Annotated in this window: 91 protein-coding genes and 3 pseudogenes (1 of these 94 running past the window's edge); 51 read left to right on the top strand and 43 right to left on the bottom strand. The window is 48.2% G+C overall.

Annotation, left to right across the window (positions count from 1 at the left end; translation table 11 throughout):
- The first annotated feature begins 72 nt into the window (after positions 1–72).
- The gene (locus tag MJO57_RS17225) at positions 73–1,731 is read left to right on the top strand and encodes a transposase (RefSeq protein ID WP_252017470.1); all 1,659 of its coding nucleotides are present in this window, start codon (positions 73–75) and stop codon (positions 1,729–1,731) included.
- Positions 1,732–1,778: 47 nt separating this feature from the next.
- Here MJO57_RS17225 and MJO57_RS17220 read toward each other — a convergent pair.
- From MJO57_RS17220 to MJO57_RS17200, 5 genes and pseudogenes are all read right to left on the bottom strand, one after another.
- Positions 1,779–2,327 (bottom strand): annotated as a pseudogene (locus MJO57_RS17220) (IS630 family transposase); the annotation flags it as partial.
- 35 nt (positions 2,328–2,362) lie between these two features.
- Positions 2,363–3,933 (bottom strand): IS3 family transposase gene (locus MJO57_RS17215; protein WP_252017319.1). Its coding sequence is split into 2 segments (ribosomal slippage): positions 2,363–3,459 and positions 3,459–3,933, totalling 1,572 coding nucleotides; the frame shifts between segments, so codons are not numbered across the junction.
- Between the two features lie 55 nt (positions 3,934–3,988).
- Positions 3,989–4,522 carry a helix-turn-helix domain-containing protein gene (locus MJO57_RS17210; protein ID WP_252017468.1) on the bottom strand — a complete coding sequence of 178 codons (534 nt, stop codon included), beginning with the start codon at positions 4,520–4,522 and terminating at the stop codon, positions 3,989–3,991.
- Between the two features lie 504 nt (positions 4,523–5,026).
- Positions 5,027–5,560, bottom strand: a complete 534-nt coding sequence (locus tag MJO57_RS17205; protein WP_252017467.1) for an SCP2 domain-containing protein — start codon at positions 5,558–5,560, stop codon at positions 5,027–5,029.
- 5 nt (positions 5,561–5,565) lie between these two features.
- Positions 5,566–5,838 carry a hydroxyethylthiazole kinase gene (locus tag MJO57_RS17200; RefSeq protein WP_256493354.1) on the bottom strand — a complete coding sequence of 91 codons (273 nt, stop codon included), beginning with the start codon at positions 5,836–5,838 and terminating at the stop codon, positions 5,566–5,568.
- 471 nt (positions 5,839–6,309) lie between these two features.
- Here MJO57_RS17200 and MJO57_RS17195 point away from each other — a divergent pair, with 471 nt between their 5' ends.
- The gene (locus tag MJO57_RS17195; RefSeq protein WP_252017465.1) at positions 6,310–7,110 is read left to right on the top strand and encodes a M23 family metallopeptidase; all 801 of its coding nucleotides are present in this window, start codon (positions 6,310–6,312) and stop codon (positions 7,108–7,110) included.
- Between the two features lie 40 nt (positions 7,111–7,150).
- Here the strand turns inward: MJO57_RS17195 and MJO57_RS17190 are convergent, their stop codons facing one another.
- Positions 7,151–7,903 carry a hypothetical protein gene (locus MJO57_RS17190; RefSeq protein ID WP_252017464.1) on the bottom strand — a complete coding sequence of 251 codons (753 nt, stop codon included), beginning with the start codon at positions 7,901–7,903 and terminating at the stop codon, positions 7,151–7,153.
- 431 nt (positions 7,904–8,334) lie between these two features.
- Between MJO57_RS17190 and msrA the strand changes: the two genes are divergently transcribed.
- Positions 8,335–8,898, top strand: a complete 564-nt coding sequence (gene msrA / locus MJO57_RS17185) for a peptide-methionine (S)-S-oxide reductase MsrA (protein ID WP_252017463.1) — start codon at positions 8,335–8,337, stop codon at positions 8,896–8,898.
- Between the two features lie 502 nt (positions 8,899–9,400).
- Here msrA and mnmC read toward each other — a convergent pair.
- The 5 genes from mnmC to MJO57_RS17160 form a co-directional block, all read right to left on the bottom strand.
- Complete coding sequence (mnmC, locus tag MJO57_RS17180; RefSeq protein ID WP_252017462.1) at positions 9,401–11,407, bottom strand: bifunctional tRNA (5-methylaminomethyl-2-thiouridine)(34)-methyltransferase MnmD/FAD-dependent 5-carboxymethylaminomethyl-2-thiouridine(34) oxidoreductase MnmC; 2,007 nt, start codon at positions 11,405–11,407, stop codon at positions 9,401–9,403.
- Positions 11,408–11,526: 119 nt separating this feature from the next.
- A complete protein-coding gene (locus MJO57_RS17175) occupies positions 11,527–12,885 on the bottom strand; it encodes a hypothetical protein (protein WP_252017461.1) in 1,359 nt (452 codons plus the stop codon).
- A 437-nt stretch (positions 12,886–13,322) separates the two neighbouring features.
- The gene (locus tag MJO57_RS17170) at positions 13,323–13,841 is read right to left on the bottom strand and encodes a cysteine hydrolase family protein (protein WP_252017460.1); all 519 of its coding nucleotides are present in this window, start codon (positions 13,839–13,841) and stop codon (positions 13,323–13,325) included.
- A 50-nt stretch (positions 13,842–13,891) separates the two neighbouring features.
- A complete protein-coding gene (locus MJO57_RS17165; protein WP_252017459.1) occupies positions 13,892–14,800 on the bottom strand; it encodes an alpha/beta hydrolase in 909 nt (302 codons plus the stop codon).
- A 7-nt stretch (positions 14,801–14,807) separates the two neighbouring features.
- Positions 14,808–15,266: a nuclear transport factor 2 family protein gene (locus MJO57_RS17160; protein WP_252017458.1), complete on the bottom strand. Its 459-nt coding sequence runs from the start codon at positions 15,264–15,266 to the stop codon at positions 14,808–14,810.
- Between the two features lie 162 nt (positions 15,267–15,428).
- Between MJO57_RS17160 and MJO57_RS17155 the strand changes: the two genes are divergently transcribed.
- From MJO57_RS17155 to MJO57_RS17130, 6 genes and pseudogenes are all read left to right on the top strand, one after another.
- Positions 15,429–16,412: a tRNA-dihydrouridine synthase gene (locus MJO57_RS17155; protein ID WP_252017457.1), complete on the top strand. Its 984-nt coding sequence runs from the start codon at positions 15,429–15,431 to the stop codon at positions 16,410–16,412.
- A 122-nt stretch (positions 16,413–16,534) separates the two neighbouring features.
- A complete protein-coding gene (locus MJO57_RS17150) occupies positions 16,535–16,813 on the top strand; it encodes an OadG family protein (protein WP_252017456.1) in 279 nt (92 codons plus the stop codon).
- Between the two features lie 20 nt (positions 16,814–16,833).
- Positions 16,834–18,663 (top strand): sodium-extruding oxaloacetate decarboxylase subunit alpha, encoded by a 1,830-nt coding sequence (gene oadA / locus MJO57_RS17145; protein ID WP_252017455.1) that lies wholly within the window; start codon positions 16,834–16,836, stop codon positions 18,661–18,663.
- 121 nt (positions 18,664–18,784) lie between these two features.
- Positions 18,785–20,083, top strand: coding sequence for a sodium ion-translocating decarboxylase subunit beta (locus MJO57_RS17140; RefSeq protein ID WP_252017454.1), 1,299 nt, complete (start codon positions 18,785–18,787; stop codon positions 20,081–20,083).
- Positions 20,084–20,303: 220 nt separating this feature from the next.
- The gene (locus MJO57_RS17135) at positions 20,304–21,641 is read left to right on the top strand and encodes a transposase (RefSeq protein WP_252017304.1); all 1,338 of its coding nucleotides are present in this window, start codon (positions 20,304–20,306) and stop codon (positions 21,639–21,641) included.
- Between the two features lie 131 nt (positions 21,642–21,772).
- Positions 21,773–22,213: pseudogene (locus MJO57_RS17130) on the top strand (methylglyoxal synthase); the annotation flags it as partial.
- Positions 22,214–22,398: 185 nt separating this feature from the next.
- On the opposite strand, the gene MJO57_RS17125 reads toward MJO57_RS17130, so the two are convergent.
- Positions 22,399–22,869, bottom strand: coding sequence for a hypothetical protein (locus MJO57_RS17125; protein ID WP_252017452.1), 471 nt, complete (start codon positions 22,867–22,869; stop codon positions 22,399–22,401).
- A gap of 666 nt (positions 22,870–23,535) precedes the next feature.
- On the opposite strand from MJO57_RS17125, the gene pflB reads away from it, so the two are divergent.
- Both pflB and pflA read left to right on the top strand, forming a co-directional pair.
- Positions 23,536–25,818, top strand: coding sequence for a formate C-acetyltransferase (pflB, locus tag MJO57_RS17120; RefSeq protein WP_252017451.1), 2,283 nt, complete (start codon positions 23,536–23,538; stop codon positions 25,816–25,818).
- Between the two features lie 129 nt (positions 25,819–25,947).
- Positions 25,948–26,679, top strand: a complete 732-nt coding sequence (gene pflA / locus MJO57_RS17115) for a pyruvate formate-lyase-activating protein (RefSeq protein ID WP_252017450.1) — start codon at positions 25,948–25,950, stop codon at positions 26,677–26,679.
- Positions 26,680–26,773: 94 nt separating this feature from the next.
- On the opposite strand, the gene MJO57_RS17110 is transcribed toward pflA, so the two are convergent.
- The 3 genes from MJO57_RS17110 to yciA all read right to left on the bottom strand — a co-directional run bounded on the left by MJO57_RS17110 (position 26,774) and on the right by yciA (position 29,176).
- Positions 26,774–27,811 carry a GMP reductase gene (locus MJO57_RS17110; protein WP_252017449.1) on the bottom strand — a complete coding sequence of 346 codons (1,038 nt, stop codon included), beginning with the start codon at positions 27,809–27,811 and terminating at the stop codon, positions 26,774–26,776.
- A gap of 344 nt (positions 27,812–28,155) precedes the next feature.
- Positions 28,156–28,776, bottom strand: a complete 621-nt coding sequence (udk, locus tag MJO57_RS17105; protein ID WP_252017448.1) for a uridine kinase — start codon at positions 28,774–28,776, stop codon at positions 28,156–28,158.
- A gap of 16 nt (positions 28,777–28,792) precedes the next feature.
- Positions 28,793–29,176, bottom strand: coding sequence for an acyl-CoA thioester hydrolase YciA (yciA, locus tag MJO57_RS17100; RefSeq protein ID WP_252017447.1), 384 nt, complete (start codon positions 29,174–29,176; stop codon positions 28,793–28,795).
- A gap of 182 nt (positions 29,177–29,358) precedes the next feature.
- Here yciA and MJO57_RS17095 point away from each other — a divergent pair, with 182 nt between their 5' ends.
- From MJO57_RS17095 to MJO57_RS17085, 3 genes are all read left to right on the top strand, one after another.
- On the top strand, positions 29,359–30,444 hold the full coding sequence (locus MJO57_RS17095; RefSeq protein ID WP_252017446.1) for a class I SAM-dependent methyltransferase: 1,086 nt from the start codon (positions 29,359–29,361) through the stop codon (positions 30,442–30,444).
- A gap of 231 nt (positions 30,445–30,675) precedes the next feature.
- Positions 30,676–31,944, top strand: a complete 1,269-nt coding sequence (locus MJO57_RS17090) for a protein kinase (protein ID WP_252017445.1) — start codon at positions 30,676–30,678, stop codon at positions 31,942–31,944.
- A 221-nt stretch (positions 31,945–32,165) separates the two neighbouring features.
- Positions 32,166–32,612: a hypothetical protein gene (locus MJO57_RS17085; RefSeq protein ID WP_252017444.1), complete on the top strand. Its 447-nt coding sequence runs from the start codon at positions 32,166–32,168 to the stop codon at positions 32,610–32,612.
- Here MJO57_RS17085 and MJO57_RS17080 read toward each other — a convergent pair.
- On the bottom strand, positions 32,597–33,316 hold the full coding sequence (locus tag MJO57_RS17080; RefSeq protein ID WP_252017443.1) for a tRNA1(Val) (adenine(37)-N6)-methyltransferase: 720 nt from the start codon (positions 33,314–33,316) through the stop codon (positions 32,597–32,599). The genes MJO57_RS17085 and MJO57_RS17080 overlap by 16 nt on opposite strands.
- Between MJO57_RS17080 and MJO57_RS17075 the strand changes: the two genes are divergently transcribed.
- A complete protein-coding gene (locus tag MJO57_RS17075) occupies positions 33,315–34,181 on the top strand; it encodes a transposase (RefSeq protein ID WP_252017442.1) in 867 nt (288 codons plus the stop codon). The two genes, MJO57_RS17080 and MJO57_RS17075, sit on opposite strands and share 2 nt — an antisense overlap.
- Positions 34,182–34,759: 578 nt before the next feature.
- Positions 34,760–36,022, top strand: coding sequence for a group II intron reverse transcriptase/maturase (gene ltrA / locus MJO57_RS17070; RefSeq protein ID WP_252017357.1), 1,263 nt, complete (start codon positions 34,760–34,762; stop codon positions 36,020–36,022).
- Positions 36,023–36,132: 110 nt separating this feature from the next.
- On the opposite strand, the gene MJO57_RS17065 is transcribed toward ltrA (MJO57_RS17070), so the two are convergent.
- Both MJO57_RS17065 and MJO57_RS17060 read right to left on the bottom strand, forming a co-directional pair.
- On the bottom strand, positions 36,133–37,038 hold the full coding sequence (locus MJO57_RS17065) for a DMT family transporter (RefSeq protein ID WP_252017441.1): 906 nt from the start codon (positions 37,036–37,038) through the stop codon (positions 36,133–36,135).
- A gap of 256 nt (positions 37,039–37,294) precedes the next feature.
- A complete protein-coding gene (locus MJO57_RS17060) occupies positions 37,295–38,227 on the bottom strand; it encodes an OmpA family protein (protein WP_252017440.1) in 933 nt (310 codons plus the stop codon).
- A gap of 556 nt (positions 38,228–38,783) precedes the next feature.
- Between MJO57_RS17060 and MJO57_RS17055 the strand changes: the two genes are divergently transcribed.
- The 4 genes from MJO57_RS17055 to MJO57_RS17040 all read left to right on the top strand — a co-directional run bounded on the left by MJO57_RS17055 (position 38,784) and on the right by MJO57_RS17040 (position 42,039).
- On the top strand, positions 38,784–39,335 hold the full coding sequence (locus tag MJO57_RS17055) for a DUF2796 domain-containing protein (RefSeq protein WP_252017439.1): 552 nt from the start codon (positions 38,784–38,786) through the stop codon (positions 39,333–39,335).
- Complete coding sequence (locus MJO57_RS17050; protein ID WP_252017438.1) at positions 39,332–40,051, top strand: ATP-binding cassette domain-containing protein; 720 nt, start codon at positions 39,332–39,334, stop codon at positions 40,049–40,051. Before MJO57_RS17055 ends, MJO57_RS17050 begins: the two co-directional genes overlap by 4 nt.
- A gap of 5 nt (positions 40,052–40,056) precedes the next feature.
- Positions 40,057–41,202, top strand: a complete 1,146-nt coding sequence (locus MJO57_RS17045; RefSeq protein ID WP_252017437.1) for an ABC transporter permease — start codon at positions 40,057–40,059, stop codon at positions 41,200–41,202.
- Positions 41,203–41,517: 315 nt separating this feature from the next.
- On the top strand, positions 41,518–42,039 hold the full coding sequence (locus MJO57_RS17040; protein ID WP_252017436.1) for a hypothetical protein: 522 nt from the start codon (positions 41,518–41,520) through the stop codon (positions 42,037–42,039).
- A 492-nt stretch (positions 42,040–42,531) separates the two neighbouring features.
- Here the strand turns inward: MJO57_RS17040 and MJO57_RS17035 are convergent, their stop codons facing one another.
- Positions 42,532–43,692 (bottom strand): iron-containing alcohol dehydrogenase, encoded by a 1,161-nt coding sequence (locus MJO57_RS17035; protein ID WP_252017435.1) that lies wholly within the window; start codon positions 43,690–43,692, stop codon positions 42,532–42,534.
- Between the two features lie 167 nt (positions 43,693–43,859).
- On the opposite strand from MJO57_RS17035, the gene MJO57_RS17030 reads away from it, so the two are divergent.
- The 4 genes from MJO57_RS17030 to MJO57_RS17015 all read left to right on the top strand — a co-directional run bounded on the left by MJO57_RS17030 (position 43,860) and on the right by MJO57_RS17015 (position 50,017).
- Entirely contained in the window at positions 43,860–44,732 is an 873-nt protein-coding gene (locus tag MJO57_RS17030; protein ID WP_252017434.1) for an AraC family transcriptional regulator, read from the top strand.
- Between the two features lie 220 nt (positions 44,733–44,952).
- Positions 44,953–46,764 carry a hypothetical protein gene (locus MJO57_RS17025; RefSeq protein ID WP_252017433.1) on the top strand — a complete coding sequence of 604 codons (1,812 nt, stop codon included), beginning with the start codon at positions 44,953–44,955 and terminating at the stop codon, positions 46,762–46,764.
- A 20-nt stretch (positions 46,765–46,784) separates the two neighbouring features.
- The gene (locus MJO57_RS17020; protein ID WP_252017432.1) at positions 46,785–47,342 is read left to right on the top strand and encodes a hypothetical protein; all 558 of its coding nucleotides are present in this window, start codon (positions 46,785–46,787) and stop codon (positions 47,340–47,342) included.
- Between the two features lie 278 nt (positions 47,343–47,620).
- Complete coding sequence (locus MJO57_RS17015) at positions 47,621–50,017, top strand: hypothetical protein (protein WP_252017431.1); 2,397 nt, start codon at positions 47,621–47,623, stop codon at positions 50,015–50,017.
- Between the two features lie 154 nt (positions 50,018–50,171).
- On the opposite strand, the gene asd is transcribed toward MJO57_RS17015, so the two are convergent.
- Both asd and MJO57_RS17005 read right to left on the bottom strand, forming a co-directional pair.
- A complete protein-coding gene (gene asd / locus MJO57_RS17010) occupies positions 50,172–51,023 on the bottom strand; it encodes an archaetidylserine decarboxylase (RefSeq protein WP_252017430.1) in 852 nt (283 codons plus the stop codon).
- A 326-nt stretch (positions 51,024–51,349) separates the two neighbouring features.
- Entirely contained in the window at positions 51,350–53,326 is a 1,977-nt protein-coding gene (locus MJO57_RS17005; protein WP_252017429.1) for a choline BCCT transporter BetT, read from the bottom strand.
- 273 nt (positions 53,327–53,599) lie between these two features.
- On the opposite strand from MJO57_RS17005, the gene MJO57_RS17000 reads away from it, so the two are divergent.
- The 4 genes from MJO57_RS17000 (at position 53,600) to MJO57_RS16985 (ending at position 57,732) form a co-directional block, all read left to right on the top strand.
- Entirely contained in the window at positions 53,600–54,079 is a 480-nt protein-coding gene (locus MJO57_RS17000) for a MarR family winged helix-turn-helix transcriptional regulator (protein WP_252017428.1), read from the top strand.
- A 343-nt stretch (positions 54,080–54,422) separates the two neighbouring features.
- The gene (locus MJO57_RS16995) at positions 54,423–55,433 is read left to right on the top strand and encodes an ABC transporter substrate-binding protein (protein WP_252017427.1); all 1,011 of its coding nucleotides are present in this window, start codon (positions 54,423–54,425) and stop codon (positions 55,431–55,433) included.
- A 150-nt stretch (positions 55,434–55,583) separates the two neighbouring features.
- Positions 55,584–56,483, top strand: coding sequence for an ABC transporter permease (locus MJO57_RS16990; protein ID WP_371924886.1), 900 nt, complete (start codon positions 55,584–55,586; stop codon positions 56,481–56,483).
- Positions 56,476–57,732 carry a glycine betaine/L-proline ABC transporter ATP-binding protein gene (locus MJO57_RS16985; protein WP_252017426.1) on the top strand — a complete coding sequence of 419 codons (1,257 nt, stop codon included), beginning with the start codon at positions 56,476–56,478 and terminating at the stop codon, positions 57,730–57,732. The genes MJO57_RS16990 and MJO57_RS16985 overlap by 8 nt, the downstream gene beginning before the upstream one ends.
- A 67-nt stretch (positions 57,733–57,799) precedes the next feature.
- Here MJO57_RS16985 and MJO57_RS16980 read toward each other — a convergent pair whose 3' ends face one another.
- Together MJO57_RS16980 and MJO57_RS16975 are read right to left on the bottom strand one after the other, a co-directional pair.
- Entirely contained in the window at positions 57,800–59,923 is a 2,124-nt protein-coding gene (locus MJO57_RS16980) for a carboxy terminal-processing peptidase (protein ID WP_252017425.1), read from the bottom strand.
- A 390-nt stretch (positions 59,924–60,313) separates the two neighbouring features.
- Positions 60,314–60,532 (bottom strand): hypothetical protein, encoded by a 219-nt coding sequence (locus MJO57_RS16975; RefSeq protein WP_252017424.1) that lies wholly within the window; start codon positions 60,530–60,532, stop codon positions 60,314–60,316.
- Positions 60,533–60,819: 287 nt separating this feature from the next.
- Here MJO57_RS16975 and MJO57_RS16970 point away from each other — a divergent pair, with 287 nt between their 5' ends.
- On the top strand, positions 60,820–61,377 hold the full coding sequence (locus tag MJO57_RS16970) for a hypothetical protein (protein WP_252017423.1): 558 nt from the start codon (positions 60,820–60,822) through the stop codon (positions 61,375–61,377).
- Between the two features lie 182 nt (positions 61,378–61,559).
- On the opposite strand, the gene MJO57_RS16965 is transcribed toward MJO57_RS16970, so the two are convergent.
- A complete protein-coding gene (locus MJO57_RS16965) occupies positions 61,560–62,960 on the bottom strand; it encodes an IS1380 family transposase (protein WP_252017422.1) in 1,401 nt (466 codons plus the stop codon).
- A 124-nt stretch (positions 62,961–63,084) separates the two neighbouring features.
- Complete coding sequence (locus MJO57_RS16960; RefSeq protein WP_252017421.1) at positions 63,085–63,543, bottom strand: hypothetical protein; 459 nt, start codon at positions 63,541–63,543, stop codon at positions 63,085–63,087.
- Positions 63,544–63,800: 257 nt separating this feature from the next.
- On the opposite strand from MJO57_RS16960, the gene purE reads away from it, so the two are divergent.
- The 3 genes from purE (at position 63,801) to MJO57_RS16945 (ending at position 67,151) form a co-directional block, all read left to right on the top strand.
- Positions 63,801–64,283 carry a 5-(carboxyamino)imidazole ribonucleotide mutase gene (purE, locus tag MJO57_RS16955; protein ID WP_252017420.1) on the top strand — a complete coding sequence of 161 codons (483 nt, stop codon included), beginning with the start codon at positions 63,801–63,803 and terminating at the stop codon, positions 64,281–64,283.
- Positions 64,284–64,294: 11 nt separating this feature from the next.
- On the top strand, positions 64,295–65,443 hold the full coding sequence (locus MJO57_RS16950; protein WP_252017419.1) for a 5-(carboxyamino)imidazole ribonucleotide synthase: 1,149 nt from the start codon (positions 64,295–64,297) through the stop codon (positions 65,441–65,443).
- A gap of 232 nt (positions 65,444–65,675) precedes the next feature.
- The gene (locus MJO57_RS16945; RefSeq protein WP_252017418.1) at positions 65,676–67,151 is read left to right on the top strand and encodes a hypothetical protein; all 1,476 of its coding nucleotides are present in this window, start codon (positions 65,676–65,678) and stop codon (positions 67,149–67,151) included.
- A gap of 17 nt (positions 67,152–67,168) precedes the next feature.
- Here MJO57_RS16945 and MJO57_RS16940 read toward each other — a convergent pair whose 3' ends face one another.
- Positions 67,169–67,711, bottom strand: coding sequence for a 2Fe-2S iron-sulfur cluster binding domain-containing protein (locus tag MJO57_RS16940; RefSeq protein ID WP_252017417.1), 543 nt, complete (start codon positions 67,709–67,711; stop codon positions 67,169–67,171).
- A 299-nt stretch (positions 67,712–68,010) separates the two neighbouring features.
- On the opposite strand from MJO57_RS16940, the gene MJO57_RS16935 reads away from it, so the two are divergent.
- The 4 genes from MJO57_RS16935 to emrD all read left to right on the top strand — a co-directional run bounded on the left by MJO57_RS16935 (position 68,011) and on the right by emrD (position 73,671).
- Complete coding sequence (locus tag MJO57_RS16935) at positions 68,011–69,531, top strand: fumarate hydratase (protein WP_252017416.1); 1,521 nt, start codon at positions 68,011–68,013, stop codon at positions 69,529–69,531.
- 334 nt (positions 69,532–69,865) lie between these two features.
- The gene (locus MJO57_RS16930) at positions 69,866–72,136 is read left to right on the top strand and encodes an ETS domain-containing protein (protein ID WP_252017415.1); all 2,271 of its coding nucleotides are present in this window, start codon (positions 69,866–69,868) and stop codon (positions 72,134–72,136) included.
- Positions 72,111–72,356 carry a hypothetical protein gene (locus tag MJO57_RS16925; RefSeq protein WP_252017414.1) on the top strand — a complete coding sequence of 82 codons (246 nt, stop codon included), beginning with the start codon at positions 72,111–72,113 and terminating at the stop codon, positions 72,354–72,356. Before MJO57_RS16930 ends, MJO57_RS16925 begins: the two co-directional genes overlap by 26 nt.
- Before the next feature lie 124 nt (positions 72,357–72,480).
- Complete coding sequence (emrD, locus tag MJO57_RS16920) at positions 72,481–73,671, top strand: multidrug efflux MFS transporter EmrD (RefSeq protein WP_252017413.1); 1,191 nt, start codon at positions 72,481–72,483, stop codon at positions 73,669–73,671.
- Between the two features lie 61 nt (positions 73,672–73,732).
- Here the strand turns inward: emrD and MJO57_RS16915 are convergent, their stop codons facing one another.
- Complete coding sequence (locus MJO57_RS16915; protein WP_252017412.1) at positions 73,733–76,699, bottom strand: valine--tRNA ligase; 2,967 nt, start codon at positions 76,697–76,699, stop codon at positions 73,733–73,735.
- 458 nt (positions 76,700–77,157) lie between these two features.
- Here MJO57_RS16915 and MJO57_RS16910 point away from each other — a divergent pair, with 458 nt between their 5' ends.
- The gene (locus MJO57_RS16910) at positions 77,158–78,033 is read left to right on the top strand and encodes a death domain-containing protein (RefSeq protein ID WP_252017411.1); all 876 of its coding nucleotides are present in this window, start codon (positions 77,158–77,160) and stop codon (positions 78,031–78,033) included.
- Between the two features lie 114 nt (positions 78,034–78,147).
- Here MJO57_RS16910 and MJO57_RS16905 read toward each other — a convergent pair whose 3' ends face one another.
- Together MJO57_RS16905 and MJO57_RS16900 are read right to left on the bottom strand one after the other, a co-directional pair.
- Positions 78,148–78,642: a DNA polymerase III subunit chi gene (locus MJO57_RS16905; protein ID WP_252017410.1), complete on the bottom strand. Its 495-nt coding sequence runs from the start codon at positions 78,640–78,642 to the stop codon at positions 78,148–78,150.
- A 42-nt stretch (positions 78,643–78,684) separates the two neighbouring features.
- Complete coding sequence (locus tag MJO57_RS16900; protein ID WP_252017409.1) at positions 78,685–80,178, bottom strand: leucyl aminopeptidase; 1,494 nt, start codon at positions 80,176–80,178, stop codon at positions 78,685–78,687.
- 208 nt (positions 80,179–80,386) lie between these two features.
- Here MJO57_RS16900 and lptF point away from each other — a divergent pair, with 208 nt between their 5' ends.
- The gene (gene lptF, locus MJO57_RS16895) at positions 80,387–81,499 is read left to right on the top strand and encodes an LPS export ABC transporter permease LptF (RefSeq protein WP_256491629.1); all 1,113 of its coding nucleotides are present in this window, start codon (positions 80,387–80,389) and stop codon (positions 81,497–81,499) included.
- Positions 81,492–82,550 (top strand): LPS export ABC transporter permease LptG, encoded by a 1,059-nt coding sequence (gene lptG / locus MJO57_RS16890; RefSeq protein WP_252017408.1) that lies wholly within the window; start codon positions 81,492–81,494, stop codon positions 82,548–82,550. The genes lptF and lptG overlap by 8 nt, the downstream gene beginning before the upstream one ends.
- A gap of 126 nt (positions 82,551–82,676) precedes the next feature.
- On the opposite strand, the gene MJO57_RS16885 is transcribed toward lptG, so the two are convergent.
- From MJO57_RS16885 to MJO57_RS16875, 3 genes are all read right to left on the bottom strand, one after another.
- The gene (locus tag MJO57_RS16885; protein ID WP_252017407.1) at positions 82,677–83,141 is read right to left on the bottom strand and encodes an RDD family protein; all 465 of its coding nucleotides are present in this window, start codon (positions 83,139–83,141) and stop codon (positions 82,677–82,679) included.
- A gap of 153 nt (positions 83,142–83,294) precedes the next feature.
- Positions 83,295–84,557, bottom strand: a complete 1,263-nt coding sequence (locus tag MJO57_RS16880; RefSeq protein ID WP_252017406.1) for an ankyrin repeat domain-containing protein — start codon at positions 84,555–84,557, stop codon at positions 83,295–83,297.
- A 471-nt stretch (positions 84,558–85,028) separates the two neighbouring features.
- Complete coding sequence (locus MJO57_RS16875; RefSeq protein WP_252017405.1) at positions 85,029–86,282, bottom strand: ankyrin repeat domain-containing protein; 1,254 nt, start codon at positions 86,280–86,282, stop codon at positions 85,029–85,031.
- Between the two features lie 337 nt (positions 86,283–86,619).
- Between MJO57_RS16875 and MJO57_RS16870 the strand changes: the two genes are divergently transcribed.
- From MJO57_RS16870 to MJO57_RS16860, 3 genes are all read left to right on the top strand, one after another.
- Positions 86,620–88,143: a hypothetical protein gene (locus MJO57_RS16870; RefSeq protein ID WP_252017404.1), complete on the top strand. Its 1,524-nt coding sequence runs from the start codon at positions 86,620–86,622 to the stop codon at positions 88,141–88,143.
- Positions 88,144–88,221: 78 nt separating this feature from the next.
- Positions 88,222–89,262 (top strand): IS1595 family transposase, encoded by a 1,041-nt coding sequence (locus MJO57_RS16865; protein ID WP_252017403.1) that lies wholly within the window; start codon positions 88,222–88,224, stop codon positions 89,260–89,262.
- A gap of 207 nt (positions 89,263–89,469) precedes the next feature.
- On the top strand, positions 89,470–90,009 hold the full coding sequence (locus tag MJO57_RS16860) for a hydrolase (RefSeq protein WP_252017402.1): 540 nt from the start codon (positions 89,470–89,472) through the stop codon (positions 90,007–90,009).
- A 37-nt stretch (positions 90,010–90,046) separates the two neighbouring features.
- Here the strand turns inward: MJO57_RS16860 and MJO57_RS16855 are convergent, their stop codons facing one another.
- The 4 genes and pseudogenes from MJO57_RS16855 to MJO57_RS16840 form a co-directional block, all read right to left on the bottom strand.
- Entirely contained in the window at positions 90,047–91,417 is a 1,371-nt protein-coding gene (locus MJO57_RS16855; protein ID WP_252017401.1) for a YjiH family protein, read from the bottom strand.
- 422 nt (positions 91,418–91,839) lie between these two features.
- A complete protein-coding gene (gcvT, locus tag MJO57_RS16850) occupies positions 91,840–92,979 on the bottom strand; it encodes a glycine cleavage system aminomethyltransferase GcvT (protein WP_252017400.1) in 1,140 nt (379 codons plus the stop codon).
- Between the two features lie 81 nt (positions 92,980–93,060).
- Positions 93,061–96,020, bottom strand: a pseudogene (gene gcvP / locus MJO57_RS16845) (aminomethyl-transferring glycine dehydrogenase).
- A 134-nt stretch (positions 96,021–96,154) separates the two neighbouring features.
- Positions 96,155–97,528 carry an L-serine ammonia-lyase gene (locus tag MJO57_RS16840; protein ID WP_252027054.1) on the bottom strand — a complete coding sequence of 458 codons (1,374 nt, stop codon included), beginning with the start codon at positions 97,526–97,528 and terminating at the stop codon, positions 96,155–96,157.
- Between the two features lie 317 nt (positions 97,529–97,845).
- Here MJO57_RS16840 and MJO57_RS16835 point away from each other — a divergent pair, with 317 nt between their 5' ends.
- The 5 genes from MJO57_RS16835 to MJO57_RS16815 all read left to right on the top strand — a co-directional run bounded on the left by MJO57_RS16835 (position 97,846) and on the right by MJO57_RS16815 (position 103,820).
- The gene (locus MJO57_RS16835; protein ID WP_252017399.1) at positions 97,846–98,544 is read left to right on the top strand and encodes a helix-turn-helix domain-containing protein; all 699 of its coding nucleotides are present in this window, start codon (positions 97,846–97,848) and stop codon (positions 98,542–98,544) included.
- A gap of 309 nt (positions 98,545–98,853) precedes the next feature.
- Complete coding sequence (locus tag MJO57_RS16830; RefSeq protein ID WP_252017398.1) at positions 98,854–99,864, top strand: FAD:protein FMN transferase; 1,011 nt, start codon at positions 98,854–98,856, stop codon at positions 99,862–99,864.
- Positions 99,865–100,022: 158 nt separating this feature from the next.
- On the top strand, positions 100,023–100,256 hold the full coding sequence (gene nqrM, locus MJO57_RS16825) for a (Na+)-NQR maturation NqrM (protein WP_252017397.1): 234 nt from the start codon (positions 100,023–100,025) through the stop codon (positions 100,254–100,256).
- 141 nt (positions 100,257–100,397) lie between these two features.
- Positions 100,398–101,792 carry a Si-specific NAD(P)(+) transhydrogenase gene (gene sthA, locus MJO57_RS16820; protein WP_252017396.1) on the top strand — a complete coding sequence of 465 codons (1,395 nt, stop codon included), beginning with the start codon at positions 100,398–100,400 and terminating at the stop codon, positions 101,790–101,792.
- A 213-nt stretch (positions 101,793–102,005) separates the two neighbouring features.
- On the top strand, positions 102,006–103,820 hold the full coding sequence (locus MJO57_RS16815; protein ID WP_252017395.1) for a hypothetical protein: 1,815 nt from the start codon (positions 102,006–102,008) through the stop codon (positions 103,818–103,820).
- A 121-nt stretch (positions 103,821–103,941) separates the two neighbouring features.
- Here the strand turns inward: MJO57_RS16815 and MJO57_RS16810 are convergent, their stop codons facing one another.
- The gene (locus MJO57_RS16810; RefSeq protein ID WP_252017394.1) at positions 103,942–105,249 is read right to left on the bottom strand and encodes an SET domain-containing protein; all 1,308 of its coding nucleotides are present in this window, start codon (positions 105,247–105,249) and stop codon (positions 103,942–103,944) included.
- A gap of 503 nt (positions 105,250–105,752) precedes the next feature.
- On the opposite strand from MJO57_RS16810, the gene ltrA (MJO57_RS16805) reads away from it, so the two are divergent.
- Positions 105,753–107,015 (top strand): group II intron reverse transcriptase/maturase, encoded by a 1,263-nt coding sequence (ltrA, locus tag MJO57_RS16805; protein WP_252017357.1) that lies wholly within the window; start codon positions 105,753–105,755, stop codon positions 107,013–107,015.
- Positions 107,016–107,075: 60 nt separating this feature from the next.
- Here the strand turns inward: ltrA (MJO57_RS16805) and MJO57_RS16800 are convergent, their stop codons facing one another.
- Both MJO57_RS16800 and MJO57_RS16795 read right to left on the bottom strand, forming a co-directional pair.
- On the bottom strand, positions 107,076–107,240 hold the full coding sequence (locus MJO57_RS16800) for a hypothetical protein (protein ID WP_252017393.1): 165 nt from the start codon (positions 107,238–107,240) through the stop codon (positions 107,076–107,078).
- Between the two features lie 105 nt (positions 107,241–107,345).
- Entirely contained in the window at positions 107,346–108,974 is a 1,629-nt protein-coding gene (locus tag MJO57_RS16795; RefSeq protein WP_252017392.1) for a hypothetical protein, read from the bottom strand.
- A 520-nt stretch (positions 108,975–109,494) separates the two neighbouring features.
- Between MJO57_RS16795 and MJO57_RS16790 the strand changes: the two genes are divergently transcribed.
- A complete protein-coding gene (locus MJO57_RS16790; protein WP_256491621.1) occupies positions 109,495–109,932 on the top strand; it encodes a thioesterase family protein in 438 nt (145 codons plus the stop codon).
- Positions 109,933–110,043: 111 nt separating this feature from the next.
- Here MJO57_RS16790 and MJO57_RS16785 read toward each other — a convergent pair whose 3' ends face one another.
- On the bottom strand, positions 110,044–111,462 hold the full coding sequence (locus tag MJO57_RS16785; RefSeq protein ID WP_252017390.1) for a hypothetical protein: 1,419 nt from the start codon (positions 111,460–111,462) through the stop codon (positions 110,044–110,046).
- A gap of 233 nt (positions 111,463–111,695) precedes the next feature.
- Here MJO57_RS16785 and MJO57_RS16780 point away from each other — a divergent pair, with 233 nt between their 5' ends.
- Entirely contained in the window at positions 111,696–113,540 is a 1,845-nt protein-coding gene (locus MJO57_RS16780) for an amidase (RefSeq protein WP_305881888.1), read from the top strand.
- Positions 113,541–113,599: 59 nt separating this feature from the next.
- Here the strand turns inward: MJO57_RS16780 and MJO57_RS16775 are convergent, their stop codons facing one another.
- The 3 genes from MJO57_RS16775 to MJO57_RS16765 all read right to left on the bottom strand — a co-directional run bounded on the left by MJO57_RS16775 (position 113,600) and on the right by MJO57_RS16765 (position 115,141).
- On the bottom strand, positions 113,600–113,935 hold the full coding sequence (locus MJO57_RS16775) for an SMR family transporter (RefSeq protein WP_252017389.1): 336 nt from the start codon (positions 113,933–113,935) through the stop codon (positions 113,600–113,602).
- The gene (locus tag MJO57_RS16770) at positions 113,914–114,330 is read right to left on the bottom strand and encodes a multidrug efflux SMR transporter (protein WP_252017388.1); all 417 of its coding nucleotides are present in this window, start codon (positions 114,328–114,330) and stop codon (positions 113,914–113,916) included. Before MJO57_RS16770 ends, MJO57_RS16775 begins: the two co-directional genes overlap by 22 nt.
- 250 nt (positions 114,331–114,580) lie before the next feature.
- Positions 114,581–115,141, bottom strand: a complete 561-nt coding sequence (locus MJO57_RS16765; RefSeq protein WP_252017387.1) for a Smr/MutS family protein — start codon at positions 115,139–115,141, stop codon at positions 114,581–114,583.
- 155 nt (positions 115,142–115,296) lie between these two features.
- Between MJO57_RS16765 and MJO57_RS16760 the strand changes: the two genes are divergently transcribed.
- On the top strand, positions 115,297–115,343 hold the start of the coding sequence (locus tag MJO57_RS16760) for a protein kinase (protein ID WP_305881887.1). Its footprint extends 1,012 nt past the window's final position; 47 of the gene's 1,059 nt are visible here — the first part of the coding sequence; the start codon lies at positions 115,297–115,299; its stop codon lies beyond the right edge, outside the window.

Here is a 115,343-nt window from a genome sequence, read left to right as displayed (position 1 = left end):
TTAAGTAGTTGAGTAATTTCTCAAAAAGTGCTGGAAGCAGGATAATTTCGGTCAGTCGTCTATCCTCTCACCATGGCTTTTCTAGAACACCAGCAGTTACAACCTGAAGATCTACTGAGATTCATCACTCAGCAGCAAGAGCAGATCATTCAGCTCAAAGAGCAGATAGAATTGCTTGAAGCAGAGATTCGTCGTCTAAAAAAACTGCCCGCAAAGCCTGACATCAAACCAAACACCAAACCTCCCGATGATGACACCGGCAGCCCTGATGGAGATCCATCCGCTCCTGAGGGTAACGATGGAGCCAGCCCAGACACCTCGTCAAAGCAGAAGGTTAAGAAGCCCAACGAGAAAACCAGAAAGCAGCGTAAACAGCCCCGAAAGCCATCGGCGGAAAAATCCATACCCATTGCTGCCACTGATGTTCCGGAGGGATCAATCAGGAATGGAACCACCCCTTTTCATGTTCAGGAACTGACAATACAAACATCCAGTATTGAATATCTTTTAGAGCAATGGGTGACACCCGATGGACAAACCATTACGGCCAAACCGCCAGCCAGCCTTCATGGACATCATTACGGGCCAATGCTGCAGGCCTACGTTCTGCACCAGTATCATGGTTGCTCCGTTACCCAGCCAGAACTGCTGGACTGGCTATGGGACATTGGAATCTCTATTTCCAGCGGGGAACTCAGCCAGCTTCTGACGAAAGGACACGAGCAGTTCCATGCTGAGAAAGATGAGCTGTTGACTACAGGTATTCGCTGTTCAAGTTATATCCAGACAGACGACACGGGAACAAGGCATAAGGGGAAGAACGGTTACTGCACCATCATCAATAACGAGTCCTTTGCCTGGTTCGAGAGCACAGACAGCAAAAGCCGGGAAAATTTCGTAAGCCTACTGCACCGCCCATGGTCAACTTACACGTTCACCGACGATGCCTTGATCTATCTGGAAAAACTGGATTACCCCAAAAAGTGGCTACGCGTTCTTAATCCATACAGAGGCGTCACCTTCCTGAGCCATGAAGCCTGGGAAGAATGTATGAAAGACCTGAGACTAACTGGTAGACGGCGCCAGCAGGCCAGTGAAGCCATGATTTATGGCAGCCTGATACAGCATGGAGCAGGACATCTTACCACCTTCAGTGATGGGGCAAGGCAGTTCGACGTTTTCAAACACAGCCAGTGCTGGATACATGCAGAGCGAGGGCTGGCAAAAGTTCATCCGGTCAATGATCAGCAGGCCATGGCTCAGAAATGGCTTCGGACATGGTTCTGGGCCATTTACGATGACCTTAAAGACTTCAAGACAGAGCCAACTGAAAAAAAGGCAATAAAAGTACGACAGGGGTTCCAGGCGCTGATCCAAACCCAAACGTGCAGTGGGCTTCTTCAGGATGCTCTGTCAGGGTTGGCTGTAATCAAGGAAGAGCTATTACTGGTTCTGGATGACCCGAGCTTACCGCTGCACAACAACCTGAGCGAGAGTCAGATACGAGAATATGTTAAACGACGAAAGATCAGTAGTGGGACGCGAAGCGATTTGGGGCGGCAATGTCGCGACACCTTTGCCAGCCTGAAAAAAACGTGTCGCCTGTATGGTCTCTCTTTTTGGGATTATCTGAAAAGCCGACTAATGGGCGATGGGTTATTTCCGAGATTGAGTAACCTGATTGAGGAGGCTTCACGTCATCTTCCGTGTGGTGCTGCCAGCAGTTTTTGAGAAATTACGTAGTTGATAATTTGCTTTCGGATAAATTGACTGAACGATTATTTAGTATTTGCAAACGAAATCATATGACTCTCTCCAAATGAAGCGAACACTCGTTCAACTTCCTTTTCAAATTCCGTGAAACTCTTGATTGACAATAGATTGAGCCATTCATACTTTACTTTCCTCCACAGGATCTCAATCAGATTGAGTTCAGGTGAATATGTTGGAAGAAAGCAGATCAGTAACTTTTTCTCAAGAGTCCAGTCAGCGATTCTGTCACGAAACTTTTTGCTGGTATGAATACTGGCATTGTCCACCATAACTACGGTGTAGCGGTCATTTGAACTGTATTTTTCATCCTCCATTTTCTCTGCGAAGTCGTCAAAGGCTGCAATCACTGTATCACTATTCACAGAGCCCACAACAGGGTAATGAAACAGCTCACAGCTCCGATTCATAAAGCCCAGCACGTTGATGCGCTTACTTTTGACTGATGGAATTCTGAGCTGCTTTCCTTTTTCCTGCCAGCCATATGGCACACAAGGTTCTTGAGTAAATCCGGACTCATCAAAATAAAACAAGTTTATTAACCCTTTGCGCTCAGCTTCCCGGTGTTTGTCAACATAGTTGTCGCCTCAACTTAAGCGGCTTTGCTTAGTTGATCATCAGCAGGTCTGTCGGGATTCAACCAGACTTCATCAGCCAGATCCCAGTTCCTTGTTGACCTCTTTCCCCAGCGCTCTGGGTGACGTTCTTTGGCTTGTTCATAAACCTTTCTGCGGTTAGCCATAAGCACCTTGGTTTCACCACGATGCCTTTGCCCGGGTGTCAGAAATTTCAGCCCACTGTGCTTGTGCTCTTCGTTGTACCATTGGGCAAAACCATGCACCCAGCTACGTGCTGCTTCAAGATCAGCAAATGGCGTGCGCGGATAACCAGGGCGGTATTTCAGGGTTCTGAATATGGCCTCGGAAAAGGGGTTATCATCACTGACCCGGGGACGACTGAATGAGCTCACGACCCCAAGACGCTGCAGTGTTGACAGCATAGTGCCACCCTTCATGGGACTACCATTATCTGAGTGCAGAACCAGTGGCCACTCCAAGGCTGCAATTCCCTGTTTGATACAGGCTTTAGTGATCATTTCTGATGCATGCTCAGCTGATTCGGTTTCATGAATTTCCCATGTAACAATCATACGACTAAAGATGTCTATCACCAGGTACAGGTAATAAAACTGCCCCCGTATCGGAGAGCGCAGATAGGTAATATCCCAGGACCAGACCTGGTTGGGTCCGGTAGCACACCAGGACGTTGGCTTATACCTGTTTGGCTTGGCAGCACTGCCCCGATGATGCTGTTGCCCTGTTTCCTCCAACACCCGGTAAAATGTCCTTTCAGACCCCATATAGAGACCTTCATCTAACAATGTGGGCACAATCTGGCTGGGCGGAAGGCTTTTGAACCGCTCGCTGTTACAGACGTCAACAATCGCCTGTCGCTCAGCTTCAGAAAACTTGTTAACCGGTTCTGGCCTGTCAGCATTTTTGCGATTATCTGCGCGCACGTCATCACCCTGCATCCAGCGTTGTACAGTTCTTTCTGTAAGACCAAGGGCTTTGCAGGCTTTTGACTGACGAGCCCCATCTTTAACTGCCTGTTTAATCAGGCTAACAGCATTTTGTCGATCCGGGAGAGAGACTAATCGTCCTCTGGCGCCCCCCAGATCTCTTGGGCCTTTTTTGTGAGTACCAGCAAGGCAGCAGTTTCTGCTAACGCCTTGTCCTTGCGATTGAGTTCACGCTCAAGCTTTTTGATGGTTTTCTTATCTTTTTTGTGTTCGTCAGACAGCGCCTTACGCTGTTTTGACTGACTTTCAGGCTGGACAGAAACACTGTTAATAAAGGCAGCCTTCCACTGCTGAATTTGTTCAGCAAACAGACCTTTTTTACGACAGTATTCAGCCATTTCTGCTTCATTTAACGCAGCCGTTTCAATGATTACGGCTAACTTGTTTTCAGTTGTCCATTGATCTGGATTCTTTCCGTCGCCCGGCACAGGCACTCCTTTAGATACTGCTTTCTTTCGCCAAGTGTACAGGGTCACATCAGAGATACCAGTCTCACGTACCAACTGCGAAACTGGCACATTATTGGGTGGCATCATCTTCTGAATGATGGACTCTTTGAACTCTTCTGAATAGCGGGCCATTGATTACTCATAGACCGCCCCCTGTTGAGATTTCTAATTTCAGGAGAGGCGACAACTATGCTGACACAGGGGGTTCCTGGGCGTCTTTCAGTGCAGTTTTACAACGCTGGAAATGCTCTTCGTCCCGTTTATGTTTGCACGATTTACGGAGTCTTTTGTAAACCAGTCCTAACTTTTTTACGATGTTGGCCAGAGTAAGTTTTGATGAGGATTTACCGGTCTCATCCTCAATTTTGGATTTTACATACGATAAACGACGAGGCTCTTCTGCTACTAACTCTTTTATGCGTTGCACTTCAGATTCATCATATATGCAAGATCTTCCACCACCATGTTTCTTATACAATGCACGAATACCATAGTCCTCCCAATCATCAATCCATTGGGAAACGGTCTGATATTTAATCTCAAGGATTTCTGCAATTTGCTCAAGGGTAAAGCCTCGATTACTCAATAGAAGACCATGAGCTCTTTCCCTGATACACCTCAGAGGGCCGTAGTGCTTGGCGTATTTCAAAGTTAATACAACAGCTTCATCAGTGATATTGACATACTTCATAGGTTGGGGACGTTTTAGTTCAAGACCCACTTATAATAGATTAAGGATCTCTTTCTTTGTCTGCCTGATAGTACGATCAAAATATCCATAAGCAAACTTTTAACTACTTAAGTTGAGTTCTGTAATTTTTAAGGCAAAAAAACAACGCTACCGCCAATCCTCTTTTTAGCTGTCTCAGGTTTCAGTCATAAAAAGAATAAAAGAAACCCTCGGCATTGGCGCAAGCCAGCCAAACAGCAAAACGCATTTTGTGGCAAAGCGTAAGTCAGATTAACAGTTGAAAGCAGGCAGTTGGTTTATCAGCCACTCTGTGTCTTAAGTCATCTCATTAGCAGTGTTTATTGAAAAGACAGTGTCGTCTCTATTGATGTGAGCAAGCTTAGAAGTGGTATTAAGATTTTGCTAGGGAATGTCGTATAATTTTTAAGAACTTTATTTTATAACGATTATGTATTCACAAACTCGAAGAAGGACGAGGTGTTTTAGCCCGCTCTTTTTGCGGGATAAGAGCAGGCTATAAACGTCGAAGCGTATTTAGTGGGCCGGGATTGGCTGTATTTTTTTCTGCAGCTGTTGCCCAAGCCAGGCAAGCTTCTGCACCGGAATGGGCAACTGCTCTAACTCCAGGCTATCCAGCAGGTTTTTTACCCCAAGCCCCAGTTCAGTGTCACCCTCAATCATCAGGCTTCGCTGAAAGAACAGGGTGTCCGGGTCTTCCTGGCGGCTGGCCAGTTTCAGGAATGATTTGCTGTCGCCCTGGAATTCAACATCATGAATGTCAACGTCAAAGCGTCGTGGCGTGGTAGCGGACAGCTGTCTGCCATCAAAGCTGATATAGAAGCTGACGTTGATATCGGTAATTTGGATTTTCAGACAGCGATCTTCCAGAAAATCAAAATCGCCCTCTTTTACCGGCACGTGGAATATCTGGTTGATCGCTTTGGTCAATGGTTTGTTGACCACGGCGGATGGTAAGAGTTTTACCGGCAGGCCCAGTAACTCAATACCCGGTTTTTTGAATCGCTCCCGCAGGTTAATACCTGGAAGAGGCAGTCTAAAAGATGGCATCAGGCTCAATGACAACTCCTTCTCATATTACTCACTTTTTCCAATTTTTTTATGGTGGCCTGATCAAGGCGGTATAGCTCATCCAGCATGCGCCACTGCAGAGATCCCGGCCCGGGGCAGTCTCTGCTGGCTAACTCCCCTGCAATTCCCAGACAGGCAAGGCCAGATACCGCAGCAGTCAGCGGTGTATCGCAGACAGCAAGAAAGGCACCAATGATGGCAGTTGCCGTACAACCAGTGCCGGTTACTTTGGCCATCATAGGGTGGCCGTTATCGATTTGGCTCTATTTGATTTCCGAACTGCTCTGCAGTGAAAATTGGATGTGGACCACGCAATGTAAGGCTTGAGGGCAAATTGCCGAGCAAAGCTCTGAGAGCCTTTAATGATAAGTGCTTCAGCCAGGTTCAATCTGGGAACAGTCTGTAATCCAATAAGAGCCTTATTCGGTATCCTGAGAACGAGTAGAAAGTCCTGGTGGCAGAGAACTCAGTCGCGGATGTCAGTTAAGTTTGGGCTCTTGCCTGTGTTTAATAACAGGAGTATCGCAAAGCCATAGGTCACAGGCAGAACAAGGGCTGTTCCGAGAATGATCAAGTCCATAATTATTATCCTCAATTTTCTTCCATGCTCGCTACGGGGTCAGCTGGGTGAGCGCACCCGGTGAGTCTCCCAGACTACGCGACTGCGTTGTTAAAAGTCAAAATGCCGATAATTATTACCGGTCAGGATTATAAAAGGAGTGAGTTTGATGCATTTGGCTACCGTTTTTTTTCTTCTGCTGTTTTCTCAGATAGTGAATGCTGATGGCTTGCAGAGTCAGTTGACCCCCGGCGGCATTTTGGTTGGTCATGCATCCCCAGGGAGTCGGATTGTTTATGGCAGTCAGGAAGTCCGGGTAGCGAAAGATGGGCGCTTTATTCTTGGTTTCGGGCGTGATGCAGAGCTTGAGCAGTCCTATACAGAGCACTTTGCCAGTGGCGAACTGAAGACCTTTTATTTAACCCTTAAGCCACGGAAATATGATATTCAGCGATTGACAGGTATTGCCAGAAAATATGTATCGCCGGATGAGCGGGTGTTATCCCGTATCCGCAGAGAAGCTGAGCAGGTGCGTGAAGCCAGGGTGCCTGATACTGATCTGGAGGATTTTTTTAACGGCTTTGGCTGGCCGGTAAAAGGTCGCATCAGTGGCGTCTACGGCAGTCAGCGAGTGTATAACGGTAAACCGGGGCGCCCACACTATGGTCTGGATATTGCCGTACCCACCGGAACACCGGTTGCAGCCCCGGCTGATGGTATTGTGCGACTGGTTGATGCTGATCTTTACTATTCCGGGGGAACCATCATTATTGACCATGGCCACGGCCTTTTTTCCAGTTTTCTTCATCTCAGCAAAGTATCAGTCAAAAATGGCGCGGCCATCAAACGGGGAGACATCATCGGCGAAGTGGGTGCTACCGGGCGGGTTACCGGTGCACACCTGGACTGGCGTTACAACTGGTTTGACCAACGGCTGGACCCTGCTTTGCTAACCACCGGAGATGGTTAGCCGGCTTGGGGCTATTGCTGGCGGAAACTTGTCGCTTTGGTCATTGGTCAGTAGCCTCCTTAAGACAAGTTCCTGTATGCCACTTTTCGGGGTACTGTATAACCACGATACCGTCGATGCACTTTGCAAGGTCATCATCGGATCGGTTTTTTTTAATATACTTTATGATGTCCTTGAGCGAGTTCCCGATATAAGTATTGAGAAAGCCCAAGTGAAAACGTATGGTCTTCTTGTCGGTATAGTCAAATGTACCATCAATAAAAACAAAGTGGTTGCCGTCACTCAGAATGCCTGTGTGGATGTGGTCTCTAATATGGGAACTTTCCACCCTGACGACCTTTAAATCCTCTCGTTTAACGCCTTTTCTGTCGGTTCGATAAATCGACAGCGAATCTGAGACAGTATGTGTTCCGTTAAACAGATTAGTTAACGCACGACACTCAGATGCCTGACTCTCGGCAGATACCGTCTTGAAATTGTTGAATCGATACCGGCAGAATCCGGGGTCATGACAAATTACCTCGGCTACCAGCTTCTGGTCTTGGCGCAGTGCAATGTAATTCTCCCGGTTAATCGAGCTAAAGCGAATAAAATCTGAAAAAGACAGATATTTACTGATATATCGGGTGATATCCGGCACCAGAAAGCGGCTGACACTCCCGTCGGTAGGGCAGGTGATAAGCCATTTGTGGTTAAAAATCGGGCGTTTAGGGTTGTATCTTTCTGAAAATACGTAATCCTTGATTGATTTGAATTCACCAATAGCTGACGCAATTGTTTCTGTCGGTATCACGGGTGTTCCTTTGGGAGGCAATAAGGAATTGTCCCGAAATAATTTCCACATTTTGAACTCGATTTCCGTTCATCCTGAGCTTGTCGAAGGGTGATTGGCACAATACACGAGGCCGGAGTTCACGCCCTTCGACAGGCTCAGGACGAACTAAGTTTTGATATTCAGAAATTGGAAATTATCTCAGGACAGCTCCTAAGTGGATCCATATTTGCTTCGCACTGATCTGCCAAAACTGTCGAGTCGAAATGCGAAATGCACTGCGTTCTTGAGGCACACTTCTATGCTCCTTTATTATGATTGCTCATAGATTAAAAAGTTCCATCTCTTAAATGGGAGCAAGAGGTAAGTTTTTTATGACTGTTGATGGTGTAAACCCAAGTATCCAACCCCCCTTATCTGCAGAAGAGGCGCTTCCGGGCCGCACAGAGAGCATGCCGGTTCCAACCCGGCATTATGTGAATGGGCATCCATTGATACCGCCATTTCCTGATGGCTTGCAGACGATCTATCTTGGCCTTGGCTGTTTCTGGGGAGCTGAGCGGCTGTTCTGGCAACTACCCGGTGTTTATACAACGGCTGTTGGCTATGCCGGCGGTTACACGCCAAATCCGGGTTATGAAGAAGTCTGCACCGGAGCAACCGGACATACAGAAACGGTGATGGTGGTTTATGATCCTGAAAAGGTCACAACACAGGCGTTGCTAAAACGTTTCTGGGAATCCCATGATCCTACCCAGGGAATGAGGCAGGGTAATGATGTAGGTACTCAGTATCGTTCAGCCATTTATACGACCTCAGATGAACAGGCTGGATTGGCTGAAAGCTTAAGGAAAACATTCTCAAAGTCTCTGCGAGAACAGGGGTATTCAGAGGTTACGACAGAAATTCGAGAGGCCCCACCGTTCTATTACGCAGAAGAGTATCATCAGCAATATCTGGCAAAGAATCCCGCCGGTTACTGTGGCTTGCAAGGCACAGGCGTTTGTCTTGGTTAACTTTAGGGATGGACTTATTGATCTGACAAAAGTTGACCAGGAAAAAAACAGGCAACCAAGAGTAGGATCAGGCTGCCTGGACGCAGTTTGCTGAATGGATTGAAACAGGAGCTTCATGAGCAGGCAACAGCGTGTCGCCTGATTCACATAGGATAAGATAGATAGCAGCTGTTGATTCCGCTTTGAGTATTGCTACCTGTTTTACTGCGGCATATACCTAGTGCGGAAAGGCGCTAATGCCCATACAGCCAGACCCCTCGTTCCCATGCTCTGCGTGGGAACGCATACGGATCTGGCAGCATGAGAAAGAGCCACTGCCTGGTAGGGGTTTCGGGGCTCCATGCGAGTATGGTATTTGTGGCGGGATAGGTATGCATTCCCACGCGGAGCATGGGAACGAGATGTCCAGAGTGTCCGCAGGGTTTTGCGACAGCCTCGGGACCGTGGGAACGAGGTGCAACAGGCTGACCGAGAATAGTCTGCCCTACTGCAAAAAAATCACCTAAATGTTGTTTCTGATCAGATCTCTGATAAGGAAGCGGGAAGGGTGAATGGCCTCCAGCAGTTTTGTCGGCATCAATAGACCGTTAGCGTCATCGGTTCCACCGGTGATCATGTTAGCCAGGATTTCGCCGGCAACAGGGCAGGAGATTATCCCCCTGGAGCCATGTCCGGCGGTAACGTAGAGTCCATCCAGATACCCGGGGTGTGCATCAATGGTAAGCTTGCTGTTTTTTCTGAGGGGGGCATACGCTTCAACAAACTGCTTAACGTCAACGATAGGGCCTACCACGGGCAGATAGTCCGGTGTTGTGCAGCGAAAGCCTGTTCGTCCCCCGGTCACTTGTGCATCAGTGCCGCCGAGTGCCTGGTACATGGCTGGAAAATACTCGGCCTGCATGGCCAGGTTTTCCAGATGGTCAGCTTCCCGGATTTCTGTGCCGTTGTCTGTAAAACTGAACGTTGCTCCCAGGGTGTGATCGCCATCGATAGCGGGTGCTATATAGCCTTCTGCGCAGACACAGGACGCCAGCTTCCGGCTTTCGGTGGTTGCCTTCACCAGAGTGATCTGGCCCCGGATGGCTTTTAGAGGCAGGTAGTTTAACGGTGCAAACTGATGGCTGGCCGTTCCCCGGGCAACGATAACGGTTTTACTGAACAACTTGTCATCACTGGTTTTAATCAACCAGTCTTGCTCACGTTTCACAATGTCATTGACTACTGTGTTGGTCATCACCCGGATGTTGGGATGACCGGACAAGGCATGGCAGAGTGCGGGTGGACTCACCCAGCCTGCCTGTGGAAAGTAGAGCCCCGGATAGTGGATTCTCAACCCGGCAATCGTCGCGAGCTGCTCCTTCGTCAGGTACTGCAGGAGTGAGTCCGGGTGCTGACTGTTCAGGGCCTGGTTTCGCTGATCGGTTTTGGCGTCAATGGCTAACTGAATAACACCGCATGGCTGCCACGCTTCAATCGCCAGCGCTTTTAGTGTATCCAGGGTAAATTGATAGCCCTTCAGGATAAATTGGCTGAGCGGGGTATTGTCTGCCGAGAGTTTGGCGTAGAGAACACCTTGTGGATTACCCGATGCTTCGTTGGCCAGGGCCTGATGTTGTTCCAGGATTGTGACCTGCCAGCCCCGGCAAGCCAGCGACCAGGCCGCACTGCAGCCCGCCAGACCACCACCGACGACGATGGCTTTTTGCTCAGGGTCTCTGTGATCAGCAGGCGCAAACCAGGGTTTGGTGACGGGTAAACCGGATGCAGGTATAAGCTGCCCGGCAATCATATCCCGTTTGCGGCCAAAGCCCGGTTGCTTGGTTACCGAGAAGCCCGCCTCCATCAGTCCATCCCGGACCATCCTCGCCGCTGTAAAGGTGGCATAGGTTGCACCATCACGGCTTTTGGCCTTAAGCGTATGGAACAGCTGTGGTTGCCACATGTCGGGGTTTTTGGCCGGAGCAAAGCCGTCAAGAAACCAGGCGTCAATCTTCTTATTGATATGAGGCAGTGTATCGAGTACATCACCAATTAATATATGAAGACTGACGTGTGTGCCTGACGTGCTGTCTGAAAACCGCAGGTCAATTTTTCCCTCACTGAATTGATAGGCGCTGATCAGTTTGCTGGCCAGAGGTTTCAGCTCCTCAAACCCATTGAGTGCTTTTTTCAGGTCATCCTGCCGGAGTGGATACTTCTCCGTACTGATAAACAACAGAGAGCTATTATCAGGGGCATTGTCCAGAAAGAGCTGCCAGGCACAGAGAAAGTTCAGACCAGTGCCAAAACCGGTTTCACCAATAGTGAACGTTGTTCCGGGCTTCAGTTCACGAAACCGTCTAGGGAGATGATTATGTTCCAGGAAAACATGCCGTGATTCGGCAATACCCGAGGCCCGGGAAAAGTAGACATCATTAAACCGGGTGGAGATTGGCAGGTCATTCTCCCACAGGATGTCAGCAGTGCTGGTTTGACACGTTTCTACGTGGTTTGGCTGGCGATTAGACACGGTTTTCTATTTCAATATTCAGTATCAGGCGATTAACGTTGCAAGCATAGTAAGTGCCAGTTATCGGGTAAAGTGGTATGTACTAGTGCCAAGTAGCTTATTGCACTATCGCTTCAACATCATTGTTTGATTTGAAAAAACGCGGTTAACCTTGAATGTACAAGCCCAGTACTGCTGGTTAATAGTAATTCACTAAGCTTATCTGTCACAGCCTGAATGTTCCGCTGGTTGTCAGCCGACGATTCCTGAAGGGGGCCAGAGGTATCATTGGATTCTCCAACCGGTTCACCAGCATACCGGCTTGGTGTATTGCTGTCCGGTCTGAAAACCTGATTTTGACAATAATTCATTAATTCCAAAAGACATCTCGCATTTCGGTTCCGGAAGGGCTCCGTCTGGTCATCGAAGAAATTCACCGGAAGCAGTTTTCTATTGTGTGATTTCTTGGCAACTTCTTTCATGACGGTCACAAGGGGGTCATCAATGTATATCGACCTGCATTGCGTTTGACCTAATGCCTCTACCAGACTGGATAGATCAATGTTGTATTGACGGCCATAGGCTTCAAGCTGGGGAATGTATTTTTTTGAGATGGTAGCACCGGGAATATCCTGGTAAAGCAGTTTGGAAAAATTCAGATTGCCACTAACAGGGTACTCAAAATCCATATCTTCCTTTAAGCCTGACTCGTTGTTATTCACAAATGTATTAATGGCTTTTTTAGCGTCCCATCTGCCGCTATGCTCAGCAGCAGATAACAACTTTTGGATAAAGGTTTTTCTGACCACTGCAGGCAACAATTGTTCACAGTCTTTTAATGCCTCCCCGGATTTAGCCTTGTCATCAGGGCTCTTTTGGCGTGACTCCTGATATTCGGACTTGATCCTTTGTTCAAGGAAGTTCATGCAGATCACGACGGTCAATTGACTTAGCTTTGAATAGGGTTGTTGCAGAGGAAGTACCAAATTGGATTGTCTCTTGACAAAATCATATTCGGCCCTGACCAATGAACGCATTGATTGCGCCAGATGCTGGAGGTTTCGGTTGCTGCTTTCTTTTGCCAGTAACTCAGGGTCAAGAACTTCTCTGAATATCCAGGGGAATAGACAGTTTACTGCGCGTCTTTCTCTGAAACCGCTTAGTGTATCAGCCAGTTCAGTAAAGTCAGTATGGTAGGCCTGATCCAGACTGAATAAGCAATTCTTCAGGGTTGCAGGGATGTCACTGTCTCGAACCGTCAGGCCCGGGGTGCAGGCAACCGGAGTATAAGCAGGGGGAGGGCAAGCGTAATCAGGGCGCAGTGGGTCGTGCCGCGAATAAGGGGGTGGTGCGGGCATATTTGCAGAGCCAGCACCGACGTTGACGCTATGCCCTGCAAATCCCGCGTTTGCAGGGAGGTCCTGATGTGCCGGCTCCGGCTGATGTTGCTCTGGATCTAAGGTGCCCGGGGAAAGTGATTGCTTGTTGATACTGTCCATAACGTGCTCTTATAAGATGTGGCTCTTGTAGGATTTCAGACTGCTACTGGGTTGAACATTGCTGAAGCCCTTTATCTACAAAGGTTGTCAGCATATTGTCCGGTAATGTTGCTCAATCCTTGTTTTTCGTGACCTACAGTCAGTTTTCACTGTAGAGCAGTTCGTAATCAAAATAGAGCCTAAGATGTTTATACAATGACTAATAGAAATTGTGGACCCATACCATTGGTAGAATTTATCCGTTCGATAGAGGACTGCAGGCAAAGGTAAGCAGCATTGCTTTTGATTCGTCCCGATCGTCTTGGACCACAGCACAGCTTATTGGTTCCCGCTGTGCTTGATACCGGCATAAGCGGGAAATATTTAATTCGGCAGGGTTGGGAATCGAAAGGTTTGATCGGGATGTTCCCCGGGAAAAACCCGGAGTGTAACCGGCATCAGAAAATGTCTGAAGTTGTTACTAGCTTCATGCGGGTAGAGACGGCATGCAGGGCGATCAAATGCAGTAATTCTGTGACCGTCGTACATAAGTCGCTAATGATCGCCACCTCATACTTCTCCGCTGCTTTTGATATGGCAGTATGGGTAACACAGTTCTGGGTCATCATGCCGCAGACCAGTAATTTGTTGATGTTGTGCTCACAGAGCACCTGTTCCAGTTGAGTTTGATAAAAACCGTCGGCATAGTGTTTTATAACCACTGGCGCATCGGGGGCCGCAGCCTTGATATCGGCAACAATATCTGCCCCGTGCGTGCCTTCGTTAAAGAAAGGTGAGAGTCCCTGGGCAGGATCGGCAATATGTTGAATATGGACAGGCAGGATGCCCTTGGCTTTCGCCTGGCTAATAGCTGTAACAATACGCTCTTTCACTTCTTCAGCATGCCAGAGGGGATAGGCACCTTCAGGAAAATAATCGTACTGAAGATCAATAAGCAGCAGTGCGGTATCACTCATGAGAAAGACTCCGGTATGGCGGTATGACGGTATAGAGTGCTGTTTTGCGATTAGAGGTAGTCTTTAAACCAGCGGGCAGCTTGTTTAACAGAAAGGTTTACTTCGGCTGGCTGATCGTAAAAACAGAACTGATGCATCGGGGATTCCAGATCGGTAGTTACCCAGAAAAGCTGTTTATTTTTTGAATTGGCCCGATTGAAGTATTGTCGGGTATAGAGGGGCAGCACGGCGCCATCGGAATGAACCATCAACAGCGGCACGTTCAGATTCGGGGCGGATGGCATCGGGTCAAGGGTTAGCCAGTCCTCCCAGCTCATGACGGCAAATTTATCGGCGCTCCAGTTAGGAACGGCACCTCGCTCCGGGTTAAGGTAGTAATCGTAAGGACCATACATGGCAGCACCGGAATCGGTCTCAGAGACGCTGGGAATATACGCTACTGCACCCGTTTCGGCGTATTGTCGTTTTGCCGCACGGGCGGCAGAAATTTTGGCACTAACACCCTCTTCGCCCCCATAAATCAGTTTGACCGCTTCGGCATCCTGCAGCCAGGAGGCGACAGTGACTACCGCCTTGATACGAGGGTCTTCCGAGGTGGCCATCAGGGTATACATGGAGCCGGCACAGATGCCCAGAGCTCCTATACGTGCTGCGTCCACTTCGTTACGACTCTGCAACCAGCTGATGGCATTTTTGATGTCGAGCACTTTCTGGCTCGGGTGCTCATAAAAACGGGGTTCGCCTTCACTTTCACCAAAATTACTGAAGTCAAAAGCCAGACAGATAAACCCGTGTTCAGCAAGGCGCTGTGCATAGAGACCGGCCATTTGTTCCTTAACCGTGGTCCAGCTCCCGGAAACGACAACGGTTGAGTATTTTTGAGCAGGGTCATAACCGGGTGGGTGAAAGAGGTTGCCGACCAGGTGGTTACCATCGCTGTCAAAAGAAATACGTTCCATAAACACCTCACTGGTTACTCTGGCTGGCAATATCCTGCAGGAAGGAAAGATTGCCTTTCTGACCATGCACGATCAAGGTCATTTCGGTAATTTTCCAAGCTGTGTCAATGTGTTCCAGCGCATGCAGGTAGCGGCCATAGCAGTCCCAGCCTGCGATACCTTCAGCCTGATGACAGGCATAGACATGGCATTCACTCTCAGCCCTGTCACCGGTCATAGTGACTTCAAAGTTGGATACCATATGGTGGGTAGAAACGGAATCAAGCAGCTTCTGCCACCCGCCGACCAGATCTGATGAGCGGACGTTTGATCCGGGCTGGCTGTTAAGACTGGAGTAATCAACAAGGACGGTATCCGTAAACAGTTCTCTGGCCACGGACCACTGCTTCCGGTCAATAGCGTTAACCATACAGGTGATGATCTGTTCCGGTTGCAACTGGCATATACTGTCAACCGTATCGTTCACAACATACCTCCTGAAGCGTTCAAGTAAACGACGAAAACCATATTAAAGGAAGCACCCTCAAGGATGATCTGTGGGAGATTATAGTCTATATGGGAGTGCTCCTTATTTTGTTATCAGGCCTGATAACGGTAGAATTGGCGGTTTTCACTCAAGAGGCATGCCATGCGGTTGATACTGGCGCCGATGGAAGGCGTTATGGATCACGATATGCGGGATCTGCTCACCAGCATTAATACCTTCGATCTCTGTGTTACCGAGTTTGTCAGGGTAACCGATACACTGTTGCCAAACCGGGTCTTTTACCGTACCTGTCCGGAGCTGCTGCAGGGGGCAAAAACATCGAATGGTACGGCTGTTCGTTTACAGTTGCTGGGCAGTAACCCGGAATATATGGCACTGAATGCGCAGCGTGCAGTGAAGCTTGGTTCGCCGGGAGTGGATATTAATTTCGGCTGCCCGTCAAAAACGGTCAACAAGAACAGGGGTGGTGCTATTTTGCTCCGGGAGCCGGATCAGCTGTTCAGTATCGTCAAGGCTGTTCGGAATGCGGTTCCTGCAGCACTGCCGGTGACGGCCAAAATTCGTCTGGGTTATGAAGACAAGTCGTTATTCCTGGAAAACGCCCGTGCGGTTGAACAGGCAGGCGCTTCGGAGCTGGCAGTGCATGCCCGCACCAAGGCCGAAGGCTATCGGCCCCCTGCTCACTGGGAATACATTGGCAAAATTCGTGAAAACCTCAGGATTCCAGTAATTGCCAACGGGGAGGTCTGGAATCATGACGACGCCCGGCGCTGTATGGAAGCTTCAGGCTGTTCTGACCTTATGGTAGGACGGCCTTCGCTGGTAACGCCGAATATCACCACCATGATTCGGGAATCAGTCACTCCGATGAGCTGGCATTCAGTGCTGCAGCTGATGCTGCAGTTAAGTGACAGAGATCGTAAAAATGGCAAATGGCAATACCATCCTTCCCGCCTGAAGCAGTGGCTCAACTATCTGCGTAAAGCGTATCCGGAAGCTCAGAATCTGTTTGAACGAATCCGCTCCCTCCGTGAGGCAGATACCATTCTGGAAATCCTCTGTGCGACCTGGCATCTTACGACTAATCTCTCCGGTTGGTCGGCTTTCATTGATTTACGTCGGTGAATTATTTTCCGGACTGAGGCAAACTTCTTTTAACTAATAATCAAGAATGGTTCCGGTAGGGTAAATCTGCTTGTGGTGATTGACCGGACCTTCAAGCCTGAAAAAAACAAAGGACTTACTTGATGAACCCATCGGACTTTATTTCAGAAGGCTTCAGCCTGATGCTCTACGGAATGGGATTTGTTTTTCTGTTCCTGACGCTATTGGTGCTGGTAACCAGCCTGATGTCAAAAATCATCGATCGGTATTTCCGGGAACCGGCACCATCGGGTGTATCCAATCGCATTCCAGTTACCAGTCAGCCAGTTTTATCCAGTGATCAGGGAGAACTGGTTGCTGTCATCAGTGCAGCCATTCAGATGCACAGAACAAAAAAAGCTCAAGCAGAAAAACGCCAATAACCGGGGGATAAAGAAGGGTTATGTCTGACGTACAAAAGCCATTAGCTGAACAAAAGCCATTAGCTGAACAAAAGCCACTGGGTATTACCGATGTGGTGTTGAGGGATGCCCATCAGTCACTGTTTGCCACCCGTCTTCGTATTGAAGATATGTTACCGATTGCTGAACAGCTGGATCAGATCGGTTATTGGTCTCTCGAAACCTGGGGCGGGGCTACCTTTGATGCCTGTATCCGCTTTCTGGGTGAAGACCCCTGGGAGAGACTGCGTGAGCTGAAAAAAGCCATGCCCAGAACCCCTCAGCAGATGCTGTTAAGAGGGCAGAATCTGCTGGGATACCGTCACTATGCTGACGATGTCGTGGACAAATTTGTTGAGCGTGCCGTTGCCAATGGTATGGATGTGTTCCGGGTATTTGACGCCATGAACGATCCCCGCAACCTGATGCAGGCAATGAAAGCGGTGAAGAAGCAGGGCGCTCACGCTCAGGGTACGCTCTCTTATACAACCAGCCCTGTTCACACAATGGATAGCTGGGTTTCTCTGGCCAAAGAGATCGAGGATCTGGGGGCAGATTCTCTGTGTATCAAGGATATGTCCGGTATTATTACGCCCACTGACGTGTATGAGCTGGTTTCCAGACTCAAGAAAGAAACGGACCTGGACATTCAGCTGCATTGCCATGCAACCTCCGGCCTTTCTTCCATGTCATTGCTCAAGGCGATTGAAGCCGGTGTGGATCGGGTTGATACGGCCATCTCCTCCATGTCCATGACCTATGGCCATTCTCCAACTGAGGCAATCGTTGCAGCACTGCAGGGTACTGAGCGTGAGACGGGTCTTGATCTGCACAAGCTGGAAGAAGTGGCTGATTACTTCCGGGTAGTGCGAAAAAAATACGCGAAATTTGAAGGTCAGCTGCGCGGTGTTGACGCCAGGATTCTTACCGCTCAGGTGCCCGGTGGTATGCTGACCAATATGGAGAGCCAGCTGAAAGAGCAGGGCGCCAGTGATAAGTTCGATGAAGTATTGCAGGAAATCCCAAGAGTTCGTGAAGATCTGGGTATGATTCCCCTGGTAACGCCCACTTCCCAGATTGTCGGCACCCAGGCGGTCCTTAATGTATTGACCGGTGAACGCTATAAAACCATCTCTAAAGAGACCCGGGGGATTTTGCAAGGTGAGTACGGTGCTGCGCCAGCGCCCTTCAACAAAAGTCTTCAGGACAGAGTTCTTGATGGTAAGGAAGCGATCACCTGTCGTCCAGCTGACCTGCTTGAATCTGAATTTGAGAAACTGACGGCTGAATTGCATGGCCTTGCAAAAGAGAAAGACATCAGGCTGGCTGATCAGCCGGTGGATGATGTTCTGACCTACGCCCTGTTCCCGCAAGTTGGTCTGAAATTCCTGCAGAATCGCGGTAACCCGGGCGCCTTCGAGCCTGCTCCGGGTACTGAGCCAGAAGTTAAGCCTGCTGCTCCCGCTCAGGTAACCGGCGCAGACAACGCTGTATACACCGTTCGGGTGAATGGTAATGCCTATACCGTTCAGGTTTCAGAGGGGGGTGATGTTACTCAACTGGCTCCTGTTTCAACGTCTGCCAGTCAACCGGAAGCCGCCAGTGCACCAGTGTCTGCCGGAGAGCCAATGCCTGCTCCGCTGGCCGGTAATATCTGGAGGGTGAATGTGGCGCCGGGCCAGTGTATTCAGGAAGGTGATGTTCTGCTTGTCCTCGAAGCCATGAAAATGGAAACGGAGATTCGTGCCCCTCGCTCCGGACAGGTGACGTCGGTTGAGGTACATGAAGGCGACAGCGTAGCGGTGGGTGATACCCTGCTTACCCTGGCTTAATAAAAACTATAGGGAAGCCTCGGCTGGAGGCTCCTTATCAAGAGCTCTTATAAAGAACTTTTATAAAGAACTCTTGTGAAGAACTCTTATGAAGAAAAAGGTCTTGTAGAGAAAAAATGCCATGGAAAAGCTATTAACGCTCTGGGAGGGCTCCGGGTTATACAACCTTACCGCCGGAGAGTCTGTCATGATTCTGGTGGGCTTTGGGTTGCTCTATCTGGCCATCCGCAAGCAATTTGAGCCTTTGCTGCTGGTGCCTATTGGTTTTGGCGGTATTCTGGCCAATATTCCCCAGGCTGGTCTGGCGTTTTCAGCCATTGAACAGGCGCTTCATATGGCTAACCCTGTGGTGATGCAGGCGTTGGCTGAAGCGCTGGGCAGTGCTTCTGTTGCCCCGGATCAGCTTTATGACTTGTACAATGGAGCAAATGCAGCAACCCGGACGCTAGTGGGTAATATTGTTGCGGATGCCGGGTACGTTAACGGTGTCCTCTATCAGTTTTACAGCGTGGCCATTGGCAGTGGCGTTGCTCCTTTGGTGATTTTTATGGGGGTTGGTGCCATGACGGATTTTGGTCCGTTGCTGGCTAATCCAAAAACGCTGTTTCTGGGTGCTGCTGCTCAGTTCGGTATTTTTGCCACCGTATTTGGTGCTATCGTATTGAGTTCAATGGGGCTTATGAATTTCAGTCTGGCTGATGCCGCTGCTATCGGTATTATTGGTGGTGCCGATGGCCCGACTGCGATTTATGTCTCCAGCGTGTTGGCTCCTCACCTGCTGGGCGCCATTGCGGTTGCTGCTTACTCTTATATGGCGCTGGTGCCTCTGATTCAGCCACCGATTATGAAAGCGTTAACGACGGTTGAGGAGCGCAAGATTGTGATGACGCAGCTGCGACCGGTCAATAAAACGGAAAAGGTGGTTTTCCCGATCTTGTTGCTGGTGCTGGTGGCCCTGTTACTGCCCGATGCGGCTCCACTGCTGGGGATGTTCTGTTTTGGTAACCTGATGAGAGAGTGTGGCGTGGTTGAGCGCCTTTCTGATACAGCACAAAATGCGCTGATTAACATCACCACCATCTTCCTTGGGTTGTCCGTTGGTTCAAAGCTGAGTGCCGACAAGTTTCTGCAGCTGGAAACTCTGGGGATTCTGGCGCTGGGGGTTGTGGCATTCTGTATCGGTACTGCCAGTGGCGTTCTGATGGCGAAGCTGATGAATCGAGTGTCGTCTACCAAGGTTAACCCATTGATTGGCTCGGCCGGGGTGTCAGCAGTACCCATGGCTGCCAGGGTTTCTAACAAAATGGGGCTTGAGGCGAATCCACAGAATTTCCTGCTGATGCACGCCATGGGGCCCAACGTGGCAGGTGTTATTGGTTCAGCGGTAGCAGCGGGGGTGATGATTAAATACCTGTCATGATGTTTTTCTGTCAAAAAATAGTAGTAAAAAGCTAATGCGATGATTTCGAGAGAAGTCGTCGCATTTTTTTTTATTCAATGAGAATATAGCGCTTTTCATTTTTATATTTTTTCGCTGAAAAAGTAGAGAAGTACTTCATGCTTTATAAAGAATACTCGACTTTAGAGTTTTAAGAGCACAATAGTTCCGGCGCATAATCTGCTAAAAGCAACCATCCCCAATGACGAAATTCGAGATGGTTGCCATGCTCACTTCAGATCATCAAGTAATCCTCAGGGAGCTCGCTTCATATACAACCTTTCTTGCTGGAGCGCTATCATCAACTGCAGTACCAACGTTCTGCGAACTGCTGTTCGGTTGCATGCTTTCAGCCGACGGCTTTGTTACACAGGCGTTGTTAACAATTGATTTTCATTGTGTGTGGAGCAGCTACCACCACTGGCTATCTCAGGGCAAGTGGCAATGGAAGAACTTGGCACGCCACTTGATCCGTCTGGTCTGCTCCAAAGCTCCTGAGAATCAACCTGTGGTCCTGGGGCTTGATGACTGGGTAATCGAACGGTTTTCCGACAAAGCCCCTGCTTGTCGTACACATCATCAACACAGCAAGAAACGTAATCGGCCGACGTACATCTGGGGGCAGTGTTGGGTTTCCCTGGCCATCATATTTGAGCGGGCTGCAGATGAAGTATTTACCGCCATACCGGTGATCTCATTTCCGACACCAGCTTCAGGTAACACCAGCAAACTGAAAATTGCCGTGGCCATGCTCAGGGTGGTACGCAATGAAGTGAAGGATCGAGTGCTACGCCTGCTAACCGATTGCTGGTATATGAACTGGACACTGATAAAGCCAGCTCTGGAAATGAACATAGAAGTTGTTGGTCAGATACCTTCAAATCGGGCCCTCTATGCTTTGCCGCCAGCACCCACCGTAAAGAAGCGAGGGCGCCCAAAAAAGTACGGCATCAAGATGACGACAGAACAGGTTAAGAAACTGCCGGAAGAAAAAGCAACAGTATGGATGTACGGCAAATTTCGCAAAATACGTTATCGTACCCTGATCTGTCGCGCCAGATTCCTTAAAGGTCGTGAAGTACGCGTCGTCTGGAGTCGCTTTGAAAATGACAAAGGTCTGACCGAAAGCAGAATATTCATCTCGACCAATCCGGAACTTGAGGGACTGGAGGTGCTTCGTGCCTATTCCCGGAGATGGCCGGTAGAGCCAATGTTTCACCAACTCAAACATGCTTTTGGCTGTTGCCATTTATGGCAGCAGAAATTGCGAACACTGCTTCGATGGATGCATTTGAAAATGGCAGGCTATGCATTATTGCAGTTATTAACCGTTTGTAAAAATCAGGCATGTCTGAATATTTCTCGGATACCCTGGAGAAGCCCGGATACAACCACTGCAGGCATGATGAAAATTGCTCTTTCAGGAATTATTCCGAGGTTCTCTATTCGCAAGGGCTGGAACAGATATAAGCAAAAATATGAGTTCAATTTTCGCGATCTGATCGACCAGTTAATACCGGATAATTCAGAAGCAGCATAACTAAAGGCTTTTAGGCAAAAAACGGAAGTAATAACGAACTTGGAAAAACAGTTCACTGATTTCGGCTTGCTTCACTATAAAAAGCTGACCGAATTATCGTTTTATACAGACTCTAAAGTCGAGAAGAATACAGTGTTTCATCTAAAAAGCGCATTGCGCTGGTCGCTCATGATAATAAGAAAGGGGAGTTGGTGCGGTGGAGTCTGCGTCATAAAGAAAAACTGCTGGGTCATGACCTTTTTGCCACCGGCACCACAGGAAGTCTTCTTGAAAAAGAGCTATCCATGCCGGTCACCAAGTTTATCAGTGGTCCGTTAGGTGGAGACCAGCAGATCGGTGCATTGATTTCTGAATGCAAACTGGATCTGCTGGTATTTTTCTGGGACCCGTTTGAGCCAATGCCCCATGATCCGGATGTGAAGGCGTTGTTAAGAATCGCTGCGGTATGGAATATTCCGGTTGCCTGTAACCAGAGCTCTGCGGATTACATATTCTCGTCAGACTTGCTTGGTCAGCCACATAACCGACATATTCCGGATTATGACAGCTATCTACAGCAAAGAACGTTGTGATTTTATGCTTTCAAAGAAAGCGCAAAGGCCCTGAAACATGGGCCTTTGGTTAAAACAATCCGATAAAAATAGTAAATCGGCTCGGCTGGATAAGCTCGGCTGGATAAGCTCGGCTGGACAAGCTCGGCTGGGTAAACTCAGTGGGTAGTGTCAGTATTCAAAAACAACCAATAGAAAAAGGAAACTCAATAATCAGAGTTGTCGTTGCTGTCTCTGCTCATTGAGCCAATACTGAGGCTTGATGGCCCATACTGGCGGCGCTTTTTGTAAGTTACCTTGGGTTCAGTGTTGCTATGGCGTTCTTCAGGCGCAGCTGACCTGCAGTTCATAGTGCTATTCATTGAGCTGCTACCCATGGAACCGCCTAAAGAGCTGCTGTTACCGCTGCGATAGCTCTGACCGCTGGACGAAAACCTGCGTACAGACTGCTTTGTCACCGATGGCTGAAAAACGGCAACAGGCACCTCATACATGTCCCTGTCCGAATCCCGGTCAGAAAGTAGTTCACTATTCTGGGCAGAACCTTCCTGCATATTCAGGCGCATACGGTAAGGATGACCGTAACCTCTGCGGCGACGTGGTTTGTGATCTTTTGGCTCGGGTGGCTTCAGGCCTGTGAATTGCTCGTAAATAGTTGTGTAAATATATTTGCTCATAACTACCTCCTGTTAATCCTCTCCCAGAAATGGATAAAATGTCTTTATTTGGTTGACGATGTTAGACAAACCCATTTTCGGTATGAATAGGTAACACTACTTAAAACTCTCTTGAGGAACGACAACAAACGTTAACAGTATAATGTTAGTGTCGTTAATTATTTTAAAAAGCGAATTGAAATAGAATTAATAGAAACATAGAATAGCATTCATAAAAATAGATCGTTGATTGATTTCATAATTTTTTTGAATGTTGGACTATTGGTAATAACTATTTTTTGCTAATTAAGGGATACTTAATAAAATTAAGTTGCTATATCTCTTTTGTTAATTCATGTTGGAATTTGTTCTTTTAATTTTATGATTAATAGGTATTAGCACTGATGGTGGAATTGTCGTATATGCGATAATTTGATGGCAATTATTTCTTATTCACCGGGTTGGCCAGCTTTACACGTGCGGTATGACCATATAAGGCGAGAGACTTTTGTGATGATGTGCTGTCACAGTTTAATCTCTCCGCGAGATGGGCAAACAATACGCCGACAATGATTTTCTTACATTGATGCAGATCAAGTTGGTGTCACCGCAATATCCATATGCAGTCTGACTGACCCGGGAGCAGCATTCCCAAAGAATTCTCCAACTTAGCAGGAGCCTCTTAGTATGACTGTAACCACCAGCGAACTGCCAGTAGCATGGGAAGGATTCACTTCCGGTGACTGGTCAGAAAACATCAATGTTCGTGATTTTATCCAGAAAAACTACACCCCTTACGAGGGTGACAGTTCCTTCCTGGCCGGTTCTACTGAAGCAACAGACAAGCTCTGGGCTGATGTTATGGAAGGTATCAGGGAAGAGAACCGCACTCACGCGCCTCTGGATTTCGATACCGATCTGCCATCCACCATTACTTCTCATGATGCTGGCTACATCAATAAAGATCTGGAAACCATCGTTGGTTTGCAGACTGAGAAACCATTAAAGCGTGCCATTATTGCCAACGGTGGTATCCGTATGGTGGAAACGTCCTGCGAAGTTTATGGCCGTAAGCTGGACGACATGGTTAACAAAATTTTCACTGAATATCGCAAGACCCACAATGCTGGTGTTTTCGATGTTTACACTGCGGACATTCGTAACTGTCGTAAGTCTGGTGTTATCACGGGACTGCCTGATGCCTATGGACGTGGTCGTATTATCGGTGACTACCGCCGAATCGCTCTGTACGGCATTGACCGACTGATTGTCGACAAGAAAGCCCAGCATAAGTCCCTGGATAATGCCCTGACCTCTGGCGAAAATCTTGAGCGCACTATTCAGCTCCGTGAAGAGATCATGGAGCAGATCAAGGCCTTGATGCAGATCAAGGAGATGGCGGCCAAGTACGATTGTGATATCAGTGGTCCAGCTACTTCTGCTCGTGAAGCAGTGCAGTGGACTTACTTTGGTTACCTGGCAGCGGTCAAGTCTCAGAATGGCGCGGCTATGTCCCTTGGTCGTACGGCTACTTTCTTGGATATCTATATCCAGCGTGACCTGGAAGCGGGCAAGATCACTGAAACTGATGCCCAGGAAATGATTGACCACTTCGTGATGAAGCTGCGTATGGTTCGCTTCCTGCGTACGCCTGAATACGATCAGCTGTTCTCTGGCGACCCAATCTGGGCAACTGAGTCCATCGGTGGCATGGGCCTTGACGGCCGTACACTGGTTACCCGGAACGCGTTCCGTTTCCTGAATACCATGTACACCATGGGTCCATCTCCAGAGCCAAATATCACGGTTCTGTGGTCTGAGCAGCTGCCCATGGGCTTCAAGGAGTACTGTGCCAAGGTGTCTATCGATACCAGCTCTATCCAGTACGAAAACGATGATCTGATGCGTCCTGATATGGACAGCGATGATTACGCAATTGCCTGCTGTGTATCGCCCATGATCGTTGGCAAGCAGATGCAGTTCTTTGGTGCTCGCGCCAACTTGGGCAAGACATTGCTTTACGCCATTAATGGCGGTATTGACGAGAAACTGAAAGTTCAGATTGGTCCAAAAACCGACAAGATCACCTCTGAATACCTGGATTATGACGATGTCTATGCGCGTTTTGATAAGCTCATGGATTGGCTGGCAACTCAGTATGTGACTGCCCTGAACTGTATTCACTACATGCACGACAAGTACTCTTATGAGGCTTCTCAGATGGCCCTGCATGATCGTGATGTTATTCGTACTATGGCTTGTGGTATTGCTGGTCTGTCCGTTGCGGCTGACTCTCTTTCTGCCATCAAATACGCCAAAGTCAAACCGGTGCGTGATGAAGACGGCATTGCCATCGACTTCGAAATTGAAGGTGATTTTCCGAAATTTGGTAACAACGAAGAGCGTGTTGATACCATCGCCTGTGAGCTGGTTGAGTCCTTCATGAAGAAGGTCGCTTCTCACAAGATGTATCGCGATGCGATCCCGACCCAGTCTGTTCTGACCATTACCTCTAACGTGGTTTACGGCAAGAAGACCGGTACAACTCCAGACGGTCGTCGTGCAGGTCAGCCATTTGGCCCGGGTGCCAACCCCATGCACGGTCGTGATACCAGTGGTGCGGTTGCTTCCCTGAGCTCTGTTGCCAAGCTGCCATTTGCCTATGCGAAGGACGGTATTTCCTACACCTTCTCTATCGTGCCAAAGGCGCTGGGCAAGGATGATGAAGGTCGTCGCAAGAACCTGGTTGGTCTGATGGATGGCTACTTCCATAACGACAAAGGCCATGAGGGCGGTCAGCATCTGAACGTAAACGTCATGAACCGTGAAATGCTGGAAGATGCCATGGAGAACCCTGAGAAGTATCCTTCTCTGACCATCCGTGTGTCCGGTTATGCGGTGCGCTTTAACTCTCTGACACCAGAGCAGCAGCGTGACGTTATCACCCGTACCTTTACTGGCTCGCTGTAATATAAGCGCTAGTATTAATCTCTAAAAGGCCAGCTCTGCTGGCCTTTTTTGCTAATGGCATTCAGGTTTTTTGTAAAAGACAGTGATCTGCTTTTTACAGAGACACGTTGGGTAAATAGGAGGGTCGCCATGTCCCTTGGTCGTGTCCATTCCATGGACTCATTTGGCACGGTAGACGGGCCGGGTATCCGTTTTGTGGTGTTTATGCAGGGCTGTCATATGCGCTGTCGCTACTGCCATAATCGGGATACCTGGGATCTGCGTGAAGGCGGAGAGGTGCTCAGTCATGAGGAGGTTCTGGAAAAGATCCTCAAGGTGAAGAACTTTCTGACCGGTGGTGTCACCGTGACGGGGGGGGAGCCACTGCTTCAGGCAGAGTTTGTTGCTGATCTTTTCAAGGCGCTTAAAGCCCATGGTTTTCATACCTGTCTGGATACGAATGGATTTGCCAGGCACATCACCCCGGATATTGAGCGTTTGCTGTCATACACTGATCTTGTGCTTCTGGATATCAAGCATATGAATGAAGAGATGCACCAGAAGCTGACGTATGTTACTGGTAAGTACACCCGTAATTTTGCCATGTATCTGCAGCAGCTGAAAAAGCCAACCTGGATCCGCTATGTAGTGGTGGAGGGGTATACCGTTGATCCGCTCTATGCCGCCATGCTGGCCGATATGGTGCAGAAAATGGACTGTGTTGAGAAGGTGGAAATCCTGCCTTACCACAGCCTGGGGGTGCATAAATGGGATGCCTTTAAAGAGCGTTATGAGCTGGAAACAGTACGACCACCGTCAACTGAACAGCTGGATGCGATCAAGGCAGAGTTTGATCAGCGGGGGATTTCAGCGGCTTATTGATTTCTTGACGACAAAGAGGTCGACAAAAGAGGTCGACAAAGAGTTCGATGATGCAGGCACATTCATCGGCCTCTTTGCTGTGGCCGGGCGCGTCTTAGTTAAAAATACGGTTTTCCTGTTCCTGAACCCGGATAAAGGTGGTTCGTTTGGACAGTTCTTTCAGTTGCGCAGCGCCTACGTAGGTGCAGGTTGAACGTACGCCGCCCAGGATGTCCTGAACGGTTTCAACGATTGGGCCGCGGTAAGGTACTTTTACGGTCTTGCCCTCAGAGGCACGGTAGTTGGCGACACCGCCGGCGTGCTGATCCATGGCCGTCGTAGAGCTCATGCCGTAAAACAGGCGGAACTGTTTGCCTTCTTCTTCTACCATTTCGCCGCCGGACTCATCGTGACCGGCAAACATGCCGCCAATCATGACGAAATCGGCACCACCGCCGAATGCCTTGGAAACGTCGCCGGCACAGGTGCAGCCGCCGTCAGAGATTACCTGGCCGCCAACGCCGTGAGCCGCATCGGCGCACTCAATAACAGCGGACAGCTGTGGATAGCCAACGCCGGTTTTAACCCGGGTTGTGCAGACGGAGCCCGGGCCGATACCCACTTTAACGATGTCGGCACCTTTCAGGATCAGCTCTTCAACCATCTCTCCGGTAACCACGTTTCCGGCGATAATCACCTTGTTGGGGTGACGCTGACGAACACGGGAAACGTACTCAACAAAATGCTCTGAGTAACCGTTAGCGACATCGATACAGATAAAGCGGAGTTTGTCGTTCAGGGAGAGGATTTCAGACATCTTCCCGAAATCGTTGTCGGAAGTGCCACTGCTGACCATGATGTGGTTTTCAATACCTTCAGGGGCATTGTCGAGGAAGGCTTTCCACTCTTCTACGGTATAATGCTTGTGAACGGCTGTCAGCATTTTGTGTTCAGCCAGAGCGAGAGCCATGGCGAAGGTGCCAACGGTATCCATATTGGCAGCAATGACGGGCACACCGGTCCATTCCTGGTCGGTGTGAACAAATCGGAAAGTGCGCTCCAGGCTTACCTGTGAACGGCTTTTCAGGGTGGAACGCTTTGGGCGGAACAAAACGTCTTTGAAACCCAGCTTGATATCAGCTTCTACACGCATAGTAACTTTTTAATAGCCATCTTGCCGTGCTCAGGGCATAGTGATCCCGGGATCAGTGCTGCAGAAAACACGTGCAACTACGTTGGTTTGTGGAAGTTTGATGTACAAGCGGCCGGACAGCCTGGATGATCTGGGTAGACCCATCTTCGAATACACGAAGATTGCGCCGGACCCAACATCTTTTTTAAGGACGAAAAAAATGGGCGTATTTGACGCTTATACGGCTGAAGTATACCCGGGCGTGCTTTGGAATAAAAGAGGGAAAGGAAAAGGCGATCGTTGAAAGGGTGAAGAGTGCCTGTCAATTGCCGTGTATTGCTGCAAGGATGGACAGGCCAGGAGGGTCAATCAATCAGATTGCGGATCTGGGTTTTGATCAGATCGATGGCAATTCTGTTCTTTCCGCCATGGGGAATGATCAGGTCAGCGTGCTGGCGTGCAGGTTCAATAAACTGCATATACATTGGGCGAACCGTTTCCAGATATTGCCGGATAACGGAATCAACATCGCGGCCACGACTGAGAATATCCCTTTTCATACGACGGATCAGGCAGATATCCAGCGGTGTATCCATGAAGAAGCGCAGGTCAAAGGTTTCCCGTATTTTCGGGTTGGTGAAGAGCAGTATTCCTTCATAGATCACCACGCGTGCAGGGTTAATCTTGCGGGTATCCCTCTGGCGATTGTGCTGAGTATAGTCGTAGAGCGGGACGTCGATTTCCTGACCGTTTTTCAGCATGATCATCTGTTCCAGCATCAGATCATGATCCATGGAATCCGGGTGATCATAGTTGGTACGAACCCGCTCATCCATGCTCAGGTGAGTTTGGTCTTTGTAGTAGGAATCCTCTGAAATAACACACAGGTGCTCTGACTGGAGCTCTTCAACCAGTGTTTCTGCCAGCAGACTTTTGCCGGATGCGGAGGCGCCGGCAATTCCGACGAGAATGGTTTTTTGTTTCATGGGATGAGTCCAGTTGTCAGATTCTGTCTACAGGGATAGGCTTTCCGTTGTCGTCTATAGCAACGTAGGTGAAGAAGCCTTCCGTAACCTTATGACGTTCTTCTGATTTGAATGGGTGGGACAGTATCCACACCTCGAGTTTAATGCGCATGGAGGTGTTGCCGACGTGAGTGATATCTGCATAACAGCAAACCACGTCGCCAACTTTGACCGGATGGATAAAGCTCATGGACTCTACGGCAACGGTAGAAACCCGGCTGTTGCAGCGGTTTTTGGCAGCCAGGCCACCGGCAATGTCCATCTGGGACATGATCCAGCCCCCGAAAATATCGCCATTCGGGTTGGTATCGGCAGGCATGGCCAGTGTGCGCAGAACCAGGTTACCCTGTGGCTCACTCATCAGAAAACTCCATACGGATGGTAACTGGCGGGGAATGCTATGCCGGTGGAACCACCTTGTAAATCCGTATTTCCATGAAGCTTTTAATGGAAAATGGGGATGGAAAACAGTGGCATGGAAAACAGTGGACTATTCCTGTATAAGTTTCGGTTTCGAGAACCGTGTAACCAGCGTTGATACTTATGACATCCCTTCCTTTATCTCCACAGTTATCCAATCAGGGGCAGTTGATTGTTCGTAATCAGGAATATTTTGAACTTGAGCATCTTGTGGTGGTTGGGTTGTCGGCAGATGAACTGGTATCGCATTTGTTGAGTGACAGGGTTGGCTATATCACAGCACTGACCCGGGATTACAGTGCTTATCGTCATCTAAAGCCGCTTCAGGCCAATCCGGGGGGGCGATTGGCCCTGAGTTTTGCTCCAATCCTGTCGGCAGACTTTACCCGTCCGGTTGATGGGGTTTTGCTCTTTCTTCAGAAAAGTAAACCATTGATGGATTTCTGGCTGGAGATGACTCTGAGTTTTTTGCCAGACAATGCCCCCATTTGGCTGGTGGGTGAGAATGATGAAGGGATCAAGTCATGGAAACAGCGGCTGAAGAACAGTTTTGGCTATGTTAAGAGTGTCGATAATGCCCGCCACTGTGTACTTCTGGAAGCTTCAGAACCGTTGAAAAAGCCGGAAAGTTTTACCCTTGAACCATGGTTTGAGACATTTTCTATCACTGCTGGCTCGGCCAATATGGATATTACCTCTTTGCCTGGAGTATTCAGTCACGGACGTCTCGATAAGGGTACTCAGGTTCTGCTGGAAACGCTGAATGCAGTGCCTTCAGGTAAGGTGCTGGATTTTGGCTGTGGCGCTGGCGTGATCTCCGCTTATATCAATACCCTGCCCGGAGAGCATGATTTTACCCTGGTGGATTGTGATGCCCTGGCACTGGCCAGCAGCGACAAAACCATGAACGCTACAGGGAGTGAGTCGTTTACGGTGCTTCCCAGTGATGGTCTCTCAGAAGTGACAGGACCGTTTGACCTGATAATCTCCAATCCACCATTTCACCAGGGGGTGAAAACCCACTATGAGGTGACAGAGCAGTTTCTTGCCCGGTCATGTCAGATGCTTCGCCCGGGCGGGGAGCTTCGGATTGTTGCCAATAGCTTCCTAAGATACCCGCCTATCATTAAGAAGGCGTTTGGCCATTGTGAGACATTACTGTCCAGGGACGGCTTTTCGGTATATCGGGCGTTTAGAAAACGGCTATAACCCCTACTGAATTTTGATGTTTCCCGGTTAGCCAATGAAAGGCTTAACGTAACAATCTGATTTTATTCATTTGGTTCCTGATTTGTGCCAGAACTCCATCTGGAGCAGCGTGAGCTTCTGTTTGCCATTGAGCTGGCTATGTGCGCTTACAAACAGGATAAGCATCCCTATCAATATGCTAGGCTGAAACGAAAAAATACTCTCTCTGTCAGCCACGCAAGGATGCGAACAATGCCGAAAATCTCCTCATCTGCCCCACCCCCGAAGACTGAACTGCTGGAAACAAAAGAGAAAAAATCTCCGAAAGCATGGGCTAAGGTGTGGGGGCGCTTTATCACCGGCATGGGCAAACAGGCGGTGAAAAGTTGCGCGGCAGAATTACTCAAGAACGTGAAAAACGGTACCAAAATAAACAAACGTTCGATCGAGCATCTGACCCTCACCAATAAGAGACTGGGCGATGTCATGGCGCTCAACAAAGCGCAGGAATGTGAAAAAGAGGGTAAGTTCATTCAGGCCAATTGGCTACGCGCCAAGGCCCAGGAGAATTTTTTTGCCGATCCTGAAGAGCCGCAAATACAGCATTTTGGCGAATTGGGTAAGGGCGGAGAAGGTTGGGCAGACTTGGTATTTAAAGGGCTGGCCGCACCGCTCGAAGTCAAAAAGACTCTATATAATGGTAACAGCAAAGAGTCCAAAGCCGAAATGGCGCTACTCAGTCGTCTCGATCATCCCAACATCATAAAAGCGTCGCCCGGCGAGAAGGGGGAGAGCAGTGGGGAAGGGATACATTTTCTGAAAAATGGCGGACACTCTTTGAGCAAGCTGGTGCCAACAAAAGAAAATCGAGCCTCAATCTCGCGCCCTCTGTTTGTCTCCGTTGCCAAGCAGATGGCAAGTGCATTGGATTATCTTCGCAAAGAGCAGGTGCTACACAGGGATATCAAGCCCGATAATATTGTTATCGATCCGACCGGCAAGATCAGTCTTATCGACTTCGGCATGGCTTATGATGGCCAAACCAAAACCTCGTGCAACCCGATGGGCATAGGCACCTTAACCTACATGGAGCCAGACACAACGCACTACCTCAATCGCATCACCCATAGTAGGACCGGCGATATGTTTGCCACCGGCCAGACCCTCTTCCAATTGATCACTGGTGCTCCCATAAAATTTCCCGAATTTTATGAGCGACAGGGCATGGACTTTGGTGACCGGTTCGCTAGCTGGAAGAATTACAAAGACGGGTTTGAGGCACCCCAATATATTGCTCGCCAGGTTGGCGAAGCCCTAAAAGGTGAATCGCCAAACTATGTCGGGCAAGTCACCGAACTGCTCACCAGAATGCTTGAGCCTGACCCAGACCTGCGCATCACACCCGCAGAACTCAAAAATCATCCACTGTTAAACGACAATCCATCACAGGGCAGAAGAAAACCGAAGAAGAAAAAACTGCCACCATTAAGGCGTCCCCTACCCCCTCGTCCAATGCACTGAAAACTCTGTGCACACTCACAAAAACCTGCTTCGGCAGGTTTTTTATGGCCATATGCCAGGCTGAGAATCCCCGCACTATCGGCCTCGCAGGGATGCGTGCAATGAATAAACCCTCCATCGTCTTCATCTTCAAAGCCACATCACAGCACCGAAAGTAGTGAATTCTGCAATGATCAGTATTATGATTGATCCGGCGTATGTTTTATCCGGACGACAATGTTATGAATAATAATATTAAGCCAGTATGGTTGTTTGTCGGGGGATTTCTGGTCACTCTGCTGTGGGTTCTGGAGTTTGACAACCGGCCGAGAACCCGTTTGGCCACGCCTTATTTTTCCCATCATCTCAGTTCATCCACTATTGAAGTCACCGGCTCGCAAAAGGATCAGGGGCGCGAATTATTGACTGGGGCATCCTTGCCAGAGAACAGGACCCAACCTCACCGAGACCGTTGGCTGATTGACACATCACAGAGCCTGTCGGTCGATTTGGCAAGCTGGCAGCTGCCAGAGCAGGAACGGGTTGTTCAATCAACGGCCAAGGTGGTGGAGCCAGTTACGCCGTTCCGTGACAATAACCCATTGCATGCAGCTGATCGTCTGTATAGCTGTTTTGATAACAGCTGTCTGAACATTATTACTGACCATAAGGTCTACAATGCCAGATAATACGGTGACATCAACTGTCTGGTTTTGTCGGTGTAATGCGGAGCCTGGTCATAGATGGTGACAGTCTCCTCTTGAGTTTCCTGTGGTTCATCCGGGTTCTGGTGTTTTAATACCAGGATATAGCGGTGGTTCGGATGTTGCCTCGACGAACGCAGCCCAATCTGTCTTATCAACACCAGTTCTTCCCGGGCTGCCGCTTGCAAAAAGCGCGGTGCAGATTCCACAGGCAATAGAATCCAGGCTTCACCAGTGATGGCCAAATGTCTGGAAATCACCCTGGCAAGATCGGTAAAACTCAGGCTGTCAGTATGCCGGGCCATGTTTCGTCGCTGATCATTTCCCTTGCAGGATTGCTGAAAAAAAGGGGGGTTTGAAATGACGCTGTCAAAGCGTTGCTGGCAGGTTGCAGAGAATGTCTGGATAGCGCCATTGACCAGCTGCAACTGGCTTGCCCAGGGACTGGCGGCAAAGTTGCTGTGTGCTTGTTGTGACGCTTCTTCATCCAGCTCCACAGCCGTGATGTGCCCGTTACCGTTCTGAGCTGCCATCAGGCTGAGCAGTCCGGTGCCCGCGCCAATATCCAGAATGGACTGGCTATGTCGTAATCTGGATGGTAACTGTTCAGCACCCCCACATAAATCTGGAATTTTCTGATTTTTATACCATCCTCTTAAGCACCATTTTTCCACAATATTCGCCAGCATGATTCCAGAACTACCCGCAACTATGTCGGCTGAGATTCTCTTGAAAGAGAATGCAGAGCTGCGGATGAGAGTTGCCTGTCTGGAAGAGCGATGTCGAGAATTGGAAGAAAAGGTTGGCAAGAACAGTCAAAACAGCAGCAAGCCGCCATCGTCTGATGGTTATCAAAAACCTTGTAAAAACAGTAATTCTCCAGATCATTCTGACGACCTTTCCGCAGATAAAGGTACCGATCCATCGGATGAAAAACCCAATCCTAAAAGTCTGAGACAGTCTTCTGGTAATAAAGCCGGTGGAAAGAAAGGGCATCAGGGCACTTGTCTTAAACAGGTCGATATCCCTGACTATATTGAGTACCTTCCGGTTAAAGAATGCAATAAATGTCAGGCGTCTCTTCTTGATAGTGAGCCGGTCAAATATATTGAACGACAGGTGTTTGAACCAGGGAGACCGGGTGAATTTGAAGTAACGGCCCATAGAGCTGAAGTAAAAATCTGCACTTGTGGTTGTCGGAATCAGGCTGAATTCCCGGAAGGTGTTACCGCTGCCGCACAATATGGCTCAGCCACACAGGCTATGGCCGTCTATCTTAACCAATACCATTTCCTGCCTTTTAAGCGCGTGTCAGAGTATTTTAATACTCTCTATAAAATGAGTGTAAGTGCAGGCACTGTCGCCAATTTTGTGGCCAGAACCTATGAAAATCTGGCTTCTACTGAAGAGGTTATTCGTGACGCCTTGCGGGAATCGTCTGTTGCCGGAGCCGATGAAACGGGTATGCGGGCCGAGGGCTCTTTGCACTGGCTACACGTTATGCGGGATGAACAATGGACGCTCTACTACTTGGTACGCCCGGCATGGGCATGAACTGATGGGGTGAAAGTCCCCTGTGGGAGAACCTACATCTGACTGGCGGTAAAGACGCCTGCTGATGACAACCACTAGCTTAAGGCAAGTGCAGTCCCGCGAGGGGCTGTGCGGAGGCAGTCTGAGTGCAAAGGTGCGAGCCGACGTACAGAAATCGCATATAAGGCTGAGTCTCTGGGCGAGTGAGCCAAGGATCACAAAGCCCTATGGTTCGTGAGACACGGTAAATGCGGCGGTTGTGCACTGAAAGTTCATGTCCTTATCCGGGGAGATCTGTTCAACATGCGATTGGTAATTCCCAGTTCTCAGCCACTGGTTACAACAGGCTCGGCGAACAGGTCTCATCATCCTGTTCGAGCAAACCCGATGGCAACCAATAGCGCCAGCAGAGGTAACTCCGCGTGGTGATTGGACAGAAGTCAGCAGAGGCCATAGTAGCTGTACGACAGAAGCCATTAACGGATGGGAAGTCGTTAGCGAAGGGCCGAACATCGACGACAAAGAGGAGACTGATTCCCTCAAGGCGATGCAGCCGTCCGGCGACTCACCGTACTTGGCGACAGAATCTTTAACCAGCTTTGAACCATGATCTACTAAATTGCGTACTTGAACCGGCTAATCTGGCAAGTGCATGGAAACAGGTCAAAAGCAACAAGGGTGCTCCGGGTATTGATGGAGTCACTATTGAAGCTTATCCAGACTTTGCCAAACAGCATTGGCCTTCAGTGCGTCAAGCCTTATTGGACGGAACCTACCAGCCATCACCCGTGCGCCGACATGTTATAGAAAAGCCGGACGGCGGTGAGCGTTTGCTGGGAATCCCTACCGTGATGGATAGGGTCATACAGCAGGCCATTGTGCAGGTGCTGACCCCTGTCTTTGATCCGGGTTTCTCTCCAAACAGCTTCGGCTACCGACCGGGACGGTCAGCACACGACGGAGTCCGTCAGGTTAAGCAGTTGATCAACCGGGGGCTTCATTACGCTGTTGACGTTGATCTGAGTAAATTCTTTGATACGGTTAATCACGACGTTTTGATGTCGAGGGTCTCCCGTAAGGTCCGCGACAAACGCCTTCTGAAACTGATTGGTAGCTACCTGCGCTCCGGTGTCATGATTGAGGGCAATGTCTACCCGACCAGGGTTGGCATGCCACAGGGTGGGCCTTTATCACCCTTGCTGTCTAATGTGGTCCTCGACGAACTCGACAAGGAGCTTGAATATCGGGGTCATTGCTTTGCAAGATACTGTGATGATTTTGTGATTCTCGTCAAAAGTCAGCGTGCAGGGGATCGGGTGATGCACAGCATTACCCAATTCATTGAACGCAAATTGAAACTGAAGATTAACTCCCGGAAAAGTAAAGTTGTGAAAGCAACAGAAAGCGAATTCCTGAGTTTCACCTTCACAGGGAAGAAAGTTCGCTGGGCCCAGAAGTGTCTGGACCGATTCAAATACCGGATACTCAAGTTGACCAGTCGTCGCTGGGGTGTCTCAATGCAACATCGGTTACGCAAATTGGCACAATATATCCGGGGTTGGATGGGGTATTTCCGGTTATCGGAATATCACCGACCAATTCCCCTGCTGGATCAATGGATACGTCGGCGAATCCGTTGCTGCTTTCTGAAGCAATGGCGCAAGCCGAAAACCCGTTTTAAGAATCTGGTCAGGTTAGGCGTTGATAAAATTAACGCCGCCAAGATCGCAGCCAGCAGCAAAGGGTATTACCGTCTGAGTAAAACCTATGCGGTACAACAGGCACTGAATAACAGTTACCTCGCGAAAATTGGGCTTGTTTCATTGAAAGACTTATGGATCAGGTTTCACCATCATCGTTGAACCGCCCGGTGCGGACCCGCATGCCGGGTGCTGTGGGGAGGGCTGGAGAAAGACCGGCCCTTACCCGATTTCAATCCTGAACTGCTTAAAAGCAAAGTAGCTGTTTCTGGTCATGATGTTTGCGTTCTGCTTTTTGCTGCCGCCGACAGATGCTGCTGAGCCAGCACGGCAACAATAATCATCATCAAGCCAGCATAGGTGGCAGGATAGATAGACTCGCCAAGGATATTGGCGATAAAGATCAGTGACAGGAACGGACTGAGGTAGCTGATATTGCTGATCATAGCAGTATTGTCCGCTAGTTTAAGGGCTTTCAGCCACAGGATATAAGCAAAGCCCATTTCAATCAGGCCAACATAGGCCGCTGCTGCCAGGCCTTTAACAGAAATGGGCCAGAAACCGGAGAAAAGGGCGGTGGCACCAATAATCCAGGGCAGTCCACAGATAAAGCAGATCAGCAGGCCAACGACAGGATCTCCTGCACGCCGGGTATTGAATATCCAGTAAAGCGCCCAGATAAGGGTACTTGACAGCGCCAGAAGCACACCGGTGGGACTGGAGAAATCAAGGTTTTGAAACGCTCCGCGGGTACAGATAATCAATACACCGGCGTAGGCCAGCAGGCAGCACAGCAGGCTGGACATTGACAACTTTCTGCCCAGTAAAGGAGCGGCGAGTAAGGTCAGGGCGACTGGCCAGCTGTAGTTTAATGCCTGCGCCTGTTGCGCCGGAAGCCGATCATACGCGCCGAACAATACAATGTGATAGAGAAAAGGGTTTAACAGTCCCAGGACCAGGAATAATCCCGGTGATTGTTTGAATTGGGAGAAGATTAAGCCCGCCTTTCCCTGAATGATGACCATGATGGTCAGCAGGAGGGTGGCAGTTGCCACGGACCAGAATACCAGCTGCCATGGGTCAAGATGGCTAAGGGCTATTTTAAAGGCGGTGGCAATGGTCGACCACAATAAGGCCGTGGCCAGGGCATAGAAACAGGCTTTGCTATTGTCTGACATGAATACTGCTTGGAGACATTGAGAGAGTAAGTTTGAGTCGCTATCAATACTATCTCACAGGCACCAAAAGAAACAGACAAAACGTTGAATCATTGCGATCACAGAGACCACAAAGGCACAAAGGAGACTTTTGGATTGACCGCGCGCAGCTCAGCCTGCTCCAGAAAAATCCTGTGTCTTTGTGGTTCTTTGTTTATTTAAGCCTTTTGCAAAACCCTCTGTAGTTACCTATGAAAAGCTTAATGTATATACCCGATCAAGGTTGTTCAATGGTGATGGAAACATGACGGTTGCTTCTGCGGCCTTGGCTGGTTTGATCGCCTAACTCCATGACACCACCGGCAGCCGCTGTGATTCGATTGCCACTGACTCCCTGGCCTTCCAGGTATTGTTTGACACTTTCAGCCCTGCGTAGGGCGAGTTTCTCATTGTATTCCAGCGGTCCGGTTGAATCGGTGTAACCAACGGCAGTCAGACGGATGCCAGTATGCTGTTTGGCAACTTCAGCAATTTGGTCCAGAACCTGGCGGCCCAACTGGTCAATATCGGTTTTATTGAACCCAAAGTAAACAATGCCCAAATCTCTCTGGAGTGGGCAGCCATCTGCATTGACCGGAACGCCTTTGGGGGTGTTGGGGCATTTATCTATTCCGTTGGGGACACCATCCCCATCGCTGTCGGTGGGGCAGCCAGACTGGTCAACCGCTACACCGGCAGGGGTGTTGGGGCAGCGATCCATGTTGTCCGGGACACCATCGCCGTCGGAATCGGGACAACCGTTAGCATCGACTGCTACTCCATTAGGGGTATTGGCACATTTATCCATATAGTCAGGAACCCCATCACCATCTGAGTCTACAGGGCAGCCACTGTTATCGACTTTTACGCCTTTGGGGGTGTGCATACAGCGGTCTTTTTTATCAGGAACGCCATCCTGATCACTGTCGCCGCCGGTCAGTGCACAGAGAGCGGCACCGACCAGGGCTCCGCCAATAGCACCATAAGCTGCGGTTTGACCACTTTTGGATGCGCTTTCGCTGTTGCCTGCAGCACCAACAAGGGCCCCGGTACCGGCTCCGATCAGGGCGCATTGGCCCCATCGCTTGATGTGACCATCACTGGCGCAGCCAGCCAGCAACAGGGTGATTATGAACAGAGTTGGCGTTTTAATGGGAGTGATGAAACGCATGAATCAAACTCCAGATGTTTCGAGTTAGGGATGTGTTGACGTCTAATCGAGTAAGAATTTCCCATCAAACATCTGAATGCCATGGCCAATTAGGATGCATGGTGAGCGCTATCAGGGTTTCTCAAGAAGGTTTAGAGAAGCGTTGTAGCACTCTGATTGTCAACGCATAAGTTTTGGCCGGGGCGATTGCAGAAAAGCAGACAGGTTATCGGAGGACCAGGAGCCTGTCGGACTTAAGGCTGTCCTACTGCGGTTGCGATAAATTGGTCTAAAAATTCCTGCTTCTTCGTCAAACAGCCCTGCTATTCTCCTCAGAATCAGAAATTTTTATCCTCAATTTCTCGCAATCCTCGCTACGGACGCTTAAGTCCGACAGGCTCCTAGCAGCTTCGAGTATAGGCCAAAATAGTCGCTGTCAGCAGAATATTGGCAATTAAAGCAAACGCTTATGTCTCATCGATTAAGATCCCGGGGAGGGCATTTTGATTAAATGGCGCTATGCAGCCAGGCAGGCAGGACGCTTATCTTTGTTAAAAGCCGACCGATAACCATGAGCATGAAAACCAAGATTCCCGTAGCAATACAGCCAATAATGATGCTTTTGCAGGCTGTGACCAGAAAAGTTTCCTGGCAACTGTTCACCTTGTATCTGCTTGGTTTACCGGCTGCAGAAAGTCGAGCGGAGATAGTACTGCACAGAGCGGTTGAGCCAGCCCGGATTGGACTGGATATCAGTATTTCTGGTAAAAGCCTGACACTTTATATTGCCCTTGATGAAGAGTCTTTATCAGTACTTAAAAAAAAAATGGATCTGGAACTATTGTATAGCCAGCTTCAACGCATGCAATATTTTGCCAAGCCGCCCGTAGCAGCCCATTGTCAGGTAGTTGGTCTTCATGTCAATCGGGAAGATGATCAAATCAGTGGCTTTCAAACATTCAGCTGTAAAAATCCAGGCCAGCTCAAATACATTGACGTAAAACTTTACCAAGCCTTGCCTGACCTGAAGGCGGTCGATGTCTGGCTGACAACAGAAAACTGGCAATACAAGACCGTTGTGTATCCGAACCAACGGCAAGTCGCCATCAAGGCGGGGATATTGAGATGACCAATGTTCAGGCCGTTGCCATTCATAACCTTGAGCACAGAATTGGAGAATCTGAAGTACTGACAATTTCAGAGCTGGCCATCAATGCTGGTGAAACGGTGTGTATCCGGGGTGGGAATGGCTCCGGCAAAACGACTTTGTTAAGAGCTTTGATGGGGCTGGTTCGCTGTGATAGTGGCGATGTGATGGTTCTGGACAATGATATGAGAACCATTGGAACCTCTTCTCTGGAAAGGCTTCGTGCCGACTCTATCGGATTTGTTTTTCAACACTATCGGCTGGTTCCTTATCTCAGTGCTTTCGACAACATCCTGTTGCCCTGCTATTTCTCACGGAAAAGGCAGTATGAAGCAGAAAGACAGTCCGGGACTGCAGCCGGGGATGCTATTCGCCTGATTCGGAAGCTCAGCTTAACAGACCCGTCCCGGCTATCAAAAAATGCTGCACAATACAGCGCGGGTCAACAGCAGCGATTTGCCATTGCCAGGGCATTGATTGGCAAGCCTGAAATGGTGTTGGCTGATGAGCCAGCTTCTGCCATGGACGGTAAAGGCAAGAAAGCCGTTTACCAGCTGTTACAGGATGAGTGCCGTGCCACTGGCGCCACACTGATCTGTACAACCCATGATGAAAACGGCATTGAAGGTTTTGACCGGTACGTGAGCATGGATACGCTGAACCTGGCAAGGGAGCGCGAAAACCGATGGTTATTATGAAGATTATGCGCAAAAGCCTTGGTCAGAGAGCCGGGCGCTCAATGATTTCGATTCTGGCACTTGCTTTCAGTGTTGCGCTGCTTCTGGTGATTAGCCATATTCATGAAGCGGTCAGATCCTATGTACGACAGGTGTCTTCAGGAGCAGACCTGATTGTCGGAGCACCTTCGCAACCGGTACATCTTGTCCTGTACAGTCTTTTCCGCATAGGCCCTCCTCCCCCGGTGATACCCTGGGATGTCTATGAAAAAATTGCCGGCCTGGAGGAAGTCGAATGGGCGGCACCTGTGGCGACCAACGAAAGTCACCGTGGCTATACCGTGACCGGCAGTACGGCACAATATATGGAAACCCTGCAGCTGAAAGCCCTTAATTTCATTGGCGCCAGTGGATCAGGCACGGCGTTCAGAAATCACCGGTCGGCATTTATTGGTGCTGGTCTGGCAGCAGACTATCAACCGGGAGAAACCCTGACAATAGCCAATGGCTTTTATCCTTCATTAAAAGATGAATATAAAACACCATTTATTATTCAGGGCGTTTTAATGGAGACCGGAACTTCGCTGGATAATAATATTTTAATTCCCATTGACGGGTTACGAAAAGTCCGAAAAGCTCATGGAATAAAGACCGATTACCTTAATTTTATTTTGATCAAACTGCGCCATCGGCACTCTCTCTTTAAGGTGCAGCAGGCGTTGAGGTCAACATTCAATACACCGCTTGAAGTAGTGATACCCGCGTTAGAACTGGAAAAACTCGGGTATTATCAGCGAATGTTGAACAATGTTTTTATGGCGATGAGCTTTATCATCGGGCTGCTTGCCCTGATGATGATGTATTTTAATCTCTCTGCCGGCTTTGCCGAGCGCAAACAGGAAGTCGAACTGTTGCGAATGGTCGGGGCAAGACCTTGGCAGCTGGCTGGCCTGACATTAGCAGAACCGATGCTGCAGATCCTGTTTGCTCTGTGTTCCGGTGTCGTTATCTATAAGGTATCAACGCTTTTTCTGGGGAGCTGGATTCCGGTTGTGAGCAACATCGTACTGCCTTTGGAACAGCTGCTTTGGCTGTTGTCGCTGTTTTTACTGGGTTTTCTGGTTGCCTGCTTGCCAGCATGGCGAATGTACGGATTTTCCAGAAGAACTTAGCGCCTGTTTCATCAGGCAGGATATTCGCTGTATGAATTTTATCCCATAGTTTATGGCGGCATCCATGGATGGGGCTGCCACCATCTACGTTGATCGTGCTGTCATCTGTTTCGGCTTCAGAATGAGAAATATTGAGTGGTACGGTTATCGATTGTGCAGGTCTTATGCCTCTATAAAAATGATAGAAATAATGTGTAATACCTAATGAGAAAAATACTCTAAAAACCATTGAAACCAATTAAAGGCGGCCAAAGTCTATTACGGTTGCCTATTTAATGAGAGAAGAGGTTTTTATTTATGGACAGGTTGCCTTCAATGCCAGCCACCGCTCAGCCAGCTACAGCCTCTGTGGATTCAGCGGGTTCAGGCGATGAGCCAATAACCGTTTCTTCCAATATAGCCGGAACGGACACTGTAACCGTTGCTGCAGGCGATATGAAGAATGAAATGCCGGATAAAGAACCGGGAGATAGTGAACTCAGAGATGATTCAATAGTTGAAAAGTCTATCACGCAAACCAAAGCCAACACTCAAATGAACACCAAGGATGGGGGGGATGTAGAAAAGACAGGCTCGGAAGCTACAGCAGAAGTTGCCGTATCAAAAGAGCCTGATGACAAGGAATCGATTGAATCAGTAACTGATCAGGTTAAGACGCTAAATATGGATGATGATTCAAAGGCTCCAGCAACGACAGCAGAACCAACTACCCCGGAGAAAAATGATTCTTCGATCACGGCAGGACATGATGAAGGAACCGATAAAAGCACTGAGTCTGAGGTGACAGAAACCACTGAAAGCAAGCCAGAAGAAGATAGCAAGAAGGAAGAGAGCTGATGATCGTTCGGTCTTTGCAGTGGGCTTTTTATCAATTGACTTTCCTGATTTTTTAGAGCGTGATCAGTGTAATGGTGTCGTAACGTTGGTGAAAAGATTAATCTACAGCTTTCATCATAATATGGTCTTCTGGAAAGAGAAGCTCTGTTCATATCCTGACTAGTGCCGAAAAGCGTCAATACCCATACAGCCAGACCCCTCATTCCCATGCTCTGAGGGTGTCGCAAAACCCTCGTTCCCACGCTCTGCGTAGGAATGCATACGGCTCTGGCAGCATGAGAAAGTGCCTCTGCCTGGTAGGGTTTTCGGGGGCTCCATGCGGGTACGGTATTTGTGGTGGGATCGGTATGCATTCCCACGCGGAGCGTGGGAATGAGGTGCTTGTGTATGTATAACAACGCTTGGCTGCACCAGATGAAATACTTTTAAACGGGAGGGGGGCGTCATGAATAACATCCGTATAGGATGCTTTCCATGACACGTTCGTCGGTGTTAAGCGTACGCATCCTGCAGGATTTGGTTACTGATGGCCAGATCCATATCCCCGGTTTCTGACAGGGCAGTCATTCCGTGGTTTTCAAGTGCGTTAATGACTTTGGCAATATCTGCTTGTTCAATCCTGTATTGGGATAATCGTGTTTTTACTCCCAGAGATTCGAAGAAAGAACGAGTCATGCTAATTGCCTGATCAATACGCTCATCATCGGTACCTTCCAAAATATCCCAAACCCGCTCGGCATACTGAAGAAGCTTACCGCGCTTTTTATCCTTACGGATTTTCCAGAGTGACGGCTGAACAATCGCCAGACTCTGGGCATGATCCATACCGAATAGATCGGTCAGCTCATGGCCAATCATATGAGTGCTCCAGTCCTGGGGAACACCAACACCGATATAACCGTTCAATGCAGAGGTTGCACTCCACATCAAGTTGGCCCGGGCATCATAGTTTTCCGGTTCTGCCAGCGTGACCGGACCACATTCGATCAGCGTTTTCAGAATGCCTTCAGCCATCCGGTCCTGTACTTTAGCCTCTACCGGATAGGTCACGTATTGCTCCAGAACATGAACAAAGGCGTCAACCACACCATTGGCGACCTGAACGGGTGGCAATGAAAACGTCAGTGTTGGGTCCAGAACAGAGAACTGCGGATAGAGCAGTGGGCTCATCACAGGCAGTTTGCCACTCTTATGGGAGATAACGGCACCCATGTTCATTTCGGAACCCGTTGCTGGCAGTGTGGCAACCGTAGCAAGCGGTACAGCCGATTCAATGGGCAGCGGCGCAAAGCCATGTTTCAACAGATCTTCAGGGTTCCCGGGGTAATGCGCTGCTGCTGCAATAAACTTGGTGCCATCCATTACGGAACCGCCACCGACAGCCAGCAGGAAATCAATGTTTTCTTTGCCAACCACATCCACGGCTTTCATCAGGGTATTGAATCGGGGGTTTGGTTCAATTCCACCAAACTCAATCACATCACGCTTGCCCAGTCCAGCAAGTACTTTTTCCAGTGTTCCATTTCTGCGGACACTGCCTCCACCGAACAGGACCAGTACTTTTGCATTTTCAGGAATCAGTCGATCCAACTCATGCAGCCGTTCCCTGCCAAACACAATATGAGTCGGGTTGTGATAATCAAAATTCATCATGTCGTTTGTCCCATGTTTCCCATGGGAAAGAAGCTTATCGTTTCCTTTACTGAATAGAATGGCTATTTCTGTCAAAAACATGCCTAAACCGATCATTGATGATTTTTTTTATCCACTGGTTCAGCTATGCTCCGGCATATTCAGTCTATACAAATGGAAATTGTCGTATGAATCAGCTGGCTCAGAGTCTGTCAGGATTGGCGTTTGATGAGGGGTATAACGTTACTCATCTTTCCGGAGTCGGTGTTTTCAAAGCCAGTGAATCCCGACAAAGAGAGCCACTCTGCTACAGTCAGGGGATCTTTATTGTAGCCCAGGGAGCCAAACGGATTTACCTGGAGCAGAAAGTGTATGAATACAATCCGGAAAATTATCTGGTTCTGACCCTGCCTATTCCTGCTGAGTGTGAAACCCGGGTGGCTCCCGGAGAGCCATTGCTCTCGTTACTGATTGATATTGACCTGAGCCTGCTTCACCCATTGGTCAGGCTATTTGATGAACATAATCAGATAGTTGATACCTGTGAAGGTGGCTTGGAGAACAGCAGTTTATACGCCAGCCCGGTATCAGAGGCCTTTTCCGCTACTGTATTGAAACTGGCAAACTGCCTGCATTCACCTTTGCAGAGTGCTGCTTTGGGGCGTGGACTTATACAGGAACTACTATTCCTGATTCTTTGCAGTGAACAGGCTGCCCCATTGTTTGCCCTGGCCCGGCATAATACTTCCCTGGCCCGGCTTGAGCGTGCAATGAAGTTTATGCATGAACACTATGACCAGACACTGGGCGTGGAGCAACTTGCCACACTGGCTAATATGAGTCCTTCAACCTTTCACCGGAACTTTCGGCAAATGACCGCATCTTCGCCTATTCAATATTTAAAGAAACTGCGTTTAAGTCGTGCCCGGGAACTGTTGCAGGATCAGGGGCTCAGGGTAAATCAGGCTGCGGCAATGGTGGGTTATGAAAGTCCGACTCAGTTCAGTCGTGAATTTAAGCGTTATTTTGGTTTAACGCCTCAGCAGAGTGCTGTTGCTTAACCTTAATGTTGACCTGCAGTCAGGCAACGGTTCTGTTGACTCCAAACTGCGTATTCCGCGTCGCTATCCCCGATGAAATCGAGAATTAACCAAATTATTATTTAAAATTATTTTTTAATTTCAAAATCTTTATTCTGACCGGGAAACTAATTAATAACTCTCCTATCTAAGACAAAAGTTCAATTTATCAAGTTCGAATAAAAATAGAGAGGGAATAATTATGGCTACTGAACCTGTTAACAATTCGGTCAGTACTGTTGCCGCTGCTTCTGTCGCTGTTGCTAATGCCGGGACAGATATGGTTCATTCATCCGCTATCAAGGATATAACCGATAGAGCCAACGCGATTCATATAACGACCATGGCTGCGGTTGATGATCTGGGCTTTAACAAACCCAGTTTTATCAAATGGGGTCGATGGGTTGTTGGTAAGCTTGGTCCGTTTGGTTACCTTGTCTCTATTGTACTTAGCCCGTTACTGATTCCTGCCTCCCTGACCTATGATGCCGGCAGAGGTCTAAAACTCTTGCTCTGCAAGATAACCAAGGTTGAAGAGCCAGTGCAAAAGCTCTTGCCAATGGCGGAAAAGCAGGTTGAGGATGCCCGGAAGCTTGAGCAGCACAAGCAGGATCTTGAGTCTTCGAATGCAAAACTTTCAGACCAGTTGTCATTCTGGAAAGTCTACGCGGGTCAGTTAAAGGGCTTTAATCATCAAATTGCCGATCAGGCACAGCTGTTGGGTCAAGAATTAACCAAGGAACAGAACAGAAATCATGAACTTAATGCTCTGATTGAACGTGAAGTCAGACGCGCAGACAATCTTGAGTGCGAGAATGCTGATGGCCGTGCAAGTTATCAGGCTTTAAAAGTCGAACTGGACCAACAACTGGTTGAAAAATCGTTACGCATTCAAGAGCTCACTACAGCGCTTGAAGCTGCCCGCCAGCAACATGATCAGACCATTGAAGATAATATCCGGGCCAGTCACAAGCAGTCTGATAAAATTCGCTCTATTGAGCGTCAATTGGCTGAAGACCAACAGCAAATGCGTGATTTAGAGGTCAGGTATCAAGCAGAGGTACGCACTCTGGAGGAGCAACATCAATCGGAAATGACAGATTTAGAGGCGCAGCATCATCGTAAAATGGAAGTGTCAGAAGCGCTCCATCAAGGTCACCTGCATAGTGTCAGCGTTCAGAACGAGGAGAAGGTGCAGAAGCTTCTTGGAGAAATCAGTCAGTACCAGGCGTTGCAGGAAAATAAAAATACGGAACTTCAATCTCGCATTGATAAGCTTGAAGTCGACAATCTGGAGATTGGACTTCATAAACAGCAACTGGAGCATCTTCTTGATGAATCAGTAGACCTGGCAGAGAAGTTGCATGCAAAACATCAGGAATTGCTGCAGCATCACCAGGAAGAAAATAAACAATTGCATCGATACCAAAAAGAGGCAAAAGCGCAGTTAGTATTGAAGAGTGCAGAAATAGCCCGGCTGACGGAAAAGCTTGAAACTCTGGAAGCAAGCGTGGCTGAAAAAGACAGAGTAATAGAGGATCAGGAATTTATTGGGGTTAACTCATCAGTTGTAAACTCATCTCAGAATGCACTGATTGAACAGGGCTCTGATTTATCTGGTATTCAGGCTGTCAAGGAAATGGCTAAGAAGGAAATTGTTGAAGGTCGTTGCGGGAGAGACAAAGTTGAATACCTTGAATCACAAGTTGAATACCTTGAATCACAAATAATGTCCCATGAAAAGGAAAAGAGTGAATTGCTTGAAAAGAATTTTACACTACAAGAGGAACTCACTGACCTGGCCACCAAAAATCGACAGTTATTTTTTGCCAATAACGATCTGGCAACTCAAAAAGTGGACATCGAAAGGCAGCTTGATAGGCAGCAGCAGGATCTGTCTGAAATTGAATTGCGTCATTTCGAAGAACTGGAAGAGCTAGTGTTGTTGAGTCCGGAAAACGCTCCGGTTCATAGTCGGCATGAAAATACGCAGGATGTTACAGTAAAGCGTTAATGCCAGGAGCAGTTCAAAGGATGGCATCATCTCAAGCAACCGGTGAAACAGATGCTTTCACCTCTATCCTTCTATACCCTGAGGTTTTACTACATACGATCGCTCCAAATACGCTGGCAACCAGGCAAGACCGGGACTCTTTAAAAACAGAGATTTTACCAGAATCCGTGACTTCGTCATTGTTGCCCTTGTTGAACCAGCCATCAGCTATTGAGGAAGCGTCAGTTCATGCCAACGTGGCGTTATCAACGCTGCCGATGCCTGATCAACAGAAAGAGCGTGTGCTTTTACAGGCAGATGACCAGTCAGTTATTGATCCGCGACCAACAGATCAGGCTTTATCAGCGGCCAGTACCGATAAGGTAGCCGCCAGGGGGCTGCTGAATAGTGCCATGATTGCTTTAGTGAAATGGCCCTATAAGTTCCTCGAAAAATTCCTGAACCTTGTTGTCGATTATGGAGCTAAACCGATGATTCGATATGGAATGAAACCCATCGCCACATGGACACGGGGAAAGGGAACTGATGCTGCCGATCCGATCCGGAAGACCTCAGGCTGGCTCAACCGGAAGGGATAAGATTACCTGAAAACCTCACCTGAAGCCCGGACCCGGTGGTAGTACCCGTTCGGGTTGTTCATTGCTTTAACTCATGATCGCGCTATTGGCTCCCGAATACCTTACACCATTGACTTTGGGACTGTATAGATGGATGGTCAGGCGAATGCCTTGTTTATCCGAGAATGAAATTAAAACGTAATTTTTTGATTTTAAAAAAAATATTAACCAATGCAACTTTCGCCAGCTTTTTTTCTCAAAGGAGTGTTATTTTGGCCCAACAAAAGAGAAGGTAATAAATGATTCATAGCAATGGCATGACGCTTCCTCCAGCGATGTCACAATCCAGTTTATCTACTGGGGTACAAGCGGGTGCTCCTCAACCGGGGCAAGGATCAGTTTCCTGGGCAGGGAGCAGCGTAGCTCATCATGAAGCTGGTGCGCCTCATCTTTCAGGACATCACTATTCAGTTGGGCAGGGGCCATCGTTTGGTAGCTCTCCTTTTCAAGGCTGTGTTGTTGACCATGGTGCTCTTTCTATGCTGAAGGAACATAGCCATGAACAAACGAGGGAGATACACGAGCTTCGCACCGCACTTCGTGATGCCGGTGAACAGTTGCAACAGAGTCAACAACAAAGTCAACAATATGCTAGCTACGCGAACAGAGCTGATGTTACGCCAGAGAGACTGAGTCAATTATTGACTACGGAGCAATTGGCCTCAATGGCTGAGGATAGGGGTCAACGTCTGACTCATACGGCAGAAAAACTGATAGAGTCGCACGCTAAGGGTGAACAGGCAATAGTGGCGTTACGGCGTGAAAGGGATGAATTAATTGCCCTAAATAAAAGGCAGGGTGAGGCTCTTAAGGATATAAAGAGTGAGTTCAAGGAGGTGAGCAGCCGGTTAGAGCTGGCTCAATTTGAATGGAATAAGGCTCAGGGTGAAGCAGATAAACTTACAACGCAGTTGGAATCGATGCGAACTGGGAATGAAAACCTGTCAACTCAGCTTGATCATGTGATGGAGCACGCAGTCACTGCTGAAAGTAAAATGAAAGAGCTGGGTATTGAACAGCTTCAGCTGAAAAAGGCTATGTCAGAGTTGGAAACGACCAATAAGAACCAGCAGCGTCATATTGATTGGTTGAACGGAGAGATTCAACAAGGCCAAAAGGAGTTGTCTGCAGTCAATTCAGCAAATAGCCGGTTAGCTGAAGAGCTGGACTCCCATAAGAGAAATGGGTCCAGGTTGCATGCTGAATTGAGCAGATCTGCTGCTGGTCTGAAGAACATGGAGGCACAACTGGCTGACTCAAAGCGTTCGCTGGCAGCTGCACAAGAAGAACTTGCAAAAACACAGACACAGGTACACACCTTATCAAGCCAGCTTACCAATGTTGATGGCGAAAAAAATTACGAGTCAGAACGTGCCAAGCAACTAAAGATTAAATTAGAAACATGTCAGGTGACGCTTAATCAGGCGAAACAGGACGTTGCCTCTTTACAAGCTAAAGTTGATTTGAAGGAAGGTGAGGTCGATTACCTGAGGAATGAGCTGAAAAAAAATCAAGATCACATTGAACATTTATCACAACATATCCAACTTCAGCGGTCAGAACTTAGTGGTATGGGTCGCATGCAGACTGACCTTGAGGGTGTCAAAATCCATAATAATGCCTTGCAGCAGAGCCTGGAACAGCAGCAGAAAAGTCATCAGAAAGAAGTTGATAATTTTGTACAAGAGATTCGTAGTAAGGAACAATCAATTCGCTCTCATTTGTCATCAATTGAGGGGTATGAGAAAACGATAGGTGATCTGAAAAACGAAATAAGTAGTCTTAATGGGGAATTGAATACAGCTAAATCCCAGGGTAATCCTAAAGAACGCGAGTATTTTCGCCATAATATTGAAGTGAAAGAGCAAGAGATTGCCAAGCTTCAGGAACAACAAATTAAAGCACAAATGCAGACTGATAGTCTGAGTCACCAGGTTAAAGAGCTGCATGGAAAATTAGCTGAATCTCAACGAGAGAGTCAGAAACGAGTGGAAACACTCGATAGGCAAACCGTGGCAATTTCTGAAGCGAAAACTGAGGTTCTGAATTTACGAAGTCAACTTAAAGGCCTGAGTTCAATAAAACAGGAATTGCTTGAGATACGACGAGAGGTTGATATGAACAAGCAAAATATAAATGATTGTGAGAGTAATTTACAGAAACTTACGGACATTCTGGATAAACTCAGACATTCCGAGGTTGATACACTGTTGAAACAGATAACGCAGGGAGTTTCTGAGATGAAAAGCTCGAATACAGATAGCGCGGCCAGACTTCGGTCTTTGGAGGCAAAAACAGAGTCGCTTGAAAACGCCAGCAAGAAAGTCAGTTCTACTGACGTTCAACATGAAGAAAGACATGTTTCTACGAAGTCGAGCACTTTATCGAGCGAAATGATAACATCAAGTTTTGGTGGGGGCGCTCGTGGTGTGCTGGTAGAAGCAGAAGATCTTGATACTTACCACGACTCCAATGTGAGAGGCTCTCTAATGTTTGAGGGTGGGGAAGGTTTTTCATCATCGGATGAAAACCCCTTACGTGCTTCTTATCAGGATTCCAGCCTTGAGTTTAGCCCTAGTACCTCTATTGGTACTAAAGTTCCATTTAAGGAGGATCTTGACGACACATATTTATAAATGAGCCTGGGGGGAATCGTCTTTATCAATGCGGCGAAGCAGATTGATCACTTCAGGTGTTGTTAATGACGTTGTTAGTGCTGCTGAGATTGGAAGTTATTAGCCATGAAAATTAGCTTCTCTTTGTATTCATTGAAAAAAGCAGTTTTCATGGTTAATCCAGTTTGCTGCCAATGGCAGTTCCCATTTTGATCTTATTGCCTGGTTGGTGGTATTCAAACCAGCGTACTTCCGGATTAGCAAACAGAACAATAGTTGTTGATCCCAATTTGAATCGTCCCATCTCATCACCCCGCTTGAGATAAACAGTTCTGTCTTTATAGGACTGCCATGTAATTTGGCGTGACTTTGGTTTCACTGGTCCAGCCCAGACAGTTTCCATACTGCCGACGACCATGGCTCCTACCATAATGACAGCCATCTCTCCAACATCGGTTGCAAAAATACTGATGACCCGCTCGTTGCGGGCGTATAAACCTTCGATATCGTTTGTCGTTGCAGCATTCACGGAATAAAGCGAACCAGGGACGTAAATCATTTGTTGCAGGGTCCCGCTGGTGGGCATATGAATACGATGATAATCACTTGGTGAAAGGTAAATAGTACTGAACTGGCCATGCTTGAATCTGCTGGCCAGCTGTTTATCACCGGCAAATAAGGCAGACAGGCTGTAATTATGGTGTTTTGCCTGAATAATCCGGTCATTTTCGATAGGACCTATCTGGCTGATGGTACCGTCTACCGGGCTGATGATCAGATCCGGGTCTTCAGGAAGCGGGCGGACTCCTTGCTTAAGAGCGCGGGTAAAAAAGTCATTAAAGCTTCGATAGTGCTCTGGATTTTCATGGAGAGCTTCACTCATATCGATATTATTTCTGGCAATGAAGTCGGTGATTAAATGATTTTTAAACCACGGCCACTGCTTTTCAGCGATGTGGTAAGCCAGACAGTTGATCAATTGGTGAGGTAGCACTCTTTGCAGGTAGGAGGGGATACTGTCGTTCATTTCAGGCTGAACAGCAGTCTGCTCAGCTATAGGACTGTCGGAAAAACTGATGGCTGCGGTCAGTAGCATGCAGCTCGTCAATACCATTCGGTGTAAACAGGGCATAAAGGACATGGTGAGCACTTTCTGTGAGTGTTTGAGAGGTTAGACAGCGAAAAGAGAAAAAAGTTACTTTGGTACTAATAAATAGCCATTTCAGGCTGAAGTTCTTCACTTCTCAATAAGCGATATCAATGCCTTTTGACCATCAAGACACGTTATCAACGGCTCGTATATGTGTGATAAGCGCTGTTGGCGAATTTGAGTTGATGATCTCTTGCCTGGTCTTATCGAACCATGTGAAGGAAATGCATGTGCTTTTCATACTGGTCAATAATATCGCTAATTACCTGATCACTGGTCCAGCCCATAATGTCGTAACCTTGGCCGCCTTCTCTCAGAAAAACCTCGGCACGGAAATATTTGCGCTCTTCTTCATCGTCTTCGTCCAGCATAAAACTGGGCTGAAGATAGGAACGGGGAGTCACTTTGTAAAAAAAATCTACTTCATCGCCGTGGAGAACCACCAGGCTGGGTATCTGCTTTTCAGTATCCAGCTGAATCGTGCTTTCTACGCCCTGCTTACTGAGTTCTGATGCGACAGATTCCATAGTGGGGAGCACAACATCCTGAATAAAGCGGTTGACATGAGAGCGGCGAGGGAAGCTGACCATGGTTGCCAGGCGGTTTTGCCACGGTATCGGTTTGTACCCCACTTTGGGCGTCAATGTCGTTTTTTCCAGACTGGTTCTCTTGGCAGCATCAACAGCCAGTGCTTTTAGCAAGCCATAAGCCGAAACCAGAAGAACGATAGAAAAGGGCAGGGCAGAGGCTATGGTCACCGTTTGCAGGGCCTGCAGACCTCCTGCCAATAACAGTACCATGGCTACGACACCAATAAGGCTGGACCAGAACACTCGCTGCCAGAGCGGTGTTTTACTGTTGCCTCCGGAGGCCAGCATATCGACAACCATGGCACTTGAGTCGGAGGAGGTGACAAAAAAGATGGTGACCATGGCAATGGCGATTATCGAGAGTAAATTTGAGAACGGGAAATATTCCAGAAACTTGAACAGCGCGATGGGTACATCCGTTTCTACGGCCTGCCCCAAACCGGCCATTCCCCGGTTCAATATCATGTCGATGGCGGTATTGCCAAAAGCGGTCATCCAGATCAGTGTCAGGCCCGTAGGTACGAAAAGAACGCCGGTAACAAACTCACGAATTGTTCTGCCCCTTGAAATACGGGCAATAAACATACCGACAAACGGTGACCAGGAGAGCCACCAGGCCCAATAGAACAACGTCCAGCCGCCAAGCCACTCGGTGGGCTCATAGGCGTAAAGATTGAAGGTTTTACCGACGATGTCCGACAGGTAACCACCAGTATTTTGCACGAACATCTGCAACAGCAGGACGGTGGGTCCCAGCAGTACCACCATCACTAACAGCATCAGTGCCAGGAGCAGGTTTACTTCTGACAGGCGTCGGATGCCTTTATCAAGGCCTGTTGCGACAGAAATGGTGGCCAGTGCCGTGATGACCACAATCAGAATAACTTGTGTCTGTGTGCTGATGTCAATACCAAGAAGGTAGTTTAGCCCGGAATTAACCTGCAAAACTCCGTAACCCAGTGCGGTTGCGACACCAAAGATGGTGCCCAATATGGCAAACACATCAATGGTGTGGCCGGGAATGCCGTAAATACGGTCACCAATAATGGGGTAAAGGGCGGAACGGAGAGTAAGTGGCAAATGATGCCGGTAACCAAAGAAGGCAAGGATCAGGGCCACTATGGCGTAGATCGCCCAGGCATGTAGACCCCAGTGGAAAAAGGTCAGTTTCATGGCTTCTTTAGCCGCTTCGATGGTGCCCGGTTCACCCAGTGGTGGTGAAAGGAAGTGCATCACCGGTTCAGCTACACCAAAAAACATCAGGCCAATCCCCATACCGGCGGAAAAGAGCATGGCAAACCAGGAGCCAAATCTGAACGAAGGTTCTGCATGATCCGGGCCGAGCTTGATATCCCCGTAACGGGAGAGGCCCAGGAATACCACGCACAAAAGAATCAGGGCCACGGCCATGACATAAAACCAGCTGACGTTGGTCATGATGCTCATTTGCAGATGTGTAAATCGGTTATTGGCATCTTCAGGGAAAAAAACCGTATAACCCACCAGGATAAGTATTAAAATGGCTGAACCAAAAAATACGGGGGGATTGATCATTTGCCCGGAAGGCATCGGGTTTTCCGGTTGGGACATATTGCATGCTCTTGCTGAATGGTCAAAGTCAATTTGATCGTTTGAATTTGGAACGATGTGCAAGAGAGACGTCAACGCTCTGAGGGGGGTAACATGAAGAAGATCCTGTTTACAGACTTATAAGAAGTCTAGGTGAAATATATTACAGCTCAAATTATTTGATATCAAATTATTTGATATCAAATTATGTTTGTTTTGCTGTCTGCTATGTGGCAAATAAGTACGCGGGTTATTTAAAATCTCTTTCTTTAATGAGCAGGATGAGTAGGTTGTATGACTGAAACATGTTATTGGACTGATGTACTTATTACACTAAGACGCATAATCCGGGCAACGGACCTGCACTCAAAGCGCATGATCAAGGCCTGCGGCCTGACAACACCACAAATCATGGTATTGAAGGCCATTAACGATCTGGGTGATGTAACGGTTAAACGGATCTCTCAGGATGTATCGCTAAGTCAGGCCACAGTGACCACAATTCTCAACCGGCTGGAAGAGCGGCAGTATCTTGAGAGAGTTCGAAGTGCCAGTGACAAGCGAATTGTTAACGCGCGGTTAACTGAACTCGGGTGCTCGGTACTGGCAACTGCACCCACGCTGCTGCATGAAAAGTTTATTGAACGTTTTGAGGCTCTGGAGCCCTGGGAAAAAACACAAGTCCTTTCTTCTCTGCAAAGGGTTGCAGCCATGATGGACGCTGAGTCTATTGATGCTGCACCGCTTTTGGATATCGGTGGGACGGAGCCATAGGGGGCTGACCGAGAATAGACTGCCACCGCAGTGGGGCAGACTATTCCCGGTCAGCTTCCTCGTTTGGTTGTTTTTTAGTCTTCTTTTGGATGGAGTGGCTGGGGAAATCGTCAAAGTAATTTGAAATCTAATAGTTAGAAGTGTAAGTTATTGATCCTATCGGTGTCCGGGAAAGGACTGACGAGTCATTGATGCTGGAAAATGGGCTTAATAATTTATGCTTGTTGATTGTAGAAATTTCACTGGAGCATAAATTCTTGTACCCGGCTTTTCACATCAATCCATGGATTGGAGAGAGCGCTATCAGGCACCAGGAAAGGACTTTAAAAAAACAGGTACAGAAATGCTGAAGAATAAATTTGTGGCTGGAACCCTGCTTGCCCTGTCGTTGCCCTTGTCCGCTGCCATCTCTGCCAACGAGTGCGGCAACGTTACCATTGCCGATATGAATTGGAATTCGGCAACACTGATGGCCCATGTGGATCAATTCATTCTGGAAAGTGGTTTTGGTTGTGAGGCTGAGCTGATTCCCGGAGATACGATGCCGACGGGCACCTCCATGATCGAAAAAGGGGAGCCTGATGTTGCGCCAGAGATGTGGAGCAACTCGATGAAGAAGGCTCTGGATAAAGGGGTTGAGGAAAAGCGTCTCCGTTATGCCGGAATGTCTCTCTCCGATGGTGGTGAAGAAGGCTTCTGGGTCCCGAAATATCTGATAGAAAAAGATCCGAGCCTGAAAACCATTGCAGGTATCAAAAAGCAGGCGGCCATGTTTACCCATCCGGAGAGCGCTAAGCTGTCAGCGTTCTATGGTTGTCCTGCCGGTTGGAACTGTCAGATCAGTGCCGGTAATTTGTTCCGGGCACTCAATCTTGAAGAGTCTGGCTTTGAAATGATTGATCCGGGTTCTGGTGCTGGTTTGTCAGGTGCCATTGCCAAGGCTTATGAACGTGAAGAAGCGTGGTTTGGTTATTACTGGGCTCCAACAGCCGTGCTTGGCAAATACGAAATGGTTAAAGTTGATTTTGGCTCCGGTATCGATAAGCAGGAGTTCATCAACTGTACCACTAAAGAAGAATGTGAGTCGCCTGAAGTGACCATGTATCCGCCGTCGGAAGTGAAAACCGTCACCACTGAACAGTTTGCGTTAAAAGCACCGGCAGCTTATGAGTATCTGAGCAAACGCTCCTTTACCAATCAGCAGATGAACCAACTACTGGCCTGGATGGAAGATAATCAAGCTGATGGTGAGATGGCGATGGAGCACTTCCTGATCAACTATGAGTCCACCTGGTCCCAATGGCTGTCTGCTGAGGTTGTTAAAAAAGTAAAGCAGGGGCTTGCATCCCTCTGATGCCCGCCGCTTTCGTTTCAAGAAAGCGATCTCTGGAGATCGGTGGTTGTGCGGTAACACGAGCGCAGCCATCTTCTTTCTTTATTTAAACAAGGGCTAAGGTGTATGGCTGAAGAATCCCGGATGACCGATTTCATGGCGACCGATTTCATGGCGACCGATTTCATGGCGACCGAGTTCCCGGAAATGGAACGAGGTGACCTCATTACCATCAGGAAAACGCTGGATGGTGCCTACCGGGAATTTTCCCGTGAATATGGTGATTTGATTGAGTCATTTTTTGATCCGCTACTCTCTTTCCTGGTCTGGTTTGAAGAACTGTTAATCAGTTCTCCCTGGTTGTTGGTTCTCAGTATTATTGTCGGGTTGGCCTATGCGGCCAGCCGCTCCTGGAAGCTGTGTTCAGGGATTGTCTTTTCACTCCTTGCAATTGGGTACTTTGGTATGTGGGAAAATACCATGAGAACCCTGAGTGTAATCACAGTATGTACCTTGCTCTCCCTGGTGCTGGGCATTCCCATTGGTGTTGCCATGGCCCGTTCAGATCGGGTTCAGAAAGTAGTGACGCCCCTGCTGGATGTTATGCAGACGATGCCTGCATTTGTTTACCTGATTCCTGTCGTGATGTTGCTGGGAATTGGCAAGATTCCGGGGGTAATCGCCGTTGTCATTTATGCCATTCCCCCGGTTATCAGACTGACAAACCTTGGGATTCGTCTGGTGGATAAAGAGGTTCTGGAAGCCGCCACTGCCTATGGTGCCAGTCCTTTGCAAAGGTTATGGGGTGTCCAGCTGCCACTGGCAATGCCGACCATTATGGCCGGTATTAACCAGACCATCATGATGGCGCTGGCTATGGTGGTGATTGCTTCCATGATTGGCGTCAAAGGCCTTGGGCAGCCAGTGTTGAAATCCATTACTAACCAGTATTTCACGCTGGGATTGTTAAATGGTCTGGCCATTGTGGCGTTGGCAATCATCTTCGACCGGGTTTCTCAGGCATATGCCCGCAGAACCCAGAAACACCTTGGGGGCGCTGAGCATGCATGAACGTAAAAGCAGTAAGCCGTTGATTCAGATTCGAGGGCTATACAAGTTATTCGGAAAGCAACCAGACAAGGTGATGCCCCGGGTTCATCAGGGAGAGTCCAAAGACCAGATTCTGGCCGATACGGGCCATACCCTTGGACTCAGGGATATCAATCTGGAGGTAAAGTCGGGTGAGATCTTTGTGATCATGGGGCTTTCCGGATCAGGAAAATCTACCTTGATTCGCCACTTTAATCGTTTGATTGATCCCACTGAGGGGGAGATTCTGGTGGATGGCATCGATATCAGCCGGTTTACAGCCAAAGAGCTGGAAAACTTCCGGCAACAAAAGATGTCCATGGTCTTTCAACGTTTTGGTCTGATGCCTCACCGTACAGTAATCGACAATGTTGCTTATGGGCTTTCGGTTCAGGGCGTTGCTAAAGCAGAGCGACTGAAGAAAGCGGCACAGTGGCTGGATACGGTTGGCTTGGCAGGTTACGAGCGGCAGTATCCTTCACAGCTGTCGGGTGGTCAGCAACAACGGGTGGGTTTGGCCAGGGCGCTCTGTACCGATGCGGAGATTCTGTTGATGGATGAAGCCTTCTCGGCTCTGGATCCACTGATTCGCAGTGAAATGCAGGATCAGTTGATTGAGCTGCAGAGTAAGCTGCATAAAACCATTGTTTTTATCACTCATGACCTTGATGAAGCGCTGAGGTTGGGAGACCGCATCGCCATTCTCAAAGATGGAGAGCTTGTGCAGCAGGGGGTACCGGAAGAGATTCTGTTGAGTCCGGCTACTGAATATGTTGAAGCGTTTGTTAAAGACGTAAACCGTGCCCGGGCCTTGACGGTAGAAACGGTGATGAAGCCACCGGCCTGCCGGATTACGGCAGAAACCATTGATGAAGCGCTGAGTCAGATGAAAAAGACTTCCGAGGGCTTTGGTTATTACGTTAACGATGATGGTTATCAGGGTGTTATTCTGCAGCAGACGCTTGAGCAGGCGGTTGAGAAGGGGAGTCACAAGAAGGTAAGCTCTATCTTGATAGAAACGGTTCCGGCTATTCAGGCAGACTCTATTCTGGAGTCAGTGATTCCGGATACATTGGATACCGACTTTCCACTGCCCGTTATTGACGATGATGGGCAGTTACAGGGACAACTTTCCCGTTCCAGTCTTGCTGAAGTACTCGGGGATGTTTCCACAAATCACCAGGAGGTATTCTCAGACAGTCTCTTGGCATCAACGCAATCACCCCGCTAAGTATGAGCACCCTGCTTAACATTAAAAAGCCCGCAATGGCGGGCTTTTTAATAAGTGAAGACTGGTTCTAGCCAGAGCGACGGGTGAAGAGTTGTTTATTATTGGTAGCCTTCACCATGTCGGTCAGGATAATACCGGTTTCCTGCAGAAAGGCATCAGGCTCTTTATCTTTTCTCTTCTGTTCCAGTTCCTGATTGTTGATCTTCTCCAGTTCATCCAGATTGTTCAGTAGCGGCTGGCCTTTGGCTTTTCTCAGGCGATTTTCAATGGCCAGTCGCTGGCTGCGCATGGTTTGCAACTCCAGCTGTCGTCTTTCCTTATTCAGTGAAACCTTCTTCTGGTTTTCATACTGTTGGAAATAGTCCTTCATCTCATGGAGGTAAACAAAATCAGCATTTTTACAGGTGCGGTATTGATGCTTTTTCTGTAGCTCCGGAAGGTAGGGACTGAAATTTGCATAAGGTCTGTAGGATACTGGTGAGATATTGTCCCATGGCAGTGCATCCGGCAGCGTGTCCTCACCAATATCCCGGCCATCGTAGAGGGAAGGGAAGATGATGTCGGGTATAACCCCGCGATTCTGCGTACTCTGGCCGGAAATCCGGTAGAATTTGGCCAGCGTAAGTTTCAGTTGTCCATGGTTCAGTGGTTGAATGCTTTGCACGGTACCTTTACCGTAACTCTGGCTGCCAACGATCAGTGCCCGGCCATAATCCTGCATGGCTCCGGCAAAAATTTCTGAAGCGGAAGCGCTGAGGCGGTCAATCATGACCACCATGGGGCCGTCGTAGAGCTGCTCTGAGTCCGGATCTTCCTGTCGTTCAGAGCGACCCCGATTATTACGAACGACAACGGTAGGCCCTGTATCAATAAATAGCCCGGTCAACTCATTGGCTTCCTGCAGTGAGCCGCCACCATTACCGCGAAGATCGATAATCAGGCCATCCACTTTCTCTTTCTTTAATTTTTCCAGCAGCCTGCGAACGTCACGGGTGGTGCTCTTATAGTCGGGATCGCCGGCCTGGGCAGCCTTGAAGTCGATATAAAAGGTTGGTAACTCTATCACCCCGATGCGGCTGGTTTTACCATTCATCGGCACTTCGATAATCTTGCTGGCTGCGTCCTGCTCTTCCAGCTTGACCCGATCCCGGACAATTTCGTAAACCCGGGTATTGCTGTCATTACTGCTGCCGGGAATAATCTCCAGGCGAACCAGGGTGTGTTTGGTACCTCGAATTAATTTAACGACATCATCCAGACGCATGCCCACCACATCTTCGAGGTTACCTTTCTTGCCCTGGCCAACGCTGACGATTTTATCTCCAGGCTTCAGCTGGCCTGCTTTCTCTGCAGGACCGCCGGGCACAACACTGACTACCCTGGTGTATTCATCCTCTGCAGATAGAACTGCGCCGATACCTTCGAGCGAGAGGCTCATGTTGATATCAAAGTTTTCCGCCGTCTGGGGAGAAAAATATTGGGTATGAGGATCGTAGATGCCAGCGAAGGCATTGATATACGTCTGAAAGGCATCTTCACTTTTGCTCTGGTGCAGCCTGCGGAGCAGATTGGTATTTCTTTTATGCAGCTGGTTGATAATTTCTTCGTCGGTTTTATTGTTCAGCTTCTGGCTTAATATGCTGTCTTTAAGCTGCTTGATCCAAAGCAATTGCTGGGCTTGCCTGCTGGCAAGCCAGGGCTCATCCTTGCGTTCAATCACAAGCTCTTCATTTTTCTTGAGATTCAGGTCTTTAATGCCCAGATCTAACTGGCTAAGCATAAAGCGTGCCCGCTCTTCTGCTCGTTCACGGTAGCGGTTGAAGATGGTAAAGGCTGGATTGAGGTCGCCGCTTTTCAGAGAGTCTCCCAGTTTTTTTCGGTATGGCTCAAATTCCCGAATGTCAGACTGAAGGAAAAAACTGCGGTTTGGGTCCAGTCGATCCAGGTAGCGATCAAACACCTTTTCCATATTGCTCTGGTCAAGGGGGATCTTCCGATAGTGGCTTCTGGAAAGAAGTTGTACAACGTGAACGCTGGCAATAGCCTGCTGCAGATTAGGCGTCAGAGTTGGTACTGGCTGGCTGATGTCCTTATCGGCGGCCTGAGCAAGATTGCCGGTGAGAAGCACTGTGAAAAGCAGCGCTGAAAAGAACGTCTTCATTCTTTTGGCTGGCTGCAGTTTCGATATCATAGAGGCGTTAGCTCCGTGTCATTCTGTCTGTTCAAGTGTGCCTTCCTGGCTCAGTAGTAACCTAACGGCTAAGACACTTTCCATTACTCAAGTCATCGCTCAGGCTGTCAAACTCTTGAGTATCCTGTGAGGATGAATACAGCATAATACAGTCACCTGGTGGATGACAGCTGTTAAGCTTTTATATTCTGACAACCTTATGTAAATCAGGCTATTAATCCTTAGCCAGTAAAATGTTTGAATAAGTTCTATTCCAACAAGGCTTTTGGAAAAAATCAATGGCTCATTTGGTTGGAGGGGTGGTGGACGGATTTTACAGTGAACAAATAAGCGGACACAGAAAATTATCTACTGTGTCCATTCTGTGCGGGTTTTAAGGCAGGGATGAGATCAGTTATAGCCTTTGATATACCCGCCGGTCTCATCAAATGACTTTGAAGCAGGCAGTGTTGTACATGCCTTTAGTAATGGCTTAACCGAATTGATCGTGCTGTGATGAATTGAAAAGACGTTCTTGGAGTTTGAGTTTGGGCGCAGTGTTGGCCGATTATTGGCTTCGAGCTTCATGAGATAGCCTTTGATGGTGGCGGATCCATTGACATTTCTCATGTTAGCAATATTGGCCGAATAAGTGGAGTCTGAAATTGTACGTATGACGCGGGTTTGCGCGATAGAAAAGTACTCGATGGGTGAAATTAAACGTGTTCTTGTATCAACTACCGATCTGATCGCTCAGTGCTATACCTATGTAAGTAGCTAGTTCTCGTCCAAAAACACAACCAATTGAAAACTGTAGATTTTATCCTGAAAAATTAAGTGGAGCCCTACTGCTATCTGGCGACTAAACTTCCCAAGAGCAAGAAACATAAGGGATTGCCAAAAACAGAGGACTCCAAATGCGCAAAAAACGCAACCCGCAGTGTAGTATGGAACTTCATTACGTACCTCATGAAATCTGCTCCCAGCTTTCCGGTATCTCGCAATGGCTTGATGCCCATCCACAGTTCAATGACTGGATTTATGAGGACTTAAGTTCTGGTGATAAACAGAACACTGGGCGGAACGGACTATCAGCAGAATCCGTTCTTCGTGCGGCACTCCTGAAACAGTATTTGAATTGTGATTATGTCTACTTGTCGTTTGTTTTGATGGGCTCCATGCTCTTTCGAGACTTTTGTCGCCTCGAACCAAACCAGCGCCCCAGTCGCTCCAGTTTGCATGGGCTCATCAGCCTTCTTACTGCATCTACATGGGAACGGATTAATAACTGTCAGCTAATGACCGCTAAAGATCAGGGTATTGAAAAAGGGCGCACTGTGGCTATTGACAGCACAGTCACCGAATCGGATATCAAACCTCCTTGCGACAGTGATCTTTTAGCCAGTTCCGTTAAAGAAATTTGTCGGCTGCTAGCCCGAATGTTTCATAAACGCTGCTACAACTCGAACGGCTGATGTTTTTTTGAACAAACATGGCCTGCCAAATCGTAGCAGCGTATTTTTCTGCATTGATATTGCGTCCCGCCATGGCTTTATGTCAAAAAACATAACGATTTACCTGACACCAGGCGCACCGAACCCTCAACCTCCTTCAGCTGATCCAATAAAACGCCTCCCCAACCGAAATGCTGTGTCTGTTATCCCGGTCTGAGAACTGGAATGGCAGCAAAAGCTTCCGTCACTCGTTGTAGCAACACTTTCATTGGGTTACTGCTGGGCAGATGTAACTTAACTCGGTCTTTATACTCCACCACCTTAACGGCAATTTTGAACAGCTTGGCGATCACTGTTGAAGGCTGAGCCCTCTGCATCTCTGTATCCTTCAATACAGTGGTTCTCATTTCGTAATGCAGAACGTACGCGGCACAGGCGTAGTACATACGCAATGCATTCGCCCGAAAGCTCATATCCGATGTCCGATCACAGGACAGATCATTTTTCAGGTGTTTGATGTAGTTTTCATCCTGTCCTATGGGACAATAGAACTGCTCATAAATGCACCGGGCCGAGGCATTCTTGATGGAGGTTACAACAAAGCGAGGGTTATCACCCATCTGGTTCACTTCAGCCTTATATATGACACGTGTATCCAGCCCTTTCCAGCTCTTCGCCTGATACTGTGCCTCGCCATACAGACGCACTCGGTAAGGTATCGGTAACTTATTCAATCGAGCGTAAGCTGTTCGTGCTTGCAGGCAGAGGCGAGCTTCCGCCATGCTTTCATCCGACATTGGCCGTAAGGCCGTTGGATGCCCAGCGCCTTTACCCAGCACGTAATCAGCAGCTTTATCCTGCTCAACAACGCGCATCAGCTCCGGCTGGGAAAAGTGACTGTCTCCCCGGATGATGAGCTGTGTTTTCGGCCATGACTGCCGGATCAGCGTCAAAAGACGTTTAACAATGGCGGCATTTTCCCGTCCTGAGGGTGTTTTCCCTGGCCGCAGAATGGCTGTAATCAACTTCCCGCTCAAGCCTTCAAAAATCATCAGTGGCAAATAGCAGGTATTGCCGTATTTGGTGTTGAACAAGCTGTACTGTTGAGCGCCGTGGGTCAGGCTGGCTGTGTGGTCCAGATCAATGACTGCCAGCTTGGGCGGTTTTTTATAGCTGCTGAGAAAATGCTCTGCAAAGGCGTAGGCCAGGTCGTATATATCCCTGCGGGACAAGCCCTTCCCGAGTCGTGAACATGTGGGGGCTGATGCCAGATGGGTCTCGGCATTCAGAGGACTGCGACCGACAGCCAGCTTGAACATCGGGTCCTTACGCAAGTGGTTGCTGTCATTGGCATCCTGATATCCGCAGGCCATTTGAAGCACTCGTTGCGTCAGAAGATCCTGCATGGAATGGTCAATATAGGATTGATGTCGTTTGTCCTGGATTGCCTTGACGAGCCGGGGAATTAGCTCACTGCGGATGGCCATTTCATGCAGTAACAGCGCGCCAAAATCGGAGGACAACTCTCCTCCGTTAAAGTCAGCTCTGACAGTTTTACCATTAACAGGGTGAAAACGAAGGGTTTCTTGTGTATGTTTCGTCATAGCAGGTTCCGGATTGCTTCTTCCGAAGCTTTTTTTGGTCGACCCAATCATATCAGGTGATTGGGCGGAACCTGCTCTTATTTATGAAATATTCGGGCTAAGTGTCCGTTAATGCGAACAAACTCTAAAGCTGATATTTCCCTATTTTAAGTAAATTCAGGAAAGCCTTCCCAACTCCTCGAGCTGCGTCTCCGTACTGCCCATCCGTCATATTTTCCTGCACTTTTGCTACATTTTGTTTTAGTTTAATGGATTGCAACTCTGCTTTTGATTCCTTTTTTAAATCTATAAGAGCTTGTCGCCCCTCGTTATCAAGATATAGATGAAGTTTCAGGCTAAAATTGCATGCGAATATATTCAGATGATGTTTCACCTTTTCAATCCAGGCAATTTTACGGCTGGAAAGATCTTTCCCACTATGTGCTGTCTGTCTTTGATCAGGAATTTTTTTAGTCAATTTATTATGTAATTCTTCTGCATTTTTACGAAATGCTTCTGCATTTGCTCTTCGTCGGCCATGCACTCCAGCTTTTCCTGGAGCCTGTGTCTGTATAGGCATTCTTCTACCGGGTAAACCATCCATAATCTGTACTCCTGTTCAGATCAATTTCAGTTAATGTATGTAATGATAAATAAAACTTAAATTACACTTTAGTATTATCTGTTCACAGAAATAATCTAACGTTTTGTATTATATAGAAATATCAAAAATCGAAACTGTTTATAATTGTCTCGTTTAGATCCAGGTTATTAAAAAATAACAAAAGCAAGATTTTAAATTTCCCTGAAGGCATTCCGGTTATATGTGCTACTATTGCTCGCTCAAATTAAGGAGTGGTTATGACCGTTGCAATTATAATGGGTTCCAGGTCCGACTGGCCTACGATGCAGCATGCCGTTGAAATGTTGAAAAAGTTCGGCATCGACTACGAAACAAAGGTCGTTTCTGCCCATCGCACTCCACAATTACTGGCAGATTATGCCTCTCAGGCCGCTGCCCGGGGAATCAAAGTGATTATTGCCGGTGCAGGGGGAGCTGCGCACTTGCCGGGAATGGCTGCCGCATTTACCAGTCTACCGGTACTGGGGGTGCCTGTTAAATCCAAAGCACTGAATGGTATTGACTCCCTCCTGTCTATATGTCAAATGCCGAAAGGTGTTGCTGTGGGCACTCTGGCCATTGGCGAGGCCGGAGCAGCTAATGCTGGCCTTTTGGCAGCACAGATCCTTGGCTGCCAGCAGCCCGGGCTTCAGGCCAAAATCGATGCTTTTAGAAAGCAGCAAAGCGAAACCGTCCTGGCGAACCCTGATCCTGCCGAGTGATAATGAGCAGTATGAACATTCTAGTATTAGGTGCGGGCCAGCTGGCACGCATGATGAGTCTTGCAGGCGCACCGCTGAATATCAATATCATCGCCTATGACGTTGATTCCGGGATGCTGATGCACCCTTTGACGCTCCGTAGCAGCGAACAGACTCTCTCAGAGGCTATTGCCGAGTGTGATGCCATCACTGTTGAGTTTGAGCATATTCCAGATGAGGTGCTAACCCAGTGTGCAGCCTCTGGCAAGTTGTATCCCGGTAAGCAGGCGATTCAAGTCGGCGGCGATCGCAGCATTGAGAAAGCGTTGCTGGATAAAATCGGTGTGCCCTGTGCCCCTTACCAGCTGATCACCAATCGTTCACACCTTGATCTGGCTATCGGGAAGCTGGGGTTGCCACTGGTCATTAAGACCTGTCAGGCCGGCTATGATGGCAAAGGTCAGTGGTGGATCAAGGCGGGCAGTGATGTTGAGCAGATCTGGTCGGAAATGTCGGACTTCCTGGCTGCTGGCAGTATCAATGCACCCCATTCCATGATTGCTGAAACAATGATTCCCTTCCAACGGGAAGTCTCGGTCATTGGTGCCCGGGACAGGGCTGGCAATATGGCAATTTATCCGGTGACAGAGAATGAGCACACCCATGGTGTTTTGACGTTATCCGTTGCTAAATCCATCTCTACCGATATTCACCGACAGGCAGTGGAGGCCTTCAGTAAGCTGGCTTCTGAAATGGATTATGTCGGAGTACTGACCATCGAGTTTTTCGATGTGGATGGCCAGTTGATGGTCAATGAGATCGCCCCCCGTGTGCATAACTCTGGCCATTGGACGCAGCAGGGAACCCTGTGCAGTCAGTTCGAAAATCATCTCAGAGCCGTTGCTGGTCTGCCCCTTGGCACTACCGAAGCAATCGGCCCCAGTGCCATGATTAACGTTCTGGGGCAGCCCGAAATTCCAGCTGAAGTGTTGTCAGTGGCCAATGTGACCAGTCACTGGTATGGCAAAAGCCAGCGCCCCGGTCGAAAAATGGGTCATATCAATCTGGTGGCTGAGTCAGAAGAGGCTTTGGGTGAAATGCTGGTTGCTCTCTCGGCGTTTTTGCCTGAAGAATATTACCCGGGAGTTGCCCGGCGAGGTCGGGATCTATCTCAAGACTAATTCACTACAGCTTAGCAGATTTCTTCAGATGCATAACTCACATTTATAACATAGTTGTGTATTGAAAAAACTTCAGGTTTATGGATGATTTTTTTTCGTGGTCTATGCTCATACCACTTTGTTGATTGCAGAAGCTCTTTGCTCAGGTGCTCTCATGCTATAGGGCAATGTTCTTCTATTACGTGATATGGGTGCAGATCTCATGAGAAATCCGGGTACAGGTTTTGCTGGCATGTCAGCCTTAACTGTTCTGCCTGCCGCATTGCTTATCGCTGCCTTTTCGATCATTGTCCATGGGAAAAACACAGAAGCCTACGATAGGGATGATCACAATATTGTGTCTCCCTATGCGGTTCTGGCTGAAGGGGACTCCGGGGAAAAATACTGGCATAAAAGCAGAAAAGTGAACCGAAATCCGCAGGATCTCAGTGTGTCCAGGGACTTTGAATTCTATAAACAGGTTGCCTCGCTTGATCTTACCGATCCGCTTCAGGGAGAAACTTTTCTGCAGTTCATGGACACTCGGTTGGCAGAAAAAGAACTGAATGAAGAAGTGCGACTGGTCAGCGAAAATGATTCGGAAGCCAAAGCGATGGAAATGGCAGTTCCGATTACCTCACAGACTATAGCCACTGCAGAACAAGAGCAGGTAGAGCTGCGTGAGCAGCAAAGCGCATTAAAGCCTGAGGTGGGAAATGAGATCATCGTTGATCATCACACAACTGTCGTTACAGACGTTTCAGAAGCTCAGGAACCAGTAGACATTACCAGACCCAGAAAGCTTGTTAAGAAGAAGGAACAGCAAGGACCAGCTTCAGGGAGTTTACACAATGAAAATGTAAAGCCTGGTGAAGAAACGTCAGTAGAGAATAAAGAAGAGGAACAGGCAGGAATAGCCCGTACCAGAGAGGCCCGTCTGGCAACGGAGCGGGCAAGGCAGGAAATTGAGGAGCAGAGGCTGACGGAAGAGCGGCGCGAGGCAGAAGAGAAAGCCAGCGCAGAAGAACTCAGGTTAGCTGAAGAGAGTCGTATAGCAGAGGAAAAAGCCAGAGTGGAACAGGCGCTGCAGCTGGCAGAAGATACATCTGAATCAGAAAAAGCAGAGCAGATCAAACGGACGGCTATCAATATCCTGCCCAGTCGCCCCATTGCTTATCAGATTGCATCAGAACAGGCCCCCGGAATCATCAACTTTGATCAGGCCATTGCCCGGCGTTTCAAGGTGGCAGGCTCATATCTGGATAAAGGTGAGCACGGTAATAATATTGTCAAGGATCATCGTGGGCGGGAGTTTATCAATGTAATGGCCTTCTGGGATGTGCTGGTGGCACCTCAGGGCAACGGTGAGAATTACTACTATGGCAGTATTCAATTCCCCTTGGGCAGCCGTCACCCGGCCATTATTAAAAGTATTGTACCCGGTGATGAAATCACACTGGGCTGTAAGGCCGGTGAGGTGATGATATTGAAGGGCTTTGAGACGGAAGGTATTGACTATACCCATGGACTGATAGATGCCTATCTTGCTTACTCGGTGATAATGCCAGATGGTACTGTCGCCTTTCAGGAGGTGGTTCGTCAGCCTGCTTTCAGCCTGATTAATGTTGAAACCGGTTGTATGTCCAGTGATAGGTTCTCAAGAAGTTATGTCGACCCGGAAAGAATGGGACACGACAAAACCCTGCATGCCTTACCGGTCAGAGAGTGAATTGTAGTGAGTTGTTGTTAACCTTTCTTGATCACGATCAGGTGGTCGCCGGTTCTTGCCCTAGAATGAATCCAGGCACTGAACGGGCTGCCACCGGCGGAGCGGGTAATGGAACATGCCAGCGTTTGTAAATCTTCGCTACAGCCAGTTACCGGATAACTGGCCTCAAGTCTTTCATCGGATACCAGGGTAATATACTCGCCAATAGAAACGTCAAAGGGCAGGCGGGTAGATACCTTGATACTCACCTCCGTTGAACTGATGGTTTTCAACTCCGTGAGAATACCGGGCACTTCATCACGGGTTGGCAGTGTCAGGCTTAAATCTTCAGTAATCCTGGTCTGGCAGGCGAGAATATACCCTTTTTTGACTTGTTCTGGAGTAAGCAAAGACTGGGCTTCCGCAGGCACACTTCCGGCAGTAACCCGCAGCATGCAGGAGTGACAAACTCCGGCCCGGCAGGAATAGGGCGCCCGGGCATGCTGGCGTAATAATCCATCCAGAAGGTTCTCGTTCTCATCAAGCGAATAGCTACTGCCCTGAAACTGAATCTCCGGCACAGAAAGACCCCTGATAATGGAATTGCAGAGTGAATGTGGTGTGCAAGTTTACAACCTGCAACGGGTAACTGCCAAAATAGAGTTCTGTTCTTTTTGAGAAAACTTTACCCTTAGATGCGGTTAATCAATGTGATTGGCTGTTGGCATTGGTATAATTCCCTGCCAAAAATAAGTACCCGATGGGGTTTGCCTGCCGTTAATGACTGTGCAAATGGGCAAGATTCTCAATTTATCGTACAGGTTCAAATTGGCAAGGTTGTATTGCGAAATAAAATCGTAGGATAAGGGGTGAAAAACCAATGAGTGTTGTTATTCGGGAAGATGATTTAATTCTGAGTGTTGCGGATGCACTGCAGTTTATTTCCTACTATCATCCCATAGATTTTATTAATGCGGTTTACGAGGCCTACCAGAAAGAAGAGTCCAGGGCAGCGAAAGATGCCATGGCCCAGATTCTGGTGAACTCCAGAATGTGTGCCATGGGCAAGCGCCCTATCTGCCAGGATACCGGTATTGTGACCGTCTTTGTTCGCGTGGGCATGAGCGTGCGGTTTGATACCGACCGCTCCGTTGAAGACCTGATTAACGAAGGCGTTCGCCGGGCTTATACCCATCCGGACAACGTACTCCGTGCTTCTGTTCTGGCTGACCCTGCCGGTGCCCGTACCAACACCAAAGACAACACACCGGCCGTGATCCATATGTCCCTGGTGCCCGGCGACACCGTTGAAGTGGAACTGGCTGCCAAAGGCGGAGGCTCTGAAAACAAATCCCAAATGGTGATGCTCAACCCGTCTGACAGCATCGTTGAGTGGGTGAAAAAGACCGTACCAACCATGGGTGCCGGCTGGTGTCCTCCGGGCATGCTGGGGATCGGTATTGGCGGTACCGCTGAAAAAGCCATGCTGATGGCCAAAGAGGCCTTGATGGAGCCCATCGATATTCATGAGCTCCGTGAGCGCGGCCCGCAGAATCGTGTGGAAGAGCTGCGTCTGGAAATCATGGACGAAGTGAATAAGCTGGGTATTGGTGCCCAGGGCCTGGGTGGTCTGACCACGGTGCTGGATATCAAAATCAGGGATTACCCAACCCATGCGGCTTCTCTGCCTGTGGCCATGATTCCCAACTGTGCGGCCACCCGCCATGCCCACTTCACCTTGAATGGCAATGGGCCGGTATACCAGCAAGCACCGAATATGGATGACTACCCGGAAGTTAGCCTGGATATGGGCGAAGGGGTGCGCAAGGTCAATGTAGACAACCTGACCCATGACGACATCAAAAGCTGGCAGCCAGGCGATACCATTCTGCTGTCTGGCAAGATTCTGACCGGTCGGGATGCAGCCCATAAGCGCATGGTGGATATGATCGCTAAAGGTGAAGAGTTGCCGGTTGATCTGAAAGGTCGTTTTATCTACTACGTTGGTCCCGTTGACCCGGTACGTGATGAAGCTGTTGGCCCGGCTGGCCCAACCACCTCAACCCGTATGGATAAGTTTACCCGTACCATGCTGGAAACCACTGGTCTTGCCGGAATGATCGGAAAGGCCGAGCGTGGCCCGGCAGCCATTGAAGCCATTAAGGACAATGAGTCGGTCTACCTGATTGCCGTCGGCGGTGCCGCTTATCTGGTCTCCCAGGCAGTGAAAAAAGCTGAAGTGCTGGCCTTCCCGGAACTGGGCATGGAAGCGATCTACGAGTTTGAAGTGGAAGATATGCCAGTAACCGTGGCCGTAGACTGCCGGGGTGAATCGGTACACCAGACTGGCCCGCAGATCTGGAAAAAGAAAATTGAAGAGCAGGTACTGAAGATCACATAAGCCACGCGTTTTACAAGTGACTGTAAGCTGCAGATGGGTGTTTTCGTGCCAGTGCATCCGGCATCCATACTTTTCCTAAACCATCAGGGACGATGGTTGCCGTAAGCACTGAGCCCAATGATTTAAAATCACCAATGTGAAATAACCCCTGGGCTAACCATTTTCTGGCCGATTTCTCTCGTGGTCCCAACGCTGGAACAAGGAAACCAAGCTGAATCCATTAATTTTTCTGAACGATCGATCATTATCAGGAACGTAATGGTTTTTCCTGAGTCTAATTGACATCAGATAATTCATTCAGTACACAGGCCAGATTGTCTAAGCGGGAGTAATCATGGAACCAGCAGCCCAGTCCTATGCTTCAGAGTACTACTATCCAGACAATTCAGCTCTTCCACCCCATTCAGAGCCAGTTCAACCAGTAATAACAAACGATATCTCAACGCTACAGGGTGCTACTCTCGGCCAGAGAAATATCAATAAACTGAGTCAGCCGGTAGCTGCATTGCCCGGACTGGCCAGTGAAAATAAGGGTTCCAACCCGGAGACAGCCCCCGGCAATCCAGATTTTAACGCTGCACAGTTGCATTCGGTGAAATCCGCACCCCAGGTTAATAATAGTGATATTGAAAATAAACCCGAAAGCCAGCTGGCAAGTAACAACGTGAAAGCGCTTAAAGTGAATTACCCGGTACCCGGAATTCTGGATCCGGCTCGTGATTCTGACAAAGAAAATGAATGTACTCTTAGCTTGGTAATCAGGCAGTCGTGTGAAGTTGATTTATTAAACAGCAAGGAACAGGAGGATTCATGGGCGTTTTTGAAAAATGTGGCGATACCTGAATTACAAAGATTGATTACCATTTCAAGCGATGAAAGCTGGATTGCACACCTTGCAGACTGGGTAAACTTTCAGGACGACTACGGTTTCTCTCCTTTAATGAATGCTTCAAGGCATGGCGTGCTGCCTTGTATTTTACTATTGATCAGTGCAGGGGCAACACCTCTTCGGGAGCGTGGTTCAACGTCATTACATGAAGTGCTGTCTGAAGAAAAGCACTTTGGCGGAATCAGTCGTTATGAGGTGCTGCAAACGTTGCTTTCAGCGCTGAAACAAAAGGTGCCTGACCAGCTTATTGAGGTGGTAAACAAAAAGTTTAACCCTTGTTATGGAAAGACGATTAAAAAAAGACTAGTTGAGATGAAAGAGAAACTGGATTCAGAAAATACCGTTTTACATCAACTGATGAAGGGTAATAATGGCATTGACATTGAAGAAATAATAACACTGGCTGAATTATTGATAGAATCAGGAGCAGATCCAATGATTCAAAATGGTAAAGGATGGAACGTTTTTGAATACGCTTGTTCCGAAAGAAGCCAGGATTTTTATAAAATTTTCCAAACCATTATCAACAAGATACCAATTGATAAACTGGATAGAATCCTTCTTCAAACAGCACGAATACCAGCGTGCATGCAAATAGTGTTAAAGAGCTTAATCAGGAAAAGAAAAATAGATGCAATGGATAATGCCAGTGCTGTTCGACCGCAGCAAGCGATGAATGATTCTGCCATACCGAGTCCACAACCATCACCAGTCCAGAACAGCAATGTTCAAATAGCAATGAACCAGCCTTTAGCCACCGGTGGGATGGAAGGCTATCAGGTGCCTGCAGGTATACAGACACCAGCAAGCCCCGCTGAGGCCGCGAACCCATCACTCTCGGAACCGCTGAACACTAATCCATTAGCGCCCGCATGGCCACTGTTGATATCCAGTCAGGGTCAGGGCATGCCGACAGTTTCCGGGAGTTTTAGTGGGGGAATAGGTGCCTCTGTTGTTGCAACGCGTGAACCGGAACGTTTTTCTGAAATGGTAAGTGGCCATGAAACAGTAACACCTTCCGTGTCAGATGATCCGGAATTTAGCGACTTGTTGGATGAATTTCTTAAAGATGAGCCGTTACCGGTCTTGTGGGGCAGTTCTCACCATTCATTTGATTCAGGTTCGAACGTAACTGCGGTGCAAGATTGCTCAGGTATTTCTTTATTTGGGTTATCTGAACAGACGAATAATGTATCTGAATCCATCACTTCAGAGGCAGGTGTTCAATCACTGGAGTATGAGCCTGAGGTATCACCGGTGAGCCGTGTTGATAAAAAAGAAGCTGATTCATTACTTCCCTTCACGGTCACCAATGTTAGAAAACCGGGCAAGATGGAAAGGACAAGATCGGTCAAAGTAGCACCTGGTGTCGAAAAATCGCGACGCAGATGCCTCAGCAAAAGGAGTCGTAGTGGCGTTATTGATTTTATGATAGCCGAATTAAACAGGGGGGATTCCAAGAGAGTCGAGGGGTTGAGGTGGCACGATCCAGATAAAAGGATATATATCAAGGAGCAAATAGCCAATGTTGAGTTAGCCAGGCGATGGGGGGTTGCCAAAAATAATCCAGGCATGAATTATGAGAAATTTGCAAGAGCTATCAGAGGTCGATATGTGCCTGACAGCAGTGGGAGGGTTATTGAACACTTGAATTGCGGGCTGGATGGAACATCAAAACTGGATGATAAAAGTGTATATTATCGGATTCACTATTGATTGCCACAAGTCCTCTGTGTATCTGTTTGCTCTGGCGATATTATTTTATTTTTATCCAGCCTTGCGCTCTCTACCCATTGCCGATGAAGGCGGATTCGATTACATTTTGCGCAAAACAATCGCCTTACTTACTATTGATGGTCTGATAAAGCGGTCTGATAAAGCAATAAAAACTGTCATTCTGTCAGCCATGGGTGATGTCTCCAGTTCTGGTTTTTAAACAACGCTTTTCTTTCTTAGCCCTGAAGCCGGAGAGGTTTCAGGTAAGTACTTTTTATTTTCCTGACCCATCCCTGTTGGCGTGAGCAGGGCTATTTGATGTTCACAGTGGTGAGATTGGAGTAATGAAGCAACAGGGTTTTTTCCAGGTACTGTTTGTTATTGTGGTGCTGACCGCTTGCGGGCAGCTGACCAACACAATTTATGTACCGACCATGTCTCAGATGGCGGCTGACTTTGGGATAACTCCGGGTGCGCTTCAGGCGGCTATTGCCTTCTACCTAATTCCCTATGGTATATCGCAGTTTCTGTATGGCCCATTGTCGGATCGTTTTGGCCGAAAGCCGTTAATGTTGATTGGTTTGTTGATATTTATTGCTGGCTCACTGATTGGCAGCTTTGCCCACAGCTTTGCAATGCTGTTGCTGGCCAGTTTTGTTCAAGGCATGGGGACGGGTGTCGGTGGTGTGATGTCTCGTACGGTTATGCGTGACCTGTACAGCGGGCTTCGCCTGCAAAGGGCTAACAGCTACATCAGTATGGCGCTGATTTTTACACCGCTGATTGCGCCTATGCTGGGGGGCTTTCTCGGCGCAGCGTTCGGCTGGCACGCCAGTTTCTGGTTTCTGACCGGCTTTGGTGTGCTGGTCTGGCTTCTGGTGCTGGGGCGCTTTGGTGAGACCAACAAAAAAGTTGGTAAACGGTCTATGGGGGCGTTGGCCAGCTATCGTTATGTTCTGGGTAATGGTCAGTTCAATGGTTTTATGATTTCCCTGGTAGCGACTTTCGCGGGTATTGCGGTATTTGAAGCCGCTGCGGGTGTGCTGTTTGGTGAGCTGATGGGGCTTGATCCGCGAGTGATCAGTGTACTTTTTGTGCTACCTATACCGGGCTATCTGTTTGGTTCCTGGCTGGCAGGTAAAATGGTAAAAAAACACAGTTTGGAAACTATCATCGGCCGGGGTGTGGTGATGCTGGTTATTGGCTCGGTCAGTATGCTGGTGGCAGGGCTGATGGGATATCTGAATGCCTGGGTGATTCTGGTGCCGGCGACTCTCTATTTTCTTGGGGCAGGCCTGCTGTTTCCTACCGCAACCACCGCTGCGCTTGAGCCATTTCCAGAAAATGCCGGTGTGGCCGGTGCAGTGCTCGGTGGTATGCAAAACCTGGGTGGTGGTCTGGTGACGCTGGTGGCCGCCAGTATCCCGATGTCCAGTCAGGTTCCGGTAGCCGCTATTCTCTGCTCACTGACCCTGCTGGTCGCGATGACTGCCCGTATTCTGCTGGCTCCTGCTGCTGGCCGTGCAGCGGTTTAAAAACAGCACATAAAAAAATGGCTGCAATCATCGCAGCCATGGTTATTGACAAGGCGCTGGTTTACAGCGCCTTGAGCGCTTCCAGCTGTTCTTCCAGCTTGGACCTGGCAGCCTGAGCTTCAGCCAGTTTGGCTTGCTCTTTTGCAACCACGTCGGCCGGTGCCTTGCTGATGAATTTCTCGTTGTTTAACTTACCTTCAAAGCGGGCCACTTCTTTGGTAAACCGCTCAATTTCCTTATTCAGTCGGGCGGACTCTTTTTCCTTGTCGATCAGGCCAGCCATCGGTACCAGCACTTCCATAGAACCTACCAGCTGAGTGGTCGCCATTGGCGCTTCTTCACCGGTGGCCAGAATCCTGATGTCCTCCAGTTTGGCCAGGGACTTCAGGAAGGTCCGATTGTCGTTCAGGCGGGCAACGTCGTCTGCAGAGGTATTACGCAGCAGTACATTCAGCGGCTTGCTTGGGCCAATATTCAGCTCGGCACGAATGTTACGGATACCGGTGATAAACGATTTGAGCCACTCAATATCACGCTCAGCCCTTGCATCAATACGGGCCGGGTCCGACACCGGGTAGCTCTGCAGCATCAGGGTGTCACCTGCAACGCCAGCGCTCTGTTTGATGTTCTGCCAGATCGCTTCAGTGATATAAGGCATAAACGGATGGGCCAGGCGCATAATGGCCTCCAGAACCCGAACCAGTGTACGACGGGTGCCACGTTTGCGTCTTTCCAGCATTTCGGTCGCTCCCGACGTCGTGTCTCCCGCGACACTTGAACCTCCCTGTCCATCGGTCGCTCCCGACGTCGTGTCTCCCGCGACACTTGAACCTCCCTGTCCATCGTCCCAGAGAACCGGCTTGGACAGTTCCAGATACCACGCACAGTATTCATTCCAGACAAAGTCGTAGAGGTTCTGGGAAGCGTGATCGAGGCGGAACTCGGACAGGTTCTTTTCGATCTGGGCTTCAACCCGCTGCAGTCGGGAAACAATCCAGCGATCAGCCAGGGTCAGTTCAACAGGATCATCACCATTACCACAGTCCTGATCATCGGTATGCATTTTGACATAGTTGGCAGCATTCCAGATCTTGTTGCAGAAGTTCCGGTAGCCCTCCAGACGGTTCATATCCCAGTTGATATCACGGCCGGTGGAGGCCAGTGAGTACAGGGTGTATCTCAGGGCATCGGTACCGTGGGCAGAAATACCGTCAGGGAAAGTACTGCGGGTACGCTTCTCAATCTTCTCTGCCAGCTGCGGCTGCATCATATTGCCACAACGTTTCTCAACCAGGGCTTCTAGGTCGATACCGTCAATCATATCCAGAGGGTCAAGGACGTTACCCTTGGACTTGGACATTTTGTCGCCATGCTCATCGCGGATCAGGCCCGTCACGTATACATACTTGAACGGCACCTGTGGTTTGCCATCGTCATCTTTCATAAAGTGCATGGTCATCATGATCATTCTGGCGACCCAGAAGAAGATGATGTCAAAACCGGTGACCAGCACATCGGTGGGGTGGAAGGTGTTCAGGCGATCGGTCTGCTCAGGCCAGCCCAGGGTGCCAAAAGTCCAGAGCGCCGAAGAGAACCAGGTATCCAGAACATCGTCATCCTGTTTCAGGACAACGGGTGTCGGGATATTGTGTTTTTCCCGGACTTCGGCTTCATTGCGGCCCACGTAAACATTGCCGGCATCGTCATACCAGGCAGGAATACGGTGCCCCCACCAGAGCTGACGGGAAATACACCAGTCCTGAATATCACGCATCCAGGAGAAGTACATGTTCTCGTACTGTTTGGGGACGAACTGAATACGACCGTCTTCTACCGCTTCAATAGCCGGTTTGGCCAGCGGCGCAGCACGAACAAACCACTGGTCAGTCAGCAGCGGCTCAATCACCACGCCGGAACGGTCGCCGTAAGGCACCATCAGGGTGTGGTCATCGATTTTTTCCAGCAGACCCAGGGCGTCCAGGTCAGCAACGATCTGCTTGCGGGCGGCAAAGCGCTCCATGCCCTGGTAGGCTTTTGGAATAGCAGTATCAATGGATTGATTAACCGTTCCGTCAATGTTGTAGGCTTCACCCTGCTGGCGGATGTCACCATTCAGGGTCATGACATTGATCATTGGCAGGTTGCAGCGTTTGCCAACTTCATGGTCATTAAAATCGTGTGCCGGTGTGATTTTTACGCAACCGGTGCCTTTCTCCATGTCGGCGTGTTCATCAGCGACAATCGGGATACGACGGTTAACCAGGGGCAGAATAATTTCTTTTCCGATCAGGGCCTGATAGCGATCATCTGCCGGGTTAACCGCTACACCGGTATCACCCAGCATGGTTTCCGGACGGGTGGTGGCAACCACGATATAGTCTTTGCCTTCTGCGGTTTTCTCGCCATCCGCCAGTGGATAACGCAGGTGCCACATATTACCTTTGACTTCTTTGTTTTCCACTTCCAGGTCAGAGATGGCGGTGTGCAGTTTTGGGTCCCAGTTAACCAGACGCTTGCCGCGGTAGATCAGGTCGTCTTCATACAGCCGGACAAAGACCTCCTGGACAGCCCCATAGAAGCCTTCGTCCATGGTGAAACGCTCGGTATCCCAGTCAACAGATGCCCCCAGACGACGCAGCTGACGGGTGATGGTGCCACCGGACGCTTCTTTCCACTCCCAGATTTTATCGGTAAACGCCTCGCGTCCGTAGTCGTGACGGGTTTTGCCTTCTTCTGCCAGAATCTTGCGTTCAACCACCATCTGGGTGGCGATACCCGCATGGTCAGTACCCACCTGCCAGAGCGTGTTGCAGCCTTTCATCCGGTGGTAGCGGATCAGGGCATCCATAATGGAGTCCTGGAAGGCATGGCCCATGTGCAGGCTGCCGGTGACATTGGGAGGCGGGATCATGATGGAGTAGGGCGTGCGGTCACCGCGCTGTTCAGAAGCTGGTGCAAAATAGCCTTTCTCTTCCCAGTGTTGATACAGCGTGCGTTCGATGGCTTGGGGGTTGAACGTCTTTTCCATAACTGCTTTTCCAGTGAGGTTCCAACTGTCCCCGGATGAGAGCTCATGAAGAGTCGGGGGGTCTCCGGGTTTGGATAAACCGGCAATTATACACGGTGGGGCTGAATCAGGAAGCAGGTTTGATGGAGGTTCTGCACTGAGGTCTTGCTCAGCGGTCATGTGAGGCATGGAAGCAGCTCCCGGGATTGCCGACTGAAATGAACTAAAGTACGAATTAACGGTCAAACTGTTACCGGGAAAAACCGGGGAAAATAGTATGGCCAGCATAGACAGGGTCCATGGCGTGTATGCTATCAACAGGTTTGACGGGTTTCTTTATCGTAATAAATCCTGGCGGGGAACCCTGCGCGACACGCCAAAAGGTCAAAAAAATTCCCTGTAAATTGTTGGTTTTACTTCGCGGTAATTTCTAAATTCATTTTCGCCCTGGTGATAACCAGGCTAAGGAGGATATAACTATGCAACCAATTAATAGCGCAACCAGCGGTCAACGGATGGACGGTTTACCGACTTACGACGAGTCTCAACGTATGGTGAATGCGCGACAGGAAACGGTGCAGACAGGAGCCCAGGCCGTTCTGGGTGTGCTTTCTGGCTACTCGCCTGATGTGAAAACGGACATTATCAAACGTACTATTGCACTGCTCAATCAAGACCCGAGCCAGACTTGTCCCCTCTATCTCAGTACCACCGGGGCTTCGCAAGCCAATCCGGGGGAGGCTTACCCGGTACTGAATCAATGGATCAAAGATAAACTGTCGTATATGGGTGATGAGGACCTTGGGACACTGGCTTTTGCCACGGGGCACTGGAAAGAGTTCAAACAAGCTCTGAATCACTCTCCGTATGATGGCAAGTTGCAATTGCTCAAATTTTTTCAGGATTATTTTGTTATGGAGGGCACGAATGGGGGGGTAGCAAAGCTTTGGGGAATAATGGAATCCGGCCTATTAGATCTGGGGCCTAAGGATAGATTGAGGCGCGCTCTTGAGGCATTAACACCACGCCCTTTAGAAATGATACAACCAAACGGTCAATCTTCTTGTCATCATGATTTCAACTATCTGCTTGTAACTACAGCACTTAATAAAGAGTACGGTTACTCACATCGTTTGATATCTCCTTTTGGTTTAAATCGTCGTGAGGCAGAACAATTAGAACATGATTTTCGAAATTATAAGCTCCGCGGTTATGAACTTTTAAATAAATTTTTGGAAAATACAGGTGATGGGGAAAACGTTCATGAAAAGCTTATCAGGGCGTTCGATAAGGCTGAGCGTAGAGACCTGATGGATATATTGAAGGATCAACGGAAACTGGGGAACTTAACCTGAAGCAGCTTGCTCTGTAGTTTCTGCTGCTTGCGTCAAACGGCTTAAAGCACTAACCTCATGCCCCGCCATTCAGGCGGGGTAATTAATTTTGTTTTAGCGAAAAGGCTCCCAGGGTCAGCGGGCAGACATATTGTGAACTTCCGGCTCTATACCCGCTTGCCGATATGCCCGGAATTTGGCTCTGGAAACCGCTTTCTGATTCGGGTTCTGAACCACTACCTCACAGACACGGGAAAAGTCCTTGAAGAAGGTGGGGACATCCGGGCTGAGATTAATCAGTAACCGCTTTAACGCCAGTGATGGGTTCCCGAACCCCAGGGTAATGGCAGACTGTGTGGCCAGCTGCCGGTTTTCGGGAGTACTGCCTTGAGTTTCAGAAATGATGCCATGGGGAAGAAAACTATCTTCCCGCCATGACCAGAGCAGCTGGTCCATGGACCGGCAGTGACTTTCATCCGCTGTATGGATATGCATGGGCAATCCGCCACGCCATGCTTTGTCAATCAGGCGGCAGGCAAACAGCTGGGCGTTTTGTCCATTGCTGTCAAGATTGCTGTCAAGATTGCCGTGTAGGTTGCTGTCGAGAAGATAGAAAGTCACTCTGGTCATTTTGGAATCATAAACTCAATCGAAGCCATGGGTTATTAACCATTAGATTTTATTCAACAGGTACTGAACCAGCATTGGCACCGGGCGGCCAGTGGCGCCTTTCTCTTTACCGGATTTCCAGGCGGTGCCGGCGATATCCAGATGTGCCCAGGGGTATGCTTCGGCAAATTTTGCCAGGAAACAGGCGGCGGTAATGGTACCTGCAGCAGGTCCGCCAATATTGGCCATGTCGGCAAAGTTGCTGTCCAGCTGGCGGGTGTATTCTTCACCCATTGGCAGCTGCCAGGCGCGATCCATGGCTTCTCTGGAAGCACTGAGAAGCTCTTCAGCCAGCGGCTGATGATTACTGAGCAGGCCGGTTGTGTGGTGACCCAGGGCAACAACACAGGCGCCAGTCAGGGTGGCAATATCGATCACTGCTTCTGGCTTGTAACGTTCGGCATAGGTGAGCGCGTCACAAAGTACCAGCCGACCTTCGGCGTCGGTATTAAGAATCTCAATGGTCTTGCCAGACATGGAGGTTACGATGTCGCCCGGACGAGTGGCCTGGCCACCGGGCATGTTTTCTGCGGCAGCCACCATGCCAATGACATTGATGGGCAAGTCCAGTTCAATAATGGTGTTCATTACGCCGAATACGCTGGCGGCACCGCACATATCAAACTTCATTTCATCCATCGCCGCGCCGGGCTTCAGGGAGATGCCACCGGTATCAAAGGTGATCCCCTTGCCCAGAAGAACGAGAGGCCTGGCACTGCGTTTGCCATTTTTGAACTCCATACAGATCAGTCGGGCTTCCTGTTCGGAACCGGCACTGACGGAGAGCAGGGAGCTCATGCCAAGGTCAGACATCTGTTTTTCATTCAAAACCCTGGTGGTCAGTTTGGCATGTTTTTTTGCCAGGGCCTTGGCTTCATCAGCAAGATAGGTTGGGTGGCAGATATTGCCTGGCAGGTTGCCCAGCGTTCTGGCTACATTCCGACCATTGCCAATGGCCTGCCCCTGGACCAGGCCCGCTTTCACGGCTTCGGCATTTTTACGATCAGCCAGCAGTATGACTTTCTTCAGGCTGATTTTCGAAAGGGCACTTGTGCCGGTGTCGTTTTTGAATTGATCGAACTGGTAAAACGCATACTCAATGGCTTCGACTACATGGCGGGTAACCCAGTGAAGTGATTTCCCCTCTACGGCGATTTCTTCGATGGCAATGGTTACTTCCCTGGCATTAACCGACCTCAATTGGCTAGCCAGGTTGGTAGTCAGCTGGTTAAATTCGGCTTCTGTTAATGGCTTATTATTGTCACCCATGGCAAGCAGCAGCAGCCGTTCAAAGGGCGCATGATGGCTGTGCAGGAGCATCAGTGAATGGCCGGGCTTGAAGTTAAGGTCTCCGCGTTTGAGTACGTCGGCAAGGTACCCCTCAGTTATAGAGTCTATGGCTGTTGCCGATGGCAGAAGTGATTTCTTGTGGGCGCCAATAATAAGACAGGCAGTTTTCTGTTTTTCTGCGGCGCCGCTCTTAACAACAAATTCCATAGTCTCTCCAAGGGGACAAGTTATCCGATTTCATGGATAATAATACGCTTAAGCCATTTCAACCAGACGCTTGGCATTAAAGCTCGTGGTAAAACGGCTTAATTGTATGTTTATTCTACGACTCTGTCAGATAGTCCGGGGTTATTCCGATTTATAGCGACGACTGACGTGTATCTGTTTGTTTTGATTTTGTGATATTCACCAAAGCATGCCTTTAATCATTTTTCGTTACCTGTCCAGACAGATGCTGCAGGTTATGTTCGCTGTGACGTCTGTCGTATTGCTCATTATCATGAGTGGCCGCTTTGTGAATTACCTGGCACAGGCGGCAACCGGTACTCTGAAAGCGGACTTCCTGTTTGCCATCATGGGTTACCGGATTCCGGAGTTTCTGGTCATGATCCTGCCGCTGGGGCTATTTCTGGGTATTATTCTCGCCTACGGCAGGCTGTATGTTGAAAATGAAATGACGGTGCTCAGTGCCTGTGGCCTGAGCCGAAACCAGCTATTAGCCATGACCATGGTTCCTGCTGTTGGGGTTATGCTGCTGGTTGCGTTGCTAAGTCTTTTGGTTGCTCCTCAGGGCATACAGAAAGTGGAAAGAATTTTTGCTGAGCAGGACTCCCTGACCGAATTTGATACGCTGGTTGCCGGTCGCTTTCAGAAGTTTGGCTGGCAGCGGGTAACCTACGCAGAAGCGTTAACCGATGATCATCAGCAGATGAACAAGGTTTTTATTGCCAACCGTAACGTGAATAGCCATAACATGGGGTCCATGACATTGCTTCTGGCGGAAAAGGCAAGAATTGAAGTCAATGCCGGAGAGATCGGGCAGCGTTATCTGATATTGGATGATGGCTACCGCTATGACCTGACGCCCGGAGCCTTGCCCCTGCGGACAACCGGGTTTGAACATTACGGTCTGCGTATGGAAGAGCGTAGCTTGAGAGAAGAGGTCAGCAAGGAGCAGGCCCTGCCAACCGCGAAGCTCATGGAGTCTGACACTCCGGGCCACCGTGCTGAGCTGCAATGGCGGATCTCTCTGCCACTATTGATACCGATCGTTGTACTGATGGCATTACCGCTGGCCCGGGTGAATCCCAGGCAGGGCAGGTATGTGAAACTACTGCCTGGCATATTGCTGTATTTGCTGTATCTGGCTCTGCTGATGAGTGGCCGTGGTGCGATTGAAGATGGGCGCCTGTCGCCAGACATTGGCCTGTGGCCCATTCATATTATCTTCCTGTTGATTGCCTTGATATTGTACCTTGCTGAGCCGGGCAGACTCTGGCTTGCGCGCCGGAGGGCTGGAAATGCGTAAGCTGGATCGCTATATATCCAGAAATGTCTTGGGGGCAACGACTATTGTCCTGCTGATTCTGGTATTTCTGGAGGCGTTGTTTTCTTTTCTGGGGCAGTTAGATGATGTCAGGGGAAACTATCAGTCGCTGGACGCTTTGATTTATACCCTGTTGATGATTCCCAAAAAACTGTATGAACTGATTCCCGTTTCCGCACTGGTTGGCTGCCTTGTGGGGCTGGGTTCCATGGCGTCCAACAGTGAGCTGGTGGTTATGAGGGCCGCCGGCATTTCACTATGGCGTATTCTGGGTGCGGTAATGAAGCCCACTCTGGTCATGATTTTTGCCGGATTGATGCTTGGAGAATATCTGGCACCCATGGCGGAGCAGGTGGGAGAAACCCGAAAGGCGATAGCCCGATCTGCTGATGGCACATATACCGGAGAAGGCTTTTGGCATCGTGAGGGCCATGAATTTATGTACTTTAATGCCGTCGAGCCCAACGGCGTGCTTTACTGTGTGAGTCGTTATGTGTTTGACGATGAGATGGAGCTACAGGAAAGCTCTTTTGCCCAAAGGGGCATCTACCAGGGGGACCACTGGCTGCTTGAGAATGTCACCACCATACGCCGTGAGAATGAGCAGTTTATTACCGTGGAGAACCTGATTGAACCCTGGGATACCAGTCTGACAACAACGCTTCTGAAAGTCGTGGTGGTAAAGCCGGAAGCATTGCCAATATCCGGGTTACTGACTTATACGCAGTATCTGGCAGCACAGGGGCTGGATGCCGGAGAGTATAACCTGGCACTGTGGACAAAAGTGCTTCAACCGTTATCCATACTCTCCCTGGTTATTGTGGGTATTTCTTTCGTCTTTGGCCCTTTGCGTTCGGTCAGTATGGGATTGCGGATTTTCTCCGGAGTGATCACCGGTATTGTTTTCATGATTGTTCAGAACCTGATGGGACCGTCCAGTCTGGTATTCGGGTTTCCGCCGGTATTATCAGTGATGATCCCCATCATCATCTGCCTGCTGGCAGGGGCGGTTATGCTAAGGCGCGCTGCATGAGAAGAGTGGAGGCAATATCCACCTGATATGATCAGTTCATGTTTCGCAGGCGGAATTGGCATAACCGAGTCGCCCTGCATTGCAGCTGCACCGGGTGATATATAGAGGCGTGTGATGCGGTTTTTTTTACGGTTTTTCCAAAAGAATGATGCTGGATGACGATGCCAGATCCTGCCAGCTTCGCCTCTTTTGGTCGATGAGTGCCCAGAGAAGTCCCATACCCGCAAGGGACAATGAGGGAATGGCAATCAGAAAACGGATAACACTCTGCCATGGGCTGATCAAATGATGGTCACTGCTAACCACTTTTATTCTCCAGGCCTGCATGCCAGGGGTTTGTCCTGACCGGGTCCAGAAAAGGCCGAAAAAGCCATAAATAATGACCAGTAAGGCGGCATAGAAAAAAGGCCCACCCAGGTTGTAGCCTTGTTCTGTCATTGTTTTGAGCTGCTCATCACCAAAAATCTGAATCTGGATGAACAGATTGAGAAAACCGGCCATGAATAATAGAGCCAGGATTAACAGAGAATCGTACAACATGGCCGCAGCTCTTCTCCATACCGGAGCCGGGGTGAGATTGGTGGCTTCCATCGATCTCTCGCCTTGTTATTAAAGGTGGCAGGAGATTCTAACAGTAATTTGGTTTTTATCTACTGCTGTCATTCCCCCGCTGCACATAGTCGGCATTGGTGTACCGATAATTTTTTTGCCTTTGAGCTCTGTGTTGATGATGTTGATCGTTATTCAGGCACGACAACATGCCGCATTGAGCATTCTGAGAAACGCTTGCTTATCCTCACAATCATCCAGGAGCGTGTAAAGTGTATCGTGATTTGTGACCTGCGCGCCTCTGTCAAGCAGTTTTTGCATTGCTTCTTTGTCCTCAACTTCAAGAGCATACTCCAGAAGGCTATAACCGGAAGAATTTGCCGGTATGTTAACATCACTAAAGTCATTAACAGCAGACGAAAGTAGCAATTTAATAAGTTCGTCCCTGTCGGATGAATCACTGACACGATCGACACCATCAAAAGCTGTGTACCCACATCCGGATCGAAGATCAACTTTTGCCCCCGCATTGATCAGCATCCTGGCCAGCGTCAAGCGGTTTTTCGGTCTGGGGTCACAATCAAAATAATCAAATACCGTTGCGTAATGAAGGGCAGTACGTCCATCCTGAGCAATTGCATTAACATCAGCTTTGTTTTTAATCAGATGTTCAAGCGCTAACTCATGGCCGCCTTCTGAGGCAGCGTGGATTGCCAGGCGACCGCGCTCATCAGGAATATCGAAACGAGCTTTATGTTCTATCAGGAGGGTAAATAAATCAGGGTATTTTGGCTTTCGGGCAGCCAGATGCAGAGGTGTAAAGCCGCCGCAATTGTTACGGATGTTCGCATCAGCATTGAATTTCAGTAGTGTTTTCACCGTTTCCAGATTATGGTTCCTGACGGCGTGGTGTAATGCTGTGTTGCCTTCTGAGTCCAAAACGTCGATGTCGATGCCCTCGACCTGCAATAGCCTCGCCATATTTTTTTCGCCGTTAATTGCTGCGATATGGAGCGCTGTCATTTTCGAACCATGCCACGAGTGTTGCAAGTCATGGGCCTGCTCCTGCTCCTGCATCAGTTGGAGGGCATGATCTATCTGACCAGATACTACAGCATGGGCCACCGATGAAAATTGTAATTCCCGGGCAAGGGGATCCTGGCAATGGGGGCATATTTTCCGGGAATCAAGACGCTGCTGGGTTGCTTTTAACTCCCTGTAGCAGGAGCCATGCATAAAATGGAGACTGGTTAATTTAAAAACTATACCCATGGGGGAATGTGGCACAACGACGTTGTGAGAACCAAAAACCCCATTAGAACAAATCACACAGTCTCTAGAAATGTTATCTTCATTCAAACTGTTGATTTCTCTTTCATGGGGTTCGCAGAATCTATCCGATTCAAAAATTAACTGTTTCAAATTTGCCAGAGAGAACGTGTGAGAACGTACTTCCATTATTGGCTCCTTGATTCGATCTTAAAGTCAATTCATTGCTCCAACAACCAGTGAACATACTTTGTATGGCAACTAGTTAGTTGTTTCATTGGTTATGTACTTATTTCAAAACCCTGGTTTTTTTATAAAAAGGCTTTGCAAAGAGGCTGTATAGAGATTACTGGGCACTCAGTCATTTCTGGTTACCAGTTAGTCCATACAGCCACGCAAAAGTTCCGATTCTATATTTATTCTATAAATGTAGGTATAACGTACTGATATTTAATGGTATTGAAACATCTGTGATCCAGGCCAGTCAGACTGGAGATCAGCAAACGGCCTATAGACAAGTTCGTCGTTCAGACAAAGTGATGGGAGGGTTGAACGTAAATTTAGCTGGTATGTACAAACTGTGTCTCGCTGCACAAAGTCGGCATTGGTGTGCCGACATTTTTTGCCTTTTGGCTCTGTGTTGATGATGTTGATCGTTATTCAGGCACGACAACATGCCGCATTGAGTATTCTGAGGAACGCTTGCTTATCCTCACATTCATCCAGGAGCGCGTAAAGGTTATCGTCATTTGTGACCTGCGCGCCCCTGTCAAGCAGTTTTTGCATTGCTTCTTTGTCCTCAGCTTCAAGAGCGTACTCCAGAAGGCTATAACCGGAAGAATCTGCCGGTATGTTAACATCACTAAAGTCATTAACAGCAGACGAAAGTAGTAATTTAATAAGTTCGTTCCTGTCGGATGAATCACTGACACGATCGACACCATCAAAAGCTGTATACCCCATTCCGGATCGAAGATCAACTTTTGCCCCCGCATTGATCAGCATCCTGGCCAGCGTCAAGCGGTTTTTCGATTTCGGTTCATATTCATCAAAATCAAGTACCGTTGTGTAATGAAGTGGGGTACGTCCATCCCGAGCAATTGCATTAACATTCGCTCCGTTTTTAATCAGAGTTTCAAGCGCTAACTCATGGCCAGCTTCTGCGGCAGTGTGGATTGCCTGGTGACCGCTCTCATCAGGAATATCGAAACGAGCTTTATGCTCTATCAGGAGGGTAAATAAATCAGGGCATGTTGGCTCTCCGGCAGCCAGATGCAGAGGTGTAAAGCCGCAATTGTTACGGATGTTCGGATCAGCATTGAATTTCAGTAGTGTTTTCACCGTTTCCAGATTATGGTTGCTAACGGCGTGGTGTAATGCTGTGTTGCCCTCTGAGTCCAAAACATCAATGTCAATGCCCTCGACCTGCAATAGCCCCGCCATATTTTTTTCGCCGTTAATTGCTGCGATATGGAGCGCTGTCATTTTCGAACCATGCCACGAGTGTTTCAAGTCATGTGATTGCTCCTGCATCAGTTGGAGGGCATGATCTGTCTGACCAGATACTACAGCATGGGCCACCGATGAAAATTGTAATTCCGGGGCAAGGGGATCCTGGCAATGGGGACATATTTTCCGGGAATCAAGACGCTGCTGGGTTGCTTTTAACTCCCTGTAGCAGGAGCCATGCATAAAATGGAGGCTGGTTAATTTAAAAACTATACCCATGGGGGAATGTGGCACAACGACGTTGTGAGAACCAAAAACCCCTTTAGAACAAATTACACAGTCTTTAGAAAGGTTGTCTTCATTCAAACTGTTGATTTCTTTTTTATAAGGTTCGCAGGATCTATTCGATTCAAAAATTAACTGTTTCAAATTTGCCAGAGAGAACGTGTGAGAACTTACTTCCATAATTATCTCCTTGATTCGATCTTAAGGTCAATTCATTGCGCCAATAACCAGTGAACATGCTTTGTAGGACAACTGGTTAGTTGTTTTATTGATCAGGTAGTAGTTAACCATTTGTTTTTACATAGATCACTGACTGATTGGTCAGTAAATATGACACCTTGTTTCCACAATGGAGTTAACTGTTTGTATTCAGGAAATCTGTTATATTTTTAATGGAACTAAATTATGTATCAGTTGTCGTAAAAATGGATAAAAAATATTCTGTTTAACGATTGTTATTATCTATCTTGTTTAAATGTGATCATTTCTTTATTGCTGAATGATGAAGTGTCTGAAAATGATAAAATGGTTACCGGGGTTTATGTTGAGGCAGAATCGAGCTATTTATAATTGCTCTTTTTTTATTGTTCTTTTGTTCAGTTTTATACCCACTAATACCTATTCTAATGTATATGAGTATGCTGGTAATGCCCCGGAATCATCTTTGTATTTAGGTGATGAAGTAGACGATTTAACTCAGGTTAATCTTGAGGATGACACTGAAGCTAATGGAGGCAACAACAAGCCGAAGAAACCAAAGGCAGACATTGACTATTACAAAGATCTGGTTCGATCTGAAGATAAGGATGTAGCCAATTTATTCAAGGAAATTATTGATAATAGTAACTATGTGTTTAATGACTTGATGATGGAGTCTCTGATTATTCCTTTTGCCAAGTTTGCAGGGGAGTACCAGGATGTTTTCAATCATCATATCATAGACCCGGTTCGCCGTGGCAAACACTATATGAGATATATGGACAGTGTAATGCTCGGTACCTTTGATAACATGCTTAATGAAGATACGGGGACGACGAACTGGCCTTATGCTATTGCAGGTGTGCCCTATGGCTGGATTGTAAAGAATGTAGTTTCAGATTTTAAACTGGGTTCTGAGGTGCGAAGCCCCGGTATTATCGACAGCAAATATCACAATCATCCTGTTCTGGTGGAGCGTCTCGGGGCAGAGACAGGCAAGGTTGGAACCCAAATGTCCGAGACGCACAGCAATGAACTGGTGGTTATTGATGTAGTAAAACCCTTTATGCCGAGGTTGGAGATATGGGATGAAGAAAATTCCCTCTCTTCATCACTTTACCATTTCTATTATGCAACGAAAGAACTGGTCACCGATGTTCATCAAATTATAGAGTTCGAAGATACCGATTTTTTTAAACAAACCGGTCGTTACGAAGAGTCTGACCGAACTTTTCTGCATCACTGGAATAAGACAATATCGAAGCGAAGTGCATTCAGAAGTGGTCAGATTATCAGGGTTGATAGAAAAGGGTACTTTTCAATGGGACCTGTTCCTATCGCCTGGAATTATTGTGAAGTGATGTTGCATGAAGGTGGAACCAAAGATATTGAGGTTATTGAGGAGGAGGACGAAACTGAAATTTATTATGAGCATCCTGAAACTTATGAATGGGGTGTGCGGGGTGACAAAATGGTTCCCAGAGAGAGAATCAGAACGGTTCGTAAGAAAGTGGTCAAACAGGTTCCGAATGTTACAACGTTTCGGGTTTACACCGAAAATCTTTGCCTGGCCGCTGAGGCATCCGTTCGTTCTAAAAGTGAGGTAATTACCTATACCACTCGCCGGTTATTTTCCTGGCTAGTACCCGGGCTGGCATTTATGGGCGCTCCATCCGTTTCTTATCTGCTGATTGGGCAGCTTGGTATTACTGATTACTTTCCGCTGACAACCAGCCTGATGGCTGCTGTTTTCCTGACGTCCCTGGTTATTCCTTCAATGTGGAAGTCTGATATTGAAGATACTATGCACAGTATCAAGTTTCCTCCCCCGGATAATTTCTGAACACTTTACGCTGGCTAAGTTACCGTTAATGGTTGAATCAGCTAAACTCCCATAAAATCTACGTTGTAGGGGAGTGATATGCAATCTGAACTCTTCCAGAATTTTATTGATTCCATTTCAACATTAACCAGTGAACAGCGAGACATTCTTAACAACTCGCTCCTTAGTACTCAAATAGAGGTTACCGAGGTAGTAGAAACCACTGACTCTGAACCTGTTTACAGTGAATCTATACCCAATAACGATAATGCAACACCTGACGTAGAAAAGAGCATACTTGCCCAATTTGCCGAAAACCCCAGGTGCCCCAAATGCAAAAGCCATAGCGTTGGTCGCTGGGGCATACGAAATGGCCGACAGCGCTACCACTGCAAGACTTGCGACTCAACGTTTAACGCCTTTAGTGGAACGCCTTTGGCAAGGCTCAGGCACCCTGAAAAATGGAACAAGTACCTCGCAGGTATGACTCACTCTATGGTCTTGCGACCAGCTGCTGCTGAGAATGCCATTGACTTGAAAACTGCGTTCCGCTGGCGTCACCGCTTTCTTGAAGTGATTAATAATGATCAAGCAGAAGAGCTTTGTGGCATTACTGAGCTTGATGAAACATTTTTCCGTGAATCCTTCAAAGGGCAAAGAGAAGGCCTTCCACGGCCAACCCGAAAGCGGGGTAATGATCCCAACAAAGCCCGAAAAGTCCCGGTAATGGTGGCTCGGGACCGTAATCGAAATACCGTTGACGGTGTATTAGAAAACGAAAGTGCTAATGAATTGTGCAGGCATTTAAATGGCCGCATATCGATACAGGCCACGGTCTGTGCGGATGCACACCTCGCTCACGAAAAACTTGCTGACAAGCTTGGATTTGTCTTCAAGGAGCTGGTGACATCAGCAGGTCAACATGTTGTTGAAGGCATCTACCACATCCAGACTGTAAATTCTTATCACAGTCATTTAAAACGCTGGATTGGCGGCGTATTCCAAGGGGTTGCAACTCGTTACCTTCCCCATTATCTGGCCTGGAGGCGAGAACTGACGGCAGCAAAAAAATTAACTGTTGGCCGGTTGATCAGCATAATTACTGAACATTGGTGCTTCCAACCATTAACGGTAACTTAGCCCTTTACGCTGGTCATGGTTGAAACGTCATGAATTAATGTTTTTTTGTTAAGCGGTCCTGTTTGAGTTAGCCTGATGAGGTTTGTCTTGAATATCTGTTGTTAGTGGTTGAAAAATGGATGTTGATCAATAAATTGCATAAACAACATCCGTTAACATTTGTGTACAGTGTTTTATATTTGATAGCGGGAACCGGGGGAAGTAAATATGTTGAATCTTGATAGTACGGTGTTGGTGGTTGTCGATGTTCAGGGTAAGCTGGCTACCCTGATGCACGAACACCAGCCACTCTTGCACAATATTGCGACCATGGTAAAAGGGGCTAAGCTGCTCAATATTCCGATTCTCTGGCTGGAGCAGATCCCGGAAAAGTTGGGAGGTACCGTGCCTGAGCTGGCTAATGAGTTATCGGATGTCAGTCCCGTGAAAAAAACATCATTCAGTGCTTGTGGTGAGCCTGATTTTATATCAGCACTTGAGCAGACCGGTAGCAGGCAGGTTTTGTTGAGCGGTATAGAGACTCACATCTGCGTCTATCAGACCGCGATGGATCTTCTGGCCGGAGGTTATGAGGTGGAGGTGCTGGTTGATGCGGTTTCATCAAGGACGTTACAGAATAAAGAGGTGGCACTTGATAAAATGTCAGCTCTGGGTGCAGATCTGACCACAGTTGAAATGGCCCTGTTTGAGTTAATGAAGTCTGCCGATGCACCACAGTTTCGTGATGTCGCCAAACTGATTAAATGATTCGGATATGAGCCTCAGCTGAGGCTCATTTTCTGCGTCAGAAGATAAGGTGGGCAATGGCTGCGATAACGGGCAGTGTAACCAGTGTTCTCAGAATAAAAATAATAAATAGTTCAAACAATGTTACCGGAATCTTGCTTCCCAGAAGTAAAGCCCCTACTTCAGAAAGGTAAATCAACTGGGTCAGTGATAATGCCGCAATAACAAACCGGGTCATGTCATTGTCAATGGATGCTGCCAGGATAGAGGGCACGAACATATCGGTAAAGCCGACCATCATGGTGGTTGAGGCTGCCTGGGCCTCAGGGATTTGCAACCATTCCAGTAGCGGAAGAAAAGGCATTCCCAGGTACTGGAAGACCGGGGTGTATTCGGTAATCATCAGGGCAATAGTGCCTATGCCCATGACCACTGGTAATACAGCAAATACCATGTCAATGGCGTTCTTGCCGCCATCCTGAATTACTTTCACCGGATTGGTGATCTTGGCTGCTTTCTCCAGTGCCTGCTGCAATCCCCAGGCAAAAGCACTGGTGCCGGGAGGAATAATTTCATCATCATCACTGCGGGTTTTCCCGCAAATGAACACGTCTTTTTTTCTGGAAAGGGGAGGAAGCTTGGGGACAATAATAGCGGCAACCAGCCCGGCAAAGCAGACGGTAAGGTAGAACTGGGTAAACAGGTGATCCAGGCCCACCTGGGCAATAACCACCAGTGAGAACGTAATCGAAACGACTGAGAACGTAGTGCCGATAACTGCGGCCTCACGCTGGGTGTAATAAGACGTTTCATACTGTTTACTGGTCATCAGGATACCGACGCTTCCATCCCCCAGCCATGAGGCAATACAGTCGATAGCAGAACGCCCCGGCAGATTGAATACAGGCCGCATGATGCGTGTCATCAGTGTGCCCAGCAGTTCCAGTAAGCCAAAATTCATCAATAGTGGCAGTAACAGCCCGGCAAAGATAAAGACCGAAAACAGTGTCGGCATCAGGTCATTCAAAACCATACCACCGGTGGCTCCTGACCAGAGGGCTTGGGGACCGACCTTGAAAAAACTGGCAAGCACAAAGACCATTCCGGCAACCCTGACCACGCACCATAGAGGGGTGATATCAAACAGTGATGAGAGAAATGGGTGCTTCAGTATCGATGGTGGCTGGAATAGCTTGGTAACGATGGTCATTACCCCGGTAAAGCTGATAATAACGGTAATGATAGTCGTCAGCTGATCGTTGAGCAGTGCTTTTAACCATCCGGCCAGCAGAGCAACAGGAATGGTAAATTCTCCGTTAATACTGACCGGAGTGACAAATAGTAACAGGCCAATCAGCGATGGAATTAAAAAGGTTAACCAGTTACGCAGGCTGACCTGTCTCTTTTTTACGGCTGGAAACTGCTTCATAACAAGCCTTGGGCTCCTCAAACTCGGCCATGCATCAAAGTATGATTCAAAGCGTTGGAATTTCCTGTCCTGCTATTAAAAGAGTCAGGAGGCTACCGGTATCAGTAAAAAGCGCCGTCAGATGGACTGTCCGGCACAGGCTGAATTTTTTCAGGTTGGTTATGCATTATTTCTCAATAACTATTAAGTTTCCAGTGGGGGAAAGACCTATGTTTCTGATTTTTTGATTAACTTGATCAAGTTGTGTTGGTGCAATTTGAATGGGTTGATACCACTGATATTAGGGACCGGTTAAGGATTAATGCCGTTTTGTGAGCCGGTTAGACGTTGTTAAACCGGACTGAAAGTTTATGCAATGATGGCAGTAAAGAAATAGGCTACTGTCCTCAGGCTTTCAGGCAGTAGCTGTTGTGAAATGAACATTAACCACGATAGTAACGTTGTTCAATAAATGGCATTTTACAGACGGTCATCGGCAACTTTTTACCCCGGACCAGGGCGTAAAGTTCTGTACCAAGTGTCGTATAGTTGGCATTGACCATCGCCATGGCAACAGGTGCTCCAACCGTTGGACCAAAGGTTCCGGACGTTACCCGGCCTATAGTCTGCCCCTGATCATTGACCAGCTCAGCACCTTCACGAACCGGGGCTCTGCTGCTGCCAATGAGGCCGATGCGTTTGGTGGTCACCTGCCCGGTTGCAATCTGGTTCAGTATTTTTTCTGCTCCCGGGAAACCGCCAGCGCGCTCACCATTATTACGGCGATTTTTGCTGATTGCCCAGGCCAGGCTCGCTTCAGCAGGCGTTGTATTAACATCGATATCCTGACCATAGAGACAAAGGCCTGACTCCAGGCGGAGAGAATCTCTGGCGCCTAAACCAATGAGCTCAACGTCGGGATGGTTGAGAAGCTGCCGGGTGATGCGTTCAGCCTCTTTCTCAGGTATGGATATTTCAAAACCATCTTCTCCTGTGTAACCGGAACGACTGATAAAGCAGGGAACGCCATCAATGAACAGTTGCCGTGAATCCATAAAGAGCATATCCGCAACGTCCGGAACGATGCTTTGCATAACCTTAGCTGCCATAGGCCCCTGAATGGCAATAAGTGCCCGGTCGTTTAATGGTTCCAATGTCACGTCCTCCGGTAGACAGGATTGCAAGTGCCGGGTATCCCGTTCTTTGCAGGCCGCATTGACCACCAGGTAAAGGCAGTCATCGTAGCGGGTGACCATCAGGTCATCGAGGATGCCGCCGGCCTCATTGGTAAACAGTGCATAACGCTGTTTTCCGGCGGGAAGGCCAACAATATCAACCGGTACCAGGGACTCGAGAAAGTAGTCTGCTCCATCACCGCACAGTTTCAGCTGTCCCATATGAGAGACATCAAAAACCCCGGCGTTGCCTCGTGTATGAATATGCTCTTTTTTGACACCGGAAGGGTACTGTACAGGCATTTCATAACCGGCAAAGGGAACCATTTTTGCCCTTTGTGCCAGATGGAGCTCATACAAGGGAGTTCTCTTCAGGTTTTCAGCAGACACTTCAGACACTTCAGACATTTGTCGTCTCCATTTATCGTCTCAACTTATGGAGAGAGCTTCTTGTTCGAATGTTTGACAAGCTCTCAATAAGTGATGATCTTATTGGTAATTTTCAATACCGGGGCACGAACAGATAAAGTTACGGTCTCCATAAACATTGTCGATTCGATTGGCTGCAGGCCAGTATTTACCCTTATGACCGGAAGATGAAGGAAATGCAGCCACCGTTCTGCTGTAGGGACGAAGCCATTGATCCTCTGCCAGATCTGCCATGGTATGGGGGGCGTTGACCAGTGGATTGTTGTCCTTTGGCCATGCTCCGCTGGTAACCTGGTCAATTTCTTTCCTGATTGAGATCATCGCATCAATGAAACGGTCTATTTCTTCCCCGGATTCAGACTCGGTTGGCTCAATCATCAGGGTTCCGGCAACGGGAAAAGACATGGTCGGGGCGTGGAAACCGTAATCCATCAGACGCTTGGCAATATCTTCTTCGGTGATGCCACTGGTTTCCTTGATCGGGCGAATATCAATGATGCATTCGTGAGCAACATGATGGTTTCTGCCCTGATAGAGAATCCTGTAATGGTCTGCCAGTCGTTTAGCCATATAGTTGGCATGGAGAATGGCTAGCTCTGTTGATGCTCTTAGCCCCTTACTACCCAGCATGGTGATGTACATCCAACTGATCGGCAGTATGGATGAACTGCCAAATGGTGCGGCAGATACCGCACCAATACCTTCATTGCGGTCTCCGATCGGGCTTACTGAGTGATTGGGCAGGTAAGGTGCCAGATGGCTCTTGACGCCAATGGGCCCCATACCCGGACCACCACCACCATGGGGAATGGCAAAGGTTTGTGCAGATTGAGATGAGATACGTCGGAGCCGATATCACCCGGACGGGAAATACCGACCATAGCGTTCATATTGGCACCATCCATATAGACCTGGCCACCGTGATCATGAATGATCTGGCAGATGGTGCGAATCTCTTCTTCGTATACTCCATGGGTTGACGGGTAGGTCACCATCAGGGCTGACAGCCGATCGCTGTACTCACCGGCCTTATCTCTGAGATCATCGACATCAACATTACCGCTAGCATCACAGGCGACAATGACAATTTTCATGCCGAGCATAGCTGCTGAAGCCGGATTGGTGCCGTGAGCGGAAGAGGGGATCAGGCAGACATCGCGGTGCTCCTGCTGGTTGGCTCTCTGGTAATTACGGATAGCCAGCAGACCTGTATATTCCCCCTGGGCACCGGAGTTCGGCTGCATGGAAATGGCATCATAACCGGTGATTTCAACCAGGGCCTGTTCAAGTTGCCGGATCATCGTCAGATACCCCGGGACCTGATCCTTGGGTGTGAAGGGGTGAATACAGGAAAATTCGGGCCAGGAAACCGGCAGCATTTCAGCAGCGGCATTGAGCTTCATAGTGCATGATCCCAGTGGGATCATGCCGTGAACCAGCGAGTAATCTTTGTTTTCCAGCTGTTTCAGATAACGCATCATACCCGTTTCTGAGTGGTGGCTGTTGAATACAGAATGGCTCAGAATACTGTCTGAACGTCGCAGGGCTGGCGAGAGACCGATGCCATTCTGGGTATGAGACAACTGACTGTTATGGGTGGTGATCTGTCGGTCAATAGAAGCAATATCCAGCTCTTTTCCTTCACCCATGAAGATATTGAACAGTTCAATAATGTCTTCAGCGCGAGTGGTTTCATCGAGGCTTACCCCCAGACGGTCTGAGCCAATACGGCGCAGGTTACAACCATATTTGAGCGCGCGCTGGATAATGGTTTCCTGCTCACTGCCAACCTTAAAGGTCAGAGTATCAAAGAAGGTATTATTGCACTGGAAGCCCATTTCAGTCAGTCCATGATGGAGAATCCGGGTCAGACGATGCACGCGTTCCGCAATAATTTTTAACCCTTTCGGGCCATGGTAGACGGCGTAAGCTGCTGCCATATTGGCCAGCAATGCCTGGGCAGTGCATAGGTTTGAGGTGGCTTTTTCCCGGCGAATATGTTGTTCACGGGTCTGCATTGCCATACGCAGGGCAGTATTGCCACGGCTGTCTTTGGATACGCCGATAATCCGGCCGGGTACAGAGCGTTTCAGCTTACTGGTGGTGGCAAAAAAGGCAGCGTGGGGGCCACCAAAGCCCATCGGTACACCAAAGCGTTGACTGTTACCCAGAACAATATCTGCCCCCAGCTCCCCGGGGGATTTCAGCAATGTGAGTGCCAGCAGATCTGTGGCTACCGAAACCATGGCACCCTGTTGCCGGGCGATGGCCACAATGCTCTCTATATCCGTGATATTTCCGTAAGTGCCGGGGTATTGAAGCTGTACTCCAAACACATCGTGATCACTCAGCTCAGTATGCGGGTTTCCAACAATGATCTTGATGCCCAGCCAGTCTGCACGGGTTTTTATCACATCGATGGTCTGTGGGTGAACATCATCGGCAACAAAGAAGGTTTGAGAGGCCGCTTTGCTTCGTCCAGCACTTCGCAAACAGAGTGTCATGGCCTCAGCCGCCGCAGTGGCTTCATCCAGCAGAGAGGCATTGGCGACCGTCATTCCGGTGAGATCCATAACCATCTGCTGAAAATTCAGCAGCATTTCCAGCCTGCCCTGAGAAATTTCCGGCTGATAAGGGGTGTAGGCGGTATACCAGCCGGGGTTTTCCAGTAGATTGCGCATAATTACATTGGGTACTTCAGTGTTGTGATAGCCCATGCCAATATACGACTTGTTAACGGTATTTTGTCGGGCAAGGGCATGAAGCTGCGCCAGGGCCTGCTGTTCGGTTTTCCCATGGGGAAGCACTAACTCGCGGTTTAACCGGATACTGCCCGGAACCGTTTCATCGATCAGTTCTGCCAGCGAACCCAGCCCCAGAGTTTCCAGCATGGCCTGCTGTTGCCGCTGGTCAGAACCCATATGACGATGGGAGAATGCATCGTTGTGTTCCAGTTCTGTCAAAGTTGGCAGAAATGTTGGCAGAAACGTTGACAGAGTAGATGTATATTCAGCGGCCATGTTGTTGTCCTGTTTTAACGCTGACGTTGGCTTTACTAAAATGTGTCAGGCTGACTGGTTGGTCATCAGAGGCTCTGGTCGGTATTGGCAATAAATGACAAGTGTTTATTTGGTCGATTTATCTGAAGACAGTCTCAGCATATAACGACATTAACAGCGAGCCCGCCAGTGGCTGTCTCCTTGTATTTATCTTGCATATCCAGCCCGGTCTGGCGCATGGTTTCAATAACATCATCGAGAGATACCCTGTGTTGTCCATCTCCTTTCATGGCCAGGCGAGCCGCATTGATAGCCTTCACAGCACCCATGGTGTTGCGCTCAATACAGGGAACCTGGACCAGCCCGGCTATGGGGTCACAGGTCAGGCCCAGGTTATGCTCCATACCGATTTCAGCGGCGTTTTCAATCTGTCGGTTATTTCCTCCCATCACGGCGCACAGGGCGCCTGCTGCCATGGAGCAGGCAACCCCGATTTCACCCTGACAACCCACTTCGGCGGCAGAGATTGAGGCATTCTTTTTATAGAGCATGCCAATGGCTGCTGCGGTTGCCAGAAAAGTACAAATACCCTCTTGACTGCTGTCTGGAACAAATCGATCGTAATAGGCCAGAACCGCCGGTATAACCCCTGCTGCGCCATTGGTCGGGGCCGTTACGACACGGCCACCAACGGCATTTTCCTCATTGACCGCGATGGCAAACAGGTTGACCCAGTCCATGACTTCAAGATGATCCCGCTGGTCTTCGGAGCGGTTCAACAGTTCCTGATGCAGTTGGTGAGCACGACGCCTGACGTTCAGGCCGCCAGGAAGTATGCCGGTCTGTTGACAGCCACGTTTGATACAGCTGTCCATGGCCTGCCAGATATTCAGTAACGCCTGGCGAATATTGTCCGTTCTTCCCAGGTGTTGCTCATTCTCCAGAACAATTTCACCAATGGAGAGCGCTGTTTTGTCGCCAATATCCAGAAGATCCTCGGCATTATTGAAAGGAAAGGGTACCTGAATCACCGGACTGGAAGCTGCCTGATCGGTTTCCTGCTCATTCAGTACGAAGCCTCCGCCTACGGAGTAATAATTGTCATGGAACAGCTCCAGGCCCGCTTCATCAAAGGCTCTTATGGTCATGCCATTAGGGTGTTTGGGAAGGGAGTGGCCATTCAGAAAATGAAAGTGTTGATCTTCGACAAATGGAATCGGGTACTGGCTGGCAAGCATCAACTCACCGGAGCGGCGAACCTCATTAATGAGGTCTGGAGCCTGATCAGGATTCAGTTGGTCAGGTTTTTCACCCATAAGACCGAGAATAACTGCAGTATCGGTAGCATGACCTGCACCTGTCATGGCCAGGGAACCATAAAGCTCGACACGAACCTGGCGGGTTTTTTCCAGCTGTCCTTGTTGTATCAGCGTATCAAGAAAGCGGTTGGCAGCGACCATCGGTCCCACGGTGTGAGAGGAGGAAGGCCCTACACCGATCTTGAATAAATCGAGAATACTTAAGCCCATCGGCCATGACTCCATCTGTCAGTATCTTCTGGCGATATCTGCTTTGCGGATGTTTATTTTATGTTTATCAATAATTAAATGGTCAAACGTATAATTTATTTACAACGGGTCGAATTCCCAATTCAGGCCATTGTTGACGATTTTGACCAAATGTTCCTCTTTACCTGAAGGAAAGAACTGAAGGAAAGCCTAACAATACCTTTCTTTCACATCAACAAAAAAGTTTCCAATAAGAAACAGATTTTCACATTAGGGTTGTTCCTGTTATACCATGTATCATGGTGCGAATTAAGAGCAGGCCATGCCAATAATAATGCATGGTAAAGGGGGATAGGGTGCCGGATTCAACGGAGTTTCTTAAACAGCAGCAGCAACAACAGCAACAGAGTAAGCCTGCGGTGATAGTGACACGCAGGGTTGGCATTGGTCAGGATGGTGTGAGTCAACCAGAAGCGTCGGTAGCTCCGCTGGAGCTGGGAAAGCGGGTCAGGGAAATTCGTTTGAGTCAGCAGTTGACCCTGGAGGAGGCCAGCCGGAAAACCGGGCTGGCCCGTTCTACCCTGTCAAAAATCGAAAATGAACAGATATCACCCACGTTTGCAGCAGTGACAAAACTGGTTAACGGGTTGGGGATTGATATACCCCAGCTGTTTTCTCCGGTAAAGAAAACGGTCTCTGCGGGTGGTCGTAGAGATATTACCCGTCGGGGAGAGGGACGCCTTCATCCAACCACCACTTACGAGCATGAGTTATTGGCGACTGAGCTTTCTGACAAAAAAATGATCCCTTACCGTACGACCGTCAGGGCTCGTTCATTTGACGAGTATCGTCAATGGGTGCGTCATGATGGTGAGGAGTTTCTGCTGGTCTTGTACGGTAGTATTGAGCTCTATACCGAATATTACCAGCCGGTTGAGCTGTTTGCTGGAGACAGTGCTTACTACGATGCACAGATGGGCCATGCACTGGTGTCAACCAGTGACGATGATGCCCTGATTCTCTGGGTAACTGCCTGAATAATTCCCGTTTAATCCCTGGTGATTATGATCTGGGCAGGTGCTAGAATTCAGCCATTCTTTTAAAGTTCTCTCAGGCCTCTTGTTACAGGGCATCTATCACGGTGGTTATGCTTTATGCCACTCAGTGTGGCTCTGTACTGAGTGAATGGCTTGAGATTACCCCATGTCGTATCGAACCATTTTCAGGAGTTTCACTTGCTTTTCCGATCTCTGAAACGATCACTGACCCCTGCTTTCATGGTGGTTGTGGCTGTATTTCTGGTGTTGAGTATGCGACCCGGACTTTATAGCTTTCAGGGTCAGATCATGGGAACGACCTATAACGTCAGTTATGTAGCCACTTTATTCCGTCATCCGGTAAAGGAGGTGTCCAGGGTAGTGCATGATGCCCTGGCTGATGTCGATCAACGGATGTCAACCTATAAGCCTGAATCTGAGCTGATGCAATTCAACCGGGCTCCGGTAGGGGAGCCATTTACGCTGTCCAGTGATCTTGTTCAGCTGGTTCAGGACGCTCAGGTTATTTCTGATCTGTCGGGTGGAGCCTACGATATTACCGTAGGCCCCCTGGTGAATCTGTGGGGCTTTGGCCCAACACAAGGGGCTGCGGTCCGGGAAGGTCATGATGATACTGGTTCCCACCTGTTGGCCAATGCTCCAGAATTTGTCAAATGGATTGAGAGTCAATATCCCGGCCATATTCCGGATGAAAGCGCTATTCAGGAAGCCCTTGATAACGTTGGCTATCAGAGTTTGAAAGCGGACCCTGAAGGCTCAACGCTGACCCGTGAAAAGGCGTTGTTTGTTGATCTGAGTTCTATCGCCAAGGGCTATGGTGTTGATCAAGCGGCAGCAGCCCTCAGGGCTCAGGGTATCGACAACTTTATGGTAGAGGTTGGTGGCGAAGTGCTGGTTCAGGGTGTCAAGCCTAATGGTAACCCCTGGCGGTTGGCCGTTATCGGCCCTGAGATGGGGAAAAACGGTGTGTCAGCATTGGTAGAACCTTTAGATAAGGCACTGGCAACCTCTGGTGACTACCTGAATTTTTTTGAAGTCGATGGCAAACGTTACTCACATACCATTAATCCGCTTACTGGCTGGCCTGAAGCCAAGCGGGTAGCGGAAGTGGCTGTCATTGCCGATACCTCGGCCCGGGCCGATGCCCTGGCAACCATGTTTATGGTGCTGGGTGATGAGAAAGGTCTGGAGCTGGCGAATAGACTGGGTATTGCGGCTCGTTTTGCCTATTATGCGGATGATGGATTTGAAACGATAACCAGTGAGGCATTCAAGCCTTATCTGGTTAAACAGCCATGAGCCGGGTTAACAGCCTTGAGCCGGGTTAACAGCCTTGAGCCGGATTAACAGCCTTGAGCCGGGCAAAAAGTCATGAGCGGAAAATACCGCTTTAATTAACAGGCTCCGGTATCGTCTTAATCGACGGTATTTCATGGTAAATAATGGAGGAATCAGTCATGATCATTATGCTGATTACATTTTGTACATTTCTGGTGCTCATTGCCGCTATGGCAGTGGGTGTCATCTTTGCCAATAAACCCATTAAAGGTTCCTGTGGCGGCCTCAGCAGTCTTGGTTTGAAAGACGGCTGTGTTATTTGTGGTGGTGGCGACAAAACAGACCCTCTTTCTGAAATGAACGAAGACCTGTTTTATGACGCAACAGCCTCAAATACCCATAAAAAGTCGTAACTGCTTTTGCCCGGTTTGTTTTTTTGGCTATAGACACCAGAGGCTGTAAAAGCGACTGCTGTTCTGCCACCGGGCACTTCGAATAATAAGTAGTCAATAAGAATAAACGGATAATGTATTTGGACCGGGGGAATTGAATAGATGGGTCTCAGTAAATACGATTTGGTCATTCTTGGGTCGGGGCCGGCAGGAGAGGGTGCGGCAATGAATGCCGTCAAACTCGGTAAAAAGGTCGCTGTCGTTGAGCAGTTCAATTTTGTCGGTGGCAGCTGTACTCACTTGGGTACGATTCCATCCAAGGCGTTGCGTCACTCTGTCAAGCAAATCATGGACTTCAATACTAACTCCATGTTTCGTGAAATTGGTGATCCCCGCTGGTTCAGTTTTCCCAAGGTCCTGAAAAGAGCGGAATCGGTGATTCAGAAGCAGGTTCAGTCCCGTACCATGTACTATGCCCGGAACCGAATTGACCTGTACTTTGGACGCGGTGCTTTTATCGATGAGCACACCCTGGAGGTGACTGAGCCCGGTGGGAACACGGAACGTCTCTCAGGGTCCAATTTTCTGATTGCCACCGGCTCTCGCCCCTATCATCCACCAGGTGTCGACTTTCACCATCCCCGGATTTTTGACAGCGATACGATTCTGGAGCTGTCCTCTACGCCACGACGCATGATTATCTATGGTGCGGGTGTTATCGGGTCTGAGTATGCCTCGATCTTCTCCGGTCTGGGTGTGCTGGTGGACCTGATTGACACTCGTGAGCGCCTTCTCTCTTTTCTTGATAAAGAGATCTCGGATGCACTGGGGTATCAGCTACGCAAGATGAATGTGATTATTCGTCACAATGAAGAGTTTCAGAAGCTTGAGACTATGGATGATGGCGTCGTGTTACATCTGAAATCCGGAAAAAAACTCAAGGCCGATATGCTGCTCTGGGCCAATGGACGGGCTGGAAATACTCAGGCGATGGGGCTGGAAATGATCGGCCTCAAGCCTGATGGCCGTGGACAGTTAAGCGTTAATGAAAGCTATCAGACCGCATTACCCCATGTTTATGCAGCAGGTGATGTTATTGGCTGGCCCAGTCTGGCCAGTGCTGCTTATGACCAGGGGCGTTCAGCTGCAGCGCATCTTTGCAACAGTGAAGACTGGCACTTTGTGAATGAAGTACCAACAGGAATTTATACCATTCCGGAAATCAGCTCACTGGGTCATACCGAGGAAGAACTGACGGCAGATGCTATTCCTTATGAGGTAGGTAAGGCGTTTTTCTCCAGGCTGGCCAGAGCTCAAATCACGGGCGAAGTGGTTGGCATGCTGAAGATCCTTTTCCATCGGGATACCCTGGAAGTGCTGGGCATTCATTGTTTTGGAGATCAGGCTTCGGAGATTGTCCATATCGGCCAGGCTGTGATGCGTCAGGAGGGCAAAGCCAATTCACTGCGCTACTTTTTGAATACCACTTTTAACTATCCAACAATGGCAGAAGCCTATCGGGTTGCGGCGCTGGATGGTCTTAACCGGCTTTTTTAAATGATCACAGAAAACCATGAACTACAGAAGCAGGGAACCTTTCGCTGATCAAACAGTCTATTCACTTATGGAATATCAGGAAATATTTTCATGTATTCCTTCTGCCAGTTGCCCATTTTCTCAGTTGGTCAAGGTTAGTCAGACCAACTGAAAGCCCCTTGCTTATGGCCAGTGAGACAGTCTGGAGGCTTTATTACCTGAAGGAGTGCTGATATGACTTTTGGAATAGATACTATTAATAGGAATCCGGGATATTGTCCGTCGGATAATAATGATTTCCCAAACCATCAGGAAGCTTCAGTCAGTGCTCCGTTCATTGATTACAGAACCTGTTGTCCCGTCCACGGTTTCCGCTCCTCACTGGAATCATCAATCCCGGTTGTTCCCGGTTCAACTCAGTCTTTGCCCCAAAATCGATCATGTGAAGTAATGCCTGTGGGGGTTCAGCTTTCAACTGAGAATAGGAATCCTACGGATAAAGCTAACCTGTCGCACCAAATGTTGCAGTCTCATAATGTACAATGGCCTGCTTTATTAAGTACGGAATTAATTAATAACGCACTGAACTCACGGCCTTCAAATTTTAATTACGATGCTATTATATCTAAACTTTCCAGTCATTATCGTTTGAATTTTTCCGAACTGGCTCGATTATGTGATGGATTTTCATACTCTCGTAGTCGCGTGGTTCGTAATCCAGTGGAATATTATTTTAAACTTTTTTGTGGTGATTGTTTTCGTCTCCTTTGCAAAGATAGCTTTTTAAACTTGAAAGTGCATTTGTCCGAGTTGTATCTGATTACGCACATACTGCAGTTAGAATGGAGTGTGATTGACCCTGGTCTGCCACCGCCAGTATATTGTGAACGCTCCGATGAAAATAATATTAGTATTTCGAATTCATCTACAGCTCGTGCGATAAGGTCTGTTTTTTTTCTCAATTTGCTAGTTGAAATGAAGCGACATGAAAGGATAGGTTTTTTCAAGGAGTTAATGTTATTCATTAATCTTCCTGATAATGCTTATTTAAAAAGTGATCTTTTATTTTTGCTGAATTTGTTAGAATCAGGAAGTGATTCAGAAAGGCGATCAGAGTGTGATGCTGGTTTTTCCAGAGAGCTGTTTACTATTTTGAATAAAAATCAATCATCAGAATTTGGAGTGTTTCTAGAAAATAAGGAAGAATTATCTTTAGTTGGTTCATATATAAAAAAATATCAGGTGGACCGAGGTGCTTTTGAGGCTGTTATGCCTTCTGGCAGTGAACCGGCATTAACCACTTCAGCTATCACAAAGGTAGAAATCCAGGGAATGGAAGCCAGTGATCAGATCCAATTGCTAATGGAAAAGTGCAAAGATCGACTGGGTATCGATCTTTCAGCCATGTCTAAAGCATTGGTAGGACTTTGTTTTTCAAACCTTCTCGTGAAAGATCCCATTAAATATGGCATAACTGATTTGCCACGTGAATTGGAATCATGTAAAGGGTATTTCTTAAAGCAGCAGCAATTCCACGCTTCGGATCGTCATGCAGCATTCCTGTTGATATGGCTGCTAAAGGCTGAAATGAGAGTTACCGGTATCACGTCAGTCCAACCTCAATCTTATGAGGCTACACAGAATGGGGGAGCTCGGGAGAATGTCGAACCTCCGTTAATTTCACAGAACTCAACGAATTTGTCTGAGGCCATTGTCAAAGAATTTTTGCAAAGTCTTTATCGGCATTTGTCCAATTTAGAGAGGTATGATGTCAGGCAGGAATTGATTATGTTTTGCAAAAATTCAGGGTTTGAATCATTACTGGAGGAAAGTCGTATGATGGAATCAATCAACCACCCGGCTCCCAGACACGCCAGCCGTCCTGCTCCCCGGCAGGTTAGTCGTCCTGCTCCCAGACAGGCCAGCCATCCTGCTCATCGACAGGAAAAAAACCATATCGTCCAACCTGATTTGCGACGTCAATGTAGAACCACTAATCAACGTATACAGAGAGAAAATAATAACGATGCGTGCTGTATTATTGTTTGATCAGCACGAGATCTGCCAGCAACTGTTATGGAAATTACATCGTACATTTGAAAAATTTCCATCAACAGGTTAAAAGCTTAAGCGTTGTCTTCAGGAATATCTGAAATATCTATAGGTTTTCTTATTGTTCCCCATAATCAATCCAAAGGCTTTCATTAGCGGGTATGGGTTTTATCGCAATAATAAACACCATCCACTGACCTTGCTGATTCCTGTGCCTCAGAAACGAAACATTTTGTTCCGGGGAATTTTTTCCCTTAATGGTGTGAGTGCTATAAGCATTGATCAGTGAGGTTATATTTCCCTGCTGTCTGTACGTTGATATGAAAATACCAGGAGTAGGAGCGAAGCTGTTAAAGCGTTCAATATTTACAAATGCAGGACCCATGACACATGCTCCCTGTTGGTATGTGTTGTCATGGTATTGCTTACCTGCATAATGACCCAGCAGCTCCCATTGCAAAATATCCCTGCTGGCGACAACCTCTTTATGATCTTTTAACTCACTAAAAAACGATCCTTCATGCTTTTGAACGGACATTCGTTCATTTAAATACTGCTCTTTTTGCTCGTCATCCAGAGATTGATACTTTGCTATGGACTCATTAATGCTTTTTCTGATCGCTCTGTCATTTGGTATGCCGATCTGACTAAAGAAGGTTTTTTGTATTTGCCTGCTATCACAGACTTCCCTTTTGATAGACTGATCTGCCATCCATAATGGAGCCTGGTCGTTGATACGATGAGGTAATGATGTTAACCCTGTTGCCTCTTCCTTTATAACGATTATCTTATCGTCCCGGGTGTTTTCAGATCGTTGCTTCAGGAGGGCTTCCACTTTTGCTTTTTCCGGAAAGCCTTTGGCATGACTCATAGCAGAAATTTTGCTGAGCAGATCCCGGTCGAGTGGCTGGTCCTTAACGGCCTCATCAATGCCCCGCCATCCCTGTTTAAAGCAGTCTAGCGTCAGGAAGGCATCTGTTTTTTCTTTTTCCGGTAAGGAGGAGATATTGCTGACCAGCGCCCGGTCGAGAGGCTGATCCTTAACGGCCTCATCGATGCCCTGCTCAACACTTAACGATTCAGGCCGCCCTATCGGGTGTTCAGCACGAAATACGGAAGAGGGATCTTCACCCTGATTCGTGTCCATTGGTTGTGGGTGGACGATAACCAAAGGGCGTAAGGCATGTAATTCATATCCCAACGGAGATTCAGTTGGAGCCTGCTCGGTAGGTGTTGATGTGCAAGCCTCTTTGTTATTCACAATTTGCCGACACCACCGGTTTTTCGGAGGCAATGTCGGTTCACAAAATTGCGGGCTGAAATCCTCTTGGTACGCCCGGCATGGGCATGAACTGATGGGGTGAAAGTCCCCTGTGGGAGAACCTACATCTGACTGGCGGTAAAGACGCCTGCTGATGACAACCACTAGCTTAAGGCAAGTGCAGTCCCGCGAGGGGCTGTGCGGAGGCAGTCTGAGTGCAAAGGTGCGAGCCGACGTACAGAAATCGCATATAAGGCTGAGTCTCTGGGCGAGTGAGCCAAGGATCACAAAGCCCTATGGTTCGTGAGACACGGTAAATGCGGCGGTTGTGCACTGAAAGTTCATGTCCTTATCCGGGGAGATCTGTTCAACATGCGATTGGTAATTCCCAGTTCTCAGCCACTGGTTACAACAGGCTCGGCGAACAGGTCTCATCATCCTGTTCGAGCAAACCCGATGGCAACCAATAGCGCCAGCAGAGGTAACTCCGCGTGGTGATTGGACAGAAGTCAGCAGAGGCCATAGTAGCTGTACGACAGAAGCCATTAACGGATGGGAAGTCGTTAGCGAAGGGCCGAACATCGACGACAAAGAGGAGACTGATTCCCTCAAGGCGATGCAGCCGTCCGGCGACTCACCGTACTTGGCGACAGAATCTTTAACCAGCTTTGAACCATGATCTACTAAATTGCGTACTTGAACCGGCTAATCTGGCAAGTGCATGGAAACAGGTCAAAAGCAACAAGGGTGCTCCGGGTATTGATGGAGTCACTATTGAAGCTTATCCAGACTTTGCCAAACAGCATTGGCCTTCAGTGCGTCAAGCCTTATTGGACGGAACCTACCAGCCATCACCCGTGCGCCGACATGTTATAGAAAAGCCGGACGGCGGTGAGCGTTTGCTGGGAATCCCTACCGTGATGGATAGGGTCATACAGCAGGCCATTGTGCAGGTGCTGACCCCTGTCTTTGATCCGGGTTTCTCTCCAAACAGCTTCGGCTACCGACCGGGACGGTCAGCACACGACGGAGTCCGTCAGGTTAAGCAGTTGATCAACCGGGGGCTTCATTACGCTGTTGACGTTGATCTGAGTAAATTCTTTGATACGGTTAATCACGACGTTTTGATGTCGAGGGTCTCCCGTAAGGTCCGCGACAAACGCCTTCTGAAACTGATTGGTAGCTACCTGCGCTCCGGTGTCATGATTGAGGGCAATGTCTACCCGACCAGGGTTGGCATGCCACAGGGTGGGCCTTTATCACCCTTGCTGTCTAATGTGGTCCTCGACGAACTCGACAAGGAGCTTGAATATCGGGGTCATTGCTTTGCAAGATACTGTGATGATTTTGTGATTCTCGTCAAAAGTCAGCGTGCAGGGGATCGGGTGATGCACAGCATTACCCAATTCATTGAACGCAAATTGAAACTGAAGATTAACTCCCGGAAAAGTAAAGTTGTGAAAGCAACAGAAAGCGAATTCCTGAGTTTCACCTTCACAGGGAAGAAAGTTCGCTGGGCCCAGAAGTGTCTGGACCGATTCAAATACCGGATACTCAAGTTGACCAGTCGTCGCTGGGGTGTCTCAATGCAACATCGGTTACGCAAATTGGCACAATATATCCGGGGTTGGATGGGGTATTTCCGGTTATCGGAATATCACCGACCAATTCCCCTGCTGGATCAATGGATACGTCGGCGAATCCGTTGCTGCTTTCTGAAGCAATGGCGCAAGCCGAAAACCCGTTTTAAGAATCTGGTCAGGTTAGGCGTTGATAAAATTAACGCCGCCAAGATCGCAGCCAGCAGCAAAGGGTATTACCGTCTGAGTAAAACCTATGCGGTACAACAGGCACTGAATAACAGTTACCTCGCGAAAATTGGGCTTGTTTCATTGAAAGACTTATGGATCAGGTTTCACCATCATCGTTGAACCGCCCGGTGCGGACCCGCATGCCGGGTGCTGTGGGGAGGGCTGGAGAAAGACCGGCCCTTACCCGATTTTTTTGCTGTTTTCCCTATCAACGGCTTGTACTCTGTGTCCGGAGAAATAGGGCTTTGTGCTGTTGTCCGGTAATGGCTCGGTAGCATCGGTAGCAGGAGAAGTAATAAAAGCGAGGTTGTTTAATACGGGCGTAGACTTAGAAGGTACGTTCATTTTTATTCGACCGGTTAATTAATGATTTCATGAAATACTGACCAGATAAACTCGCTACAGTTCAATCATAAAGTTGAAAAGTAAGCTGGACGGGCTGTGCAAACATCATTTGAAGTAACTGTAAAATGTTAGTGACCGGCCATCCCGTATATAGCTGCTTAGGAAACCTGATTTGAATACCGGGTATACCGCTGCTTTTCCGGTGATGTACCAAACGATCATAGACTCTTTCGATGCCACATACAGTGGCAGAACCTCACCCGTTGACCGGATTTCCATAGAACCTGCCGGTTTATTGATCACAACATCCTCTGTGGTTGTTAGTCCGACGGTGCTGAGCGCCAGCAGTGGAATACGATCCTGCTCTGTCATCCCTCCGGTCGTTACAGCATCAGCATAGGCTTGGTCACTGAGCTGACCAAGCTGATCCAGGGTAATGCTGCCCAGACAGGCCATATTGTTGCCACGGCCTACCGAGACAAAATGACCCACCCGGCAGCTGCTCAGCATAGCCTGATAGTTTTCCTCAAGGGATGCATTTTGGGTGGTAGTGATCAGATGGTTTTTTATGCCTTCTTCAGCCTGGTGAACAGAGTATCTGGGGAGCCATTTGCCGAAAGGCTGGATGAGTTTCAGGACGAAAGTAGAAGCGTCCATACCCCTTTCACCGTCAGGGCCAATGGTTCCTTCGCCAAAGGCAAAGTAGCGGTTCTCATTGTGTTCAGGAGCAACATATTCAGATGGGTATTTTAACAGGGTATGACTCAGCTGATTCAGATAGTTTTGGTAACTCAGGGGAAGTGGCACTTTTTTGACCTGGTTCTCCAGTTTACCCGCAGGGTCAACCGATAATTCCATGGGTGACAGTTGAGCAGAATAGAGTTGTAAAGCTGTTGATGCTATCTGCCGGGATGCCGGAGCCTGATGACTTCGATCAGCAAAAAAGTGATGTCCATTCAGGCTGTAAACCGGTGTGCCTAAAGGTAACTGCTGGCTTCTGTCCTGACTTCGGACTCGGCTGGTGAGGGTTAGTCTCAATTGGTTATCAGGCTCTTGCCCAAGGGATGAGAAGGGCAAATCACCAACCAGTGCTTCATCAACAAAGGCAATATGTTTTGCCTTGGTGAATTTGAGGCCAAACTCGGGTCGCCACAGGGCTACCCAGCCATCGTCGGCAGGCTCCAGGCCTGTTGAGTCAATGGTCATCAACTGGCCAAGGACAAACACCGGGGTATTTCTGAGGATAAGCGTACTTGATGATTTCTGGTTGGCCGCAACGTTGGCACCCCGGGCCAGATTATTGGTAAAAAATACCTCGCTGGGGAAAAATTGCGCATCGGTATCGACGACTGTTATGGCCCGGGCTTTTGGATGAAAACTCTGCAGGTAATCGGTCTGCTCAACCCGGTTCAGCAGGTGTTGGCGTTCATGCTCCGTAATCAGGTGGCCTGAAGCATCAAAGTTATTACGGATAGCGCCATTAACCACTTTAACTGCCGTCTGAGCGATGGAGCCATATTGCTTCTGGTAAGCAGAGAGGGCTTCATTCACTTTCTGTTCATCCCAGGGAGCGAGCAGCCACTCCACCAGATTGTTGTCACCTATTTCCCATCGGATAGCGGCATCCTGCGGATTGATTCCCTGCATTTTTGCAATGGTATGGACATCCTGAAGGCCTTTGTAAACAGCCCCCTGTTTGTCGGCTTCAGGATAAGCTGCAACGAGTGCCGCCATCCCGGAGAGGAGAGAGCAAAGGATCCACCGTTTTATTGCCATCTGTACGTCCTCAGTGAGCGCAGATTTTTCAGAAGCCTCAGACAATATAGACAGATAACCGGAGAAAGGGTTTCTTTGGTGTGTGGGCAAAGCGGGTAAAATCCGCCGTCAGGGAACCACCACAGATAAACGACCCGATACAGATACTGATTCGGAATTTACCGTGAGATTGAATACTCTGAATTCAGCACATTGTTAATTGCCCGAATTCCCTATATTGTTGCACAGGCATTTCTATCAATGGTTACCTGCACAGATTAATTGCAAGATAATAAAAGATAAGGCTCTTGTAGGATTTCAGACTGCTACTGGGTTGAACATTGCTGAAGCCCTTTATCTACAAAGGTTGTCAGCATATTGTCCGGTAATGTTGCCCAATCCTTGTTTTTCGTGACCTACAGTCAGTTTTCACTGTAGAGCAGTTCGTAATCAAAATAGAGCCAAAGATAATTAAAGAAAATTAAAAGGAGTCATCACAGTGGCGCATCTGTTGGAAGACTACCCCGTCATTACTGAGATACCCGTAGCCTGGGGGGATATGGATGCCTTTCAGCATGTTAATAATGTCGTATACTTTCGTTATTTTGAATCAGCCCGGATCGATTATTTCGATAAAATACAGATGATGGAAAAAGCCAAAGGCAGCGGCATAGGTCCTGTGATCAGTCATACTCAGTGCTTTTACAAGGCGCCGGTGACCTATCCGGATACCTTGCTGGTAGGTTCAAGAGTCAGTGATGTGCAGGAAGATCGTTTTACCATGGAGTATGCGATTTTCAGTAAAAGCATGAACAGAGTGACCACAACGGGTACCGCAACGGGTGTCATGTTTAACTTTGTCACCAACAGCAAGGCCCGTATTCCGGAGGAATTAAAAGCACTTATTGAGAAAATTGAATCGGCCGGAATCAAGTAGCCATTCTTATCTGACACCGACTGGCAACGAGTGTTCAACTTTCAAAGCGCAGGGCAGTGGGGGCATTCCTGAGGGAAGTTCCGGGTTAACATTGCCACAGGGTATCAAAGGTTATGATGTTGAGGCTGGTTTAAGCCACGAACGAACACCCCAGACCCGACTTTGATCCGCCTTGATGCAACCTAGCGGAAAAGCAATTTTCTGTTTCCAGCTGGTGCTTGTGTTAAAGCTGATGCTAAGTGGTTGGTCATCATTAATCTTACCGGCAATCTGTTCCCTTTCTGCCACGTCACATAACATCTTTAATGAATGGATTCCATCCCTGGTTGGCGTAACGTGTTTGACATCATAGACTGGACGGGGGCTTGGCAGAAGGAATGATCTTCTGACAGCATTGCAGTAATTGCTGAAAATACCACCAGGACAGGGACAAACAGACTCAGCCATGATCCGGTGTTTCGGTCTGGTCACTGCTATGAGGCTGTTCTCCACCCCCAGAGAATGTGTTAACTCATTATTTCCGGCACCGGAATTCCTGTCGATCCTGTCAATAACAAAAGCACTAAAACCATTTGGGCATTTAATTTCATCAATAGGCGCCTCCAACTCCGTATCAAAGTCAATTTTTATGCATCCCCGGGGGCCGTTGGTTCTAATTCCGGCAAGTTCATGAACCTCATCACAATGGAACATGGCTACGGATTGCAGAATATCCATAATGTCACTGTGTCTCATGTATTCCCTAACTTTACTATCACCCAAATATATATTGGCCAGCTTGCATTCCCGACCATCCACCATCAGTTTTAATCGACCATCACTGACCTTTTCCTGGGTGATTGTCATACCATAAATAGGGCTCCAGCCAGTGAGCAACAACGACACATCAACCACATGGACATTTTCAAATTCCTCTTCCAACTGCCTGAGCTGTGAATGCACTGTTTCGTTGATCAGGTCATTATGAATGAGAATAATGGCAGGGCGGGATGGTTCAATAATGCAATTATTCCTGAATATGCGCATGGACACATGATCAACTTCGGTCTTTTGATCCTGATCCAGACAATAAAACTGATAAAACAACGGCGTATCTTTTGGCAGCGTTTCCAACTTAAAGGACTGACCATTTATTGTGATGTCCGTTTGCTGTTGGATATATTGCTGCATCGTATCCAGCTCGTTTCTTGACAATAATCTTTGTTCTGCTGCATCCAGAAGATTCTCTGGTGATGGTGATATTCCGGACCAGGGTATGTCAGATTGTGGTTTTGTCGCGGCAATCAAGTTTCGTAATGAATGACAATGTTGAACAATGTACTCACTCAGTGACTTGCTCTCTTTTGTTGTTAATGTGTCATCTTTTGCCGCCAGCATTGAATGTGTTGGCTTGACCTGCATGACAGGAAGGGCTCTTTTCTGGCACTCCGCGAGTGCACCCGGATTAGCAAAATTTGAGCCTGATTGACCTGCCGACGTTGGCGCAGATTCATTATGTTGTAAGGAGCTTTGCCCAATAGACAGATTCATATATGTACCCAGCTAATAATCAGAAGCGGTTAAAATTTTTAATTGCTAAAAGAAGCCAGAAAGTGGCCCGGGAGCCTACCTAAAAAGTGATTATTAAATCGTTTTAATAGTACTTCATACTCACTCAGGGAGCTCAAACAAACCGGTCAGTATAACTAACATCAACTTCGGAAATGAACTGATCATCTGGTTTTTGGTCAAAAAGTAGCAAGTTCAGTCAGGAGGAAGTATCAATGGATACATCAATTACATCATTAACTCAAAATCCATCAGCAGTTAATTGTGAGTTCTGTTTACAACCAAAAAGTAATGATTCGACGTTGTTCTGCCATCGTGAAATAAAGCAGTACCCTCAATGTCGTGCCAAGAATCTGGTGCCTTCCGGGCGAATGAACAAAGGTTTTTTGCTGAAATATATTATTGAACCATTGTCCAGAAATGCAACCATCGCACGCATTATGCGATCTATTTCAGGATTACCGGATTCAATGCCTGCGCGCGTTACCTTCAGTGATCAGGTGAGAAAACAGGCAAGTCCGGATGATGATGTTCTCAGTGCCCGGGTTGCTGGTGATCAGGAGACAATAACTAATGAGGAATATCTGAAAATCTTATCTGGAATTTTGCCTGAACGGGAATCAGACAGCCACCTGGATAAGCCCCTCTCTGACTGGCGTGGCGTTAATGCAAAGAACATGTCAGATGCCATTATTAAAGCCTGTCAATCAGATCAACTATCAGAGAAAGGGAAAGGGTGTATTACTGAGCAAGGTATTTTTGAGCAGTCGTTGACAGACCGGGATCTCATACACAACAAGGTACCCGTGTCGGTAAAGGCTGAATATCACCTGAATGGGTTTACAGCAACCCATGGATTAAAAGGGGAGGGAGGCAAGCAAACGATAACCACAAGGTTTGTCGAAAAGCTTGGGGCCTCTGACGAGTTTTGCCTGCTGCAAACCAATACTCAGCATGCTCTCGGTGCAGGAGCCAGTGGTATCAACCCGAAAGATGGTCCTTTGGCGAATACTTATCTGGGAAAAAATGGCCAGCCTAAAATTCCCGGTGGCTCTACCTCTGGTGGCTCTGTCGCAGTCAGCAGTGGTCTGGTGCCCCTGGCTATCGGCAGTGATGGCGGTGGTTCCACCCGGATACCTGCTGCAGCAATGGGTATTGTGGGAGTGAAAAGTGGTAAGGCTGAACATCGTCATGAACCGTTTTTTGATCAGACAGGGGGAGCCTATGGCGACAACCCGTTGTCATTGGTGCAGCCAGGCTATGAAGCAATTAACGTGGATGTGGTTGCACGGGCATGCCTGGCGTCGAGCAGTGTCAGACCTGATGAAAGCTGTTATGACTATCGAAAACTGGGCGTGGCAATTGATCTGGATACCATGGGTATTGCCAATCCGGCCGTGGCGGAAAAATGCCAGCAGGCTATTGGCTGCTGGCAGAGTCGACATGGCCAGGCCAGACAGGTGCAGGAAGTCCATCTCATGGATCTTGAGCATTCTCCGGGGAATGCAAAATCACTGGCCCTGTCTCATTTGGTTCTGTTTGGTTCTGAAGAGTTACAGACCTTTGATTCACCGGCATTATCGGATGACCAACGGGCGCAGGCTGACCCTGAACTGAAGCTGAATATGAATCTGGCCAGAACTTTTAATGATCGGATGAAACGCAACGCATCGGAAAACCGTGATCAATTCAAACAATATCTAAAGTCACTCAAAGACCGAGGTGTTGATGTTATCCTGATGCCCACGATTCCTGAAGTAAGCAGGGATATTATCAGTGGCGAGCAGCAATGCGGTATGGCTGACTTGCGCGGTTCATTGCAGCTGAGTCAGCTGACCAGTCTTGCTAATTTGCTTGACGTTCCAGCAATTACCGTGCCTGTTGGTCATGATATAAAAGATGATATGCCTGTTGGGCTGACCCTGATGAGTACTTCGGATCGCGACTGCAATCTTTACCAACTGTTGCTGTTGGCAAAAGAGTTTCAAAATGTAACCCGGGATCATGATGAGTTGCGAATGAAAAAACCAGACATCTATTTTGGTGACTATCTTCGCTAGGAAGGGTAGCGATTGTTACCTACTGGCTCGTCTGGCGAGCCAGTAATAGTTAGCCCGGGTCAGATGGATAGTTTAAGAAAAATAATCGCAACCAATGTAATCGCTATACCCAGCACCTTGACCGGGTGCAGACTTTCCCCAAACATTATTCTGCCAATAACTGAAGTGGCAATAATGCCGAGTGCTCCCCACAGTGCATAGGCAACACTGAGGTCAAGGCTCTCCAGTGCAAAGGACAGAAAAACAAAGGCCGCAATCTGAACGACCATCACCAACAGGGCGAACCGCTTGCGGGTAAAGCCATTGGAGAGCTTGGTCAGTACATTGCCAATAATATCGCAGCTGGAAGCGGCAACGACCCAGAAAATGGCAATCAGTTGCAGATGGTCTGACATGGTTGCAGCTCCTTCTCATTGATTCGTTGCACTTTCTTATCCTGTTCTTGCTTTTCCTGTTCTTGCTTTTCCGACAGTTTCTCACCCAGGTTCATCAGAACCATGCCGGTCATCAGTGACGCCATGGCAATCAGCTTGTTGGCTGAGAACGTCTCATCAAAGAAATACCAGGACATCAGGCTGATCAGCAGGAGACCGAGTCCTTCCCACATGGTGTAAGCAATTGCCAGGGGGATTTTTCGAACCGCCTGGGACAGGAAAAAGTAGGAAATGGAAATCAAAATAGCCATCAGTGTATAGCCCACCACTGGGTTGCTCCCTGATGCCATTTTCATAAAGGATGTACTGGCCACCTCGGTGATGATGGCCAGAAACAGCATGAACCAGTAATACATAGGAATTCCCCCGATCAAGCAATTAAATTGAATAAAATTCAAACTGGTAGTGTTCTTTTTTCCAGCAAAAGACAGGCAAGGGGAGCTAGAGGCCAGTGCGCCAGTAGCACTCAGCCAGATAGTGGCAGACAGTTTTGTAACGACAGGGTGAAATACAGCGCATTTTTGACCGAGATCATAGAGCGGATAGTCATGAATAATATCATGCCTGTCATCGGACGGTAAGCGGCATTTGTTCTTATGGTCTGCTTTATTTTCTTTTTAACAACACCAGTACTGAACCCGTTCCACCTTCTGAAGGCGGTGCAGAACAAAATGCCAGAACATCAGGCATCTGCTTTAACCAGTGATTGGTGTGGCTTTTTAGCGTCGATTGTCGCTCTTTGTTACGGTGAGATTTACCATGGATAATGCGCACACAGCTCATTCCTCGGTAGCGGGAGGTCTGGATGAATTCATGGATTAACTCCCTGGCTTCACTAACCTTATAGCCATGCAGATCCACTTGAAACTGAACCGGTATCATCCCCTGACGCAATTGTCTGAGTCTTGTTGTCTGGATTCCGGGGCGTGAGAACTCAATAAACTGTTCAGGATCGACAGGCTCAATCCATGCTTCAGAGAGTGCGGCTCCGGCTGGCGGCTTTTCCAGTTCGGCAGCCTTTCGGCGTGCTCTTAAGGTGCTTTCCGGGATATCAGCATTGGGTTTGCGCCCATTACCAGAATGAGCCTTGTTGCCTTTTTTGCCAATCAATGGTCGTACGTCTTGCATCGCTTCCCGGAAGCTTTGTTCATCATCTCTCTCGGACATAAAGAAGGCTATTTAACTCGAGACTGGCATTAAGGTTATGGTGGATAGCAGAGTTATCTATTGTACAGTTATGAAAATATAGTCATAGGGGTATTATTAAAAAAATAACCCAAATTGCCGCTCCAAGGATTAGAGAGCAATGCTCATAAAGAACCATGGATTGGATTAATATGAAAATAGGTAAAAGGGCGCAAGTGCAAGC

The sequence above is a fragment of the Endozoicomonas sp. SCSIO W0465 genome (assembly GCF_023716865.1).
GTDB lineage: Bacteria > Pseudomonadota > Gammaproteobacteria > Pseudomonadales > Endozoicomonadaceae > Endozoicomonas.
This window is presented reverse-complemented; position numbering and strand designations above follow the sequence as displayed.

What these genes read in the sequence shown, in the direction of transcription:
- MJO57_RS16770 (WP_252017388.1), bottom strand. Translation starts at nt 114,330, where the DNA reads ATGTATTACTGGTTCATGCTGTTTCTGGCCATCATCACCGAGGTGGCC.
- MJO57_RS16995 (WP_252017427.1), top strand. Translation starts at nt 54,423, where the DNA reads ATGCTGAAGAATAAATTTGTGGCTGGAACCCTGCTTGCCCTGTCGTTG.
- MJO57_RS17205 (WP_252017467.1), bottom strand. Translation starts at nt 5,560, where the DNA reads ATGCCATCTTTTAGACTGCCTCTTCCAGGTATTAACCTGCGGGAGCGA.
- MJO57_RS17090 (WP_252017445.1), top strand. Translation starts at nt 30,676, where the DNA reads ATGCCGAAAATCTCCTCATCTGCCCCACCCCCGAAGACTGAACTGCTG.
- MJO57_RS17150 (WP_252017456.1), top strand. Translation starts at nt 16,535, where the DNA reads ATGAACCCATCGGACTTTATTTCAGAAGGCTTCAGCCTGATGCTCTAC.
- MJO57_RS17035 (WP_252017435.1), bottom strand. Translation starts at nt 43,692, where the DNA reads ATGATGAATTTTGATTATCACAACCCGACTCATATTGTGTTTGGCAGG.
- MJO57_RS16990 (WP_371924886.1), top strand. Translation starts at nt 55,584, where the DNA reads ATGGCGACCGATTTCATGGCGACCGAGTTCCCGGAAATGGAACGAGGT.
- pflB (WP_252017451.1), top strand. Translation starts at nt 23,536, where the DNA reads ATGACTGTAACCACCAGCGAACTGCCAGTAGCATGGGAAGGATTCACT.
- MJO57_RS17055 (WP_252017439.1), top strand. Translation starts at nt 38,784, where the DNA reads ATGAAAACCAAGATTCCCGTAGCAATACAGCCAATAATGATGCTTTTG.
- MJO57_RS16905 (WP_252017410.1), bottom strand. Translation starts at nt 78,642, where the DNA reads ATGACCAGAGTGACTTTCTATCTTCTCGACAGCAACCTACACGGCAAT.
- MJO57_RS16900 (WP_252017409.1), bottom strand. Translation starts at nt 80,178, where the DNA reads ATGGAATTTGTTGTTAAGAGCGGCGCCGCAGAAAAACAGAAAACTGCC.
- MJO57_RS17155 (WP_252017457.1), top strand. Translation starts at nt 15,429, where the DNA reads ATGCGGTTGATACTGGCGCCGATGGAAGGCGTTATGGATCACGATATG.
- MJO57_RS16980 (WP_252017425.1), bottom strand. Translation starts at nt 59,923, where the DNA reads ATGATATCGAAACTGCAGCCAGCCAAAAGAATGAAGACGTTCTTTTCA.
- MJO57_RS16880 (WP_252017406.1), bottom strand. Translation starts at nt 84,557, where the DNA reads ATGGAAGTACGTTCTCACACGTTCTCTCTGGCAAATTTGAAACAGTTA.
- MJO57_RS16910 (WP_252017411.1), top strand. Translation starts at nt 77,158, where the DNA reads ATGCAACCAATTAATAGCGCAACCAGCGGTCAACGGATGGACGGTTTA.
- MJO57_RS16775 (WP_252017389.1), bottom strand. Translation starts at nt 113,935, where the DNA reads ATGTCAGACCATCTGCAACTGATTGCCATTTTCTGGGTCGTTGCCGCT.
- MJO57_RS16870 (WP_252017404.1), top strand. Translation starts at nt 86,620, where the DNA reads ATGATAAAATGGTTACCGGGGTTTATGTTGAGGCAGAATCGAGCTATT.
- MJO57_RS17005 (WP_252017429.1), bottom strand. Translation starts at nt 53,326, where the DNA reads ATGTCCCAACCGGAAAACCCGATGCCTTCCGGGCAAATGATCAATCCC.
- MJO57_RS16965 (WP_252017422.1), bottom strand. Translation starts at nt 62,960, where the DNA reads ATGACGAAACATACACAAGAAACCCTTCGTTTTCACCCTGTTAATGGT.
- MJO57_RS16785 (WP_252017390.1), bottom strand. Translation starts at nt 111,462, where the DNA reads ATGAATCTGTCTATTGGGCAAAGCTCCTTACAACATAATGAATCTGCG.
- pflA (WP_252017450.1), top strand. Translation starts at nt 25,948, where the DNA reads ATGTCCCTTGGTCGTGTCCATTCCATGGACTCATTTGGCACGGTAGAC.
- MJO57_RS17165 (WP_252017459.1), bottom strand. Translation starts at nt 14,800, where the DNA reads ATGGAACGTATTTCTTTTGACAGCGATGGTAACCACCTGGTCGGCAAC.
- MJO57_RS17085 (WP_252017444.1), top strand. Translation starts at nt 32,166, where the DNA reads ATGAATAATAATATTAAGCCAGTATGGTTGTTTGTCGGGGGATTTCTG.
- MJO57_RS17125 (WP_252017452.1), bottom strand. Translation starts at nt 22,869, where the DNA reads ATGAGCAAATATATTTACACAACTATTTACGAGCAATTCACAGGCCTG.
- MJO57_RS17000 (WP_252017428.1), top strand. Translation starts at nt 53,600, where the DNA reads ATGACTGAAACATGTTATTGGACTGATGTACTTATTACACTAAGACGC.
- MJO57_RS16935 (WP_252017416.1), top strand. Translation starts at nt 68,011, where the DNA reads ATGAGTGTTGTTATTCGGGAAGATGATTTAATTCTGAGTGTTGCGGAT.
- MJO57_RS17175 (WP_252017461.1), bottom strand. Translation starts at nt 12,885, where the DNA reads ATGGACAGTATCAACAAGCAATCACTTTCCCCGGGCACCTTAGATCCA.
- gcvT (WP_252017400.1), bottom strand. Translation starts at nt 92,979, where the DNA reads ATGTCTGAAGTGTCTGAAGTGTCTGCTGAAAACCTGAAGAGAACTCCC.
- MJO57_RS16865 (WP_252017403.1), top strand. Translation starts at nt 88,222, where the DNA reads ATGCAATCTGAACTCTTCCAGAATTTTATTGATTCCATTTCAACATTA.
- MJO57_RS17170 (WP_252017460.1), bottom strand. Translation starts at nt 13,841, where the DNA reads ATGAGTGATACCGCACTGCTGCTTATTGATCTTCAGTACGATTATTTT.
- udk (WP_252017448.1), bottom strand. Translation starts at nt 28,776, where the DNA reads ATGAAACAAAAAACCATTCTCGTCGGAATTGCCGGCGCCTCCGCATCC.
- MJO57_RS17050 (WP_252017438.1), top strand. Translation starts at nt 39,332, where the DNA reads ATGACCAATGTTCAGGCCGTTGCCATTCATAACCTTGAGCACAGAATT.
- MJO57_RS17095 (WP_252017446.1), top strand. Translation starts at nt 29,359, where the DNA reads ATGACATCCCTTCCTTTATCTCCACAGTTATCCAATCAGGGGCAGTTG.
- MJO57_RS16795 (WP_252017392.1), bottom strand. Translation starts at nt 108,974, where the DNA reads ATGGCGGCACTCGTTGCAGCTTATCCTGAAGCCGACAAACAGGGGGCT.
- emrD (WP_252017413.1), top strand. Translation starts at nt 72,481, where the DNA reads ATGAAGCAACAGGGTTTTTTCCAGGTACTGTTTGTTATTGTGGTGCTG.
- MJO57_RS17030 (WP_252017434.1), top strand. Translation starts at nt 43,860, where the DNA reads ATGAATCAGCTGGCTCAGAGTCTGTCAGGATTGGCGTTTGATGAGGGG.
- MJO57_RS17025 (WP_252017433.1), top strand. Translation starts at nt 44,953, where the DNA reads ATGGCTACTGAACCTGTTAACAATTCGGTCAGTACTGTTGCCGCTGCT.
- MJO57_RS16985 (WP_252017426.1), top strand. Translation starts at nt 56,476, where the DNA reads ATGCATGAACGTAAAAGCAGTAAGCCGTTGATTCAGATTCGAGGGCTA.
- MJO57_RS16960 (WP_252017421.1), bottom strand. Translation starts at nt 63,543, where the DNA reads ATGGATGGTTTACCCGGTAGAAGAATGCCTATACAGACACAGGCTCCA.
- MJO57_RS17065 (WP_252017441.1), bottom strand. Translation starts at nt 37,038, where the DNA reads ATGTCAGACAATAGCAAAGCCTGTTTCTATGCCCTGGCCACGGCCTTA.
- sthA (WP_252017396.1), top strand. Translation starts at nt 100,398, where the DNA reads ATGGGTCTCAGTAAATACGATTTGGTCATTCTTGGGTCGGGGCCGGCA.
- lptF (WP_256491629.1), top strand. Translation starts at nt 80,387, where the DNA reads ATGCCTTTAATCATTTTTCGTTACCTGTCCAGACAGATGCTGCAGGTT.
- MJO57_RS17075 (WP_252017442.1), top strand. Translation starts at nt 33,315, where the DNA reads ATGATTCCAGAACTACCCGCAACTATGTCGGCTGAGATTCTCTTGAAA.
- msrA (WP_252017463.1), top strand. Translation starts at nt 8,335, where the DNA reads ATGCCGGTTCCAACCCGGCATTATGTGAATGGGCATCCATTGATACCG.
- MJO57_RS16950 (WP_252017419.1), top strand. Translation starts at nt 64,295, where the DNA reads ATGAACATTCTAGTATTAGGTGCGGGCCAGCTGGCACGCATGATGAGT.
- MJO57_RS16800 (WP_252017393.1), bottom strand. Translation starts at nt 107,240, where the DNA reads ATGAACGTACCTTCTAAGTCTACGCCCGTATTAAACAACCTCGCTTTT.
- MJO57_RS17140 (WP_252017454.1), top strand. Translation starts at nt 18,785, where the DNA reads ATGGAAAAGCTATTAACGCTCTGGGAGGGCTCCGGGTTATACAACCTT.
- MJO57_RS16815 (WP_252017395.1), top strand. Translation starts at nt 102,006, where the DNA reads ATGACTTTTGGAATAGATACTATTAATAGGAATCCGGGATATTGTCCG.
- MJO57_RS17020 (WP_252017432.1), top strand. Translation starts at nt 46,785, where the DNA reads ATGGCATCATCTCAAGCAACCGGTGAAACAGATGCTTTCACCTCTATC.
- MJO57_RS16875 (WP_252017405.1), bottom strand. Translation starts at nt 86,282, where the DNA reads ATGGAAGTAAGTTCTCACACGTTCTCTCTGGCAAATTTGAAACAGTTA.
- MJO57_RS16945 (WP_252017418.1), top strand. Translation starts at nt 65,676, where the DNA reads ATGTCAGCCTTAACTGTTCTGCCTGCCGCATTGCTTATCGCTGCCTTT.
- MJO57_RS17080 (WP_252017443.1), bottom strand. Translation starts at nt 33,316, where the DNA reads ATGCTGGCGAATATTGTGGAAAAATGGTGCTTAAGAGGATGGTATAAA.
- MJO57_RS17060 (WP_252017440.1), bottom strand. Translation starts at nt 38,227, where the DNA reads ATGCGTTTCATCACTCCCATTAAAACGCCAACTCTGTTCATAATCACC.
- MJO57_RS16830 (WP_252017398.1), top strand. Translation starts at nt 98,854, where the DNA reads ATGGGAACGACCTATAACGTCAGTTATGTAGCCACTTTATTCCGTCAT.
- MJO57_RS17045 (WP_252017437.1), top strand. Translation starts at nt 40,057, where the DNA reads ATGCGCAAAAGCCTTGGTCAGAGAGCCGGGCGCTCAATGATTTCGATT.
- MJO57_RS17135 (WP_252017304.1), top strand. Translation starts at nt 20,304, where the DNA reads ATGACGAAATTCGAGATGGTTGCCATGCTCACTTCAGATCATCAAGTA.
- oadA (WP_252017455.1), top strand. Translation starts at nt 16,834, where the DNA reads ATGTCTGACGTACAAAAGCCATTAGCTGAACAAAAGCCATTAGCTGAA.
- asd (WP_252017430.1), bottom strand. Translation starts at nt 51,023, where the DNA reads ATGAACGACAGTATCCCCTCCTACCTGCAAAGAGTGCTACCTCACCAA.
- MJO57_RS16765 (WP_252017387.1), bottom strand. Translation starts at nt 115,141, where the DNA reads ATGTCCGAGAGAGATGATGAACAAAGCTTCCGGGAAGCGATGCAAGAC.
- MJO57_RS16930 (WP_252017415.1), top strand. Translation starts at nt 69,866, where the DNA reads ATGGAACCAGCAGCCCAGTCCTATGCTTCAGAGTACTACTATCCAGAC.
- MJO57_RS16975 (WP_252017424.1), bottom strand. Translation starts at nt 60,532, where the DNA reads ATGAGAAATGTCAATGGATCCGCCACCATCAAAGGCTATCTCATGAAG.
- MJO57_RS16780 (WP_305881888.1), top strand. Translation starts at nt 111,696, where the DNA reads ATGGATACATCAATTACATCATTAACTCAAAATCCATCAGCAGTTAAT.
- purE (WP_252017420.1), top strand. Translation starts at nt 63,801, where the DNA reads ATGACCGTTGCAATTATAATGGGTTCCAGGTCCGACTGGCCTACGATG.
- yciA (WP_252017447.1), bottom strand. Translation starts at nt 29,176, where the DNA reads ATGAGTGAGCCACAGGGTAACCTGGTTCTGCGCACACTGGCCATGCCT.
- MJO57_RS16915 (WP_252017412.1), bottom strand. Translation starts at nt 76,699, where the DNA reads ATGGAAAAGACGTTCAACCCCCAAGCCATCGAACGCACGCTGTATCAA.
- MJO57_RS17110 (WP_252017449.1), bottom strand. Translation starts at nt 27,811, where the DNA reads ATGCGTGTAGAAGCTGATATCAAGCTGGGTTTCAAAGACGTTTTGTTC.
- lptG (WP_252017408.1), top strand. Translation starts at nt 81,492, where the DNA reads ATGCGTAAGCTGGATCGCTATATATCCAGAAATGTCTTGGGGGCAACG.
- MJO57_RS16885 (WP_252017407.1), bottom strand. Translation starts at nt 83,141, where the DNA reads ATGGAAGCCACCAATCTCACCCCGGCTCCGGTATGGAGAAGAGCTGCG.
- MJO57_RS17040 (WP_252017436.1), top strand. Translation starts at nt 41,518, where the DNA reads ATGCCAGCCACCGCTCAGCCAGCTACAGCCTCTGTGGATTCAGCGGGT.
- nqrM (WP_252017397.1), top strand. Translation starts at nt 100,023, where the DNA reads ATGATCATTATGCTGATTACATTTTGTACATTTCTGGTGCTCATTGCC.
- MJO57_RS16855 (WP_252017401.1), bottom strand. Translation starts at nt 91,417, where the DNA reads ATGAAGCAGTTTCCAGCCGTAAAAAAGAGACAGGTCAGCCTGCGTAAC.
- MJO57_RS16840 (WP_252027054.1), bottom strand. Translation starts at nt 97,528, where the DNA reads ATGGGCTTAAGTATTCTCGATTTATTCAAGATCGGTGTAGGGCCTTCC.
- MJO57_RS17195 (WP_252017465.1), top strand. Translation starts at nt 6,310, where the DNA reads ATGCATTTGGCTACCGTTTTTTTTCTTCTGCTGTTTTCTCAGATAGTG.
- MJO57_RS16970 (WP_252017423.1), top strand. Translation starts at nt 60,820, where the DNA reads ATGCGCAAAAAACGCAACCCGCAGTGTAGTATGGAACTTCATTACGTA.
- MJO57_RS17225 (WP_252017470.1), top strand. Translation starts at nt 73, where the DNA reads ATGGCTTTTCTAGAACACCAGCAGTTACAACCTGAAGATCTACTGAGA.
- MJO57_RS16860 (WP_252017402.1), top strand. Translation starts at nt 89,470, where the DNA reads ATGTTGAATCTTGATAGTACGGTGTTGGTGGTTGTCGATGTTCAGGGT.
- MJO57_RS16835 (WP_252017399.1), top strand. Translation starts at nt 97,846, where the DNA reads ATGGTAAAGGGGGATAGGGTGCCGGATTCAACGGAGTTTCTTAAACAG.
- MJO57_RS17015 (WP_252017431.1), top strand. Translation starts at nt 47,621, where the DNA reads ATGATTCATAGCAATGGCATGACGCTTCCTCCAGCGATGTCACAATCC.